Below are 114354 nucleotides of genomic sequence, written 5' to 3' on the forward strand. Positions count from 1 at the left end.
GCCATCGCGCAGGCTCATGACGCGCGTCGCCGGCCCCGTGATGAACGCCTCCGGCAGCGGGAAAAACTCCTCTGCAAAGCCGTGAGCGGCGATCGATTCGGCGAAATCGTTGTTGAACTTCTGCGCAATGTTGCGGGCGAGTTCCAGATGCTGCTTCTGATCCTCGCCGACCGGCACATGCGTGGCCCGGTAGACGAGAATGTCGGCGGCCATCAGGTTGGGATAGACGAAGAGGCCCGTGGAAACGTTCTCGCGATCCTTGCCCGCCTTCTCCTTGAACTGCGTCATGCGATTGAGCCAGCCCATGCGGGCGACGCAGTTGAACACCCAGCCAAGCTCGGCGTGAGCCGCCACGGCCGATTGATTGAAGATGATCGAGCGCTCGGGATCGACGCCGCCGGCGATATAGGCAGCGGTCAGTTCGCGAATGTTGGAGCGCAGCTCCTTCGGATCCTGCCACAGGGTGATGGCGTGGAGATCGACGACGCAATAGATGCAATCGTGCGTCTCCTGCATCTTCACCCAGTTCACCATGGCTCCGAGATAATTGCCGAGATGCAGCGAATGGGTCGGTTGCATGCCGGAAAAGACACGGTGTGGATGGCTTGTCATGGGGATTGTCCGAAGGAAACGGTGGGAATTTCGGATGCCGTTATCGCCGCTCGATCACCACCACGCAAGGCCGCTTCACGCAGCCCTGCGCCGCATGAGACCGGCGAGCACACGCAGATCCGCCGCCCCGATCAGATGCGCCACGGCGAAGTAAACGGCGGCGGCAACGCCGCATAAGCCGAGCAGCAGACCAAAACGCACGAGGAAGGGTTCGCCCGGCGCCATCAGCGACGCGAGCCAGAGGGCGCCGACGTAGAGCACGCCGCCCAGAACGGCCGATGCTGCGACAATGCGTGGCGTCCGGCGCAGAACGGCACTGTCGACGGTCCAATGGCCCCGACGGCGCAACGTCAGTATGAGCAGCGTGATGTTGGTCCAGCCGGAAACCGCCTCGGCGGTCGCGATCCCCGCCTCGGCAAAAATCGGAAAAAGCGTGAGAGCGAGCGCCACGTTGATCGAAACGGCGATGGCGGAGAACATCATCGGCGTCTTGGTGTCCTCGCGGGCGAAATACCCGGGCGTGAACACCTTCACGAGGACGAAGGCGGGCAGTCCGAAACCGAAGACGCGCAGGGCTGCGGCCGTCGCCTCTCGCGTCTCCACGGAAAAGGCACCGCGCTCGAAAAGCACACTCACCAGCGTTTCGGGGATGGCGATCAGCGCGGCGGCTGCCGGCAGCGTCAGGAAGAAGGCGAATTCGAGCGCCCGGTTCTGCACATGCGTCGCCTCGCGAAAATGCTCCGCCTTCAAGGTGCGCGACAGTTCCGGCAGGAGGACGACGCCGATCGCGATCCCCACCACGCCAAGCGGCAGCTGATAGAGCCTGTCGGCATATTGCAGGATCGAAATGGCGCCCGCCTTGGTGGAGGCGATGATCTGGCCGATGAAGAGATTGATCTGGGTGATGCCGCCGGCGGCGGCGGCAGGTGCAGCAAGCCAGAGAAGCCGCTTCACGCTCGGTGTCAGCCTGGGCCGTTTCAGGCGCATATGGAAACCGATGCGCCGCGCCGCCCAGGCGACCATGAGGAGCTGCAGCACACCCGCCACCAGCACCGACCAGGAAAGAATTCGGCCAACCTCGGGGCCGCTCATGTCCTTTAAGAAGGTGACGGCAAGCGCGGCGATCGTGGTGACGTTCAGAAGGACGGGGGCGAGTGCGGGAATGAAAAACGTGCGGTGGGCGTTCAAGACGCCCGTCACCATCGCCGTCAGCGACATCAAGACGAGATAGGGAAACATCACCCTGAAGAGCTCGATCGTCAGGGTGAACTTTGCGGGATCCTCACGGAAGCCCGGCGCCAGAATGGTGACGATGAGCGGGGTGGCCACCATCACGAGGGCGGTGAGTGCGAGAAGCACGAACATGAGCGCCGCCAGCACATCCTCTGCGAACAGGCGGGCCCGATCCTCCCCGTCGCCTTCGAGCGTGCGCGAATAAAGCGGCACGAAAGCCGCGTTGAAGGCGCCTTCTGCAAAGAGCCTGCGAAACAGGTTTGGAAACCGGAAGGCGGCGTAAAAGGCATCGGCCACCGGCCCGGCGCCGAGAGCCGCAGCGATCAACATCTCCCGGACGAAACCGAGAACCCGGCTGGCGAGCGTGGCGCCGCCGACGGAGACGAATTTTTTGACGAGGCTCACGGGCGGCGGCTCATTCTGTAAAAAAGCGCAGAGGGGAGAAGAGAAGCAAGGAGGCCGCTCTCAAGAGGCCGCCAAGGCCGCCGCATCCGCGGCAGCGCCTTCGATGATGGCAACGAGTTCGCGCCGGATGCGCTTCTGGCGCGCCTGCGCCGTGATTTTCTGGCCGAGAAGATCGGTCACGTAGAACGTATCGACCGCGCGTTCGCCGAAGGTGGCGATGTGGGCGGAGGCGATGTCGAGACTGAGATCGGCGATCACCCGCGTCAGATCGTAGAGAAGCCCGATGCGATCGAGACAGGCGATCTCGATCACCGTGAACCGGTCAGAGAGAGAATTGTCGATCTTGACGTCGGGCTCGATGGTGAAGGCATCCTGCTTCGCCGGACCTTCGCGCCGCTTGGCGAGCATGTCGGGAAGATGCACATGGCCGGCCAGCGCTTGTTCGATCAGGGCTGCGACCCGCTCGGCGCGCCGCCTCTCATCCGCATCCGCCTCGAAAGCGCGGGAGACGACGATGGTATCGAGTGCGCGACCGTCCGTGGTGGTGAAGATTTGCGCGTCGACGATGTTCGCACCCGTCGCCGAGCACGCCCCGGCCATCAAAGCGAGCAGCCGCGGATGGTCGGGCGTCAGGATGGAAATCTCGGTGACAGCCTCGAAATCGCGCACCGTCACTTCGTGAGCGAAAGGCCGGTTGCCATCGCCCGTGCGGCGGATGAACTCGGCATGCCGGACCTGGTCTTCCAGCGCCGTGCGCAGCCAGTAGGCCGGGTAATGCAGTTCGAGCAGGCGTTCGCGCTCCTCCTGTGGCCAGTCTGAAAGCTTGGCGGAGAGCTCGGCGCGGGCGCGGGCGATGCGCTCGTTGCGGGCTATCTTGGAATGGCCGCCGGTCAGGATCAGCTCGGTCTCGTTGTAGAGCGTGCGCAGAAGCTGGCCTTTCCAGCCGTTCCAGACACCCGGTCCAACGGCCCGGATATCGCAGACGGTGACGATCAGGAGCAGCTTCAAACGCTCCGTCGTCTGCACCACCTTGGCGAAGTCCATGATGGTGCGTCGATCGGCAAGATCGCGCGACTGCGCCGTGATCGACATCGTGAGGTGCTGCTCCACGAGCCAGGCGACGGTTTCCGTCTGGTGGGCGGTGAGACCGAGCCGCGGGCCGACCTTTCGGGCAATGCGGGCCCCGGCGATGGAATGATCTTCCACCCGTCCCTTGGCGATGTCGTGCAGAAGCAGCGCCACGTAGAGCACCGTCTTGTCTGCGATCTCCGGCAGGAAATCCGTGCACAGCGGCAAATCTTCGGTGAGGCGCCCGCTTTCCAAAGCGGCGAGCGTTCCGATCGTGCGGATCAGATGCTCATCCACCGTGAAGTGGTGATACATGTTGAACTGCATCATCGCGACGATGCGGCCGAACTCCGGCAGGAACTTCCCGAGCACCCCGGTCTCGTTCATCTGCCGCAGAATGACCTCCGTATTCTCTCCCGAACAGAGGATCGAAAGGAAAAGACGGTTCGCTTCCGGATCGTTCTGCAGATCCGGCCCGATCAGGCGCAGCGACTTCGTGATGAGGCGCACCGTATCGGGGTGAAAGGCGTGGCTGCCTTCCGCAGCATAATGAAAAACGCGGATGAGATTGACCGGATCGCGGGTGAAGACGGCTTCGTCACGCTCGCGCAGCCGGTTGTTCTCGACGTAAAAGTCGCCGAGAAAAGCGGCCTCCTGCCGCCGCACTTTGAACGTCCGCAGGAGACGGTTGAGGCGCGCCTCCTTCTTCTGCTGGCGCTCTTCGAGGGCCGCACAGACGATGCGCGTCAGGTCGCCCACGTCCTTCGCCACGAGAAAATAGTGCTTCATGAAGCGTTCGACGGCTTTGAGCCCGGGATGCCGGGTGTAGCCGAGCCTTCGGGCGAGCTCGGGCTGGAGATCGAAGGAGAGGCGTTCCTCCGCCCGGCCGGTGATGAAATGCAGATGACAGCGCACCGCCCAGAGGAAGTCGTCGCATTTGCGGAAGAGACGGTTTTCGGCGCGGCTCAAGAGGCCAGCTTCGACGAGCGCCTCGCCACCGGCATGCGTCTGATAGACGTATTTGCCGATCCAATAGAGCGTCTGCAGATCGCGTTGGCCGCCCTTGCCTTCCTTGACATGCGGCTCGACCAGATAGCGTGATGTGCCGATGCGCGCATGCCGGGAATCGCGCTCTGCGAGCTTGGAAGCGATAAATTCCGGCGCCGTGCCTGCCACCACTTCCTTGTTGAAGCGCTCCTGTAGATCCTTGAACAGGCTGTCTTCGCCGCAGAGGAAGCGCGCCTCCAGAAGCGCCGTGCGCACGGTCATATCCTGCCTGGCCATGCGGATCGATTCGGTCACCGTGCGGGTTCCGTGACCCACTTTGAGGCCGAGATCCCACAGCATGTAGAGAACGAATTCCGTCACGCTCTCCGACCAGGCGGTGGATTTATAAGGAAACAGAAACAGCAGATCGATGTCGGAGCCGGGCGCAAGCGTGCCGCGGCCGTAGCCGCCGACGGCGGCAACCGTGAGCCGCTCGGCGGAAGAAGGATTGCTCGCCGGATAAACAAGGCCGCCGAAATCGACGAGAGCCACGATCATGGCGTCGAAGAAGGTCGAAAGCCTCTGTGCGGCCCTAACCCCCTTGCCGTCCTCCTCCAGATCCTCGCGCACTTTGGCGCGCGCCTCGCCGAGGGCGGCTTTGAGCCCGGCAAGAAGCTGCGCCCGAGCATCAGACCGCGCGGGATCGCCTTCCGCAAGAGGCGCACGAAACACCTCGGCCAATCGCTCGGGATCGATCGGCAAATCCGCGTAGCGGGAAAAATCGAGATCTATCGCAGAACGGAGTTCGGTCTCAGTCACGCTCATATCTTTGCCGATCGACGCAGGCGTTTCAGTTCAAACAATTGGTCGAGAGCCTGCCTTGGGCTGAGCTCGTCCGGGTCGAGCCCGTCAATATAAGCCAACAACTTCGTGGTTTCTTCATCGATCTCGACGCGCCCCGGTCTTGCGGCGAAGAGTGGCAGGTCGTTCAACAACTCCGCCGGGCTGGACTTGCGGTCGGCCGCCTCGAGCCTGTCGAGGATGACACGAGCCCGGGCGATGACCGGCGAGGGCAGGCCAGCGAGTTTTGCGACCTGGATGCCGTAAGAACGATCGGCCGCGCCGGCGACGACCTCGTGCAGGAACACCACATCGCCCTTCCATTCCTTCACCCGCATCGTGGCGTTGTCGAGGCGGGGAAGCTTGCCGGAGAGCGCGGTGAGCTCGTGATAATGGGTGGCAAAGAGCGTCCGGCAGCGATTCTGCTCGTGCAGATGTTCAACCGCCGCCCAGGCGATGGAGAGGCCGTCGAATGTCGCCGTGCCACGCCCGATCTCGTCGAGAATGACGAGGGCTCCGGGGCCCGCCTGATTGAGGATCGCCGCCGTCTCGATCATCTCCACCATGAAGGTGGAGCGGCCGCGGGCGAGATCGTCGGCAGCCCCGACGCGCGAAAAAAGCCCGTCTACGACGCCGATATGCGCGGCCTTTGCCGGCACATAGGCGCCAGTCTGGGCGAGGATCGCAATGAGGGCATTCTGGCGAAGAAAGGTCGACTTGCCCGCCATATTCGGACCGGTGACGAGCCAGATGCGGCCTGTCTCGTCGTCGGCGTTGCCCAGATGGCAGGAATTGCCGACGAAGCTGTCGCCCGAGCGGCGGAGCGCCTGTTCCACGACGGGATGGCGCCCCTCTTCTACGATAAAGGCGCGGCTGGCATCGATATGGGGGCGAACGCAGTTTTCCGCCGCCGCAAACTCGGCGAAGCCTGCGGCGACATCGAGAGCCGCCAGCGCCTCGGCCGTCCGGCGGATATCACCGGCAAGCGCTCCGGCCGCCTGCGCGAGATCGGCGAAAATCTGCAACTCGATCGCCAGCGCCCGGTCGGCGGCGGAAGCAATCTCACGCTCCAACTCTCCCAGCCGCGGCGTCGTAAAGCGCATCGCATTGGCGAGCGTCTGGCGGTGGATGAAGCCCGATTCCTCCTTCTGCAGGGGTGCGGCCTGGGCGGCGCTCGCCTCGACGAAATAGCCGAGCACGTTGTTGTGGCGGATCTTGAGGCCGCGCACACCTGTCGCGTCGCTGTATTCCTTCTGCAGCGAGGCGATAATGCGGCGGCTCTCATCGCGGAGAAGCCGCAGTTCGTCGAGGTCGGACGAGAAACCCGCACGCACGAAACCGCCGTCCCGCTTGAGGAGCGGCAGTTCCTCGGCAAGTGCTGAGTCGACCGACTGACTGAATTCGCGAGGCGCCTCTGACAGAACGCCGGCGATCTTCTTAAGCTCTGATTCTAAAGGCAAATCGAGCTCGGACAAGAGATCCGACAAAGACAGAGCGACCCGCAGGCCGGAGGAGAGTGCGGCAAGATCGCGAGGACCGCCTCGGTCCAGGGTCAGGCGCGTGAGGGCGCGCAGAATATCAGGTGCCTCACTGAGAACGCGCCGCAGTCTGGTTCTGAGCGCGTCTTCGTCGAGAAGCGTCGCGACGCTGTCGAGACGAAGATTGACCGCGGCCGGATCCGTCAACGGGCTCGCCAGACGCTGCGCGAGAAGACGGGAGCCTGCGGGCGTCACCGTGCGGTCGATCGCCTCGATCAGCGACCCTTTCTTCTCGCCATGCAGCGTGCGGAAAAGCTCGAGATTGGCCCGGGTGGCCGCATCGATGCGCATCGCCGCGCCGTCATGCTCGCGGCGGAGCGGCGCGATCGGCGGACGCGCCGCGATCTGAGTCTTTTCGACATAAGCGAGAATGGCCGCGGCCGCCGCCGTCTCGGCGCGCGAGAAATCGCCGAGACCGTCGAGCGAGGCGACGCCGAAATAGGTCGTGATGCGTGCGCCGGCCGTCCCGGGCTCGAAAAAGGAGGCTGGCAGCGGCGACAAAGTGGCCCCGACGAGGGCGACGGCCGAGGAGAGCGCCTGATCGCTCGCCAGCTTGTCGACGACGAGCACTTCGCTCGGCTCGAGCCGCGCAAGACAGCGCTCCAGCCCGCCCGCCGGCACCGTCGTGACGCAGAACTCGCCGGTCGAAATATCGATCCAGGCAAGCGCATGGGCCGGGGCCTCCCCGTCGGAGGCCGGGATCCGGCTGACGGCCGCCAGAAAGTTGTTGCGCCTGGCGTCGAGCAACGTCTCTTCGGTGAGCGTGCCGGGCGTGACGAGACGCGTCACCTCACGTCGAACGACGGATTTGGAGCCGCGGCGCCGGGCTTCCGCCGGATCTTCCGTTTGTTCACAGACGGCCACGCGGAACCCGGAGGCGATCAGCTTCTGTAGATAATCGTCAGCCGCGTGCACCGGCACGCCGGCCATGGGGATATCCTCTCCGAGATGCTTGCCGCGCTTCGTCAGCGCGATGCCGAGGCAGCGCGAGGCCTTCTCCGCATCGTCGAAAAAGAGCTCGTAGAAATCGCCCATGCGATAGAACAGGAGGCAATCCGGATTGGCCGCCTTGATCTCGATATATTGCTCCATCATCGGCGTCAGCTTCGGCGCTGGCGCCTCCTTGAGGGCAGTCTCGTCAGGGTGGGGCTCCGGAGAGGACACCGGAGCGGTTTTTGTGGCAGAAGCGATCGGCATGCGCGAAGCTTAACGACAGCGCCGCGCCGACGCCACATCGACCGGGCAGAAGGCCCCAAGATTCCCAAGCCGCGACGCTTGCGGATTGACGAATATGTAGCGGCCAGAAATGCATGGGAGCGCTTGCGGCGGTGTCTGGCTGCTGCTACCTCGCCCCGAAGGAGTACCGGATGGACACTGAGGATCTTATCGAGCGCCGCCGTTTGCGGCGTCGCGCCAGTTTCTGGCGGGTCGTCGCCTTCGTCGTGGCGATCGCCGCGGTGGCGTTTTTCGTGCGGCAATCCGGTGTCGTCGGCGGGTCCAGCGACCAGATCGCACGCATCTCGGTGGAGGGCTTCATCCCGACGCGCCCCGACGCGGTGGATCTCCTGGAGCAGGCGGCCGACACAGACAGCGTGAAAGCCATTATCCTGCGCATCGATTCACCCGGCGGCGCGGCCTCCGGGGGCGAAGCGCTCTACAAGGCCGTGCGCGATGCGGCGCAAAAGAAGCCGGTGGTCGCAACGATCGAGGGTCTCGGAGCCTCTGCCGCCTATATGACGGCAATCGGCGCGGATCATATCGTGGCGCGCGAGACAGCTCTGACCGGCTCGATCGGGGTGATCCTGCAATTCGCGACGGTCGAAAACCTTCTCGACAAGCTCGGCGTCAATTACGTCGAGGTGAAGAGCAGCCCGCTCAAAGGCGAACCGACACCGTTCGAGGCGCCGAGCCCGGAAGCGCTCGCCATGGTGCAGTCGGTCATCGACAGCTCGTATGACTGGTTCGTTGGCCTCGTGGCGGAGCGTCGCAATCTTCAGCCCGATGTCGCGCGCCGGTTGTCCGACGGCAGCATCTTCACCGGACGCCAGGCGGTCGAAAACGGCCTGATCGATGCCGTCGGGGGCGAAGACGAAGCCAAAGCGTGGCTTTCGGCAGAGCGCAACGTCTCTGCCGACCTGCCACTCAACGACTGGGAGAAGGATGAGGGGACTTTCTCCGGTCTCACCACCGCCGGGGCGGCGGTGGTGATGAAGGCGCTCGGTCTCGAGGACCAGTTTCAGGCGCTTTTGGGAACTCTGCCGCAGCGTCTCGCTGTTGACGGGCTCGTATCCGTTTGGCAGGGTAATTCTTCAATAAGATCAGGTCGCTAGGGGGCCGGCGGTGATCAAGTCAGAACTCGTACAGAAGCTCGCGGACAAAAATCCGCATCTCTATCAACGGGATGTGGAGGCGATCGTGAACGCCATTCTGGAAGAAATCGTCGAGGCGCTGTGCCGCGGCGACCGTGTCGAACTCAGGGGTTTCGGCGCATTTTCTGTGAAGAACCGGCCTGCTCGCACCGGCCGCAACCCCCGCACTGGGGAAGCCGTTTCCGTATCGGAGAAATACGTGCCATTCTTCAAGACCGGTAAGGAAATGCGGATCAGGCTCAACGGCGGAGACGAATAAGGCGATGCAACAGCTCGCTTGGCTCATCAAGTGGATCATCCTTCTTCCGATCCTGGTGGTGATCGCGCTTCTCGCCGTCGCCAACGATCAGACGGTGGCGCTCAGGCTCAACCCGTTCGACGCCGACGATCCCGTTCTCAGGGTCGAGCTGGCCTTGTATCAGGTGGCGTTCGCGGCCTTTGCCCTCGGCGCCATCTGCGGCGGCATCGTCATGTGGAACGGGCAGCGCAAATATCGTCGACAGGCCCGCGAAAAGCGGCATGAAGCGGCGGCGCTTCGGGCTCGCGCCGACAAATCGGAACGGCAGGCACATCAAAATGCCGGCCTTCTGGCAGGGCCGGCGCCGCGCGCCTGACGGCGGATCTTGTGATGCGCGTCATTCCCGCAGCGGATATCGCGGATGTCCTCACCTTTCCCGAGCTCATCGAAACGCTGAGAAGCGCCTTTCGGCAAGGGGTGGTGACACCGGTCCGCCACCATCATTCGATCCAGTTTCCCGATCAGGCGGAAGCGACGCTGCTTCTCATGCCGTCGTGGAACGACTTCGACCAGCAGGGTCATTCCGAGCGCGGCTATGTCGGCGTCAAGATCGTCACGGTCTTTCCCGACAATGCGAGCCGCGGCAAGGCGGCCGTCGCCGGGGTCTATCTTCTCTTTTCCGGCAAGAGCGGCGAGCCGCTCGCCGTCATCGACGGGTCTGCGCTGACGGTCTGGCGCACGGCGGCAGCTTCCGCGCTCGCCGCCTCCTATCTCGCCAGGCCGGATGCCAAGCGCCTGTTGATGGTGGGGGCCGGAGCCCTTGCCCCCTACCTCATCGAAGCGCATGCGGCCGTGCGCCCGATCGAGGAAGTGCTAATCTGGAACCGACGCCCTGAAAAAGCGGAGCGGCTTGCCGAAAGGCTGCGCCCACGGCGCTACCGTCCGCATTTCACCGAAGATCTGGAAGGCGCCGTGCGCGGCGCCGACATTGTCTCCTGCGCTACCTTGTCGAACCATCCGATCGTCAAGGGCGAATGGCTCAAGCCCGGCGCCCATCTCGACCTCGTCGGTGGTTTCCGCCCGGAGATGCGCGAAACCGACGACGACGCCATCCGCCGTGCCCGCGTCTTCGTCGACACGCGCGAGGGGGCGATGAAGGAAGCGGGCGACATCGCGCAGCCGCTCGAAAGCGGCATCTTAACGGCAGACGATATCACCGCGGACCTCTTCGAGCTGACACGCGGCGAGAAGGCCGGCCGCCGCTTCTACGACCAGATCACGCTGTTCAAATCGGTCGGAACGGCACTCGAAGATCTGGCCGCTGCGATCCTGGTGTTTTCGCGCGCCTGACCCCGCGTCTCGGCGAAGTCTTCTCGGGGCGCTTGAAACGTCGGCGGTAAAATCGTATATTGGCGACAACAATTCTCGAATACCGTCGAGAGTGGGTCCTCCGGGTCCCGCTCTTTTTTATTGCCGCCACTTGGCTCAAGCCGTTGCTGCAAGGCGGGTTTCCGCATCTTCGGGAGGAAGATGACCGACACAGACATGCACACTCCGTCGAGCGAGCGATTGATCCGCGAGACCGGACTGGAAGCACGTATCGCGCACATCGCCGAGCCCGTGGTATCGGGTCTCGGCTACGAACTCGTGCGCGTCAAAGTGCTGGGCCAGAACGGCATGACCGTGCAGATTATGGCCGAACGCCCGGATGGCACGATGGGCGTCGACGATTGCGAAGCCATCAGCCGCGACCTGTCGCCGGCTCTCGATGTCGACGATCCGGTCGGACGGCCTTACAATCTCGAAGTGTCCTCTCCTGGCATCGACCGCCCGCTGACGCGGGTGAAGGACTTCGAATTGTGGGCCGGCCACGAAGCGAAGATCGAAATGGCGGTCTTGCAGAACGGCCGTAAGCGCTTCCGCGGCATCCTGCTCGGTGTGCGCGAGGGCACCACGGGCATGCGGGTGACCAGCGAAGGCGGCAGCGAAGATGTGTGGCTGCCGCTTAGCGAGGTCGCCGATGGCAAGCTCATCTTGACCGACAAGCTGATCGCGGCGACCCAGGCGGACCGCCAGAGCGACTGAACGACGAACGAGGGTCAGGGATTTCGGTCCCGATCGCTTCAGGCCCGCAAGGGCAAGGATAACAGGCCCGGTGGGCCGGGAAACGGAGCTGTCCAATGGCAGTGAGTGCAAACAGGCTCGAACTTCTGCAGATCGCCGACGCGGTGGCGCGGGAGAAGAGCATCGACCGGCAGATCGTCATCTCCGCCATGGAGGACGCGATCCAGAAGGCGGCGAAATCGCGCTATGGCGCGGAAACGGATGTGCGCGCCGAGATCGATCCGAAAACCGGCGACATCCGCCTGCAGCGTCTCCTGGAAGTGGTCGAGAGGCCTGAAGATTTCGCCACGCAGATTGCGCTTGAAGACGCGCGCGGCCGCAACCCCGCAGCGCAGGTGGGCGACTTCATCTCCGAACCTCTGCCGCCGCTCGATTACGGCCGCGTCGCCGCGCAATCGGCCAAGCAGGTCATCATGCAGAAGGTGCGCGACGCCGAGCGCGACCGTCAGTACGAAGATTACAAGGACCGCATCGGCGAAATCGTCAACGGCACGGTCAAGCGCGTCGAATACGGCAATGTCGTCGTCGATCTCGGCCGTGGCGAAGCGATCATCCGTCGCGACGAGCTGATCCCGCGCGAAAATTTCCGTTACGGCGACCGCGTCCGCGCCTATGTCTATGATGTGAGGCGCGAGCAGCGTGGGCCGCAGATCTTCCTGTCGCGCACGCATCCGCAATTCATGGCGAAGCTCTTCACCATGGAAGTGCCGGAAATCTACGACGGCATCATCGAGATCCGGTCCGTTGCCCGCGATCCGGGCTCGCGGGCGAAGATTGCTGTCATCTCCAACGATTCATCCATCGATCCGGTCGGCGCCTGCGTCGGCATGCGCGGTTCGCGCGTGCAGGCCGTGGTCGGCGAATTGCAGGGCGAGCGCATCGACATCATCCCCTGGTCGCCCGATGCGGCGACCTTCATCGTCAATGCCTTGCAGCCGGCGGAAGTCTCCAAGGTGGTGCTCGACGAAGATGCGGAACGCATCGAGGTCGTGGTGCCGGAAGACCAGCTGTCGCTCGCCATCGGCCGCCGCGGCCAGAATGTGCGGCTCGCCTCGCAGCTTACCGGCTGGGACATCGATATCCTGACGGAAGACGAGGAATCCGAGCGCCGGCAGAAGGAATTCCAGGAGCGTACCGAGCTCTTCCAGAATGCCCTCGACGTCGACGAGATGGTCGCGCAGCTCCTCGCCTCGGAAGGCTTTGCCGACGTGGAAGAGATCGCCTTCGTGGAAATCGACGAACTCGCCACCATCGAGGGCTTCGACGAGGACACCGCCGAAGAGCTGCAGATGCGCGCCCGCGAGTATCTGGAGGCTCTCGAAGCCGAACAGGACGAAGAGCGCAAGAAGCTCGGCGTCGCCGACGAGCTCAAGGAAATCACCGGTGTGACGACGGCCATGCTCGTCGCCTTCGGCAAGAACGACGTGAAGAGCGTCGAAGATCTCGCCTATTGCGCCGTCGACGATCTCGTCGGCTGGACCGAACGCAAGGACGGCGAGACGAAACGCTTCGCCGGCATCCTCGACGACTTCTCGCTGTCACGCGAAGAGGCGGAAGAAATGGTCATGGGCGCCAGGCTTCATGCCGGCATCATCACCGAAGCCGATCTCGCTCAGCCTGAAGAGGAGAGCGACGAGGCCGAGGAGGAGGAGACGGCATCAGCGTGATCGAGGCGGCTCCAGCTCTTGCAGAAAAGCACTCCGGCCCCAAAATAGGGAGGAGGCGAATGTGTGCCGTCTCCCGGCAGGTGCTGCCGGAGGACAGGCTGATACGCTTCGTCACATCTCCCGAAGGCGACGTCGTCGCCGATCTCAAAGCACGCCTCCCCGGGCGCGGCATGTGGCTCGAAGGGCGGCGACCCGTCATCGAGGAAGCCCGCCGGAAGCATGTTTTCGACCGTGCTTTGAAGACTAAGGCAAAGGTCGCTGACGATCTCGGCGATCAGATCGCCGCACTTTTGAAGAGCCAACTTCTCGGCCGCCTCGGACTTGCGGCAAGAGCGCGGCAGGTGGTGTGCGGCTTTGCCAAGGTCGAAGCGGCCCTGCGTTCCGGAGAGGCAATCTGCCTCGTCCATGCTGTCGAAGCAGCTGATGACGGACGCAACAAGCTGGCGGGCGCCGCGCGGCAAGGTCTGGCCTCGACCGGCACAGACGAGCCCCTTCTCGTCGCCCATTTGACGACCGCCGAATTGGGTTTGGCATTGGGGCGGCCACATGTGATACATGCTGCCGTGCTGGATGGCGCGGCGGGACGAAGTTTTCATGACGCGGCGCTGCGCAATCTCCGCTTCGACAACGAGATCTGTCAGCAGCCGCCAGAGCGCGAACACGATATTGACGTCGCCGACCGGCGATGAATGGGAATAGGCATGAGCGAGACGACAAGCAAAGGCGACAAAACGCTTCGCGTAGGAGGCCGTAAAACGCTGTCCTTGAGGCGTGACACAGATACGGTGCGCCAAAGCTTCTCCGGCGGACGATCGAAAGCAGTCGTGGTGGAGAAGAAGCGTCGCCGCCACGGGGGCGGCGATCGTCCCGATGCGCCCGAAACACCGATCCAGACCACGACACGACCGACGCAGGCCGCCAAGGCTCCGCCGCCACCGCCCACGCCACCCGTGCGCGAACAGCAGCAGCGTGGCCGCACAGGTCTCGTGTTGAAATCCTTGACCGAGGACGAGCGTGACGCCCGCGCCCAGGCGCTGGCCGATGCCCGCGTCCGCGAAGCGGAAGAACGCCGTCAGGCCGAGATCGAGGCTGCGCGACGGGCCGAGGAAGAAAAGCGCCTCGCCCAGGAGCGCGAAGAAGCCGCACGCCGTCAGGCCGAAGAAGACAAGCGCCGCGCCGCGGAAACGGAAGCGCGCCGTCGCAGCGAAGAGGCCGCCGGCAAGCACGCGGCCACACCGGACGCAGGGGAACAAGCCTCAGCGCCGGCTGCCGCGACGTCTGCGCCTGCCGCAACGGCCAAGGCCGCAAAGGCAGCTCCGGCTGCCGCCGGCGGAGCCGCGGGTAATGCCGACGAGGCGCCCAAGGAAATCCGTGCCGTGCAGAGGCCGAAGCGTCCCGAGGTCGCCAAGCCCGCCAAGAAGACGACGGGTGGCGGTGATCGCCGCCGTGGGCGCCTCACCGTGACGAACGCCCTCGAAGATGGCGACCGCGAACGTTCGCTCGCTTCGATCCGGCGCAAGCGGGAGAAGGAGAAGCGTCAGCAATCCGGCTTCTCGCCGTCGAACGAGAAGATCGCGCGCGATGTGACCATCCCGGAGGCGATTTCCGTGCAGGATCTCGCCAACCGCATGGCCGAACGTGCCGTCGACGTGATCCGGCTTCTGATGAAGTCCGGCACGATGGTGAAGATCACCGACATTCTCGATGCCGACACCGCACAGCTCGTGGCCGAAGAAATGGGTCACAATGTGCGCCGCGTGGCCGCATCCGACGTGGAAGAAGGTCTGTTCGACGTGCCGGATGTGCCAGAAGATCTGCTGCCGCGGCCGCCGGTCGTGACCATCATGGGCCATGTCGACCACGGCAAGACCTCGCTTCTCGACGCGATCCGCGAAACCAAGGTCGTCGCCGGCGAAGCGGGTGGCATCACCCAGCATATCGGCGCCTATCAGGTGGAGAAGAACGGTCAGAAGATCACCTTCATCGACACGCCGGGCCACGCCGCCTTTACCGCAATGCGTGCCCGCGGCGCGCAGGCGACGGATATCGTTGTTCTGGTGGTGGCGGCCGATGACGGCGTCATGCCGCAGACGGTGGAAGCCATCAATCATGCGCGCGCCGCCGGCGTGCCGATGATCGTGGCGATCAACAAGATCGATAAGCCCGATTCCGATCCAATGCGCGTGAAGACCGATCTTCTGCAGCATTCGGTGGTGACGGAATCGATGTCCGGCGACACGCTCGAGGTCGAGGTTTCGGCCACCAAGCGGATGAATCTCGACGGACTTCTGGAAGCCATCCTGCTGCAGTCGGAGCTTCTCGACCTGAAGGCCAATCCGGACCGCAGCGCAGAGGGCATCGTCGTCGAGGCGCAGCTCGATCGTGGCCGTGGTCCTGTGGCAACCGTGCTCGTTCAGCGCGGCACGCTGCATTCGGGCGATATCATCGTGGCCGGTTCTGAATGGGGTCGTGTGCGCGCGCTCATCGACGACACCGGAGCCCAGGTGAAAGAGGCCGGACCGTCTCGGGCCGTCGAGGTGCTCGGCTTCCAGGGAACGCCTGAAGCCGGCGACCGCGTCGCGGTCGTCGACAACGAAGGCCGTGCCCGCGAGATCTCCGAATATCGTCAGCGCGTGCGCCGCGAAAAGGCGGTCGCCCGTCAGACGGGACAGCGGGGATCGCTGGAGCAGATGATGAACCAGCTGCAGGTGGAAGGCACCAAGACCTTTCCGCTGGTCATCAAGGGCGACGTGCAGGGTTCGGTCGAAGCCATCATCGGCGCTCTCGACAAGATCTCGACGGACGAAGTCGCGGCAGACATCGTGCATTCGGGCGTCGGTGGCATCACCGAATCCGACATCACGCTCGCAGCGGCCTCCAATGCGGCGGTCCTCGGCTTCAACGTGCGTGCCAACAAGCAGGCCCGCGAAGCGGCAGCCCGCGATGGCGTCGAAATCCGCTACTACAACATCATCTACGACCTCACCGATGACGTGAAGGCGGCGATGTCGGGCATGCTTTCGCCCGAACGGCGCGAAACCTTCATCGGCAATGCCGAGATCCTGGAGGTGTTCAACATCACCAAGGTCGGCAAGGTCGCCGGTTGCCGCGTCACCGAAGGCAAGGTGGAGCGTGGTGCGGGTGTGCGCCTCATCCGCGACAACGTGGTGGTGCACGAAGGTCGGCTTTCGACGCTCAAGCGCTTCAAGGACGAAGTCCGCGAAGTGCCGGGCGGCCAGGAATGCGGCATGGCCTTCGAGAAGTACGAGGACATGCGCGTCGGCGACATCATCGAGTGCTACCGCGTGGAAGAAGTGGCCCGCACGCTTTAAGCGTCGGCCCTTCGCCGGGGTCTCCAGAGCTTCGCCTCCGGCATCGCCGGGGGCGTTGACGCTCACCTGGCTCGACCCCGGTTCTATCGTTGTCGGGATGCGCGAGCCTTTCTGCCGCCGATCCACTCATCAACGCCGTTGCCTTGAAGACCATGTCCCGTTTCGAAAGTTCTCATTCTGCCGGCCCCTCGCAGCGTCAGCTGCGGGTGGGAGAGCTCGTCCGCCATGCGCTTGCTGAAGTCCTGCAGCGCGGCGAAAGCAACGACCCGGCCCTCGATGGCGTCATCGTCACGATCGCCGAAGTCAGAATGTCGGCGGATCTCAAACATGCGACCGCTCTCATTCATCCCCTCGGAATCGAGGATGGCGACGGCGTCGTTGCCGCGCTCAACCGCAATGCGCGTTTCCTGCGCGGGCGGATCACGCCTGCGCTGCGCCAGATGCGCGCCATGCCGGATCTCAAATTCCGCCTCGACACGCGCTTTGAGGACGATGCGCGCATCGACGAATTGCTGCGCTCGCCGGAAGTGCAGAAAGATCTCCACGACGACGATGAAGAGGAAGGCCGCTAGACATGTCCCGTCGGCGCAACAAGGGCCGCGACGTTGACGGCTGGCTCGTCCTCGACAAACCCGTCGGCATGACCTCCACGGAGGCCGTCGCCAAAGTGAAACGGGCTTTCGACGCAAAGAAGGCCGGCCATGCGGGGACCCTCGATCCCCTGGCCTCCGGCTGTCTGCCGATCGCTCTCGGCGAGGCGACGAAAACCGTCGCCTTCGTCATGGATGGACGCAAGGTCTACGAATTCACCGTGCGCTGGGGCGAGAAGACGGAAACCGACGATCGCGAAGGCCCGGTCGTGGAGCGCTCGGACGTGCGACCCAGTGAAGACGACATCCGCGCCCTCATTCCCGATTTCACCGGCACGCTGTCGCAAGTGCCGCCGCGCTACTCGGCGGTGAAGATCGCGGGTGAACGCGCCTATGATCTCGCCCGCGACGGGGAGACGGTCGAGCTCGAGCCGCGCGAGATCGTCGTGCACCGGCTGGATCTCGTCGATTGTCCCGATGCCGATCACGCAATCTTCCACGCCGAATGCGGCAAGGGGACCTATGTCAGGGCATTGGCGCGCGACATGGCCGAAGAGCTCGGCACGGTCGCGCATGTCTCCGCCCTTCGCCGGCTCGTCGTCGGGCCATTCGGTGAAGACGACATGGTGCCCTATGCGGAGCTCGAGGCGAATGCCGAGACGCCGGGCGCCTTGTTGCGCCCCGTCGAGGCGGGGCTCACCGATCTTCCCTTGATCCGAATCGACAATCATGCCGCGATGCGGCTCAGAAACGGTCAGGCCGCGTTCCTCCGCGGTGCGGACGCCCCTGTCGGCGGCAGCGCCTACACGGTTTCGGAAGGCCGCCTCGTCGCGCTCGTCGACATTGCCGGCGGCGAAATGAATCCTCGGCGCGTTTTCAAGCTTTAGCGCGCCGTAGTACCCGCGGCAGCGGCTTAAAGCTGGAAAATTGCCGCATTCTCGCTTATATGGGCGCTGGCGTCGCCTGCCCTTCGGGTCGCTGGGCGGCGTTTCTTATAAGGCCTTGGCTGGACGACATCCCGGCTGATGGCATCACCACGAAAGGATACGAGATGTCGATCACACCCGATCGCAAGCAGGAACTGATCAACGAATACGCCACGAAGTCGGGCGATACCGGCTCTCCGGAAGTGCAGGTCGCGATCCTCTCTGAGCGCATCGCCAACCTGACGGAGCATTTCAAATCGCACGCCAAGGACAACCATTCCCGGCGCGGCCTCTTGAAGCTCGTCTCGCAGAGGCGTCGGCTCCTTGATTACCTGAAGCGCAAAGACGCGGAGCGTTATCAGGCGCTCATTTCCCGTCTCGGGCTGCGCCGCTAGGCGCCTAATACAGGCAGCGGACGGCAAAGGCCGCCGCTGCCTTTTGATGTTCAAGGCTGGAACGGCCATGGCAGGATCGCTGGATGGTCTCGCTGCCGGGACCGGAGCGAAGACCTTCCCGCCATCTTGCGCATGGTCCTTCTCGCCTCCATACGAAAGGCAGAACACCCATGTTCGATCACCAGACAGTTGAAATCGACTGGGCCGGGCGTCCGCTCCGGCTCGAGACGGGCAAGGTCGCCCGTCAGGCGGACGGTGCCGTCGTCGCCACCTACGGCGAGACCACCGTCCTCGCCACCGTCGTCTCCGAGAAGGAACCGAAGCCCGGCTTCGACTTCTTTCCGCTGACCGTCAATTACCAGGAAAAGTACTACGCGGCAGGCCGCATTCCGGGCGGCTTCTTCAAGCGTGAGGGACGTCCGACTGAAAAAGAGACGCTGACCTCGCGCCTCATCGACCGGCCGATCCGTCCGCTTTTCGCACCGGGCTACAAGAACGACACCCAGGTGATTGCGACCGTTCTGTCGCATGATCTTGAAAATGATCCCGATATCGTCGCGATGGTTGCGGCTTCCGCGGCCCTCACCCTTTCGGGCGTTCCCTTCATGGGCCCGATCGGCGGTGCGCGCGTCGGTTACATCAACGGCAGCTACGTCCTCAACCCGACCGTGGATGAGGTGAAGGAATCACGCCTCGATCTCGTCGTCGCCGGCACCGGCGATGCCGTCCTGATGGTGGAATCGGAGGCCGACGAGCTTCCCGAAGACGTCATGCTCGGCGCGGTGATGTTCGGTCACAAGGGCTTTCAGCCCGTCATCGACGCCATCATCAAGCTTGCGGAGCGTTCCGCCAAGGCGCCACGCGCCCATGAGGTCGAAGACCGGAGCGCCCTTCTCGCCCAGGTCCGCGACATTGTCGCGGAGGATCTGAAGTCGGCCTATCTCATCGCCGACAAGGCCGAGCGCAAGGGCGCCGTCGATGCCGCCAAGGCGAAGGCCGTCGAGGCGCTGACGGACGAAACCAATCCGGAAGCCCCGTCGAAGCAGGTCGTCGGCGACATCTTCAAGAAGCTGGAAAGCGAGATCGTCCGCGGTCGCATTCTCGACGAAGGTGCGCGCATCGACGGTCGTGACCTGAAGACGGTCCGTCCGATCGTGGCCGAAGTCGGCATCTTGCCGCGTACGCATGGCTCGGCCCTCTTCACCCGCGGCGAGACGCAGGCCCTCGTGGTCGCCACCCTCGGCACCGGCGAAGACGAGCAGATGATCGACAGCCTCGAAGGCACCTACAAGGAAGCCTTCATGCTGCACTACAACTTCCCGCCGTTCTCAGTCGGCGAGACGGGCCGTATCGGCTCGCCGGGCCGCCGTGAAATCGGCCACGGCAAGCTCGCCTGGCGCGCCATCCACCCGATGCTGCCGCCGGCGCACGAATTCCCGTACACGTTCCGCGTCGTCTCCGAGATCACGGAATCGAACGGTTCGTCGTCGATGGCAACCGTCTGCGGCACCTCACTTGCTCTGATGGATGCCGGTGTGCCCCTGAAGAACCCGGTCGCGGGCATTGCCATGGGACTCATCAAGGAAGACGAGAAGTTCGCCGTCCTCACCGACATTCTCGGCGACGAGGATCATCTCGGTGACATGGACTTCAAGGTCGCCGGCACGACCAGCGGCGTCACCTCCTTGCAGATGGACATCAAGATCCAGGGCATTACCGAAGAGATCATGCAGATCGCGCTCGACCAGGCGAAAGACGGCCGCATGCACATCCTCGGCGAGATGTCGAAGGCGCTGACGCAGGCCCGTCCGGAGCTCGGCGAATATGCGCCGCGCATCGAGACACTGAAGATCCCGGTCGACAAAATCCGCGAAGTCATCGGCTCCGGCGGCAAGGTCATCCGCGAGATCGTCGAGAAGACGGGTGCCAAGGTCGACATTTCCGACGACGGAACGGTCAAGGTGGCCTCGCCGAACGGGGAATCGATCCGCGCGGCAATCAAGTGGATCCGCTCCATCACGGACGATCCGGAAGTGGGCGCGATCTATCGCGGCACCGTGGTGAAGACCGTCGATTTCGGCGCCTTCGTGAACTTCTTCGGCTCCAAGGACGGGCTGGTGCACATTTCCCAGCTCAACAACGGCCGCCCCGCCAAGGTGACCGACGTCGTCAAGGAAGGCGACGAGGTCTATGTGAAGCTCATGGGCTTCGACGAGCGCGGCAAGGTGCGCCTCTCCATGAAGGTCGTGGACCAGGAGACCGGCGAGCCGATCGAGCCGGAAGCCGCGTAAGCGAACCGGCCGACAAGAACAGGAAAGGGCGCCCGCGAGGCGCCCTTTTCTTTTTCGGTCTTTGACTTTCTGAGGCGGGTGTTTGCTGGGCCCTCCTCGCAGCAACCCCGATATTCTCAGCCGTTCGCAACGAGCCGGATATTGCGCCCGTCCCCATGTGTCGGGCCAGGCGGCGGAGTGGCCGAGCCATCGCCGCTACCATCTGCTGCCGTTTTCGCGGCGGAATTGAGCGCGGCGGTCGCCAGCGCCTCTTGTCCAATCACCTCTTCAACGGTGACCGGCTCGCCGTAGAAATAGCCCTGAGCAAGGTTGCAACCGCTTTCGCGCAGCAGGTCGCGATGCGCCTCGTTTTCCACGCCCTCGCCGACGATCGCCATGCCGAGCGACTGGCCGAGGCGGCATACCGCCGACACGACGGCGCGAGCCTTTTGCGGATCGGAGATGCGCGACAGAAACGTTCGGTCGAGCTTGATCTTGTCGAAGGGATAGCGAGACAAGAGGCCGAGGCTCGAGGTTCCGACGCCGAAATTGTCGAGGACGAGGGAGACCCCGGCTTCGCGCAGCCGTTCAAGCCGCGAAAAGGCCGCCTCTTCTCCGCGTCCGAGGATGCTTTCGTTGACCTCGATTTCGATGCGATCTGGGGGAATGTCAGAGTTTGCCAAGGCTTCGGCGATATAGGTCTCCGTGCCATCGCGCTGCAACTGCGCGGCCGAAAGATTGACCGCCACCCGAACGTCAGCCGGCAGGGCACGGCAATCGCGGGCGACCTGACGGATCACCCATTCCCCCATCGGAATGATCAGGCCCGTCTCCTCGGCAACCGACAGGAACATCGAAGTCGGGACAAGATTCTGATTGGTGAGCTTCCAGCGCAGAAGCGCCTCATAGCAGACGACCTCACCGCTCTTCAGATCGTATTGCGGCTGATAGAGGAGCGTGAAGAGGTCGTTCTGGATGGCATAGCGCAGGCCATCTTCCAGAGTCTCGCGCGAGCGCTGGTCCTCTGCCATCTTCGGATCGAAGAAGCGCCAGGTCTGTCGTCCCCCCGCCTTGGCCCGGTAGAGAGCGAAATCGGCGTTTCGGATCAGTGTCTTGGCAGTGTCGCCGTTATCCGGCCCGACGGTGATGCCGATCGAGCAACCGATGGTGATCTCGTGGCCTTCGATCCGAAACGGCTGCTCGATCAGCCGGATCATGCGATCGGCGAGCGCGGGCAGAGCATGGTTGTCGTGGACGACAGGGACGATGACCGCGAATTCGTCCCCCGAGAGACGGCAGAGCAGATCTTCGTCGCGCAACGAGTTCTTCAAGCGCTCCGCCGTCGCGCGCAAGAGATTGTCGCCGACCGGATGACCGAGCGTATCATTTATGCTCTTGAAACCGTCCAGATCGAGGATCAAGAGGCCGATCTTGTGGGTCTTTTCGGAGGCTCTTCCAAGCATTTCTCCGAGGCTTTGTTCGAACTTCTTCCGGTTGCCGAGTCCGGTCAGCTCGTCGTGCATCGCAATGTAGACGAGATCCTGTTTTTCACGCTGCATTTGCTGCGTGCGATAGGTGTAGCCCGCCATGAAGGAGAAAAACGTCACAACGGCGATGCCGGTCAGATAGACGAGTTGCCGGTTGAACGTCGTCAGGAGCTGGGAGGCCTCAAATGTCTGGTCGAAACGAACGGCGACCTGGCGTCCCTCGGGAGTGACCGGGAAAACGACCCAGGTCGCAAATTTCGGCGAAAGAAATAGGGATTCGTCGACGGCGTGAACCGAACGCTGCTGGTTTCCGAGCTGGTCCCCCTTCGTCTCCAGGATCGGCCGCAGCTCTTTTTCGGACCGGCCTTCGTCGCCGACCACCGTCACGACGCCCGTCTGCGGATCGTCGACGGCCAGGGTATCGATGGCGAAGGAGCGCAGAAGCGGCGCATTGAGTGCTTCGGAGCGCCCATCGAGAAGGCCGTCCAGGCCGCTTCGACCGTGGCGGGCGCTCTCGTACCAGGCGGTGGCGACGAGCGTGGCCTCGTTCTTCAGAACCGAGCGGATCTGGTAATGGCCGACAAGGAAAATGCCGACGACCACACCGACGGCGATGAGGACCGCAAGAAGCGGAGAGACGAGCCTCTTGCCGATCAGACGCATCCTTACTCCCCATCGCTGCGATGGCCATGCCATCCGATCGTCGGGAAGCTAGGTCACCGCGCTTAGAGAAGCGTAAATGGAGGGCGGGAGAGGCTGTGGGAAACGGGGATATCGGCGCGGTGAAATGGCAAGCCGACTAAGCCTCGAGGTCCGAAAGCGTCCTATTCGGAGGCCGCTTCCTCGTCGATGATATCTTCTTCCCGCTTCAGCATCTCCAGCCGCGGCATGGAGACGGTGCTGTAACCGGAATCGACGAAATGGATCTCGCCCGTGACCGCCGCCGAAAGATCGCTCAACAGATAAAGGCCGGCACCGCCGACATCCGAGATCGTCACGGCCCGGCGCAGCGGCGAATTTGCCCGCTGATAGTTGAACATGAGCCGCGCATCGGAGACGCCCGAACCGGCAAGCGTCCGCACCGGGCCCGCCGAAATCGCGTTCACGCGAATGCCAGCCGTGCCGAAATCGCTCGCCAGATAGCGCACAGAGGCCTCGAGCCCCGCCTTGGCGACACCCATGACGTTGTAATTCGGCATGACACGGGTCGAGCCCGCATAGGTCAGGGTGAGCGCTGAAGCGCCCGGCGACATCAACGGCGCCGCCCGGCGCATGATGTCGGTGAAGGAGAAACACGAGATCACCATCGTGCGCACGAAATTCTCGCGCGAGGTATCGACGAAACGGCCCTTCAGCTCGGCCCGGTTCGAGAATGCGATGGCGTGGACGAGGAAGTCGAGCTGTCCCCAATCGTCGGCGATCTTTGCGAACACGGCGTCCATGGAGGCGTCGTCCTCGACGTCGCAAGGATAGACGCGGGTCGAACCAACGCTTTCGGCCAGCGGCTTCACGCGTCGGCCAAACTGTTCGCCCTGATAGGTGAAAGCAAGCTCGCCGCCATGTTCGGCAACCGCCTTGGCGATGCCCCAGGCAATCGAATGATCATTGGCGACACCCATGACGAGGCCGCGCTTGCCTTCCATCAGGCCTTTCACTTGAGACATCAGGAACCGAGCCGTTGAAACACCAAAGTGGCATTGGTGCCGCCAAAGCCGAAGGAATTCGACAAGGCTGTGTTGATCTCCACGCCGTCGCGCCGCTCGCGCAGAATCGGCATGTCGGCGAAGGCGGGGTCCATCTCCTCGATGTGAGCGCTCTCGCAGATGAAACCGTTTTGCATCATGAGAAGCGTGTAGATCGATTCCTGAACACCCGTGGCGCCTTGCGAATGGCCGGTGAGCGACTTCGTCGCCGCAATCGGCGGGCATGCATCGCCTGAGCCGAACACCTCGCGGATCGCCTCGATCTCCTTGAGGTCACCGACCGGCGTCGAGGTCGCGTGTGGATTGATGTAGTCGATTTTCTCGCCGACGTTCTGCAGCGCCATGCGCATGCAGCGGATCGCCCCCTCGCCGCTCGGCGCGACCATATCGACACCATCGGAGGTGGCGCCGTAGCCGACAATCTCGGCATAGATCTTGGCGCCCCGCGCCTTGGCGTGCTCCAGCTCCTCGAGCACGAGGACGCCCGCCCCGGCGCTGATGACGAACCCGTCGCGGTTCTTGTCGTAAGCCCGCGAGGCAATGGCTGGACGATCGTTGTACTTCGTGGACAGCGCGCCCATGCCGTCAAACAGTACCGACAGGGTCCAATCGAGCTCCTCGCAGCCGCCGGCAAACATCACATCCTGCTTGCCGTACTGAATCTGCTCGCAGGCATTGCCGATGCAATGGTTGGACGTGGCACAGGCCGAGGAGATCGAATAATTGACGCCCTTGATCTTGAACCAGGTCGCAAGCGTCGCCGAAGCGGTCGACGACATGGCTTTCGGCACGGCGAAGGGGCCGACCTTTCGCGAGGAACCAGCCTCACGGGTCTTGTCGGCCGCCTCGATGATGGCACGGGTCGACGGCCCACCGGAGCCCATGATGATGCCGGTGCGCTCGTTGGAGATGTCGTCCTTCTCGAGGCCCGAATCTGCGATCGCCTGTTCCATCGCGACGTGGTTCCAGGCCGTGCCGCCGCCGTGGAAACGCATGGCGCGTCGGTCCACGACCGTGCTGGCATCGAGCGTCGGCGCGCCGTGCACCTGACTGCGCAGGCCATGCTCGGCATAAGACGGCGCGAACACGATCCCCGAGCGCGCTTCCCGCAGGCTGGTGAGAACCTCCTGCGTATTGTTGCCGATCGAGGATACGATCCCCATACCGGTGACGACGACCCGTCGCATCACCTTCTCCCTTTGATAGTCCGGTCCTGGCGCGCCTTACGCGGTGGCGACAGCCTGATTCGCTGTAAACAGCCCGACCTTCAGATCTTTTGCGCGGTAAATGACTTCTCCGTCGGCCTTCAGCCAGCCATCGGCGATGCCGAGCGTGAGTTTAGAGCGCAGGATGCGCTTCAGCTCTATTCCGTACTCCAGTCGTTTGACGGTCGGAAGAACCATACCGGAGAATTTCACTTCTCCGACGGAGAGCGCGCGGCCCTTGCCCGGGGCACCGAGCCAGCCGAGGAAGAAGCCGAGAAGCTGCCACAGGGCATCGAGACCCAGGCAGCCTGGCATCACCGGATCGCCATGGAAATGGCAGGGAAAGAACCAGAGGTCGGGACGGACCTCCATCTCGGCACGGATCCGCCCCTTGCCATATTCGCCACCTTCGTCAGCAATCTCCGAAATACGGTCGAACATCAGCATCGGCGGCAGCGGCAATTGCGCATTGCCCTCCCCGAAAAGCTCTCCCCGCCCGCAGGCAAGAAGGTCCTCATACTCGAAATGGCTGCGCCGCTCATTCATTGCATTGGTCTTTCTGTGAGGCGGGTCATTTGGGTTCCTTAACGACAACCCGCTACCTAACATACCGCGCCGCGTAGCGAAACCGAGCCGCGCGGCAACAGCGACACAGCGTCAGAGTTGTCAGAACGATACAAATTCGCATATAGGGCTAAAGGCAGCGTCCTATAAACTCTTTGACTGCCGAGAGCGAGCTGAGATGACGGCTATACACAACCACAATTCGCCTGAGCAGCTGACCCGTTGGCTGCGTCGTGCCGGTTTGCGGCCGACGAGACAGCGTGTGGCCCTGGCCGGCTTGCTGTTCAAGAAGGGTGATCGGCATATTTCCGCAGAGCTTCTGCACGAGGAAGCGCAACTGATGCGGGTACCGGTCTCGCTTGCGACGATCTACAACACCCTGCATCAGTTCACCGAAGCCGGGCTGCTGCGAGAAGTCGCAGTCGATGGGGCGCGGACCTATTTCGACACGAACGTCTCCGACCACCACCATTTCTTCGTCGAGGGGGACAATTCCCTCATCGATATCGATGGTCCGGTGAGCCTGACGCAGGTTCCCGAGCCCCCAGAAGGCATGGAAATCACCGCCGTCGAAGTCGTGGTGCGGGTGCGCCGCCGGACAGACGCCTGAGACGAAAGCCAGGTGGCAGTTCCTCAATCGTAGCGGCCTAAGAGAGCTTTGCGCCGGACGGAGTTGCAGCCTCTCTCCCCATCGGGCGTTTCCCCGACAATTGCTTGAAGCGAAGGGCCGGCGGCGCCTTCGCTGAACGGCGATCGGTCGTCAAATGGGAGGAGCTTCGATGGCCAATGTCAGGCTGAGCGACGTCGATAAGGCCTTCGGCAAGGTCAAAGTGCTCGAAGGCATCAACCTCGACATCAAGGATGGGGAATTCGTCGTTTTCGTCGGCCCATCCGGTTGCGGCAAATCCACACTTTTGCGCGTGATCGCCGGGCTTGAAGACATCACGCGCGGCACGCTCGAGATCGGCGGGGAGACCGTCAACGACCGCACTCCGAAGGAGCGCGGCGTCGCCATGGTCTTCCAATCCTACGCGCTCTATCCGCATATGAGCGTGTACGACAACATGGCCTTCGGGCTCCGCCTCGACAAAGGGGCCGGGCGCGATGCGGTGGACAAGCGGGTTCGCGAGGCGGCGCGCATTCTCCAAATCGAGCCCTATCTCGACCGGCTGCCGAAGGAGCTTTCCGGGGGCCAGCGCCAGCGCGTGGCGATCGGGCGCGCGATCACCCGGGACCCGGCGGTCTTTCTCTTCGACGAGCCCTTGTCGAACCTCGATGCGGCGCTGCGCGTGCAGACGCGCATCGAGATCGCCCGTTTGCACGAGAAGATGCCCGACACGACTATGATCTACGTGACCCACGACCAGGTAGAGGCGATGACGCTCGCCGACCGCATCGTCGTGTTGAACAAAGGCCGGGTCGAGCAGGTCGGCACGCCGTTGGAGCTCTACCACCGGCCAGACAATTTGTTCGTGGCGAAGTTCATCGGCTCGCCCGCGATGAACATTCTAGCTGCCACCTTCAGCACCACGCAGGATGGGCTGCAGGTCGCGCCTGAAGGCGGCAGAGACTTCACTCTCCCACGCCCCGAGGGGATCGCCATTTCACAAGGCCCCGGCCATCTCGGTGTCCGCCCGGAAAGCCTCCGCCTCGCGGAAGCCGGCGACGACCCGCTGATCGAAGGCGAGGTGACGCTGGTGGAGCTTCTGGGCGAGGTCACGCTCGTCTACGTCGATATCGGCCGCCAAGACGATCCCGTGGTGGCGAAGCTTGCAGGCGAAGTGGCGGTCGAGCGCGGCAAAAGCGTGCGTCTTGCTGCCCATGCCGAAGATTTGCAGCTCTTCGACGCAAACGGCCGGGCCCTTCGATACGAAGGACTGCAGAAAGCCGCTTGACCGGCCGTTTTGCGGACGAACCACACGGGCGATCCCGCTCGGGCGAGGACGCATGGCGCCGCTCTCTTCTGCGGATGATCGCAGGAAGAGGCTCGAGCGCCCCTTTGCGACATCACTCGGCCTTCGGTTGCCGCGGCTTTTCCGCGGATGCGCGCCTCATGCGGCCGCGGCAAGCAGAGACGCGCTCTGGCGGTAGCTCAAGGCCTCCGCCACATGGATGCGGCGCACCTTTTCCTCCTGGTCGAGATCGGCAAGTGTGCGCGCGACCTTGAGGACGCGGTGGTAGCCGCGCGCCGATAAGCCCATCGCTTCCGCGGCATCGCGAATGAGACGGGCACCGGCCTCGTCTGGAGCTGCGACATCTTCCACCACGCGACTGCCGGCACGCGCATTGATGCGCAGGCCCGGCAGGCCGCGGGACATATAGCGCTCCGCCTGCATCGCACGAGCCGTCGCCACACGCTCGCGCACGGCCGCACTCGGCTCCGCCTCGGCGGGTCCGATCAGATCGATGGCAGAGAGTGCAGGCACCTCGATCCTGAGATCGATGCGGTCGATCAAAGGCCCGGAGAGCCGGGCCTGATAGTCGGCGGCGCAACGGGCGCCGCGCCGGCAGGTGTGCCCGGGCTCGCCCGCCATGCCGCAGCGACACGGGTTCATCGCCGCAATCAACTGAAATTCGGCCGGGTAGGTGACCCGGTGATTGGCGCGCGCGATGACGGCTTCGCCGGTCTCCAGTGGCTGGCGCAGCGAATCGAGGACGGCCGGGGTGAATTCCGGCAATTCATCGAGGAAGAGCACGCCGTGATGGGCAAGTGAGACCTCGCCCGGACGCGCATTGATGCCGCCGCCGACCATCGCCGCCATGGAGGCCGAATGGTGCGGTGCCCGATAGGGTCGCTGGCTCGACAGCCGCCCGCCGGCGAGCGTCCCAGCGATCGACGAGATCATCGACACGTCGAGGAGTTCGCGCGGCGCAAGCGGCGGCAGGATCGAAGGCAGCCGGCTCGCCAGCATCGATTTGCCGGCCCCCGGAGGGCCGATCATCAGCATGTTGTGGCCACCGGCTGCGGCAATCTCCAACGCCCGTTTGGCGCTCTCCTGACCGCGGATCTCTGAGAGATCGGGAAGGGCCTCGCTCGCGGCGCGAAGTGCGGGCTTGGGCTGGGACAGGACCTGACTGCCGGCGATGTGATTGGCGAGCGCAATCAGGCTCTTCGGCGCCAGAATGGCGAGTTCTTCGCCGGCCCACGCAGCCTCCCCTCCGCAGGCGGCGGGGCAGATGAGCCCCTTCTTCAGCGCATTGGCGCTGATGGCGGCCGGCAGCACACCCGCCACCGCTTCGATGCGACCGTCGAGGCCGAGTTCCCCAAGAACCACGTGATCGCTGACGGCATCGGCTGGAATGGCGCCCATTGCCGCCATCAGGGCGAGCGCAATCGGCAGATCATAATGGCTGCCTTCTTTCGGAAGGTCTGCCGGGGCGAGATTGACGGTGATGCGCTTGGCCGGAAGCGCGAGACCCGACGCATGAATCGCCGCCTGCACACGTTCCCGGCTTTCCGCCACCGCCTTGTCGGGCAGGCCGACAATGTTGAAGAGCGTGCGCCCCGGCGCGATCAGCACCTGGACATCGACGGGGATCGCCTCGACCCCGCGAAAAGCCACTGTCGTAACACGAGAAACCATCGCCACCACCCCCGTTCTGATTGCAGAATGACTCAGCTTTCGGAAGATGACAAGAACGAAAAAGGAACACGATCCGAGAGGCGCACCTGTTGCGCAAGAGAAACAATATGAAACGCATCAGTCACTTTTTTGCGTTTCCAACCCGCCCGCCCTTGTCACGCCCATCTCTGGGGACTTTATGAAAAACACATGACATTCGCGGCGGATCGACGCTGCGCATGCGAACAGGCGGCCGGGGCACATGGTCTGCGATTCGATTGAAAAGAGGCGCGCTTCGGCGCGCCTAAGGGCGTTTTTTGCGCCGGTTTGGGCATTTGTCGCCGGACCGGAAACGATGCATGCGCAAGCGGACCGGCGGTCCGTGGCGGGCACCGTCGATCTCAGCCGGGCAATCCCGTTTGCGCGCGGCGGGCGGCGGCTCTGCTTTGTCGATCCCTCCAGAAAAGACCGCGGGATCAAGGTGCGGCGACCGGATTACACGCTCGCCGACCAGCGCCGGTCAAAGGCCGCGTGGAAGCGTCTGCGACCGCTCGTGCGCTTCGACGACAACCGTCAGGACGAGCACATTCTGCGCCGCCTCGGTCAGGTCCGCGGCGAGGCAGCCTTCGCGCATGTGGCGCGGCAGTTCGGCTTCCTGCGTACAAGCCTCGGGATGGGGCTCTCGGTGGAGCTCATTCGCGACGGAGATGGCGAGATCTCACGCACGCTCGAAAGCTATCTGACGATCCACGGCTATTCCTCGGAATGTCAGGCGGCCGTTGAGACGTTTTGCGACCATCTCGTCACGTATCGCGTGCCGACGCGAAAAATCATGTTGTGCAATGTTCTCGTCCAGGAAGACGTCGACGGCCAAATCCGCCGGCTCGTCCTCATCGACGATTTCGGCACGACCAATTATTACCCCTTCTTTCTGCGCACCGACGCCTCGCAAGAACGCAAGGTGTTGCGCAAGGTCGACGATTTCGTCGCCCGCATTCACGGCTTCGTCGCCGGCGAGGTGATGCCGTCGGCCGTCTCGCTTCTCGACTGACTGAGCTCGCCCGGGCCAATCTTCGCCCGGGCAGATCTTGGCGCGGCAAGGCCTTCGCTGGCAGTTGCCCGTCAGCCCTTGCAGCGCTGTTCGATCGCGTCCCACACCATCGCAGCCGCATCGATATCCGAAAAACGCTGCAGCTCGCGGATGCCTGTGGGCGAGGTGACGTTGATCTCCGTCATCACGTCGCCGATCACGTCGATGCCGACGAGGATGAAGCCGCGCGCCTTGAGTTCCGGGCCGATGCGGGCACAGATTTCCCGGTCGCGATCGGTGAGTTCGGCGGCAACGGCCTTACCGCCGACATGCATGTTGGAGCGCGCATCACCCACCGCCGGGATCCGGTTGATCGCACCGGCGGGCTCGCCGTCGACAATGATGATGCGTTTGTCGCCCTTGCGAATCTCAGGCAGATAGCGCTGCACGACGAAGGGCTCGCGGAAGGTCGTTTCGAAAAGTTCGATCAGCGAGGACAGGTTTTCGTCCCCCTCGCTGATACGGAAAACCGCGGCACCACCATTGCCGTAGAGCGGCTTCAGGATGATGTCGCGGTGCTTTTCGCGGAAGGCGCGGATCGCTGCGATGTCGCGGGAGATCAGCGTCTCCGGCATCAGATCGGAAAATTCGGTGACGAAGAGTTTTTCCGGCGCGTTGCGCACATGGGCCGGATCGTTGACGACGAGGGTCTTCGGATGAACCCGCTCCAAGAGATGCGTCGCCGAGATATAGGCCATGTCGAATGGCGGATCCTGGCGCATCAGGACGACATCGAAATCTTCGAGCCCGAGCTGCTGTTCCGCCTCATCGAGCGCGTAATGACGGCCGACCTCGTCGGCAACGCTCACCGCCCGCATGCGGGCAAAGACGCGGCCGCCCTCCATCGAGAGGTGCCGCGGCTCGTAATAGAAGAGGCTGTGGCCGCGCTTTTGCGCCTCCAGCATCAGCGCGAAGGTCGTATCGCCGCGAATATCGATCTGAGCGATCGGATCCATCTGCACTGCGACTGAAAGGGCCATTGGTCTCTCCGTTCTTCTGGCTTCTGGGTTAGCCGCGCTTCATTCCCGATGCAATCAAGCGGCCCGATGCAATCGAGTGGCCGGAGGCAATCAATTGGGAGGGCGAAAGGCGTCCGCAAGATGCCGGGGTAAACGAAAAGGGGAAACGAGAACGAGATCGAAGCGCTGCGTGAACTCCATGGCGGCGGGATGCCGCGAGGTCCAAACGCTTGCGGCGGCACCGATGCGCCTTTCGCTGCGTGGGGTGAGCGCCCAGTCTGCCGCCTCTCTCTCACCACGAAGCTTCACCTCGACGAAGGCGACGGTGCGGCCGCGACGAGCAATGAGATCGATCTCGCCAAGTGGCGTCCGGTAGCGGCGTGCGAGGATCCTATACCCCTTCATCATGAGGAAGAGCGCCGCCGCCATCTCGGCCATATGGCCCTGTCGGTAGGCCCGGCGCCGCTTCTTGCTCATCCAGTGCCCCCCGTCTCTCACTCCTTGCCGAGCGACAGCGCACGCTGATAGAGCGTGCGCCGCGGCAAGCCGGTTTCCTCCGCAACCTCGCGGGCGGCATCCTTGACCCCCATCGTGCCGAGACGCTCGGCGAGCATGCGGTCGAGATCGGCCTCATCGAAGCCTTCACCCGCCTCCCTGGGGGCTGGGGGCCCGATCACCACGACAATCTCGCCTTTGTCCTGTTCGCCCGCCGCGTCGGCAAGATCGGCGAGCGAACCGCGCAGGAACGTCTCGTGCAGCTTCGTCATCTCCCGGCACAGACAGACGGGCCGATCTCCGAGGATCTCGTTTGCGTCGCGGGCGAAAGCCTGGAGCCGATGCGGCGCTTCCAGAAGAACGAGGGCGAAGGGAAGATCGGCGAGCCGCCGAAGCGCGTCCCGCCGGGCTTTCTCCTTCGCCGGCAGAAAACCCAGAAAGAGCGTCGCCTCGGCCGAAATCCCGGCAACGCTCAAGGCCGCGGTGAGGCTCGAGGCGCCGGGGATCGGATGGACGGCAACACCTTCGGCAACCGCACGCGCGACGAGCCGCGTGCCGGGATCGGAGACGACCGGCGTGCCGGCATCCGTGACGAGCGCCACGGCCTCGCCCTCCGCCATCAGCTTCACGAGGCGGTCGTCGACATCGGGATGGGAATGTTCGTGATAGGCGGTGAGGCGGGTGGTGATGCCGTAGCGCGACAGAAGTTTGCGGGTGACCCGGGTGTCTTCAGCCGCGATCACGTCGGCCGCGGCCAGAACCTCCAGCGCACGGATGGTGATGTCGCCGAGATGGCCGATCGGCGTTGCCGTGACATAGAGGCCCGGCTCGAGATGCGGCGCCGTCAGTTCGTGGCCCCGCATGACGAAAATTCTATCTCTGTCTCCGGCCATTCTCTGCGGCTGCCCTTGAGACGGCGCCACGCGCCGCTTATGACGAATGCCTAGGATCCAAAAGGGTGCCTGGCAACCATTCCGGGCGGGAGAGACGACGTGTTCAGGCGAAATTTTTCGATGCCAAATGGCCTTTTCGGCTGGTTCGCGACAGCGCTCGTTTTCCTGTTTCTGGCGGGGTGCACCTCGATGTCGGGGAATGGCGGCGGCAATCTGCCGGTCGATCAGGGACCTGCCGCACCCACCGGAGAGGTCATCGGCAGCGGCACCACGCGGGTCGCCATGCTTTTGCCGCTGACGGCGACGGGCAATGCCGGCAATGCCGCGCGGGCCTTCCGCAATTCCGCCGAGATGGCGATGAGCGACTTCCCCAACGTGCCGATCTCGCTCATCGTCTATGACACCGGCGGCACGCCGGCAGGCGCGCAGGCGGCCGCCGAAAAGGCCGTCTCGGAAGGAACCAAGATCGTTCTCGGACCGCTTTTCGCCTCATCGGTCAGCGCTGCAGCACCCGTGGCGCGCCGGGCCAATGCGCCGATGGTGGCCTTCTCGTCCGACACCGCAGTTGCTGGCCCCGGCGTCTATCTCCTGAGCTTCCTACCGGGCTCGGATGCTGAACGCATCGTCTCCTATGCGGCGAGCGAAGGGCGGGAATCCTTCGCCGCGCTCCTGCCCAACAACGCCTATGGCACGGTCGTCGACGCGGCCTTCCGCCAGGCGGTCGCCAATGCGGGCGGACGGGTCGTCGCGATCGAGCATTACGACCTCAACGACACCGATATCCGGGCTAAGACGGCCGATATCGCGGCCATTTCCTCGCGCATCGATGCGCTTTTCATTCCCGACGCCGGTCAGGCGCCAGCCCTCATCTCGCAGGCGCTCGGCTCCGCCGGCAGCAATATCAAGCTTCTCGGCAGCGGCCAGTGGAACGATCCGGCCGTCCTCAACAATGGCGCGCTTGCCGGCGGCTGGTTCCCGGCACCAACACGGCGCACCTTCGACGGGTTCGCCGCACGCTACCAGGCGGCCTATGGCTCGGAGCCGCCGCGCAACGCGACGCTTGCCTACGACGCCACGGTTCTGGCGGCCGGGCTGGTGCGGCAGAATCCCAACGATGCCTTCTCTGCCAGCCTTCTCACCAATGCGAACGGTTTCAACGGTGTCGATGGCGTCTTTCGGCTCAAATCGGACGGCACCAATCAACGTCAGCTCGCCGTCTACGAGGTCACCGGCTCGGGCGCCCGTCTGATCGACGAAGCCCCCCGTTCCTTCTCCGGCGCCGGCGGTTTCTGATAGCCGAAGATTGCTGCATGCGGCCCGCCGGGCTTGGCGGAGCGGCCCTTTGGCCGCAAATGCCTGCAATTTTAACTGTCTTTTAGAATATGTCGCGACGCCGCGGAGCAAGCTTCGCATAGTAGACGGGGTTTCTTCCGAACGAAGGATCGCGCCATGGATGCGGCCGGCACAGCGACCACCTCAGCACGAACGCGCGTCGCATGGGTCGACGTCGCCAAGGGATTTTGCATCATCATGGTGGTGATGATGCATTCGACGCTGGGGGTGGAGAAGGCGGTCGGCGCCAACGGCTGGATGAATTACGTCGTCGAATTCGCCCGCCCCTTCCGGATGCCCGACTTCTTCATGATTGCAGGGCTTTTTCTGTCCGCCCGCATCACCGCGCCCTTGCGTCTCTATGTCGACCGCAAGATCCTGCATTTCGCCTATTTTTACGTGCTCTGGCTCACCATCCAGTTCGTTCTGAAGGCGCCCGAATTCGCCTCGGATTATGGCTGGGACGGCGCTTTGCTGTTCTACCTGAAGAGCTTCGTAGAGCCTTTCGGCACACTCTGGTTCATCTACCATCTGGCGATCTTTTTTGCCGTGACGCGCCTCGTTCATGGCCGCGTGCCGGCTTGGCTCGTCTGGCTGGTGGCGGCCGGGCTCGAGATTGCGCATATCGACACCGGCTCGATGCTGATCGACGAATTCGCCTCGCGCTTCGTCTATTTCTACACAGGCTTCATCCTGGCGGATGCGATCTTCCGTTTTGCGGACCGTGCCGACCGACATCTCCTTTTCGGTGTCGGCTATCTCGCCGCCTGGGGTGTCCTCAACGCGGCCTGCGTGTTCGGCGGCATCTCGAAGCTTCCCGTCGTTTCGCTCGGCCTCGGTTTCGCGGGGGCGGTCGCAGTCTGCACCTTCTCCGTCTTGCTGGCGAAGACGCTCGTCTCACGTCCTCTCACCTATCTCGGCGCCAATTCGATTGTCGTCTATCTCGCCTTCTTCCTGCCGATGGTGGTGACCCGCACCGTCCTTTTGAAGCTCGGCCTCATCACCGATATCGGCACGATCTCGCTTCTCGTCACCGCGGCGGGCGTCATCGGCCCGGTCATCTTGTATGAATTCACCCGACGCACCGGCTGGGGCACCTTCCTCTTCGTACGGCCCGCCTGGGCCCGGATCGACCAGCCCTGGCGTAGCAAACCCGGGCAGAAGGCGGCGATCGCCCCGGCGGAGTAAATCTCCTCTTCGCAGGGGATGCCGCCTGGGCCGGATCGGTTCTGCTTGAAATCGGAGGCGCGGCAGTCAAATCTCCGCGCCATGAGCTCCTCCGAAAAATCCGCCTCCGGCGCCGGCATGACATCCGGCGATCATCTCGTCCTCGTCGACGGCTCGGCCTTCATCTTCCGCGCCTTCCATGCCCTGCCGCCTTTGACGCGCAAATCCGACGGCCTGCCCGTCGGCGCCGTCTCCGGCTTCTGCAACATGATCTGGAAGCTCCTGCAGGAGGGGCCGACGCCGGAAAAGGGCGACGAACCCACCCATTTCGCCGTCATCTTCGATTATTCGGCGAAGACGTTCCGCAACGAGATCTACCCCGAGTACAAGGCGCATCGGCCCGAACCGCCGGAGGATCTCGTTCCGCAGTTCAGCCTGATCCGCGACGCCACGCGCGCCTTCAACCTCGCCTGTGTCGAACAGCAGGGATGGGAGGCGGACGACCTCATCGCCACCTATGCGAAGCTCGCCTGTGAGGCCGGGGCGCGCACGACCATCATCTCCTCCGACAAGGATCTGATGCAGCTGATCGGGCCCTCCGTCATCATGTTCGACACGATGCGCGATCAGCTGATCGATGCCGAATTCGTCATGCAGAAATTCGGCGTCTTCCCCGACAAGATGATCGATCTGCAGGCGCTGACCGGCGATCCGACCGACAATGTGCCGGGGGTGCCGGGCATCGGGCCGAAGACCGCCGCACAGCTCCTGCACGATTACGGGGATCTCGAAACGCTTCTCTCCCGCGCATCGGAGATCAAGCAGAACAAGCGCCGCGAGAACCTCATCGAATTTGCCGAGCAGGCGCGCATCTCCAAGAAGCTCGTCGAACTTTCCACGAGCGTGCCACTCGAGGTGCCGCTCGGCGATCTCGCCGTGGAAAGCCTCGATGCGGCAAAAGCGATCGGCTTCTGCAAGGCGATGGAGTTCAACACGCTGACGCGCCGCATCGCCGAAAAGATGGAAGCCGATGCGGCGGCGATCTCAGCACCGACACTCGAGATCGCAGGGTGGGGCGCAGGGCCCGCCGCGCACGGCCCGGACCTTGCCGAGACGAAGGGGGACGGACCGGGCAGTGTCGCAGCGCCTGTCGACGGCGCCTTCGCCGACGAACGCGGCTTCCTGGCGGCCCCCGCCGATCTTGCGCGCCAGCGCGCCGAGACGGCGACTGAACCGAAGATCGATCCAAGCTCTTACGAATGCGTGCGCACGATCGAGGCGCTGGAGGCCTGGATCGAACGTGCCTATGCGGCGGGGCGTCTTGCCTTCGATACGGAGACGACGAGCCTCAATCCCTTGCAGGCGACGCTGTGCGGCGTCTCGCTCGCTGTGGCACCGGGCGAGGCGTGTTACGTGCCTCTCGGGCATCGCCGCCCCGATGCGGCCCCCCATTCCGACCTGTTTGGCGGGCGTGCGGAGACGGAAAAGGCTCGTGAAGCCGCAGCGGAAGGCGGTGTGGACGGCGGTGCCGACTCTCTCTCTTTTTCCGATTCAAGCGATAGTGACTATACGCAGATCGGGGAGGCCAGGGCTCTCGAACTCCTGAAGCCACTCCTGGAAGACCCGACGATCCTCAAGATCGGCCAGAACCTCAAATACGACTGGCTGCTCCTCAAAGCCCGCGGCATCGAGATCGCAAGTTACGACGACACGATGCTGATTTCCTATGCGCTCGATGCCGGTTTCGGCCAGCAGCACGGTATGGATATTCTGTCGGAACGCCATCTCGGCCACAAGCCGATCGCCTATAAGGACGTCTGCGGCACGGGTCGCGACAAGGTCACCTTCGACTTCGCGCCGATCGACCGCGCCACCTCTTATGCCGCCGAGGACGCCGACGTCACACTGCGGCTTTGGCTGGTCTTGAAGCCGCGCCTTGCTGCCGAAGGGCTCACCAATGTCTACGAGCGGCTGGAACGGCCGCTTCTGCCGGTACTCGCCCGCATGGAAGAACGCGGCATCAAGGTCGATCGAGACATCCTCTCGCGCCTTTCCGGACGCTTTGCCCAGAAAGCGGCAGGGCTCGAAGCGGAGATTGTCGACATGGCGGGCGAGAGCTTCAACATCGGCTCGCCAAAGCAGCTCGGGGAGGTTCTCTTCGGCAAGCTCGGCCTGCCGGGCGGCCGCAAGACCAAAGGCGGGCAATGGTCGACGGACGTCAAGGTGCTGGAGGATCTCGCGGCCGAGGGCCATCCCCTGCCGATGAAGATCGTCGCCTGGCGCCAGCTCACCAAGCTCAAAGGCACCTATACCGACGCCATCCCCTCCTATCTCGACACACGCGGGCGCGTGCACACGTCTTATTCCCTCGCCTCCACGACGACGGGCCGGCTCTCCTCTTCCGAACCAAACCTGCAGAACATTCCTGTCCGCACCGAGGAGGGACGCGAAATCCGCACCGCCTTCGTGGCGGAGGAAGGCACCCGCCTCGTCTCGGCCGATTATTCGCAGATCGAACTTCGGATTCTCGCCCATATCGCGGAAATCCCGGCGCTTCGCCGCGCCTTCGAGGACGGGCTCGACATTCATGCGATGACGGCCTCGGAGATGTTTGCAACGCCGATCGAAGGCATGGACCCGATGATCCGCCGCCGCGCCAAGGCGATCAATTTCGGCATCATCTACGGCATTTCGGCCTTCGGCCTCGCCGCCCAGCTCGGCATCGGCCGCGAGGAGGCGGGCGACTACATCAAGACCTATTTCAAGCGCTTCCCGGGCATCCGCGATTATATGGAGGAGACGAAGGAGAAAGCGCGCGACAAGGGCTATGTGGAGACGCTCTTCGGGCGCCGCGCGCATTTCCCGAACATCAAGCACTCCAACCATTCGATCAGGTCAGGGGCGGAACGCGCAGCGATCAACGCGCCGATCCAGGGATCTGCGGCCGATATCATCCGCCGCGCCATGATCCGCATGGAAGATGCCCTCGCCGAGGCACAGCTTTCCGCGCGCATGCTCCTGCAGGTGCATGACGAACTGATCTTCGAAGTGCCGGAAGAAGAGGTCGAGGCGAGCCTTCCCGTCATCCGCGAGGTGATGGAAAAGGCGGCGGAGCCGGCCGTGGCGCTCAGAGTCCCGCTGCAAGTCGATGCGCGGGCTGCCGACAATTGGGAAGCGGCGCATTAGGCAGCCGACCTAGTGCCCGCATCGTCAGCGAACCGGACAGGCGCCGACATGGCGCAGCGTTAGTCTGACATGCGCGCGCCCGGCCTCACCTCATCGGCGAGACCGGGCGCGGTGCAATCCTGCGGCCGGCATGCGTCGACCGCAATCGACAACGAAGCTTCCGTTACGCGGCGGTGCCGCCGGCACCGTTCGCAGGACCGGCCGGAGCCAGATCCAGGACTGCGCCCGACGCCTTCGGCTCGATCGGCTGCAGCTGCTTGCGTTCCTCGTCGGTCCACGTGGCGATATGGATCACCGCCGCCGGCTCGCCGGGCTGGTTCGGATCGTTCACCGGTTCCAGGACGAGAAGGCCGGTGTTGTCGACGTAAAACGTATGGTCGCCGAAGTTCTGCTTCAGCGGCTCCATAGCCGGGTTGTCTTCCGGAATGGGTTCGGCACCCACGGTCTCACGGACCGCGGCAATCTGGTTGTCGCTGAGTTTCAAGCATAGCCCCCAAAGTTCGGGGTTCGGACCCGACGCCACCGAACGTCTGCGGGTCCATCTGTTGGGCGAATAGGCGGCGCCATTCCTCGCAGGTAGGCGCCCCACCTGGCTCCGCAAGGGGCGGAAAGCGTGCCCGACGCGTTTTTATGCAGCCATTTCGTGTATTTTTGCAGTTTGACGTTGTTCCAGAGGCTTCACATTGTGGGGAACAGCGAGAGGAGGCTCGGGTTTCGCCCATGAGCCAATTCCGAGGAGATAACGATGGCCGCATCGAAATCGGCGCGCATCAAGACGCTCCTGGAGCGTCACGGCACCACCTATTGCGACGAACTTGGCATCCCGATCGCCAAGAATACGCCCTCCCCCCTGTTTCGATGGCTGACCGCCTCGATCCTGTTTTCCGCGCGCATCAGCGCCGACAACGCCTTACGTGCGGCAAAAGCCTTGGCGGACGCCGGCTACACCACGCCCGACAAAATGGCCGCCGCGAGCTGGCAGGACCGCGTCGACGTCCTCACCTCGCATGGCTATGCCCGCTATGACGAGAGCACGTCGCGGATGCTCGGTGAGACCTCGGAGCTCCTTCTCGACAAATATCGTGGCGATCTCAGGAAATTGCGCGACGCGGCCGACGAGGAGCCGGCCCGGGAACGCAAGCTCCTGAAGGAATTCAAGGGGCTTGGCGATGTCGGCGTCGACATCTTCTTCCGCGAGGTACAGCCGGCCTGGGACGAACTTTTCCCCTTCGCCGACAAGAAGGCGCTCGCCGCCGCCAAAAAGCTCGACCTGGGCGAGGACGCCGAGGAGCTCGCAAAACAGGTGTCCCACAAGGATTTTCCGCGCCTTGTCGCGGCGCTCGTCCGAGCCGATCTTGCGCGCGACCTCAATGAGATAGCCTGAGGCGCAGGCGGCGGCAGGTACGCCGGCCGGCGTTCAGGCGGGAGCGAGCAGCCCGCCGGGTCTGCGCTCAGCTTTTTGGATACGCTTGTGCACATGCACCATGAAGGCGGTGGCGAAAAGCGGCGCCAGGAGATTGACGAGAGGCACGGCGGTGAAGCCCGCGATGACGAGGCCCGCCAGGAAGATGCGGCCGGAATGCCGGAGCCTGAGGATCTTCGCCACGCGCCGATCGTGAAAACGCCGCGCCGCGAGATCGAAATATTCCCGGCCGAGAAGATAGCCGTTGGCGACAAAGAAGATGACGACACCGAAGCCGACGAAGAGGACTAGAGGCAAGGCGACTAGATTGACGCCGACGACCACGAGCGTGAACTGCAACGTGGTGAGAATGCCCTCCATCAAGGGGAGCGCCCTTCCCACCGGCTCGCTCGGGTAATGGTTCTTCTCAACCACCTCGGCGATCTCGTCGAGGAAAATGCCGGCGAAAAGCGAGGTTGCCGGCGCCGCCAGGAAGGCAAGCCCGACGACGAGACCGATGCCGGAGACGATCGTCAGACCGGTTTCGAGCCAGGGATAGGGCAGCGCCAGAAAGTGCACGACGAGCCCTTCGAGGACGAGCCACAAGACCAGCAAGAGCCCGAGCGTCAGGCCGACCGACTTCCACAACACGTTGCGGAACGGCGGCGATAGGATTTCTTCCAGGGAGCGTTGGGCATCGTCTAACATGGCCGCGAAGAGATAGGAAAAGCACGACGGCCGGGCAAGCGGCGAGATTTGCAAAGCACCGCACGATCGGCTACCGCGCAAAAACCTTTTGGAGGGGAGCGAATGGCCGAACGGAAATACGATGTCCTGGCGATCGGCAATGCCATCGTCGATGTGCTGGCACAGGCGGACGATGCTTTTCTCGTCAGCGAGAAACTCGTCAAAGGCTCCATGCATCTGATCGAGTCCGATCGCGCCGAGACGCTTTACGACACGATGGGTCCGGGCCAGCTCATCTCCGGCGGCTGCGCCGGCAATACGGCGGCAGGTGTCGCCTCTCTGAGCGGTTCGGCAGCCTTCATCGGCAAGGTGGCGGACGACGAGCTCGGCCATTTCTACCGTCACGACATGCAATCGGTCGGTATCGCCTTCCCGGCGAAGCCGCTGGCGGAAGGAGCGCCGACGGCGCGCTGCCTCATTCTGATCACGCCGGATTCAGAGCGCACCATGAGCACCTATCTCGGTGCCTGCCAGGAGCTCACCGCGGCAGACATCGACAAGGCGACGGTGGAAGCTGCGGAAATCACCTATCTCGAAGGCTATCTCTGGGATCCGCCGAAAGCCAAGGAAGCGTTCCGCACAGCCTCCGAGATCGCCCATCGCGCCGGCCGCAAGGTGGCGCTCACCTTGTCGGATTCCTTCTGCGTCGACCGCTTCCGGTCGGAATTCCTGGAGCTGATGCGCAGCGGTGTCGTCGACGTCGTCTTCGCCAACAACCATGAGGTTCTGGCTCTCTACGAGACGAGCGACCTTGCGAGCGGCATCGAATCGCTCGCGGCGGATGTCGGCCTTGCCGCCGTCACGCTCGGCGCGGAAGGCTCGCTCGTGGTGCGTGGAGGCGAACGCATCAACGTCCCGGCACCCGAGGTCGAGACGATCCTCGACAAGACCGGCGCCGGCGACCTCTTTGCCTCCGGCTTCCTCTTCGGTCTTGCCCGCAACGCGCCGCTCGGCCGCTGCGCTGAGCTCGGCTCGCTCGCCGCGGGCGAGATCATTTCCCATCTGGGCGCGAGACCGCAGGCCTCCCTTCGGAGCCTCGCGGAACAAGAGCGTTTGTTGGCAGGGCTCCCAGCCTGAGCCTGCAAGGCTGATAAACGCTTTTATGCTCAGATATTTAGAATATCAGTCAATCGACTGACTAAAAAAGCGGGGCGCGATCTGATCTCGTGCCCCGCTCGTATTGCAACCCGAAGCTTCGTCCGGCCGGCCGGTGCGAAGCTCACGACAAAAGCCTAGAGAATGAAGCGGCTGAGATCGGCGTTTCGCGCCAGATCGCCGACATGCTCCTCGACATAAGCAGCGTCAATCGTGACCGTCTCGCCATGGCGATCGGGCGCCGTAAACGAGATCTCGTCGAGGATCCGCTCCATCACGGTCTGAAGCCGCCTTGCGCCGATATTCTCCACGCTGGAGTTGATCTCCACACCGAGCCGCGCAATCGCGTCGATGGCGTCATCGGTGAATTCCAGCGTCACGCCTTCGGTCGAAAGAAGCGCCACATACTGCTTTACGAGGCTTGCTTCCGTCTCCGTCAGGATGCGGCGGAAATCTTCCTCCGTCAGCGCCCTGAGCTCCACACGGATCGGCAGGCGGCCCTGCAGCTCCGGCAGAAGGTCCGACGGCTTCGAGACATGGAATGCGCCTGAGGCCACGAAGAGGATGTGATCGGTCTTCACCGGTCCGTGCTTGGTCGCAACCGTCGTACCTTCGACGAGCGGCAAGAGATCGCGCTGCACGCCCTCGCGGGAGACATCGCCTCCGGCGCGCCCATCGCGAGCGCAGATCTTGTCGATCTCGTCGAGGAAGACGATGCCGTCGTCCTCCACCGCGCGAATGGCTTCCTGCACGATCTGGTCGTCGTCGAGAAGATTGTCGGATTCCTCGGCGATCAAGAGATCGTAAGAATCCTTGACGAGCGTCTTGCGCGTCTTGGTGCGGCCCTGGCCGAAGGCTTTGCCCAGCATCTCGCCGACATTCATGACGCCGACGGAGGCACCCGGCATGCCAGGCACCTCAAAGGCCCCCATCGGGTTGGAGACGTCGCGCACCTCAATCTCAATCTCCTTGTCGTCGAGCAGGCCCTCGCGCAGCTTGTGGCGGAAGCTGTCCCGGGTCGTCGGGCTCGCATGCTGGCCGACGAGCGCGTCGAGAACCCGCTCTTCCGCCTGCAGATGCGCCTTTGCCTGCACTTCCTTGCGCTTCATCTCGCGCACCATGGCGATGCCGGCCTCGACGAGATCGCGGATGATCTGTTCGACGTCGCGGCCGACATAGCCGACCTCGGTGAATTTCGTCGCTTCCACCTTGATGAAAGGCGCATTGACCAGCTTGGCGAGGCGGCGCGAAATCTCGGTCTTGCCGACACCCGTCGGGCCGATCATCAGGATGTTCTTCGGCAGAACCTCTTCACGCAGCGGGCCTTCCAGCTGCTGGCGGCGCCAGCGGTTGCGAAGGGCGATGGCGACGGCGCGCTTCGCCTCCTTCTGGCCGATGATGTAGCGGTCGAGCTCCGAAACGGTCTCGCGGGGGGAAAAGGTTGTCATGAGGCGGACTCCGCCGTGAGGCTTTCGACGATGATGTTGTGATTGGTGTAAACGCAGATCTCGGCTGCGATCTGCATGGCGCGGCGGGCAATGTCCTCCGCGTCGAGATCGGAATCGCCGAGAGCACGAGCAGCGGCGAGAGCGTAATTGCCCCCGGAACCGATGGCGGCCACACCTTCCTGCGGCTCCAGAACGTCGCCGGTGCCGGTCAGAACCAGCGTCGTCTGCTTGTCGGCGACAATCATCATCGCCTCCAGGCGCCGCAAATAGCGGTCGGTGCGCCAGTCTTTGGCGAGTTCCACGCAGGCGCGCATGAGCTGGCCCGGATATTGTTCAAGCTTGGCTTCAAGCCGCTCCAGAAGCGTGAAGGCGTCCGCGGTCGCACCGGCAAATCCGGCGATCACATCGCCTTTGGCGAGCGGGCGGACCTTGCGGGCATTGGCCTTCATCACGGTCTGACCCATGGTCACCTGGCCGTCGCCTGCGATCACGACTTTGTCGCCCTTGCGGACGGTCACGATGGTCGTGCCGTGCCAGGGGGCGGCGGGATCGAATTCTGTCACTGATTGCTCCTTGTCAGCGGATGCGGGTGAGCCGTGGAGGCCTCGACCGGCACCCCCTCTTTTCGTACAGGTTGGCCCCTATTTAGGCATGCGCGGCCGGCCTGCAAACGCGCTGCGGCATGTCGGGTGCGTACAGCGCATTTGCAATGGTCCCGCCCGCTGGTAAGACGGGCGGCGAAGGAGAGCCATGATGCGCAAGGCCGAGCTGAACCGCGACACCAGCGAAACCAAGATCAGCCTCGCCATCAATGTTGATGGCGGCGGGCGCTACGATGTCGAGACGGGCATCGGATTCTTCGATCACATGCTGGAGCAGCTCTCGCGCCACTCCCTGATCGATCTGACGCTGAAGGCCGATGGGGATCTCCACATCGACCAGCATCACACGGTCGAAGATGTCGGCATCGCGCTCGGCCAGGCGCTCGACCGCGCGCTCGGCGACCGCCGCGGCATCACCCGCTATGCCTCACTCGATCTCGCTATGGACGAAACGCTGACGCGTGCTGCCGTCGACGTGTCGGGCCGGCCCTATCTCGTCTGGCGCGTCGGCTTTGCGCGCCACAAAGTGGGCGATTTCGACACGGAGCTCTTCAAGGAATTCTTCCAGGCGTTTGCCCAGAACGCCCGCATCACGCTCCACATCGAGAACCTTTACGGCGAGAACGCCCACCACGTCGCCGAGACCTGCTTCAAGGCGGTGGCACGCGTGCTGCGACAGGCGCTTGCGCTCGATCCGCGCATTGCCGACGAGATTCCCTCCACCAAGGGCACGCTGACGGCTTGAGCATGTTTTCCAGGACGACCCATTACACGGTGCATCTGCCGCCCGAAAAAGAGGGCGTCGATGGGGCCCTGCGCGCCGTTTTCATCAAGGACGGGATGAACTGGCCGGCGCTTCTCATCCCGTTTCTGTGGCTTCTCTACCGGCGCATGTGGCTGCCGCTCCTGCTCTACCTCGTGGCAAGCGGGGCTATCGCGGTACTCGGCTTCCGCTTTGGAGAAGCGGCAGCGCAATGGTGCGGCCTTCTCTTTGCGATCCTCTTCGCGCTCGAAGCCAACAATCTCCGCCGCTGGTCCCTGTCGCGCCGCGGCTGGCGGGAGGCTGGGGCGGCCTCCGGCCGCTCCGAGGACGAGGCTGCGATCCGCTTCTTCGGCGGGCGGGAAGACGAATTCGCCGCGCCGGCGCCGACCACCGCCTCGCGGCCCGTCGTTCCCGAAGTTGCGCCGGCCCGCCCGCGCGGGCGTCCATGGTCGGCCGCCGGCGATCGCGACACGCCGGAGGTCATGGGGCTCTTTCCGGAGAGGGGCGGATGAGCGTTGCGATTATCGATTACGGTTCGGGCAATCTGCGCTCGGCCGCCAAGGCGTTTCAGCGGTCTGCGCGCGAAAGCGGCTATGCCGGTGAGGTCGCCGTCACCTCCGACCCGGAGGTCGTGCGGCGCGCCGACCACATCGTTCTGCCGGGCGTCGGTGCCTTTGCCGATTGCCGCCGCGGGCTCGACGGCGTTCCTGGAATGGTGGCCGCGCTCGAAGAGACCGTCATGAAGGTCGGCCGCCCTTTTCTCGGCATATGCGTCGGCTGCCAGCTGATGGCGACACGTGGGCTTGAGAAGGAAACAACGGCGGGCTTTGGCTGGATTCCGGGCGACGTCGTCGAGATCAGCCCGAAAGATCCAGAACTCAAGATCCCGCATATGGGCTGGAACGAGCTCGTCGGGCGCCATCCCCATCCGCTTCTCGCCGGCATCGACGAGGCACTCGACGCCTATTTCGTCCATTCCTATCACGTCGTCGCGGCCGTTCCCGAACATGTGCTGGCGACGGCCGATTACGGCGGCCCGGTCACGGCGATGATCGGTCGCGACAACATCGCCGGCACGCAGTTTCACCCCGAGAAGAGCCAGGCGCTCGGCCTGGCGCTGATCGCCAATTTCCTCCACTGGCGCCCGTGAGGCCGCAATGATCCTGTTTCCCGCGATCGACCTGAAGAGCGGCGAATGCGTGCGCCTGAAGCGCGGCGAGATGGGCGAGGCGACGACCTACAACGCCGATCCTGCGGCGCAGGCACGCGCCTTCGCCGATATGGGTTTCACCTGGCTGCACATGGTCGATCTCGACGGGGCCTTCGCCGGCGAAAGCCGCAACGGCGCCGCCGTCGAAGCGGTGCTGGCGGCCACCGGCGACCATCTCAAGGTGGAGCTCGGCGGCGGCATCCGTTCCATGGCGCAGATCGAGGCCTGGCTCGAAAAGGGCGTCACGCGGGTGATTTTGGGCACAGCGGCTCTGCGCAATCCGGATCTGGTGAAGGAGGCAGCAGGGCGACATCCGGGCCGCATCGCCGTCGGCATCGATGCGCGCGACGGAAAAGTCGCGGTGGAAGGCTGGGCGGAAACCTCCGATATGGAGGCGCAGGACCTCGCCAAGAGCTTCGAAGACGCCGGCGTTGCGGCCATCATCTATACCGACATCGACCGCGACGGCGTTCTTGCCGGGATCAATTGGGAGGCGACGATCGCGCTTGCGGAGCATGTCTCGATCCCGGTCATCGCCTCCGGCGGTCTCGCCTCGATGGCCGATATCGTGCGCCTCACCATGCTCGACGCGGCGAGCCTCGAAGGCGCCATTACCGGCCGGGCACTGTACGATGGCCGCATCGATCCTGACGCTGCACTTCAACTGCTCAACGCGCTCTGAGACGTAGCCTTTCATTCACCACGCCACAGCGGGCAATTCGATTAATTACACCCTGCGCGTATGACATTTTCGCCTGCGCAATGTAAGGTTGCCAGAATGTCGTCCGGTCGTGGTTTCCTGTCTGGTTTCGTGCTCCTGATCCTGCCCGTCGTGGCGGTTGCCGCGGCGATCTGGGTCGGGTCGGATACGATCGAACGCGGCCTGCAGCTGAACGCCGCCAATATGACGTCAGCCTGGGCAGAGTATATGACCACCAGCATCGCTGATCTGGAGGAGATCGCGGCTGGGGCAGAACCGTCTCCGGAAACGCTGGCGACCCTCAACAAGATGCGAGAGTCGGCCGAGGTCTTTCGCTTCAAACTGTTCGGGCCGAACGGCAAGCTCCGCATGATCCTGGACGATCACGAGCTCTCAGCCGCGGACAAGGCATCTTTGGCGCAGCACAATCCCGAAGCCGCGGCGGCGGCTGAGGGAGGCGCGATACGGATCGAAGTCGCGCATGGCACGCCGCCCGAGCGTCCCGCCTATTATTCGGAAGCTTATGTGCCTCTGCGCGAGGACGGCAAAACCATCGCCGTCGCCGAGATCTACGTCGACCAGACGGACGAATTCGAGGCCATTCAGGCGACCGTCGCCCGCAGCGCGATCCTTCTGTCCATCATCATTCTGATTGCCTCAGGCGTTCCGGTCTTCGGCTTCGTCCAGCGCTACAACGCCAAGCGCCGGGCCGATGCGCGGGCAGCATACGCGGCTGAGCATGACGGCCTGACGGGCCTTCTCAATCGCAGCGGTTTCATTGCCCGAAAGCGTGAGCTTCTTGCCAAGCCGAAGCCCGTCGTGGTCGTCTCGCTCGGGATCGATCGCTTCGGCGCCGTCAACACCGCTTTCGGACCGGAGCGAAGCGATTACATTCTCTTGGAAGCCGCGGAGAGATTGAAAAGCCTGGCCGAGCCCGAAGCGATCGTCGGCCGCGTCAGCGGTACGGAATTCGCCTTCGCCATGAACGTCAACGATTTGAAGGAGGGCGCGCGCCTTGCCGAGCGCGCCCTGAAACTCATCCGTCGGGGCTTCGTGGCCGATGGCCATGTCATCAATCTCACGGGGAGCGCAGGGCTCACCCTTGCCGAGAAGGGCGAGCATCCCGGCAGCCCCTTGTCGCGCGCCAATGTCGCCATGTGCCGTTCACGGGCGAAGGGCGGCGACCGGCTCACGATCTTCGATCGGCGCATGGGCGCGGAACTCGAAGCGGGACGGGATCTGGAAACCGTGCTGCGGGCCGCCGTGGAGCACGAGCGTTTCGAACTCTATTATCAGCCGATCTTCACGGCAAAAGACCACGCGCTCACCGGGTTCGAAGCGCTGCTGCGCATGCCGAACGGGGAAGGCGGTTTCGTCTCGCCGGCACGGTTCATCCCGCTTGCCGAGCAACTGGGTGTCATCCACCGCATCGGCCGTCTGGCGCTCAACCGGGCCTGCGAGGCGGCAAAGACCTGGCCCGACGGATACAAGGTCGCAGTCAATCTTTCGCCGGTGCAGTTCGATGCCCGCAACATCGTGGAGATCGTGCGTCAGGCCCTCGCCAAGAGCGAACTTCCCCCCGAAAAGCTCGAGCTGGAGATTACCGAAGGCGTTTTGTTGATCGATTCTCTCGACGCCGTGCAGCAACTGAGCCAGCTCCGCGACCTCGGCGTGAAACTGGCGCTCGACGATTTCGGCACGGGTTTCTCTTCCCTCGCTTATCTCTGGAAGCTTCCGGTCGATAAGGTGAAGATCGATCAATCCTTCCTGCGCGCAATGGAGTCGCAAGACGATGGAGCCGCAGCGATCATCCGCTCCATCGTCGTCCTCGGCCATTCGCTCGGGCTGGTCGTGACGGCGGAGGGCGTGGAGACGTCTGAACAGCTCGATTTTCTCGAAGAGATCGGCTGCGATTTCTTGCAGGGCTACCATCTCGGTCGGCCGGCATCGGCGGAAGCTGCGGCGAGCCTTGCCCGCAAAGATGCGGAGGAACGCGGCGGCCAAAATGCCGATCGAGCCCGCGAGCACGGCGCCCCGGTTTCCTGACTGTGGTTTCCTGACAGCGCCACGCATGAGGCGACGATGAGCCCCCAAGGGCCCGGATCGTCGTCTTCTTCAAAAAATCCATCCGCGATGGCTTGTTGTAACGCACCTTATGCCGCCGCTATAAGGGCCGCCGTTGCGCATCCGCGCTGAAGCTGAAGAGCCTTCGGAGCACTCCTTGCTCAAAGCCCGTGTCATCCCGTGTCTCGACGTCAAGGACGGCCGCGTCGTCAAAGGCGTCAATTTCGTAGATCTCATCGACGCCGGAGATCCGGTGGAAGCCGCCAAGGCTTACGACGCGGCCGGCGCCGACGAACTTTGCTTCCTCGACATCACCGCCAGCCACGAGGAGCGTGACACGCTCCTCGACGTTGTCGCCAAAACGGCGGAGCAATGCTTCATGCCGGTCACCGTGGGCGGCGGCGTGCGGACCGTTGACGATGTCCGCCAGCTTCTCCTTGCGGGCGCCGACAAGGTTTCCGTCAACACCGCCGCCGTCAACGATCCGAGCTTCGTCGGCCGGGCCGCCGACAAGTTCGGCGATCAATGCATCGTCGTCGCCATCGACGCCAAGACGGTGGCTCCAGGCCGGTGGGAGATATTCACCCATGGCGGCCGCAAGCCAACCGGCATCGACGCCATCGAATTTGCCCGCGAAGTCGTGTCTCTGGGCGCAGGCGAGATCCTTCTCACCTCCATGGACCGCGATGGAACGAAGACGGGCTTCGACCTCGCATTGACGCGGGCGGTCGCCGATGCGGTCCGCGTTCCGGTCATCGCCTCCGGCGGTGTCGGGACGCTCGATCACCTGGTGGAAGGCATCCGCGACGGCCATGCAACGGCGGTGCTCGCGGCCTCCATCTTCCATTTTGGCACCTATAGCATCGCGGAAGCCAAGGCCCATATGGCGCGCGCGGGCATTCCCGTGCGCTCGCTTCCGCAGGAGAAAGCCCGGATGGGCCTGTCATGACCGATTTCACGCTGGAAGAGCTCGCCGCCACGATCGGCGCGCGCGCCGCCTCGGGCGACGATAATTCCTATACTGCAAGGCTTCTCGGCAAAGGCGTCGCAAAATGCGCCCAGAAGCTCGGCGAAGAAGCTGTCGAGGCCGCGATCGCGGCGGCGGAGCGCGACAACCAGGCGCTCACCAAAGAGGCGGCCGACGTTCTCTATCATCTCCTCGTCCTCCTGCACGCCGCAGGTGTCTCCTTCGACGAGGTCAAGGCCGAGCTTCAGAGCCGCACCGGGCAAAGCGGTCTCGATGAGAAGCGCTCGCGCGGCCCCAGCGCCGACTGGAAGAGCTGATGGATCAAGTGTCGCCGCGCTCGCTCTCGCCCTATCGGTATTTCAGCGTCGAGGAATGGTCGAAACTGCGCGCCGACACGCCGATGACCTTGTCGGCGGAAGAGGTCCATGCGCTCAAGTCGATGAACGACCCGATCTCGATCAGCGAGGCGGAGGCGATCTATCTTCCTTTGTCGCGGCTTCTGTCCTTCCACGTGGAAGCCAAGGACAAGCTTTATGCCGTGCGCTCGAAATTCCTCGGCGCAAAAGAAGGCAAGATGCCGTTCATCATCGGCATCGCCGGCTCCGTGGCCGTCGGCAAATCGACCACCGCCCGCATCCTCAAGGAGCTGATGGCACGCTGGCCGGGCCATCCGCGCGTCTCCCTCGTCACGACCGACGGCTTTCTCTATCCGAACGCGGTTCTGGCAAAGCAGGACATGATGGAGCGCAAGGGATTTCCCGAGAGCTACGACGTCACGACGCTTCTGCGCTTTCTCTCCGACATCAAGGCCGGCAAGCGCGAGGTCACAGCCCCGGTCTACTCCCACCTCACCTACGATATCGTGCCGGGCGAGACTTTGACCGTCGATCAGCCGGACATTCTGATCCTCGAAGGCCTCAACGTCCTGCAGACGCGGGACCTGCCGCGGGACGGAAAGGAAGTCCCCTTCGTCTCCGACTTCTTCAACTTTTCCATCTATATCGACGCGGACGACGACGTCATCCGGCGCTGGTATATCGACCGCTTCATGAGCCTCAAGGGAACGCGGTTTACCGATCCGAGATCGTATTTTCACCGCTACGCCAATATCAAAGACGACGAAGCGCGCCGCGTCGCCGAGGGTCTCTGGGAGCGTATCAACCTCGTCAATCTCGACGAGAACATCCGCCCGACGCGACCGCGGGCCGATCTCATTATCGGCAAGGCGGGCGACCATTCGGTGAATGAAGTGGCGCTGAGGAAATTGTGACAATGCCCGACATCCAGGATTCTGCGGCAGGCCGCGACATTCGCCCGCGCAACGCGCGCGATCGGCTGATCGTCGGTCTCGACCTTCCCGACCTTGCGGCTGCCCGTGCCATGGTGGAGACGCTCGGCGATACGGTGACGTTCTACAAGATCGGCATGGAGCTCGTCTTTGCGGACGGCCTCAGCCTGATCGAGCCGCTTCGAGCGGAGGGAAAGCGCATCTTTCTCGATATGAAGCTGCTCGATATCGACAATACCGTCGCGGGAGGCATCGCCAATCTTGCCCGGCTCGGGGCAACGCTCACAACCGTTCATGCCTATCCGAAGGCGATGCGCGCGGCGGCCGCGGCGCGCGCTGACGCGGATCTCGGGCTTCTTGCCGTCACCGTTCTCACCTCCATGGATGACGCCGATCTCGATGAGGCGGGTTATGCGGAAAGTGCCGCCGAGCTCGTCCGCAGACGCGCCGCGCAGGCCAGAGCCAGCGGCATCGACGGCATCGTCTGCTCGCCGCTCGAGGCGGAGGCGATGCGCGCGCTTCTCGGTCCCGACATGCTGATCGTGACCCCCGGCGTGCGCCCGACATCCGCAACGAGCGACGACCAGAAACGCGTGATGACGCCGGCCGACGCCTTGCGGGCCGGCGCCGATTACCTCGTCGTTGCCAGACCGGTGGTCAAGGCCGCCGATCCGAAAGCCTCAGCCCAGGCGATTGTGGACGAAATCGAAGCGAATTGCTGAAGGAGGGAAGAATGCCGAAGGGCTATTGGATCGCCCGCGTCGATGTGCGCGACCCCGAGCGCTACAAGGATTATGTCGCCGGCGCTGCCCCCGCCTTTGCCCGCTTCAAGGGCAAGTTTCTCGTCCGCGGCGGCCCCATGCATTCACTGGAAGGAAATTCGCGAGCTCGCAACGTGGTCATCGAATTTGCCTCCGTCGACGATGCGCTCGCCTGCTACCATTCGCCTGAGTACCAGGCCGCGCGCGAGCACCGGGTGGCGGTGGCGGATGCGGAGCTCGTGATCGTGGAAGGCTATTCGGGGCCGCAGCCTGGCGCGTCCTGATCCGATGCCGGAGACGCCCCTCCCCGACGGTGCGCCCCGATCGGCGGAACCGGATCTCAGTGCGGAGGAAATCGCGCGCTACGCCCGCCATATCGTCCTGCCCGAGGTCGGAGGCCCCGGTCAGAAACGCTTCAAGCGCACGCGCGTCCTCATCGTCGGAGCCGGGGGGCTCGGCTCACCCGTCGCCCTTTATCTTGCGGCCGCCGGCATCGGCCGGCTCGGCCTCGTCGATGACGACGTCGTCTCGCTCTCCAATCTGCAGCGGCAGATCATCCATGCGAGCGCCGATCTCGGCATGGCAAAGGTGGAGAGCGCGCAAAGAGCGCTTTCCCGGATCAATCCGCATGTCGCCGTCGACACGCACAGGACACGGCTGACGCAGGAGAACGCGCCCGATCTCGTCGCCGGCTACGACATCGTCGTCGATGGCTCCGACAATTCCGCCACGCGGTTCCTTCTTCCGGACATCTGCGAGGCAGCCCAAAAACCGCTGGTGACAGGCGCTGTCGGCCGCTTCGACGGCTCGGTGACGACGCTTTTGCCTTTCAAGGACGACAATCCGCGTTATCGCGATCTCTTTCCGAAGCCGCCGCCTGAGGGGCTCTTACCGAGCTGCGCGGAGGCGGGAATTCTCGGCGCGCTCACCGGTGTCATCGGGTCGATCCAGGCGCTTGAGGTCATGAAAGTCGCGGCAGGCTTCGGCGAGCCTCTGATCGGGCGGCTTCTCCTCTACGACGCCCTTTCCCAACGCGTCGAGACGATCACCTACAAGCGCCGCAAGCGCTGAGCCTCATTGAGCCGGAGCGGCATCGGCCCGCGAAGATCAGACCGAAAGCGGCAGAACGCGGTCAGGCGGCTTGTGCCCGTCCATCCAGGTGCGGATGTTGATGATCACCTTCTCGCCCATCTCGATGCGGCCCTCGATCGTCGCCGAGCCCATATGCGGCAGAAGCACAGCCTTGCCTTCCTGGGCGAGCTTGATGAGCTTCGGATCAATTGCAGGCTCGCCTTCGAAGACGTCGAGGCCGGCGCCGGCAAGGGAGTTTGTCTCCAGGCATTCGATCAAGGCCGCCTCATCGATGACCTCGCCGCGCGCGGTGTTCACCAGATAGGCATCCGGGCGCATCAGCTTCAGGCGCCGGCGGGAAAGAAGGTGGAAGGTGGCCGGGGTGTGCGGACAATTGACGGAGATGATGTCCATGCGTGCCAGCATCTGGTCGAGCGAATCCCAATAGGTCGCTTCCAGCTCTTCCTCGGTCTTCGGATCGACGGGCCGGCGGTTGTGATAGTGGATCGACAGGCCGAAGGCCTGGGCGCGGCGCGCAACCGCCGTGCCGATCCGCCCCATGCCGACGATGCCGAGCCGTTTTCCCCAGATGCGGTGGCCGAGCATCCAGGTCGGCGACCAGCCGGGCCATGGCAGGCCTTCCGGCAGGATCTGGGCTCCCTCCGCCAGCCGCCGTGGGACGGCGAGAATGAGCGCCATGGTCATATCGGCGGTGTCGCCCGTCAAAACGTTCGGCGTGTTGGTGACGGTGATGCCGCGCTCATAGGCGGCCCCGATATCGATGTTGTCGATGCCGTTGCCGAAATTGGCGATGAGCTTCAAGTTCGGTCCGGATTGGGAAAGCGCTGCGGCGTCCAACCGATCGGTGACCGTCGGCACGAGTACGTCCGCGGTGCGCAACGCCTCCACCAGCTCCGCCTGCGACAGCGGTCGGTCATCCAGATTGAGGTCAGCGCGAAACAGCTCTCGCATGCGCGTCTCCACCGGATCGGGGAGTTTGCGCGTTACGATGACGTGCGGTTTCGCCTTGGTCATGCACCACCTCTCCTCGGCGGCCCCCGCGGGAGCGACCGGCTGCCTCTAACATCTCTCTAGCAAAGGGCTGCTCAAAAACAAGGAACGAAGCGGCGCTTGGCCTCGCGGCGGAATGGCGCTAACACCTCCCGGTGTGATTTTCCGACCGCAGATGATGCGCCCTCTCCTCTTCCTTCGTTCTCGTCTCAGCCTTCTTCTTGTCTTGGCCCTGCTCGCCGTGGCTTGGCCGGGCGAGCCTGGATGGGCGCAGGCCCCCAAAGTGGGCCCGAGCGGCTATCCATTACCACGCTTCGTCAGCTTGAAATCAAATGCCGTCAACGTCCGCAAGGGGCCGGGCAAAAACTACGGTATCGCCTGGCGATTCGTGCGGGCCGGTTTGCCGGTCGAGATCATCCAGGAATTCGAAACCTGGCGGAAGGTGCGTGATTCGGACGGCGCGGAAGGTTGGATCCACCAGAGCCTCCTGTCTGGACGGCGCACGGCGATTGTGGCGCCTTGGGCCAAGGGTGAGCGCTTCAATGCCCATGCGGACGCAAGCGAGACGGCCCGCGTAACGGCCATTCTCGAATCGGGCGTGGTGACCGACGTGGTGCGCTGCCGCGAGGGTTGGTGCGACGTGCGCGGCGACAATTACGAAGGCTGGGTGGAGCAGAATTCGCTCTGGGGCGTCTATCCCAACGAAAACGTCTCCGACGGCTGATCACACAGCCATCCGCGACATCAGCGGGAACGCTTCCGTTCACCCTTTTACACCTCCGGCCGTCAGGCCCGAGACGATCTTGCGCTGGAAAATCAGCACGAGAACGATGAGCGGCACCGTCACGACGACGGAGGCCGCCATGATCGTACCCCAGGGTATCTCCTGCTCGGACGCCCCCGACAGAAGCGCGATGGCGACAGGCACCGTGCGCGTGTCGTTGCTCGAGACAAAGGTGAGGGCGAAGAGAAATTCGTTCCAGGCGGCGATGAAGGCGAGAAGCCCTGTCGTCACCAGCGCCGGCCACATCAGGGGCAGGAACACCTTCATGACGATGGTCATCGGCTTTGCGCCGTCGACGATCGCCGCCTCTTCGATCTCCACCGGCAGATCCCGCATGAAGGTCGTCAGCACCCAGACCGTGAAGGGCAGGGTGAAGATCATATAGGCGAGGATCAGTGAGAAGAGCGAATTGTAGAGGCCGAAGAGGCGCACCAGTTCGAAAAGTCCGGCGAGCACCGCGATCTGGGGAAACATCGAGACGGCGAGAATCGTCAAAAGCAGGACGCTGCGGCCACGAAACTCGATTCGCGACAGGGCGTAAGCCGCCGTCACCGCCAGAAAAAGCGAGATCGCCACCACCACGAAGGCGACGATGACGGAATTCAAGATGTTGAGCGGGAAGACACCGTTGACGAGCACGTCGCGATAATTGGCGAGCGAAAAATCCGTCGGCAGATAGTCGACGCGAAAGAGCGCCGTACCCGATTTGAAGCTCGTCAGAATGGCGTAATAGAACGGGAAGACCGAGAAGAGCACGATCAGGACGACGAGGGCATAGAAGGCCGCGCGCTTGACGAGGACCGGCATCTCAGCGCCCTCCGCCGAGATTGAGCCGCGCCGCCTTGATGTAGACGAGCGTGATCGCCGCGATCACCAGGAAGAGGAGCGTCGAGGCCGCCGAACCGTAGGCGAACTGATCGAACTGAAAGAGGTTTTCCTGCGCGAAGACCGACATCGTCTTCGTCTCGGTGTTGTTGGGGGTCAGCACGTAGATGAGGTCGAAGACGCGCAGGGCATCGAGCGCCCGGAAGATGACGGCCACGAGGATCGCCGGGCGAATGAGCGGCAGCGTCACCTTGAAGAACACCTTGACCGGATGGACGCCGTCGATCTTCGCCGCTTCGTAGACGTCGGAGGGCACCATCTGCAGCCCGGCGAGGATGAGAAGCGCCATGAACGGCGTCGTCTTCCACACATCGACGATGATGACGGCCCACATCGCCGTCTCCGGCGAGGCGGTCCAGGCGATCGGATGGGAGAGGATGCCGACCGACATCAACATGTCGTTCAGGATGCCGAACTGGTCGTTCATCATCCAAGCCCACATCTTGGCCGAGACGATCGTCGGGATCGCCCAAGGGATGAGAACGGCAGCGCGCACAAAGCCGCGCCCACGAAACGGGACGTTGAGCACGAGCGCCACGATGAGACCGAAGACGGTTTCGATCGAGACGGAGACAAGGGTGTAATAGACGGTGTTCCACACCGCGTTCCACCATTGAGCGTCAAAGAAGAGGCCGAACCATTCGCCGGTCCCGTCGCCATAATCGACATATTCGAAATAGTTGCGCAGGCCGACGAATCGGGCGGCGTCGAGATCGGCCAAACTCGCATCGGTGAAGGAGAACCAGATCGTCTGCAGAAGCGGCCAGCCGGCGACGAAAGCGAGGACGGCGAGCATCGGCGTGAGAAAGAGCCAGGCGGAGGCGAGCCGCTGCCTGGAAAGCGCGGAGCGCGCCGCGGGCTGTTCTTCAGTCCGCATCGCCTCGTCGGTCGGCGGGGCGCCCAGGGTCGCGTTCGTCATCGCCAGCCGTCCCGCTTCAGCCGGCGCAGCCGGTGTTCCAGCGTCTGAAGGTTGGTTTCCGCCGATGCCGCGCCTGCAAGCGTCTCGTTGACGGCCGTCCAGAACTCCTTCGACACTTCGTTGTACTGCCGCTTCGTGGGGGCGGAGGGCCGCGGCACCGCCTTTTCGACGACATCTGCCCATTCGGCGATGATCGGCTGGCTTTCGGCGATGTCCGGATCGTCATAGAGCGCTGGGATCGTCGGCAGCCGCGCATAAGTGAGCGCCCGCTCCTTCTGCGCCCGGCGGGACGACAGGAAGCGGACGAGCTCGATCGCTTCTTTCTTGTGCTTGGAATATTTCGACACGGCGAGGTTCCAGCCGCCGAGGCAGGGAGCCGATTGGCTGCCAGGCTCGGCCGGCAGCGTCGTCACCTCAAACTTGCCTTTGACCGGAGAATCCTCGCCGTTCGACAGCGCATAGGCGTAAGGCCAGTTGCGCATGAAGACGGCATTGCCGGTCTGCCAGACGCCGCGGGCCTCCTCTTCCTTATAGGCGAGCACACCTGCAGGGGCGATGTCCCTCACCCAGCCATGCGCCCGCTCCAGCGCCTGGACGGCCCTCTCGTTGTTGATCGTGATCTCGCCCTCAGGCGAAACGATCTGCCCGCCGCCGCTCGAGGCGACCCATTCCAGCCCGTTGCAGGTGAGCCCCTCATAGGGGGCGCCCTGAAAGACGAAACCGTAGATCTGACCGTTGCCGGCGGCGCGTTCCTTATCCTGGATCTCTTTGGCGGTCTCGGTCAGCTCCTCCCACGTCGTGGGCGGTTTCCTGCCGTATTTTTCCAGAAGGTCCTTGCGATAGAAGAGAGCCGGCGCATCCGTATACATGGGGAATGCGACGAGCCGCCCCTCGACGGTCTGCGATTCGATCACGGAGGGGAAATGGTCGCCGATGACGTCGGCCATGGCGTCGCGCAAATCAACGAACTGATTCGCAAGCTGAGGCGCCCAGATGACGTCGACACGGTAGATGTCGATATCGTCGGTGCCAGCCGCCAGCCACAAGCGATATTGCCCGAACTGGTCGCTCGTCGAAGCCGGCATCTCGACGATGTCGACCTGGTGGCCGGTTTCCGCCTCGAATTCCGCAAGCTGCGTGCGCAATTCCTGAATATCGGCACCGACGGAGCCGGAGACAATCGAAAGCTCGGCGGCAGAAACCTCGCCGGTTGCAAGAGCCAATGTCGCAGCAACGGCCATCGCCGCGCGGCCAAACCGCATGTTCCCCTCCCATCCGGCCGGTGTTTCCCGGCTCTTTCCTGTCTTGCGTTCGTATCTCAACGATCATCCGCAGCGCTGGTTGGGGGAAAGTCTAGCCGGTCACGGCGGCATATTGGGAGTCCTTTGCGGGAGGGCTGGCCGCGATCTTGTCGATTCTGTGCTTTTCTTCTTTCCTTGGATTGCGCAAAAGCTTGCCGCGACCAATCGACCGTGATCGTGCCTCCACTCCTCTCAAGGCCGGCCACGTCACTCCAATGTCATGTTTTTCTTATGGAATATGGCAACTCTGGTCGATGTCGGCGCGATCGTTTAAGGAGAGCGCATGAGATCGAGATTCCCCAGGGGCAGGGAGGCCATGCAGGGACGGCATCATCTCTCTCCGCGACGACTGGTGCGGCGTTTTGCGCCTGGTCTCGGAAGAGCTCGGGGCAGCGGTTTCGTACGCCCATTCGCAAAACCGGGTCGCGCCCCTTGGCGGGCAGCCCGCCATATCGGAACCCTCGGACGGCTCGGAGATCTCGAGGCGCGGCTTGCCCGCTCGCCCTCTGAGATCCGACGTTCGCAAGGGCTGCGCTATCACGTCTTCTACGAAGAGATGGCAGCCATAGCCGACGAGGAAACCTATCAGCGGCGGCGCGACGCCGATCCTTACGACCTCATCTGCGATCATCTTCTGGTGCTCGATCACGCCGTCCCACGGCGACCATTCCTGCGCTCGAAGCCCGAGATCGTCGGCACCTACCGGCTGTTGCGGCAGGAAATTGCTGAGATCAACGGCGGCTTCTACTCGGCCGGGGAATATGATGTCGGATCACTCGTCGCGCGTTATCCGCATCTGCGCTTTCTGGAGCTCGGCCGCTCCTGCGTGCTGAAACCCTACCGCGACAAGCGGACGGTTGAGCTCCTCTGGCACGGCATCTGGAGCTACGTGCTGATGCACGGCATGGACGTGATGATCGGTTGTGCCAGCATTCCGGGCACCGATCCCGACAAGCTCGCTTTGCCTTTGAGCTTCCTGCATCACAACGCGCTGGCGCCGGAAGAATGGCGGGTGCGGGCGGTCGAGGAGCGTTACGTCGAGATGAACCGCATGGCTGCGGATGAGATCGACGCCAAGGCGGCGCTGCGCCAGCTTCCGCCGCTGATCAAAGGCTATCTCCGCCTCGGCGGCTATATCGGTGAAGGTGCCGTCGTCGACTATCAGTTCGGCACAACGGATATCCTGATCATCCTGCCGGTCAGCGCGCTCAACCCGCGCTATGTGGACCATTTCGGCAATGACGCGAGCCGGTTCGCGGCGCCTGCTCCGCCGTCCGGGCGGCGGCGGTTCGTGCCGCTGCGGCGCAACCTGACGTAAAGCGCCCCCTCGCCTCCGTGATGGCGTGAGGCGTGCTCATAAGCGACGACGAGCTCGCGGAACGCGGGCTCTGCGAGCCATCGCGGCACCATCGTTTTTAACACCCCCTCGCCCTCCGAACGGCCTTTGCCGGTGATGACGAGGACCAGGACATGGCCGCGCGCCTGCGCGCCCCCCAGAAATGCCAGGAGGCGATCATGGGCGCGTTGCTGGGTCATGCCGTGCAGGTCGATGCGCGCGTCGGGCTCAAGGCGGCCGCGCAGGAGACGGCGCTTCAGCCGGGGCTCAAGCGCTGCGGCGGCGTGCGGTGCGGTGCGGGGTTTCGGTTCGGGAGAAAAGACCGCGTCGACGGGTGGTGGAGCTGGGCTGCGCTTTCCCGCCGTGATGGCGGAGGCGCTCGTCTGGGGCGCCGCATCACCCTGCGGCGTCGCTGCCTGAGCAGCGAGCTCGTCGCTGAGGGACCGGCTCTTCAGGGGCCGTACGGTCCGGCGAACCTTATCCCAAAGCGCCTTGTCCTCGGACGAAAGCTGTTTGCGGGCCATCTCAGACCGTCGCTTTCGGGAGAAGGAGACGCAGGACGCCGCGATCTCGGATCTCGCCGGCGGCCTTCCCGGCTTCCTCGCCTGAACCTGCAAAGATATCGGCCCGCCCCGCGCCCTTGATCGCCGAGCCCACATCCTGCGCGACCATCAGGCGGCAGAACGGGCCTGGCCCGAAGCCTGGAAGCGGGGGCGCTGAGACAAACACCGGCAGATGGAGGGCGGCAAAGCCCGGATCGACGGCGAGGCTGCGCCCGGCGCTGAGCGGGACACCGGCCGCCCCCAAAGGGCCGTCTTCGGAGGCGAGATCGATAATCTCTTTGAAAAAAATAAACGACCGGTTCTCGGCCATGAGGCGGCGTCCGGCCTGGCGATGCGCCTTGAGCCAATGTTCGAGGCCGGCTTTTCCGGCAGCGTCCCTGGCAAGATAGCCGCGCTCGACGGCGAGGCGGCCGATCGAGGTGTAGGCATGGCCCGATTTGCCCGCAAAGCCGATGCGCATATGCCGGCCGTCACCGAGAGAGAGCCGTGCGGAGCCTTGAACATGGATGAAAAAGAGATCGACGGGATCCGCCACATAGGCGAGCTCGAGACCGCGGCCCGCCAAGGCACCGGCTTCGATCGCCGAGCGATCGGGGCAAAGGGGAGGCCGGTCCGTGATCTCGATTTGGACGGCCTCGTCGGGGGGCCGATAGATCGGCACGCCGAACGCGTCGGAAGGCTCACGCCGGGCTTCGATTACGGGTTCGTAATAGCCAGTGAGGAGGCCCTCGGTGGCGGAGGGCGCCAGCGCAAAAAAGGTTTCGAAGAAGCTGCGAGCTTCGGCGGATGACGGGTCGGCCTGCACACGCAACGCACCCTCCGCGGCCGCCTTCAGACCCGGAAGCATGTCCGGCGAGGATGTTTCCTCAGCGCCGAGCCGTTCCGCCGATTTGCGGAAGGCCCGAAAGGCGGCGCGATGATCGTCCTCAGGCCAGCCTGCGAGGGATTTGAGAGACAGCTGACGACACTCGTCCGCGTCGGAGGGGGACAAGGTCAGCTTTGCGATGGACGAGGTCGGGGCATCTCCAGCCACCGGCGGTGCTCAGCTGGAGCCGGTTGCGACCAGCTCCCAGTTGGGATCGCGGCTCGTCGTGGCACGGGCGAAGGTCCAGACCTCATCGGGCTTTTGGACTGTGTTGGGATCGCCCTCGATCACCCGACCCTCATTGTCGTAGGTGACGGAGACGATCTCGGATTTGAAGCGGACGGAAACACGCGCGACCTTGTCTTCGAGCTCCGCCTCGGTGAGCTTGGCGCTTTCGAAGCCGACGAAGCTCGTCTCGAGCCTCTCACCGCGCTGCTCCCGCTCGCTCATGGCAGTAGCGAAGCTCTCGTAAACGTCGGCGGAGAGAAGGGACCGCAAGGTGGTGCGGTCTCCCGCAGCGAAGGCCTGCACGACCATCTCGTAGGCGGATTTTGCACCTTCCAGGAAGGAATCGGGCTCGAAGGCGGGATCCGCGCGGCTAATCGCCACAAGCCCGTCATAAAGCGGCGTATCGGGCTTGGCATGGCGCTTCAGAGCGCTCCAATCGGGAGTGCTCGGCATTTCCCGCTCGGGCACCTGACCGGGACGCGGCAGGGTCACGACGTTCTCGGCCGTATGACGGGCTGCGACAGGCGGTTTGCGGCCGTTCTCATAGGGCGAGGGTTCGCTGCCGGTGCGACGGCCCAGGACGCTGCCGAGACGCATAAAAATGACGACCGCGATCACCAGGAAGATCAGAGAATAAATGTCGAAAAAGCCGCTCATGCCGATATCGTGCACGCTCCCTACGGGCGTTCGCTTTCTTTCCCGGCAATGTAAGCACGATCCTGGCCGAGTCCAGCAGGTCACAGGAAAGTCTTTAAAAAACCGGCCGAGACACCATATCGCAGGATCAGGATTGAACCCATGCCAATTTTCCTTCTCCTCCTCCTTATCCCGCTGATCGAGGTCGGCACGTTCGTCGTGGTCGGTCAGTATATCGGCCTCGCCCCGACGCTGCTTTTGACGCTGTTGACGGCGATCCTCGGCACAGCGCTTTTGCGCCATCAGGGGCTGAGGACCATTTTGCGCATCCGCAGTGACCTCGAATCCGGGCGCATGCCGGCACGCAGTCTCGCCGATGGTGCGCTGATCGCCGTGGCCGGGGTGATGCTTTTGACGCCGGGCTTCGTCACGGACACGCTCGGATTTCTGCTTTTCGTTCCGGCGGTGCGCGATCGGATCTGGCAGTTCATCCTGTCGCGGGTCGATCTTCGCGTGGTCGGCGCGCAGAGTTATCAGTCCGCCAATTATCAGTCGACACGGCGCGGGCCCAACGGGGAGACTGTGGTCGACCTGGATGAGGGCGAATTCGAGGTCCACGAGATCGATCCGGATCAGAACCGCCGGCGCTGAAGGTCAGGAGCTGTCGGCACCGGCCGGCGTTGACCGGAAAAGGCGCAATGGCCCGGAAAGTCGCCTGACCGGGCCATCACGGGCGGTGCGCGGTTGTGGCTCACCGCCCCGCATGCTAGGCGCGGGCAACCATTCCCAATGACAGCTTTGGAAAGACGATATGGTCAATAATGCCAGCAATGGCGGCGAGCAGGCCGCCGGCACGGATGCGAAGAGCCAGGCAGCGGCCCAGGGGCCGGGAATTCATGTGCTTGGCCAGTACATCAAAGACCTTTCTTTCGAAAATCCCAGCGCACCGAACTCGTTGAGGCCCGCAAGCGCCAATCCGTCGCTCGACGTCAACGTCAACGTGAACGCGCGTCCGATCGCCGAGGGTCAGTTCGAAGTCGAGCTGAAGCTTGATGCGAAAGCAAGCCGGGGCGACGAGACGCTCTTCGTCACCGAAGTCGTCTATGCGGGGCTTTTCCAGATCCGCAATGTTCCGCAGGAGCATCTCCATCCGATCATCCTGATCGAATGCCCGCGTCTGCTCTTCCCCTTCGCGCGCCAGATTCTCGCCGATGCGACCCGTCAGGGCGGTTTCCCGCCGTTGATGATCGATCCGGTGGATTTCGCCGCGCTTTATCGCCAGCGGGCTGCGCAGGCTCAGGCGGACGCGCCGACCACGGCCTGAGGCTTCTGAGAGACGCGCTCTTCTTCGTCCTTCCAGACGGTCAGCCAGAGCGCGTCCTCGCCCATTTCAGCTTCCACGAAGGCCCGGTGCTGAGCGCGCATCTCCTTGTTCAACCGTGAGGGCAAAGGCTGCGGCCGCGGCCCCACCTGCCGGAGCGTGCCGGTATTCGTCCCACCTTCTGAGAAACTGCCCAGCGCGAGCAGCGCCTGGCGGCCGCCCTGCAATTCGACATAGACCTCGGCGAGGATCTCGGCATCGAGGAGAGCGCCGTGCTTCGTGCGTTTGGAATTGTCGATGCCGTAGCGGGCGCAGAGCGCATCGAGAGAGTTCATGCCGCCCGGATGTCGGCGCCGCGCCAGCATGAGCGTGTCAACGAAGCGATCATCCGGAATGACGGAATAGCCGGCCTTTGCAAGCTCCATATTGATGAAGCCGCGGTCGAAGGACGCGTTGTGCGCCACGAGCGGCGCATCGCCAACGAATTCCAGAAAGTCGCCCACGCATTCGAGGAACGCCGGCTTGTCGCGCAGAAATTCCTCGGTCAGGCCGTGGACGGCAACCGCGTCCGGGCTGATCGCGCATCCCGGATTGATATAGGCGTGATAAAAGCGACCGGTGGCGATCCGATTGATGATCTCCACGCAGCCAATCTCGATCAGCCTGTCGCCCTTGAGCGCGTCGAGGCCGGTGGTTTCCGTATCGAAGACGATTTCCCGCATGTGCGGATCATGGATTTTGGAGCGTTCAGATACAACCGATCGGAACGCGAAAGGCAGCTTTTTCCTGGATGATTCTCGGCGGCCCGTTCTCGCCGCGGAACGCGCGCTCAGATCATCGTGGACGTGGCGCGCAGAATTGTTTCGACATCGCGCTCGGCCGCCTCGAAGCCAAATCCAGTGTCGATGACGAAATGGGCGTGACGGCGTTTGTCGGCGTCCGGCACCTGTCTCGCCAAAAGCTTTTCAAAAAGTTCTTCTGTCATGCCGCGACGGGCGAGCACCCGTTCGCGTTGCGTTTCGGGCGAGGTCGTCACGACAACCACACAATCCATCCATTGCTCCGCCCCGGTTTCAAACAAGAGGGGAATGTCGAGCACGACGATCGGCGCGCCCTCGCGCGCGGCCTGTTCGCCGAATTCGACCGTTTTCGCCCGCACGAGAGGGTGGACGATCTGCTCCAGGCGCGCGAGCTGGTCGATGTCGCCGGCGAGGGCCGCGCCGAGCTTTTTCCGGTCGACTTCGCCGTCTGCCGTGACCCCCGGAAAGGCATGTTCGATCGGTTCGACCGCGGCACCCCGATAGAGGTCATGCACGGCGCGATCGGAATCGTGCACAGCAACCCCGCGGCGGCGAAACATCGCCGCCGTCGTCGACTTCCCCATAGCCATGGAGCCCGTGAGTCCGATTACGAACATGAGTCCCTTTCGATTAGATCGGCGACGACGATGTCCCGCAGCTCCGCGTCCACCACAGGGCGGACACCGAACCAGCGCTCAAACCCCGGCACGGCCTGATGCAGCAACATTCCGAGGCCGTCGACCGTGGTCAAACCGACCGAGGCGGCGCCGCGAAGAAACGGCGTTTGAAGCGGCACATAGGTGAGATCGGTGACGATGGCTGAGTCCTTGGCGCGTTCCCAGGGGACCAATAGCTCTGCGCCGGCGAGCCCCGCCGAGGTTGCGTTGATCACTAAATCAGCCGACGAGAGTCGCGCCGAGAGGGCATCGAGCCCAAAGGCCCGGACCTTGCCGGGAAAGCGTTCGGCAACCTCACGGGCACGGGCTTCCGTGCGGTTGAGGAGTTCGACCCTCCCCACGCCGCGTTGCACGAGAGCATCGATGACGGCTCGGCTCGCACCGCCCGCGCCGACAATGAGTGCGCATTCGGTCTTTTCCGACCATTTCGGGGCCGCCTGATCGAGAGAGGCGAGGAAGCCGATCCCATCGGTGTTGTCGGCCACCACCCGGCCGTCTTCGAGCCAGAGAGTATTGGCAACACCCAGGCGTTCTGCCGCACCGCAGCATGTCGTTGCTGCAGCACATGCGACCTCTTTGTGCGGTACGGTGACGTTGGCGCCGACATAGCCGGAAGAGGCAAAAGCGCCGTAGAACGACACCGCCTCCTGCGGTGAGACCGGACGCGCACTATAGTCGCCTTCAATATTATAGCGCTTGATCCACAAGCCATGGATCAGGGGCGAACGCGAATGTGATACGGGCCATCCCGTCACGCAGGCGCGGCGCATTTCAGAAGGTCCCGAGGCCGTTTTCGCGCAGGAAGCCGAGGAGCGGCAGCAGCGGCAGGCCGAGGACGGTGAAATAGTCGCCCTCGACACTTTCAATCAGGCGAATGCCGGGCCCTTCAAGCTGATAGAGACCGACGCTGGAGAGAATCTGTGGACCTGCGGCGGCGAGGTAGCGACCGACTTCATCGGCACGGATCGCGCGCAAAGTGATGGCCGCGCTGTCGCGGGCTTCAAAGAGCGTCTTGCCGGCGCGCATGCAGGCAACGGCTGAATGAAGATAGTGCGTCTTGCCGGACAGCTCGAGCAGCTGCTGGCGGGCGGCGTCCATGTCCTCGGCCTTGCGGAACAGGCGCCCGTCGAGCTCCAAGGTCTGGTCGGCAGCGATGACGAGAGCCTGTGGCTCTGCCTCGCTCGCCAGCGTGGCTTTCGCAAGAGCGAGCGTGGAGGCGATATCGCCTGCTCCAGCGCCGGCCCGGAGCAAAGGCTCGGAAGCCGCCATCTCGTCGAGGTCGGGCGAGACCTGGCGGAAGGCGAGGCCCGTCCCCGCAAGGAGGGCTTTGCGGGCCTTGCTGCCCGAAGCGAGAACAAGCCCTGTCATGCCATTTGCTTTCCGCGCCGTTCTCCAAGAAGCGCCAGCACGGCGGCTGCCGTTTCCTCGATCGATCGCCGGCTCACATCGATCAAGGGCCAGCCGTATTTCGCGCATAGGCGTCGTGTCTCCAGGACCTCCTGCGACACGGCCGTGCGATCGAGATAGGCCGGGTTGTCGTCCTCCGGCGAAAGGCTCAAGACCCGGTTCTGGCGGATCTGGACGATGCGATCCGGGCTCGCGACGAGCCCGACAACCAGGCAACTCTTGGCACGCGTCACCAAAGCGGGGACGGGAATGCCCTTCACGATCGGCAGGTTTGCCGTCTTGATGCCACGGTTGGCGAGGTAGATCGACGTCGGCGTCTTCGACGTGCGACTGACGCCAAGAAGCATCACATCGGCTTCGTCGATGTCCCGCGGCAGCTGCCCGTCGTCGTGCATCATCGTGAAATTGAGCGCTTCGATGCGCTCGAAATAGCTCGCATCGAGAGCGTGCTGAGCCCCGATTCGGCCTGTGGATCGCGTTCCGAGATAGGCCTGAAAGGCCTGCAAGACCGGATCCAAAACCGACACCGCCGGGATCGACAATTCGTTGCAGCGGGCTTCCAGGAGCTCCGCCAATTTCTCGTCAACGAGCGTGTAGAGGACGATCCCCGGCGAGTTTTCCAACTCAAGCACAATGCGCTCGATCTGCTTGGCCGTGCGCACCAGGGAGTGGATGTGTTCGACCGCATGAATGCCGGCATACTGGGCCGCAGCGGCACGTCCGACGTTGATCAGGGTTTCGCCCGTCGCATCGGAAATGAGGTGGAGATGAAAGAACCGCGTCGGCGCCAAGGGGATGACCGTGGATAAAGGGGCCGTTTTTTTCACGCCGGGAGCGAACGCGCCGATTGCGCCCCCACTGTCCCGACGACGATCCACAATTTGGATGGCGCGGACACGATTGGCAACAGGCTGTGGGAATGAGTCGACAACGCGGCGGAATTCACAGCTCGTGGCCCGAGATGGAAAATCACGGTGTGCAGCCATAAAGGCTTGCCAGGCGCGGCTTCCGGAGAGTCACTTGAGACCCTATCCACGGTGTTTTCCCCCGGGGGATCAATAAGGCGGGGCGCCTTTGCCGCGGATTGATGTGTTGTGGGGAGATTTGAATCCGGGTAATCCACCGCCCAATAACAACAGAAGAATCCTTAAAACCTTTAATTTGGGGTTAAGAGTACCTGTGGCTTCGGCAAGATCGCTTCTTCGAGTCCTCGACGGCGAAAGCCTAGAGACACCTCCGCTTTGGATGATGCGCCAGGCAGGCCGCTACCTGCCGGAATATCGGCAAACGCGCGGTCAGGCGGACGGGTTCCTGGACCTGTGCTACACGCCGAGACTCGCAACCGAGGTGACGCTCCAACCGATCCGGCGTTTCGGTTTCGATGCGGCCATTCTGTTTTCCGACATCCTCGTCATTCCCGATGCGCTCGGTCAGAAAGTGGCTTTTGAGGAAGGGCACGGACCGCGCCTGGAACCGATCGACCCGGCTCGCATCGGAGAGCTCGCTGGGAAAGACGTCACGGCGTTCCTTGCACCGGTCCTGGAGACGGTTGAGCGGGTGCGGACGGAGCTTCCCCAGGAGACGACGCTCCTTGGCTTCTGTGGCGCTCCCTGGACCGTGGCGACCTACATGGTCGCCGGCACGGGCACGGGCGACCAGGGGCCGGCTCGGCGCCTGTCGCTTGGCGAGCCGGAACGCTTTCAGGCGCTCATGGATATCCTCGTCGACGCTTCCGCGCGGTATCTCGTGGCGCAGCTGAAGGCGGGAGCGGACGCGGTTCAGATCTTCGACACATGGGCGGGCGTTCTCGACGAAGAGGGTTTCGAGCGCTGGGCAATCGAGCCGGTGCGGGCCATCATTGAGAAGGTTCGGGCCGAAGTTCCAGGCGCGAAGGTGATCGCCTTTCCGAAGGGCGGCGGAGCACGGCTGACGCGTTATGCGGAAGGAACCGGCGCCGATGCGATCGGGCTCGACTGGTCGACGCCTCTTGAGACTGCGCGGAAGAGTGCGGGCGGCAAGCCCTTGCAGGGAAATCTCGACCCGATGCGCCTCATCGTCGGTGGGAAGGCCCTGGAGGACGGTGTGCGCAGCATACTCGAGGCGATGCGCGGTTATCCCCATATCTTCAATCTCGGACATGGGATCACGCCGGACACGCCGGTGGAGCATGTCGAGGCGTTTGTGAAGCTCGTACGGGGCGAGTAAACGATGGAAGGCCTTGTCGCGGCAGTCTCGGATTTCTTCTGGTATGTCAATCCGTTATGGATCAAGGCATGGCATGTGATCTCGATCATCGCCTGGATGGCGGGACTTCTCTACCTGCCGCGTCTGATGGTCTATCACACGAAGGTCGCCGCGGGTTCGGAGCAGTCTGAACTCTTCAAGGTGATGGAGCGGCGCCTGCTCAAGGCGATCATGACGCCCGCGATGGTTGCGAGCTGGATCTTCGGTCTTTGGGCGGCCACCATCACCTATGCGTGGGACCAGGGGTGGTTCCACTTCAAACTGGCTCTTGTCGTCTTGCTGACGATCTCCCATCTGTTCATGGCGCGGTGGGTGCGGGAGTTTGCCGAGGACCGCAACACGCGGCCCGAGAAGTTCTACCGAGCGATCAACGAGGTTCCGACGCTCCTGATGATCGGTATTGTGATCCTCGTCATCGTGCGTCCCTTCTGACGCGGATGAATTAGCGCTTGTGATTCCGGTCGGACCGGGTTAAGCGAAAAGAACTGGCGTGAATGGCTAGCCGCGGCGCAAGCTGGGGGCCGGCCGTTAGTTTCCCGCACCGGGGCGGTGCCTCCCTTTTACCCATGCCTCTTCCACCGTGTTTTGCACGGGACTCAATCACATGGCAGAAATCAGACTCCAAGACCTGAAGGCGAAGTCGCCTACCGATCTTCTTGCTGTTGCGGAAGAGTACGACGTTGAAAACGCCAGTACTTTGCGCAAGCAAGAACTTATGTTCGCGATCCTGAAGAAGGTCGCTGAACACGACATTACCATCATTGGACAGGGCGTTATTGAGGTGCTGCAGGACGGCTTCGGCTTTCTGCGGTCGCCTGATGCGAATTATCTGCCCGGGCCCGACGATATCTATGTTTCGCCGTCGCAGATCCGACGTTTTTCATTGCGGACGGGCGATACGATCGAGGGCGAGATCCGTAGCCCGAAAGAGGGTGAGCGCTATTTTGCGCTCCTCAAGGTCAATACGATCAATTTCGAGGAACCGGACAAGGCCAAGCACAAGGTCCATTTCGACAATCTGACGCCGCTTTATCCGGACGAACGCTTCAAGATGGAAGTAGACGATCCGACGGTGAAAGACATGTCGGCGCGGGTCATCGATCTGGTGGCGCCCTTGGGCAAGGGTCAGCGCGGACTGATCGTGGCGCCGCCGCGAACCGGCAAAACGGTTCTGTTGCAGAATATCGCGGGCTCGATCACGTCGAATCACCCGGAATGCTACGTCATCGTGCTTCTGATCGACGAGCGGCCGGAAGAAGTCACCGATATGCAGCGTACGGTGCGCGGGGAAGTGATCTCCTCGACGTTTGACGAACCGGCTGTGCGGCATGTGCAAGTCGCCGAGATGGTCATCGAGAAGGCTAAGCGGCTCGTCGAACATGGCCGTGACGTCGTCATCCTGCTCGATTCGATCACGCGTCTGGGCCGAGCCTACAACACGGTCGTGCCGTCTTCGGGCAAGGTGCTGACGGGTGGTGTCGATGCCAACGCGCTGCAGCGCCCGAAACGTTTCTTCGGTGCGGCGCGCAACATCGAAGAGGGCGGGTCGCTGACGATCATCGCGACGGCTCTCATCGATACAGGCAGCCGCATGGACGAGGTGATCTTCGAAGAGTTCAAGGGCACCGGCAATTCGGAAATCGTGCTCGATCGCAAGGTTGCCGACAAACGTGTCTTCCCGTCGATGGACATCCTCAAGTCCGGAACCCGAAAAGAAGAGCTGCTGGTGCCGCGCGCGGACCTGCAGAAGATCTTCGTCCTGCGTCGAATCCTCGCTTCGATGGGTGTGGTGGACGCGATCGAGTTCCTGCTCGACAAACTCCGACATACCAAATCGAATTCAGAGTTCTTCGATTCGATGAACACCTAGAGCGGCCGAGGCGTCTGAGAATTCAGGCGCCTCTGCTTTATCTGGCCTGTGCTTCGTCCGAAGTGGGGCCGCTACGGGTACGCGAGAGGAGGTCGCCGATCTCCTCGGATCGTGTGACGTCCGGATAGCATCTTTCCATATCGCAGAGCCTGAGCCCCGTCTGTGTAGCGGTGGTTGGCGTTCGATATTCCGGGATCAGAGCGGGATCGGCTTCGGCGGCGATGAGGTCGTGGATGGCCGTCTCCGTCCGAGATCTGGACGCAAAGACGATCAGGTGGCGAGCGCGGAGGAGCGTGTCCCAGGCATTCTGGAGACTGGCCGTCGCGATGAGATTGCGTGCGACCGAGCGCGTCTGATGGCGGAGGATCGTCTCTGCTCGCTCGAGATAGCGTTGCTCCCCGGTGAGCAGGAAGAGTCGCGTAGACGCTTCTGCGATCACGCCTGTAGCGGCCGGTGTAGCTTGATCAGAGTCCGAATGAAGACGTGCAAAGAGCGCTTGTTTGTCTGCGTTTCCGAGAAAATAGGAACCTGAGTCTCGGTCGTAGTAGGATCCTTCGAGCTCGTAAAAGCAATCCCGAGTTGAGTCTATATAGTTATTTTCTCCTGTCGCTGCATGCAGCTCCAGGGCGGCCCGCATCATCTGCGCATGGTCGGTCGCAAGGGCGTCGGCAGTGATGCGGCCATCGCACCAGGCATGAGGCAGGGATCCGGTCTCGGCCCAAATTTTTGTCAGAAAGGCGAAAGCCTCAGAAGCGGCTCTGAGGAGATCGGGTCGGGACAGCACGGCCGAGGTGCGTGCGAGAGCGGCGATCAGAACGGCGTTCCAATCGGTTAGAACTTTGTCGTCGCGTGAGGGCTGGGGACGGCGGTTGCGAACCTTTAAGAGGCTCTCGCGATAGCGGGTGAGGGTGGCCTCCTCGTCTGCTCCACGCCAGTCAAAGGCTGTGGGACGGAGGCGATTGAGGATGTTGTGGCTCTCCCAATTACCGCCCGGAGTCACATCGTAGATCTCGGAAAAGTGGCGGGCGGCGTCGCGTCCGAGGACGTTTTCAATCTCTTGGGCGCTCCACACATAGGTAGCACCTTCCTCATGGTCGGTGTCTGCGTCGAGGCTGGTGGCGAAGGCGCCGCAGGGGAGGCGCATCTCTGTAAGAAGCCAATTGGCTGTTTCTTCCATGCGTGCGCGGAAGAGAGGTTCTTGAGTCTTTTCGTAGGCAAGGCAGAGAAGATAGAGGAGCTGTCCATTGTCGGAGAGCATCTTCTCGAAATGCGGCACGAGCCATGTGTCGTCGACCGTGTAGCGTGCGAAGCCGCCGCCCAGATGGTCGTAGATGCCACCCTGGCAGATATTGCGGAGGGTGATCAGCACAGCGTCGGAATAAGCGGTGTTGCCGGTTCGCAAATGCGCACGCCAGAGCATTTCAAGTAGCGGTGCCTGAGGAAACTTTGGAGCGCCGGAAAGGCCGCCATGGTCGAGATTAAAATGGGCGAGGATCTGGGCCGCGGAGGCGTCGAGAAGCTCTGGGTCGGGAAGGTCGTCTGGCGGAGGGACGGAGTGTTGTCCGCGCGTGAGGTGGGTCGTGATGGCCTCTGTATTCGTGGTGACCGTTTCCGGCTTGTGATGCCATGTCTCGGTCACGGCCTGAAGGACCTGGCGGAAGCTTGGTCGACCCCAACGTGGCGTCGGGGGGAAATAGGTGCCGCCCCAGAAGGGCCTTGCCTCCGGGGTGAGGAACATGGTGAGCGGCCATCCGCCGGGCTCGCCGAGGGAATGGAGGGCGGCCATATAGACCTGATCGATATCGGGGCGCTCTTCGCGGTCGACCTTTATGTTTACGAAATTCTGATTGAGATAATCTGCTGTTCCAGGATCGGAGAAGCTCTCGTTCGCCATGACATGGCACCAGTGGCAGGCGGCGTAACCGATCGACAAGTGAATGGGGACCCGGCGGGCGCGCGCTTCTGCGAGCGCCGCGTCGTCCCAAGGCTGCCAATGGACGGGATTGTCCGCATGCTGCTTGAGATAAGGACTGGCGGTCTCGGCGAGGCGGTTGCGGGCCATAATGTCTCCGGTGACGTGGCATAGGGCGACTACAGAAGACATGGACACGATTTACGCATTGTCGAGCGGGGCGCTGCCCGCCGGCGTCGGGATTGTACGAATTTCCGGACCGGAATCCGGGATGGCCCTGCACGCGCTTGCAGGGGGTTTGCCGGAACCCCGGCGAGCTGTGGTCAGAGCGTTGGTGGACCCAAAGAGCCGGGATGTGATCGATGAGGCTCTCGTCTTGTGGATGCCGGGGCCTGGGACTTTCACCGGTGAGGATACGGTGGAGCTGCATTGTCACGGGAGCCGTGCGGTGATTGCGCGACTGATCGAATCGCTTGCGCAATGGCCGGGATTGCGGATGGCGGAGCCCGGAGAGTTTGCCCGTCGAGCGTTCCTGAATGGTCGGCTCGACCTGACGGAGGCCGAGGGTCTTGCCGACCTCGTGGCGGCCGAGACTGAGGCTCAAAGGCGACAGGCGCTCAGCCAGGCGAGGGGAGCTCTGGCAGAAAGGCTGCTGGCCTGGCGGGAGACGTTGCTCCGATGCGTTGCCGAGGTCGAGGCCCAGCTCGACTTTTCCGATGAGGGGGATGTCGGATCGGAGCTCGAGGTTGCGAGCCGGTTGCGGGGCGTCCTTCTGGAGGTGCGTGAGCTTCTCTCGGGGGCGCGCCTTGCCGAGCGAATCCGGGACGGGTTCGTCATCGTCCTGGTCGGCGCGCCCAATGCGGGAAAATCGACCTTGCTCAACGCGTTCGCCCGGCGTGACGTCGCGATTGTCAGCGCAGAGCCTGGGACGACCCGGGACCTCGTGACCGTGCCGCTCGAGCTTTCGGGTTACGCAGTGACGCTCATCGATACGGCGGGATTGCGAGAGACGGTGAGTGCGGTCGAGGCTGAAGGGGTTCGGCGGGCGCGTCTTGCGGCCGAGGAAGCCGATCTGGTTCTGGAGCTTGTTCCCAGCGGTCAGAGCGCGCTAGTTGGAGATGCGCCTGCGGCTTCCGGCGGACCGGATCGTTGGGTGATCGAGACCAAAGCGGATCTGCTCGAGGGTGGTGATCTCCTTCGCGGTCGTCACAGAGTCTCCGCGATAACTGGAGCCGGTCTGCGGGAACTCGAATTGGCTCTTGGCGAATGGCTGACGCGTCAGGGGGTTGACGGTTTTTCCGGAGTGTCCGGTGCGGCCCCGGTGAACGCGCGTCAGAGAGAGGGGTTGCTCCGGCTTGCTGAGCGCCTCGAATCGGTTCTGAAACGAGGGCAGCCTCGTGGGGTCGACGAGCTCCTGGGGGAGGAGCTGCGTGGGTGTCTCAGAGCGATCGGCCGGGTCACCGGTGAAGTGGACCCAGAGAGCGTGCTTGGTGCCATCTTTGGCCGGTTTTGTATCGGAAAATAGAATCGGAGAAGCGAAATGTGTTTCACGTGAAACGCCGATTGAGACGCCTGCTTTCGTTCCACGTGAAACATAACTTCCCATTCGAGCCAGAAGGCACTAGATCGTCAGCATGATTTCGAATTGCGACGTCATTGTCATCGGTGGCGGGCACGCCGGGTGCGAGGCCGCTGCCGCCTCCGCGCGTGCCGGCGCGCGCACGATCCTTGTGACCCACCGGGCTGGCACGATCGGAACCATGTCCTGCAATCCGGCGATCGGAGGGTTGGGCAAGGGACATCTGGTGCGTGAGATCGATGCCCTCGATGGCCTGATGGGCCGGGCCGCGGACGCGGCCGGGATCCAGTTTCGCATGCTCAACCGGCGAAAGGGTCCCGCGGTGCAGGGGCCACGCGCTCAGTCGGACCGCGCGCTTTACCGAACCGCCATGCAAAGCTTGCTTGGCGGGAAGGCGGGGCTCACGGTTGTCGAGGGTGAGGCCGCCGACATTCTTATTGGTGGAGGACGGGTCAAAGGTCTGGTCCTCTCCGATGGCCGTGAAATCCATTGCGCCTCGGTCGTCATCACCACGGGGACCTTTCTTCGCGGTATGGTCCATATTGGCGAGCGTTCCTGGCCGGCGGGTCGTGTCGACGAGAAGCCGTCTCTTGCTCTCGCCGAGACGCTCGATCGGCTCGGGCTGCGCCTGGCGCGGTTGAAGACCGGGACACCGCCTCGTCTCGATGGGCGAACGATTGATTGGGCGTCGCTCGACATGCAGCCGGGGGATGACCCAGCCGAGCCGTTTTCGGCGATGACGGATCGGATCACGACCCCGCAGATAGAATGCGGGATCACGCGGACGACCGACGCGACGCATGAGATCATAGGGCGCAATCTCGCGAGGTCGGCGATCCATGTCGGAAACATCTCCGGCCGGGGTCCGCGATACTGTCCGTCGATCGAGGACAAGGTCGTGCGGTTCGCAGACCGAGAGAGCCATCAGATCTTTCTGGAGCCCGAAGGACTCGGAGACGATACGGTCTACCCGAACGGCATCTCCACATCGCTTCCGGCGGAGGTTCAGGCGGCGTTCGTTCGGACCATACCCGGCTTGGAGAAGGTAGAGATCCTTCGACCGGGCTATGCGATCGAATACGACCATGTCGACCCCCGTGAGCTCGACGCGACGCTCGAATTGCGGCGACTGCCCGGGCTCTTTCTCGCCGGGCAAATCAACGGCACAACGGGATATGAAGAGGCCGGGGCACAGGGTCTCGTGGCGGGCGTGAACGCAGCGCGGCGGGCAGGTGGCGGCGAGGGGATCACCGTCAGCCGTTCGGACGCGTATCTCGGTGTGATGATCGACGATCTCGTGACGAAAGGGGTCAGCGAGCCATACCGAATGTTTACGTCGCGTGCCGAATATCGTCTGGCGCTGCGCGTCGACAACGCCGATGAGCGCCTGACGGGCCTCGGTGAGGAGCTCGGCGTGGTCGGGCCAGAAAGGTCGAATCGGTTCCGGAAGAAGTCGGAAAGCCTCAGGCGCTTTCGTGCGCTCCTAAGGGGGTGCAGTGTCACGCCGAGTGAGGCGCGGCGGCGGGGCCTCCCGATCAATCAGGATGGTATCCGCCGATCTGCCTTCGAGCTCCTCGCCTATCCGGAAATCGAATGGTCGGCGGTTGCCGCGATATGGCCCGAGCTCGGTGAGGCGGATTCCGCGACCCAGAAGCACCTTACGACGGACGCACGATACGCTGTCTATCTGGAGCGGCAGGAGGAGGACGTGGCGGCTCTGCGGCGCGATGAGGCTATCGGGATCCCGAGTGATTTTTCCTACGCCGATCTCTCCGGCCTCTCCAACGAGGTGCGAGAGCGGCTTGAACTCGTGCGGCCGGCGAGCCTGGCGCAGGCGGGGCGTGTCGAGGGTGTGACGCCCGCGGCACTGACGCTCATCCTTGCCCATCTCAAGCGTGCTGCGAGGGATCGCCGTGCGGCCTGAGAGGGTGGATGCTTCACGTGAAACAGTGCTGACGCGTTGCCGCGATTTTGTGACGCCAGAGACTGAGGCCCGGCTTGTCGCGTTCGTCGAGCTTCTGGAGACGTGGCAGAGCACGCACAATCTCGTCTCACCACGAACCGTTGATGAGGTGTGGGACAGGCATGTTGGCGACAGCCTGCAGCTTGTGCCGATCGCGCTCGCGCATAAGCCTTCCTCCTGGCTCGATATCGGCAGCGGGGCGGGTTTTCCAGGCCTGATCGTTGCAATCGTCCTGCGGGACAGGTTGGAGAACGTCGGGCTCGTCGAAGCCAATCACAAAAAGGCGGCGTTCCTCCGTCAGGCTGTGCGGATCTGCAGGCTTGATAATGTCACCATCCATGCACGGCGAATTGAAGCACTGCATAATGATTTTGCGGGGCGCTTCGATGTCGTCAGCGCGCGGGCGCTCGCCCCTCTGCCGAGCCTTCTTGGCCTTGCGGCACCATTTCTCAGTGAAAACGGTCTTGTCCTTGCGATGAAGGGCAAGGAATATGTGCATGAAGAAGTGGCGGCGTCTGACATCTGGCAGTTCGATCGGATATTGTATCCGAGCGTCGCCGAGGGCGACGGCACCATCGCCGCCATCTCCCATCTGAAACGCAGGAAGGCCTAGACCATGCCGCAAGCCTTGGAGCGGCTCCCGAGCGTTCCCCGAATCCTTGTCGTGGCCAACCAGAAAGGTGGGGTCGGCAAGACGACGACGGCGATCAATCTCGGTACCGCGCTGGCAGCGATCGGCGAAGACGTCCTTATCGTGGACCTCGATCCGCAAGGCAACGCGTCGACCGGGCTTGGGATCGGCCGCGAGAGCCGGACGCGCTCCACCTATGATATCCTCATGGACGGGATGCCCGTACACGACGTTGCGCTCGAGACCGTCGTGCCGCGGCTCTCCATCGCGCCCTCAACCCTCGACCTATTGGGTGTCGAGCTTGAAATCGCCGCCTTCCAGGATCGGGCCTACCGCCTGCGGCATGCGCTGACAGGGCTCGGAGGGCAGGGGCAATCGCCGTACACTTACGTGCTGATCGATTGCCCGCCGTCGCTCAACCTCCTGACCATCAATGCGATGGCCGCCGCGCATGCCGTGCTCGTGCCGCTGCAGTGCGAGTTTTTCGCGCTCGAGGGTCTGAGCCAGATCTTGTCGACGGTCGAGCGTGTGCGCCGCGGGCTCAATCCGGAGCTGTCGGTCCATGGCATCGTGCTGACGATGTTCGATGGGCGCAACAACCTATCCGGCCAGGTGGTGGACGACGTGCGCTCGCATATGGGCGACAAGGTGTACAACACCGTGATCCCCCGCAATGTGCGGATTTCCGAGGCGCCGTCGCATGGAAAGCCGGCGATCCTCTATGACATCAACTGCGCCGGCAGCCAGGCCTATCTGCGGCTCGCCAGCGAGGTTATTCAGCGCGAACGGCTGCTTCGGGCGGCGTAGCGCGCGATCAAGGGAGTGTTGAGTGATGGCTGCTGAACCACCACGGCGCCTCGGACGCGGCCTCGACGCGTTGCTTCAGGACTATGCCGTGCCGGACATGCAAGAGGCGCCGGCCGTCCCACAGAAGCCTCAGACCGCGCTCATCGCCACCGTTCATCCCAATCCGCGAAACCCCCGGCGTGAGTTCTCCGGGGAGGAGCTGGAAGATCTTGCGGCCTCGATCCGGGCGCATGGCCTGGTCCAGCCGATCGTGGTGCGGCCGAAGCCCGGCACGCCGGGCGAATTCGAGATTATCGCCGGCGAGCGGCGCTGGCGGGCGGCACAGCGGGCCGGCGTCCACGAGGTTCCGATCACGCTGCTTGAGGTGTCGGACCGTGAGGCGCTGGAACTCGCGATCGTCGAGAACGTGCAGCGGAGCGATCTCAATCCTCTGGAAGAGTCCCTCGGCTATCAGGCTTTGATCGAGGAATTCGGCTACAGCCAGGGCGATCTCGCCGATGTCATCGGCAAGAGTCGCGTCCACGTCACGAATACGCTGCGGCTCCTGAAGCTGCCGGAGAAGGTCCGTGACCACCTTCGGACCGGCAAGCTGACGGCTGGCCATGCGCGAGCTCTCATCAACACGGTGGATCCGGAAAAGCTCGCAGAGATCGCCATCGCCAAGGGGCTATCGGTGCGAGACACCGAAAAGCTCGCACAGAAATCCGACGAGCCGGATGTCAAAGCGGGGTCTCGGAGCCGAGAGAAGGACCCCGATACGGTTGCGTTGGAACGGGAGCTGGGAGACCGGCTGGGTCTCCTCATCGACATCCGTCACAAGGCCGACGGGAAGGGCGAGGTGCGCATCAAGTACCGCGACCTGGAGCAGCTCGATATGCTGTGTCAGAGGCTGAAGGTCTAAGAGGGCTTAACGGCGCCCCACACGGCGCGCGACCTGTGCAAGACGCATGAGCGCGAGAGAGGTGATCGCGTAATCGAGGGCCGGAAGTTTCCGTGTCTCCAAGATCGCCTCGTCGATCGAGGCGCGGGCGCGTCGTAAGGCTTCGGGAGACCAGATCTGGAGCGCGCGCTTGACGCTATCCTTTCTACGGAAATGCAAGGGCGGGCGGGCTCGATCGACTGCGGCAGCGAGCCCACTCTTGCGCACCTCAGCCTGAAGCCCAGCCAACATCAAAAGATGGTTGAGCATCTGGGCGAGGAGCGCCGAAGGCGAGGCGCCCTCAGCCTCAAGACGCGAGAGGTCGGCGGCAACCTCTTGGATGTCGCCGGTCAACGTCCGGTCAATGAGGCGATCGTTGCGAAGCTCGGTGCTCTCGCCGACGACCGTCGTCACCTCACGAAGAGTGACCTCGGCCCCATCGCCTGCATAGAGAATCAGCTTTTCGATCTCACGCCGGGCGACGCCGCGGTCGGTGCCGAGATGCACGATGAGATAGTCGAGGGCTTCGGCTTCGACGGTGACCTCGGCTTCGCGCAACATGCTGCGCGTCAGATCGGCGATGTCGCCGGCACTGCTCTCATAGAAGGGGATCGCGGCCGCGTTGGGTGAATCCTCGAACAGACGGCGAAGCGGCGCGCCCACCCGAAGCTCGTCGGCCTCCACGACGATGATGGCGGCTTCAGGCGGGTCTTCAACGAGGGGGCGCAGCGACGGGACGACATTGTGGCGGCCGTCGAGGATCTTCAGGCGGATGAGCGGCGCGCCGCCAAACAACATGTCCGCATGGGCTTCGTCGGCGATGCGGCCAGGATTGCCTGAGAGCTCGTCGGAGCCGATCCGGAGAACCGTGGCGCCCCGGGGATCGCGCGCCGACAAGATCGACACGAGAGTCGCAGCCCGTTCGGAAACGGCACCCTGATCCGTGCCGTAAAGCAAGAAGAGTCGCACGTTTGCCGGCGGCTCCGTGGTGAAGGCTGTGGCCTGGGCGGCCTTAACGGCCACCATCGTCAGTTCCGTGCGAGATAGCTTGCAAGCCGCGTCTTCAGGATGCCCGCAAGCGTCTCGGCGACCCGGTCCTCCGCGTCGCGCTCTGCCCGGAGCTTCGCGAACTCCTGGTCAGAGCGGTCATAGGAGGCAACTGTATTCAAGACCGCACCCAGAACCTGCTGACCGGTCGAAATGTCAAAGAGACGATATTGCAGGCGTCCGGAGAGCTGATAGGCGGTCGGAACGCCGGTCACGGCTTCGATGCCGACGGAGCTCGAGTTGAGCGCGAGCGTATATTCGAGTCGATATTGCGGGGGGATGGTTGCGCCGTCCTGCAGGCCGAACAGCAGCGAGTTTCGGAACACCTGTTCCGGCCGCGTGGTCGGCATTTCGACCTCGATGGCGCGGAGTTCTTCTTGAACCGACCGACCGCTTGCATCTGGCGCATAAAGCGGTCGGACGGTGCAGCCGGCGACGACGCCGGCTGCAAGAAGGATGAGAAATCCGCGCCTAGCCGACCACATTCACGATCCTCCCAGGAACGACGATCACCTTGCGTGGGGGACGACCTTCCAGAAACCGCTGGACCGTCTCAGAGGCAAGTGCAGCCGCCTCAATCGTCTCTTTCGAAGCGTCCCTGGCGACGACGAGATCGTCGCGCTTTTTGCCGTTCACCTGCAAGGGGAGGGTGACTTCGTCCTCGCGGAGAAGAGCTGCATCGGCCTCTGGCCAGGCCGTTTCGGCGACGAGCTTGTCGTGCCCGAGCGTCTGCCAGCAGGCTTCCGCCAAATGCGGCATGAAGGGTGCGCTCAAGAGTACGAGGGCCTCCAGGGCCTCCCTGTGAGCCCACCGACCCGAGTCGCGATCGCCGCTATCGTGGCCGCCGATCTGGTTCGCCAGATCGTGGACAAAGGCGATGGCGCGGTTGAAGCGCAGGTTCTCGATCGCGTCGGTCACATCGCGGATTGCGGCATGTGTGGCACGTCTCAGGGCCTCGTCAGCTTCGCTGAAGCTCGATGGCAGAGCCGACCCGGCCGGCGGCAGAGCGTCTTGGGCCGAGGTCACGAGCCGCCAGACGCGCTGCACGAAGCGATGGGCGCCTTCGACGCCCGCTGCCGACCATTGGACGTCGCGTTCAGGCGGGGAGTCCGACAGCATGAACCAGCGGGCGGTGTCGGCGCCATAGTTGCGGCTGATCTCTTCAGGACCGACCGTGTTGCGTTTCGACTTCGACATTTTCTCGATGGGACCGATCTCGACGGCCGCACCGGTCTTCGCATGTCTCGCGCGCCGCGCCCCGGCCGTCTCTTCCACAATCACATCTTCAGGCGGAAGGAACGGGCCATTCGGTTCGCGATAGGTTTCGTGCACCACCATGCCCTGCGTGAAGAGGCCGGCAAACGGCTCTTTCAGGTCGAGATGGCCGGTCTTCTGCATGGCCCGCACGAAGAAGCGGGAATAGAGAAGATGCAGGATCGCGTGCTCGATACCGCCGATATACTGATCGACCGGAAGCCAGGCGTCGGCGACATCCGGAATGGTCGGCGTGTCGGCCTTCGGCGCCGTAAAGCGGGCGAAATACCACGAGGAATCCACGAAGGTGTCCATCGTGTCGGTTTCGCGCCGGGCAGGCTTGCCGCATTTCGGGCAGTCGACATTCTTCCAGGTCGGATGACGGTCGAGCGGGTTGCCGGGCTTGTCGAAATCGATGTCGTCCGGGAGTTGGACCGGCAGATCGGCAACGGGCACCGGCACCGATCCGCAGCTCTCGCAATGGATCATCGGGATCGGGCAACCCCAATAACGCTGCCTAGAAATGCCCCAATCGCGCAACCTGAAGTTGACTTCACGGGCTGCCTGAGGGCCGTCCCCAACCGTGCGGGCTTCCAGGCGACGAGCGACCTCGTCCTTGCCTTCCTCGATCGTCATGCCGTCGAGGAAGTCGGAATGGAACAGGCGTCCAGGCCCGGTATAGGCTTCGTCCGTAACGGCGAAGTTTTCAGGATCGGCGTCTTCCGGCTTCACCACCGGCTTGACCGGCAGGCCGTAGCGGTTGGCGAAATCGAGGTCGCGCTGATCATGCGCGGGGCATCCGAAGATCGCGCCGGTGCCGTAACCCATCAGAACGAAATTGGCGATGTAGACGGGAAGGACCGCTCCCTCGATGAAGGGATGGCGGACCCTGAGACCCGTGTCGTAGCCACTTTTCTCCGCCGTTTCGATCGCCTCCGCGGACGTGCCGCGGCGATGACATTCGGCGATGAAGGCGGCGGCCTTCTCGTCCGTCGCCGCGAGCTTTGCCGCGAGCGGATGATCGGGCGAGAGCGCCATGAAGGCGGCGCCGAAGAGGGTGTCCGGCCGCGTGGTGAAGACTTCAAGGTAATCTTCGTCGGCGGGCGTCTCGTCGGCAAATTCGAAGCGGACCTTCAGGCCTTCGGAGCGGCCGATCCACTTCTCCTGCATGACACGGACTTTTTCCGGCCAACGCGTCAAGCCCTTCAGCTCTTCGAGAAGATCGTCGGCGTAATCGGAGATGGCGAAGAACCACTGCGTCAGCTCCCGCTGCTCGACGACGGCTCCCGAGCGCCAGCCGCGGCCGTCGATCACCTGCTCGTTGGCGAGCACGGTCTGGTCGACGGGATCCCAGTTCACCTTGGCGCTCTTGCGCTTGACGAGGCCGGCTTCCAGGAAATCCAGGAAAAGCCGCTGCTGCTGGGCGTAATAATCCACGTCGCAGGTGGCGAACTCCCGGGACCAGTCGATCGAAAAGCCCATCAGCTTCAGCTGGTCGCGCATCGTGGCGATGTTCGCGTAGGTCCATTCCTTGGGATGGACCTTGTTCTGCATGGCGGCGTTCTCCGCCGGCATGCCGAAGGCGTCCCAGCCCATCGGGTGCAGCACGTTGTAGCCGCGGGCACGCCGATAGCGGGCGACCACATCGCCCATCGTGTAGTTGCGGGTGTGACCGATATGGATGCGTCCCGACGGATACGGGAACATCTCCAGGACATAATATTTGGGCCGTGGATCCTCGTTGGAGCAGCGAAAAAGGCCGCGCTCCTCCCAGATGGATTGCCAGTAAGCCTCGACGTTTCGGGGATTATAACGCTCTGTTGACGCAGTCATGAACGGCATGGTTGTTGGGGAACGGGCGAGCCGCCTTTGCAGCGGCCGAAGAGCTTCAACACGATTGCCAGAGCCGGTCAACCTCGCCTGGCGGCGATCGGTTGTGCGCACAGTGCGGGCAGGACATGGACAAGGCAAACAAAGAGCACGAGGCGTTGGCTGAGATCAGACGCCGGGTGGATACGGCGGCGCGTGAGGCGGGCCGTGATCCTGAAAGCGTGACGCTGGTCGCCGTCAGCAAAACCTTCGATGTGGACGAGATCGAGCCCGTCATCGCCGCTGGCCAGCGCGTCTTCGGCGAGAACCGCGTGCAGGAGGCGGCGGGGAAATGGCCGGCCTTGCGTGAAGCGACGCCGGACGTGACGCTGCATCTGATCGGGCCATTGCAATCGAATAAGGCTTCCCAGGCCGTGGAGCTTTTCGACGCCATCCATTCCGTCGACCGCGACAAGATTGCTGGAGCGATTGCCAAGGAGATCGCGGCCCAGGGTCGATCGCCGGAGCTCTTCGTTCAGGTCAACACCGGCGAGGAGCCGCAGAAGGCGGGCATTGCGCCGCGGGAGACGGCAGATTTCGTCCGACGCTGTCGCGATGTACACGGGCTTGAGATCTCAGGCCTCATGTGCATTCCGCCGTTCGAGGAGGCGCCCGGTCCGCATTTCGCGCTCCTGGCAAAGCTTGCCGGCGAGCTCGGTCTCAAGAAGCTCTCGATGGGCATGAGCGCCGATTTCGAGACGGCGATCGCGCTCGGCGCGACCCATGTGCGCGTCGGCAGCGCGATCTTCGGCTCAAGGCCGCGTCCCTGAGCGGTCGCTCGCTGTCGGTCCTCACACGCGTTTCGGGCGACCGGAGTCTGCCGGCGCCAGGATCACCATCTGCGTCCTCTCCGACAGAAACGGCAGGATCAGGCGCATGGCCGAGCGCGGTATGGCGACACAGCCTTCCGTCGCTTGAAGACCGGGCCGCGCGAGGTGGAAGAAGATGGCACTCCCCATCCGTCGCTGCCGTGGCGCAGTGTTGTGGGAGAGGCCGATCACCGCATCATAGAGCCCGTCCGGTCGCCACATCGCTTCTGCCGAGATGCTGACAGGCAGGCGCACGGCGCGATTGTAGGAGAGCGAGGTTGCCTCGTCGCACCAGCCGTCGCTTCGCCGCAACACGATTGTCGGAAGCTGCGAGCGCGGCATCGGCGGTCTTCTGTCGGGCCGCAGTGCGCACCATTCGAAGACATATCGCCCGATCGGGCTCTTCCCGTCGCCTTCGCGCTTCTGCTTGGCGTGCGTCACGCCAGTGCGGCCGATGGCGCAGCGCAGGGTGAGGCCTCGAAACGTCAGCAAGGCGGCGTGCGCGGGGCTTGGCAACGGCCGCACATAGATATGTTCGGGGAAGGTGGGTTGAGAGGCCGTGCGGCTTGACGCCGCGGCAGCTCGTTTCGGCTGTTTGCGGCGCGATTGCGGGCGAAAGCGGGGGTCGGGAGGCAACATTGTTCAAGAATGCGTGCTTGATGGGCTGAGGTGCAAGGCTGGCGAGGGCAGGGAACTTAGCCTAAATTGCAAAATTGACGATTCCGGGCGGAGATAAGGCGCGAATGACGGCCAGACGAATTCTCATTGTCGATGATGACAAGGAGCTCTGCGGAGCCTTGACCGAGCAGCTCGCGCTTTACGAGGAGTTCGAGCTCGCTTCGGCAACGACCGCCGCAGCCGGCATCAAGAGCGCCAAGGAAACCCATGTCGACCTCATCATCATGGACGTCGAATTGCCGGATATGGACGGACGAGAAGCCGTCAAATTGCTGCGCAAGAGCGGTGTGAATGTTCCGATCGTGATGCTGACCGGGCACGACACCGATTCCGACACCGTGCTCGGCCTTGAGGCCGGGGCCAATGATTACGTCGTGAAGCCATTTCGTTTCGCCGTCCTCCTTGCCCGCATCCGGGCGCATCTGCGCCAGCACGAACAAAGCGAAGATGCGACCTTTGCCATCGGTCCCTACACGTTTCGTCCCGCCGCAAAAGTCCTCCTCGACGCGTCTGGCGGAAAGGTCCGCCTGACGGAAAAAGAGACCGCGATCTTGAAATATCTCTACCGCGCCAGCGAGGCGACGGTGTCACGTGACACGCTTCTTTCGGAAGTGTGGGGCTACAATTCCGGGGTCACCACCCATACGCTCGAGACCCATATCTACCGCCTCAGGCAGAAGATCGAGAAGGATCCTTCGAACGCCGAGATCCTCGTTACCGAGGCCGGCGGCTACAAGCTTGCACGCACCTAGGAGAGCCGCGTGAGCCTCGGATCCGACGTCCAGCTCCTGCACGAATCCGCCTTCTTCAGGGGCTTCGAGGACGATCATCTGCGCTTGATCGCCTTCTCGGCGGAAAGCCGGCATGTGCGCAAAGACGAGGTCGTGGTGGAAGCTGGGCGGCCGCAGCACTCGGCCTATCTCGTCAGTGACGGCCTCCTCCTTGCGCGCAGTGACCGCCGGGGCGGCGAGGAAGAGGGACGACCGGCGCGGCGCTTCGAGCGAGGCGCCCTCATCGGCGATCTCGCACTCATCACCGAAATGAAGGCGCACGAGACCATCGTCGCAGCGGAAAATTCCAGCGTGCTGCAGATCCGCCGGTCGATGTTCAAGCGGCTTCTCGACGAATATCCCGATATCGCCGAAGCCTTGCGCGACAAGCTGACGGAAGGGCTTGCCGACACGGTCGAGGAGATCAAACGGGCCGGGCTACGCCTCGGCACTGCGGGATCATAAGCCCTTCGTTGTCTGGACGTTTCAGGCTTCGGCGAAGGTCGCGATCACGGGCACGTGGTCGGAGGGACGTTCCCAGCCGCGCGCTTCCTTGATGACCTTGATGCCTTGCGCACGGGCGGCCACATCGGTTGCCGCCCAGATATGATCGAGACGTCTCCCACGGTCCGAGGCTTCCCAATTGGGCGAGCGATAGCTCCACCAGGTGAAGAGCTTCTCTTCCGGCGGCACGAAGCGGCGCATGACGTCGACCCACGGGCCGGCCGCCTGGAAGCGCAGGAGCCCCTCCGTTTCGACAGGGGTGTGACTCACGACTTTCAGGAGCTGGCGGTGAGACCAGACATCGGTCTCGAGGGGGGCGATGTTGAGATCCCCCACAAGGATCGAGCCCGGCTGCGCCAGCCTTTCTGCGGCCTGCGTCAATTCCTCGATGAAGGCGAGCTTGTGGGCAAATTTCACGTTCTTGTCGGGGTCCGGCTCGTCGCCACCCGCCGGGACGTAGAAATTGTGCAACGTCACATGCTGCTGGCCGGACTCGACCTTTGCCTCGATGTGACGGCAATCGATGCGGTCGCAGAAATGATTGCGATCGACGCCGAAGAGGGGACGGCGCGAGACGATGGCGACGCCGTTGTAGCCCTTCTGCCCGGAGAGGGCGAGGTGGGGGTAGCCCGCCTCGCGGAAGGCCTTCTCCGGGAAGAGGGCGTCCGGGCATTTGGTTTCCTGCAGGCAGAGCACATCCGGCTGATGCTCGGCAAGAAACTGAAGAATGAGACCGATGCGCAGGCGCACCGAATTGATGTTCCAGGTGGCGATTGAGAGTGACATCTCTTTCGAATGGCCTGCCGCGACACGGAAATCCAGTCGCTGCGCGCGAGGTCAACAGGAAAGCCCAGAGCTTTTCTGAAATAGAAAGGCGCCCAAGCGTGGAGCCTGGGCGCCTTCGCGGGAACGAACCGGATAAAATCCGGCTGATCAGACCCGAGCGAGACGGGGGGCGTTGTATCGGCCGGGTCGATCTCCGCGGCGGAGAGATGGGGCTTCTTGTCGCTGAGACAACCCCAGCTTCCGACACAAAGATTTGTAGCCTGAAAGAAAGGCGAAAAAAATATCTCTCAGAAAGATTTAATCACCAAGAGACCGCTCACGCGCCCGGTTCGTGACGCCGCTGTAGTTGATCTTGAAAAGCTCTGGCGAAAGCGGTCGGCCGGTCTCCACATTGTAGAGCGCGACCGTGGTGTCGAGGCCCTGTGCATCGCGCACCGTCCATTGACGAAGCTCGTAAGTGGACGGATCGAAAAACAATGTGAGCGTCCCGCCGCCGAACTGCGCATCGTCGACGATGACCACCTGGATCAGATCGGATTCGACCTGAACGCCGCGCACCCGGCTCGACTTGGCGAGATTGAGCTGATCGTCGAGGAGGAATTTGAGCGGCGTCTTGGACAAAGGCCACAGATCGTCGGTCTTCATGCTCGCATCGCGCACGAGAACCGATTTGCCGTCCGACTTCACCTTCAACTTGGAGGGTGGGTCGTAGTCGAAAAGGATCCGGCCGGGACGCTCGATATAGAACTTGCCCTGGCTCTTCTCGCCGGTCGGGCCGAACTGGATGAATTCGCCGTGCATCGTCTTGAGATTGGCGAGCTTGGCCGAGATCGACGCTAGCGCCTGCTGCTGGTCTGCGGTGAAGGCAAAGGCGGAGCCGGCGGCGAGGCCGAGCGCCACGACGCCGACGGCCATGGCGGCGAGTGTCTTCGATAGGATGCGCATCAGATCCTCCAAGGATCGCAAAGGTCGTGAACCGGAAATGTCGGGCATGAAAACGGTAAGACCAGCCAAAGGTGGCGGAAATCCGCTCAGGCTGCCTCTTCCCCGACGAGGATCTCACGCTTTCCTGCGTGGTTGGCCGCGCTGATCAGCCCTTCGTTTTCCATGCGCTCGATAATGGAAGCGGCGCGGTTGTAGCCGATCGAAAGCCGCCTCTGGACATATGAGGTCGAGGCCTTGCGGTCGCGCAAGACGATGGCGACCGCCTTGTCGTAGATATCGTTGGAATCGTCGGATCCGGCGAGTGCGTCCCAACCCGTTTCGCCTTCCGCTTCCTCGTCGGTGATGGCGTCGCGGTAATCCGGCACGCCCTGGCCCTTCAGATGCGCCACGACCTCTTCGACCTCCTCGTCGCTGACGAAGGGGCCGTGCACGCGCTGAATGCGACCGCCGCCCGCCATGAAGAGCATATCTCCCTGGCCGAGAAGCTGTTCGGCGCCCTGCTCACCAAGGATGGTGCGCGAATCGATCTTCGAGGTGACCTGGAAGGAGACGCGGGTCGGGAAGTTCGCCTTGATCGTGCCGGTGATGACGTCGACCGAGGGGCGCTGCGTCGCCATGATGACATGAATGCCGGCGGCGCGGGCCATCTGGGCGAGACGCTGCACGGCGCCTTCGATCTCCTTGCCCGCTACGATCATGAGATCGGCCATCTCGTCGATGATGACGACGATATAGGGCATCGGCTCGAGCTCGAGTTCCTCTGTCTCGAAGATCGCCTCGCCCGAATCGTGGTCGAAGCCGGTCTGCACAGTGCGGCGAATCACTTCGCCCTTCTTCTTTGCCGTGGCGATACGCTGGTTGAAGCCGTCGATGTTGCGGACGCCCACCTTCGACATCTGCTTGTAGCGCTCTTCCATCTCACGGACGGTCCATTTGAGCGCGACGACCGCCTTCTTCGGATCGGTGACGACGGGGGTGAGGAGGTGCGGGACGCCGTCATAGACGGAGAGTTCCAGCATCTTCGGATCGATCAGAATCAGGCGGCACTGCTCGGGCGTCAGCCGGTAGAGGATCGACAGAATCATCGTGTTGATCGACACCGATTTACCGGAGCCCGTGGTGCCGGCGACGAGCAGGTGAGGCATCTTGGCGAGATCGGTGATGACGGGCTCGCCGCCGATCGTCTTGCCGAGCGCGAGCGCCAGACGTGCCCGGCTCTTCTCGAAATCGACCGAGCCCAGGATCTCCTTGAGGAAGACGGTTTCACGGCGGGCGTTCGGCAATTCGATGCCGATGACATTGCGCCCGGGGATGACGGCGACGCGGGCGGCGATCGCGCTCATGGAGCGGGCGATGTCGTCGGCGAGGCCGATGACACGGGAGGATTTGATGCCGGGCGCGGGCTCAAGCTCGTAAAGCGTGACGACCGGTCCGGGGCGCACATTGATGATCTCGCCGCGCACGCCGAAGTCTTCCAGGACGCCTTCCAGAGCGCGGGCGTTCTTCTCCAGGGCTGCGGGATCGTGATTGAGGCTGCCCTTGGGGTCCGGATCGGCGAGCATGTGCAGGGGCGGGTGCTCATAGCTGTCTGAGGGCAGAAGCGACGGCTGCGATTCCCGCTTGGCGCGACGGCTCGGCTTCAGCTTCGGCGCCGGCGCGGTGACGAGCGAGGAGGCCTGCGGCTCCTCGTAGGTCTCCTCGTCGTCGTAATCCTCTTCCTCATAGGCGTCGAACGGCATGTCGCTTGCGGCCAGCGAAGGTTCGTGGCGGGTGCCCGCGATGGTGGCCGGGCGCTCGGAACGTTCCAGCGCTGCGCGCACGGCGCGATGCGAGCCGCGACGCAGACCACGGCTCACCGCAGAAAGCGCTGAAAAGCCGTGATGCATGACGAAGCCCGCGACCACGGACAGGCCGCCGCGCGGCGCGTCCTCATCGGAGAGGTCGATGTCGTCTTCGTCCTCGGCTTCATCAAGGGCTGCGGGGGTGTTCATCGGCGCATGGGCCGCGTCACCGATCGGACGGGACTTCGCAGCGGCAAAGAGAAGGCCAAGGCCGATGCCGGTCGCCAGGACGCCGATCGCCGCGCGCATGCCGATGATGAGAGGATCGCCAAAGATCCAGGTCGGCAGGCGCAGCATGATGTCGCCGACGGCGCCGCCGATGCCGATCGGGAGAGGCCATGATTGCGGCACCGGCAGACAGGCGAGTGCCAGCGCGGTAACGGCCGTTCCCGCAAGCCAAAAGCCGATCTGCTGGAAGGGCTGGGCGGGAACGCGCATGCGCAGAAGCGCCAGCGCCAGAAGCGCGGGCGGCAGAAGGAGCGCGATGATGCCGAGCCCGAAGAACTGCATGGCGAGGTCAGCGAAGTTCGCCCCCCATGCCCCTAGGAGATTGCCGACAGGCGCATCGGTGATGTTCGAGAGACTCGGGTCTGCGACCTTCCAGGTGGCCAGAGACAGCACCATCATCGCCAGCAAAAGGAAGAGCACGAAGCCCGCCAGCTGCACGATGCGCCGAACCGCCATGCGACGGAGGGCATAGGTGGAATGGAAAAACTCGCTGCTTGCGCCGAAGGCCATGGGAGATCGTTCGTCCCTGCGTTGGTGGACTTCCGCGACAATAGGCGGGCTGGGTTAAACGCTTGTTAACCAGAGCGGCCCTGAGCGCCCTTGCAAAAGAAAACGGCCCGGGCGTTGTGCCCGGGCCGCATCGCAGAAAGCTTTGTGTGGAATTTAGACGCGCTGCGAGCCGACGCCGAATTCCGGGTAGGCTTCGACGCCGATTTCCACCGCGTCGAGACCCAGAGCCTCTTCTTCCTCGCTGACCCTGAGGCCGACGGTGAATTTGAGGACGAGCCAGATGATGGTGCTGACGACGACGCAGAAGACGCCGATCGAGGCGATGCCGATCGCCTGGGTGACGTAGTTCGTGTCGGCGTTGGACAGCGGCACGATGATCGTGCCCCAGATGCCGGCGACGAGGTGGACCGGGATGGCACCGACGACGTCGTCGATCTTCAGCTTGTCGAGGAGCGGCACGACCAGGACCACGATGAGGCCACCGACGGCACCGACGAAGAGAGCGGTCGGCACGGAGGGGGCGAGCGGTTCGGCCGTGATCGAGACGAGACCGGCGAGGGCGCCGTTGAGGGCCATCGTCACGTCGACCTTCTTGTAGACGACCTGGGTCAGGATCATCGCCACCACGACGCCCGACGCGGCGGCGAGGTTGGTGTTGACGAAGATGCGCGAGATCGCGGAGGCGTTCTCGAAGCCGTCAAGGGCAAGCTGGGAGCCGCCGTTGAAGCCGAACCAGCCGAGCCAGAGAATGAACGTGCCGAGCGTGGCGAGCGGGATCGAGGAGCCGGGGAAGGGGTGCACGGCGCCGTTCGGCCCGAACTTGCCGCGGCGGGCGCCCAGAATGACCGCGCCGGTCAGGGCACACCAGCCACCGACGGAGTGGACGAGCGTGGAACCCGCGAAGTCGGAGAAGCCCATCTCGGACAGCCAGCCACCGCCCCACTGCCAGGAGCCGGTGATCGGATAGATGATGCCGGTCAGGATCACGGTGAAGATCATGAACGGCCACAGCTTGATGCGCTCGGCGAGCGTGCCGGAGACGATGGAGGCTGCGGTGGCGCAGAAGACCATCTGGAAGAACCAGTCTGACGCAGCCGCATAATCGCCGCTCGTCTCACTGGCCGGATCCGGGATCGCCTTCGGGATCGGGACGCCGAAATAGCCGCCGTCCACGTTCATGTACATGAGGTTGTAGCCGATCACCCAGAACATCAGGCCGGCGACCGAGTAGAGGCCGATGTTCTTGAGGCACTGCATGGAGACGTTCTTGGAGCGTACGAGCCCCGCCTCCAGCATGGCGAAGCCTGCTGCCATCCACATCACGAGGAAGCCCGTGACGAGGAAAGAAAACGTGTTGAAGGTGAAAGCGATAGCCGCCGCATCGGCGGCCGGAGCAGCCTCGGCCGCAGGCGCTGCAGCGTCCTGTGCCAGGGCCGGCTGCACGGCGGCGATGGCGGCAATGGCCGCAATCGCCGGCACCGCCTTAAGCCAGTGTTTGTTCTTCATGAAGTGTCCCTCTCTCCCGTTCTCCGACGTCATCGTCAGAGAGCCTCCGCGTCGGTTTCCCCGGTGCGGATGCGCACCGCCTGTTCGACGTTGACGACGAAGATTTTGCCGTCGCCGATCTGGCCGCTCTTGGCGGCGGCGGCGATCGCCTCCACCACCCGATCCGCATTGGCGGAATCGACGACGACCTCGATCTTCAGTTTGGGCAGGAAGCTCACCGCGTATTCTGCGCCGCGGTAGATTTCCGTGTGCCCCTTTTGCCGGCCGTAACCCTTCACTTCCGTCACGGTGAGGCCCTGCACCCCAAGCTCCGTGAGGGCTTCACGCACCTCGTCGAGCTTGAAAGGTTTGATGATCGCAATGATCAATTTCATCTCGGTCACAATCTCCCTTTGGCTGGGCCGGCGTGCGGCCGACCATCCGGACGACGCGTCTGGACCGCCGCCTTACGCGCCTTTCTTTACAAGCCGCGTGCCAGAATCGGGAACAATTTGCTAAGTGCCGTGAGTCACTTACGGAATCCCCACAAACTGGAGCGGTTTGCAGGTCGCGTCGTGAAAATTGCCTACGAGATGTGCAAAATTGCCATTTTGCTTAAAGTTGCGCCAGTCAATACGGCAGCAGGGCGGCGCAAAGACGGCAGAAGAGAGTAGTGGGGCTGGTCTCTTCGCCAAGGGCAAAAATAAAACCCGGCCGCAGCGCGGCCGGGTCCTTCGATAACGTGCTCGCGGGTGATTACTGAACCACTTCGCCGTGAAGATTGACGTCGAGACCCTCGGTTTCGACTTCCGGCGAGACGCGGGTGCCGACCGTGATATCGATGACTTTCAGGATCACGAACGAGCAGATGGCCGTCCAGGCGATCGTCGCCGCGATGCCGTAGACCTGCGTCATCACCTGGCCCGCATTGCCTTCGATGAGGCCCGGCGTGCCGCCGATCGCTTCGCGGGCGAAGACGCCGGTCAGAAGAGCTCCGACGATGCCGCCGACAGCGTGGACGCCGAAGGCGTCGAGCGAATCGTCATAGCCGAGCATCGGTTTCAGCCAGACCACCGCCCACAGGCAGACGAGGCCGGCGGCAGCGCCGATGATGAGCGCCCCGGTCGGATCGACGAAGCCCGAGGCCGGGGTGATGGCGACGAGGCCTGCCACGGCGCCGGAAATGATGCCGAGGACGCTCGGTTTGCCGCGCACGGCCCATTCGCCGAACATCCAGGCAAGAGCAGCAGTCGCCGTGGCGATCTGCGTCACCGCCATCGCCATGCCGGCAGTGCCGTTGGCGGCCAGCGCGGAGCCTGCGTTGAAGCCGAACCAGCCGACCCACAGAAGCGAGGCACCGATGATCGACAGGACGAGGTTGTGCGGCGCCATGTTCTCCGAGCCGAAGCCGCGGCGTTTGCCGAGAACGAGGGCTGCCACGAGGCCGGCGACACCGGCATTGATGTGGACGACCGTGCCGCCCGCGAAGTCGAGCACGCCCGCATTGGCAAGAAAGCCGCCGCCCCAGACCCAATGGGTGACGGGGGCATAAACGATGAGGCTCCACAAGCCGATGAACCACAGCATGGCCGAGAACTTCATGCGGTCGGCGAAAGCGCCAGTGATGAGGGCCGGCGTGATGATGGCGAAGGTCATCTGGAAGGTCATGAAGACCGTCTCGGGGATGGTGCCGCTCAAGGCGTCGCTGCCGACGCCCGCCAGAAGCATTTTCGACAAGCCGCCGACATAGGCGTTGAAGGCGCCCCCGTCGGTGAAGGCCAGCGAATAGCCGCATACCATCCAAAGAACCGTCGCCAGGCAGCAGATGGCGAAGCTTTGCATGGCGGTTGCCAGAACGTTCTTTTTACGCACCATGCCGCCGTAAAACAGCGCGAGCCCGGGTATCGTCATCATCAGCACGAGTGCGGTCGATGTCAGCATCCAGGCGGTGTCGCCGCTGTCGAGAGCGGGCTCGGTCGCGTCCTGGGCCCAACTCGGCTCGACACCGAGCAAGGCAAAGGCGCCGATCAGGCCCGCCCCCCATAAAATTCCCCGCTTGTTCATTGACTGTCCTCTCTCCCAAAAGCCTGTTGCCGTCAGAGCGCCTCGTTGTCGGTCTCTCCCGTGCGGATGCGGACCGCCTGTTCGACGTTGACGACGAAAATCTTGCCGTCGCCAATTTGACCGCTTTCGGCGGCGGCCGTGATGGCTGCGACCGCGCGGCTCGCGCTCGCAGCCTCGACGACGACTTCGATCTTCAGCTTCGGCAGAAAGCTGACTGCATATTCCGTGCCGCGGTAAACTTCCGTGTGTCCCTTCTGGCGTCCGTAGCCCTTCACCTCAGAGACGGTGAGGCCCTGGACGCCGATTTCGGTAAGGGCATCGCGCACTGCATCGAGCCGGAACGGCTTGATGATCGCCATGATCAGTTTCATCGCTTCGATCTCCCCAGCTGCGGCGGCGCGGGCGAGGCTCAGCGCTGCCCGTTCTTTGTGCCGCCGTGGTTGCGCCTGCCACTATCGACGCTCCCGCAAGGATGCGGGCTGCGGCATAATGCTTGAGCATTCGCCGCGCCGACGGGCAGGGCTTCTCTGGGTTCTGGAGAGGTGAAAGATGCGATCCGCGCCCTCAGGCGCGTCAGTTGCCTAAGAAAGCATCACTCTTTTCGCGGGCGTGGCCGGATGAGACCTTCCTGGGCAACGGAGGCCACGAGCGTGCCGTCACGCGTGTAGATCGCGCCCAGCGACAGGCCGCGGGCGGAGGAGGCCGACGGACTCGTCTGGGTGTAGAGAAGCCAGTTGGTGGCGTCGAAGGGGCGATGGAACCACATCGCGTGGTCGAGGCTTGCCACCTGCATGTCGACGGAGAAAACCGAACGTCCATGCGGAAAGAGCGCCGTATCGAGGAGCGTCATATCCGAGGCGTAAGCGAGGGCGCATTTGTGCAGGGCGCTGATGGCCGGGATCGGCCCGTTGGCGCGGAACCACACGTCCTGGCGCGGCGGCAGGGCGCGTCGCGCCACGTAATGATCGAGATCGACGGGGCGGAACTCGATCGGGCGCTCGCGGCTCCAATAGGCTTTGACCGCGTCGGGCGCCTGGCTCTTCATCACCAGCTCTTTGAACTCTGCCTCCGACATCAAATCCTCAGGGGCCGGCACGTCCGGCATGGGCCGTTGATGCTCAAAGCCGCCTTCTTCCTTCTGGAAGGACGCCGACATGGTGAAGATCGCTTCGCCATGCTGGACGGCGATGACGTTGCGGGTCAAAAAGCTCGAGCCGTCCCGGATGCGGTCGACCTCGTAGATGATCGGGACCGTGGGATCGCCGGGGCGCAGGAAATAGCCGTGCAGCGAATGGGCGTGCCGGTCGAGGGGCGCCGTGCGCGTGGCCGCGACCAATGCCTGTCCGATCACCTGGCCCCCGAAGACGCGCTGCCAACCCGACTGCGGGCTGCGGCCCCTAAAGAGGTTGTGCTCCAGCGTCTCCAGGTCGAGAATGTCGAGCAAGGTTTGAATTCCGTCCGTCATGTTGATGAACCCGGAGCATAATCCTAAGGCGGGATCGGCAGAGCCGAAGCGGGCGCAACCGTTGTCGCGCGGCGCCTGGAAGTCAAGAAGGGCGTAAGTCAAGCAGGGCGAAAGCCTGAACAGAGATGGCGGCGTGGCCGTCGCGGATAATTGGAAGAAGAGGGCGAGAATGGCGGACAGCAAGCGTGCGGATGTGGTGATTGCGGGTGGTGGGTCGGCCGGGCTTACGGCGGCGCTTGCCATCAAGCGCGGCGCGCCGGACCTCGATGTCATGCTCATCGATGCCGCCGGGAGAAAACCTGCCGGCGCCGATCAAAGGGCCTCTGCGATCGCGGCGGCTGCCAAGCGCATGCTCGAGACGCTCGGTGTCTGGGGGCACGTGGCCGACGAGGCGCAGCCGATCAACGCCATGGAGATCACCGACAGCGCCACCGGCGATGCCGTGCGCCCGATTTTCCTCACCTTCCAGGAGCCGCTCTCCGATGGCGAACCCTTCGCGCATATGGTGCCGAATGGCGTTTTGACCGGGGCCTTGCAGGACGCGAGCGTTGCGGCGGGCATTGAGATCGTCGCCCCGGAGACGGTGCGGGATTTCACCGTCGAGGGAAGCTCAGTCGCGCTTTCGCTTGGTTCCGGCAAACGGGTCGATGCGCGCCTTCTCGTCGCCGCCGACGGCGTGCGATCGGGGCTGCGTGGCAAGGCCGGGATCGCCACCGTCTCCTGGCGCTACAAGCAGATGGCGATCGTGGTCACGGTCGCGCATGAGCGGCCCCATCACGGTGTCGCCCGGGAGCATTTTCTGCCCTCAGGGCCCTTTGCCATTCTGCCGCTCAAGGGCAATCGTTCCTCTCTCGTCTGGACCGAGCGCGAGGCCGACGCCAAAAAGCTCCTCGCCGAAGACGAGTTCGTGTTTCAGATCGAGCTGGAGCGGCGCTTCGGCCATCATCTTGGCGAGCTTTCGCTCGACGGTCCGCGGCAGGGCTATCCGCTCGGGCTCACGCTGGCGCGCGATTTCGTGCGTCCGCATTTCGCGCTTCTCGGCGATGCGGCGCACGGCATTCATCCGGTTGCCGGCCAGGGACTCAATCTCGGTTTCCGGGATGCGGCGGCGCTTGCGGAGATCGTTGTCGATGCCAATCGACTCGGTCTCGATATCGGGCATATCGAGACCTTGAAGCGCTATGAACAATGGCGCCGGTTCGACAGCTGGCAGATGGGCGTGACGACCGATGTCCTCAACCGGCTCTTCTCCAAGGAAAACAAGATGCTGCGGACGGCCCGCTCGGTCGGCCTCGGGATCGTCGACCGTCTGCCCTTCCTGAAGCAGAATTTCATCAAAGAGGCGGCTGGCCTTGGCGGCGAACTGCCCCGGCTGATGCGCGGCGAGGCGCTTTAGCGCGGGCGAATGCGCTAGAAGCCTGTCGTTCGTCCCGGAGCGGCTGAGAGCGGAGCTCCAGCTCTCTCGCCACTGAGGTTCTGTCGTGCCGCCTCGCGGAAAAGCTCGCGCATATCCTGAAGCGCCTGCCTGAGCGGTGCCTCGTCGCGGCGCGCTTCGGCGAGGGCAATGCCGCCCTGCCACAGAATCAAGGCTTTGGCCGCAGATGCCTGAGCGTCGGCCGGGCTCGCGCCGATGCGTGCCAGCTCGTTTGTGAGCCATGCTTCAAGATGGGCGAGGATTGCGGCGGCCCGTGCCGATGCCTCGGGAGCCGGATCGCGAAACTCCGCCGAGGCTCTGCGGATCGGACAGCCGCGCTCGGTGCGTGTGGCGACGGAATGCGAGAGAAGATCGACGAGGGCGACGAGACGCGCGTCAGGGGCGTCCGCCGCTTCGGCGATCTCCTCGAGCGCCGCTTGCATCTGCTCGGCCATGATTGCTGCGACGGCCTCGGCGAGAGCCGCCTTGGAGCGAAAATAATAATAGATGTTGCCGAGCGGAACGCCCGCTGCCGCTCCGATCTCGGCGAGCGAGGTCGTCGCAAAACCCTTCTGCCAGAAGAGATCGGCAGCGGCGTTGACGAGCCGCTCGCGGCTTTCCGCGCCGCGCTTTTTTGCCACCTGCGCCCCCCTGCTTCCGCCTAATCTTCCAGGCGACGGGCCTCTTCTTCAAGCAGAATCGGAATGCCGTCGCGGATCGGATAGGCAAGCCTGGCAGCGCGGCTGACGAGCTCCTGTCGCTCGCGATCGTATTCGAGCGTCGTGCGGGTGACCGGGCAGACGAGAATTTCCAAGAGCTTCGGATCGACCTGACGCCGGCTTGACGTTTCATCCGGCGGTCTGGCGGCCTCTTCGCGCATCATCCTCTCCTCCTGCATGTTCTCGTCTCGACCCACTATTGCACGGGTGCCTGATCGTGCGAGCCTGCCAGCGACAATTCGGCGATGGCGATCAACGTCTCCGCCCGCTCTTTCAGGCTCGGTGCCTCCAGAAGCGCCTGCTTTTCGGCTGGGCCCCACGGGCTCATCATGCACAAAGCTGTGAGCAGGCCGACATTCGAGGCGCGTTCGACGCTTTCCCAATCGGCTTCGAGGTCATGGGCGGTGAGATAGCTGCGGAACGCCGAAAGAAGGGCCGTCCGATCGATCTCCTCCTCGCCCTGGCGCGGCTGAAGATCGGACGTGAACTTCTCAAAACACACCTGACAGGCGCGGTAGTCGGCTTCCGTTTCAAGCTCCTGCCGGATCACGAAGCGCGATACGCCGGTGAGGGTCACGAGATAGCGTCCATCACCCGTTTCGGCGATCTGGGTCAGCCGCCCGGCGCAGCCCACCTGGCAGAGAGGGGCCGTGTGACAATCCTCACTGCACCCGATCACCGGCTGGATCATCCCGATGAGCCGCTCTCCGCGCAGCGCGTCGTCGATCATGGCGACGTAGCGCGGCTCGAAGATGTTCAGCGGCAATTGCCCGCTCGGCAGCAGCAAGGCGCCGGAGAGCGGGAACACCGGGATCCTGTCGGGAAGGTCGGATGGATCTCTGTAACAGCGATTTCCGGCCTGGATGGCCATTCGCAACACCTCGTCAAATGCTTTCCAGTCTAGAACTAGGCGAAAAGCAGAGACGACAAGCGCTGACGGGACTTAGCCGTCGCCGGATCCTTGTTTCCCCAGGCTTCGAAGAACTGCACAAGCTGCTTGCGCGCCGCCTGATCGTTCCATTCGCGGTCGCGGCGCACGATCTCGAGGAGACATTCCGCCGCGCCCATGCGATCGCCACGTGCATTGAGGATGAGTGCCAGGTCGAAGCGCGCCTGATGGTCTGCGGGATCCTGCTCGAGCCGTGCTTTGAGGGCGTTGGGATCGCCGAGGCTTTCAGATTGCTCCGCCAGTTCGAGCGCTGCGCGCGCCTGCACGAGAGCTTCGTTGTTGGCGAGCGCTGGTTCGATCCCGTCGAGTAGCGCCCGTGCCGCATCGAGATTGTGGAGGCTGATCTCGCAGCGGACGAGGCCGGCCAGGGCTGCCGCGTTCTCCGGCTCTTCCTGCAGTGTCTGGGCATAGAGATTGGCAGCCCCTGCCGGATTGCCGCCTTCCAGTTCGGCATCTGCCGCGGCGAGGGCTGCCTCGGCGGAGCTCGGTCCGACGGGTCCCGCAATCCGCTGCAGGAAATCCATGACCTGGCTTTCGGGAAGAGCGCCCATGAAGCCGTCGAGAGGCTGGCCGTCCTTGAACGCGATCACGGCCGGGATGGAGCGAATCCCGAGCTGGCCGGCGATCTCCGGGTGATCGTCGATGTTCATCTTGACGAGCTTCACCTTGCCGCGGGCCTTCTTCACCGCGGCTTCGAGGATCGGCGTCAGCTGCTTGCACGGGCCGCACCAGGGGGCCCAGAAATCGACCAGAACCGGAACCTCGCGCGAGGCCTCCATGACGTCGGCGCGAAAGGCCTGCGTGGTGGTCTCCTTGATGAGACCGGAGGTGTCGTTTTGGGACTGCGGGGCGCTCGTCTGGCCGCCGAGGATGAATCCTTCTGCGCTCATTTGCGGCTTCCTTCCATGTGTCGTGGCGATATGTGGCGATCGTAGCCGGGAAAGCAATCGGGTCAGGCGTCGCCTTGAGGGGCGATGTCGCCGCGCGCCCGCCTGTCGCTCGAGCTTTCATCGCAGAGGGCGAGTTCAAGGATGGGTCGTGTCCATGAGACGGGCCCGGACGCTGGCTCCTGACCAACGACCCGCGCGCCCATCTTTTCGTAGAAGGCCTGCGCCGGCGGATGCGAGATGATCTTGATGGCTCGGATGCCGCGCGCGGCCGCTTCACGCTTCAAATCGGCGATGAGGGCCGCGCCCAGCCCGGTTCCCTGCGCCTCGTTGGCGACGAAGAGGAGATCGAGTTCCGGCGCCGGCGTCGTCGTCAGGCTGTAATAGCCCAGGATTTTGCCGGCCTGTTCCGCCAGGATGAAGATGTCCTTGGCGATCTGGGCTTCACTGATCGCATAGCCGTCGAGCATCGCCCGGTAGTGCCCGCGATAGGCGGCGGAGGCCTGCGTCAGGGCGTTGAGGGCGGCGCGGTCCTGCTTTTCAGCGCGACGCAGGATGATCGGATCAGGCCGCATCGCCGGATGCGGCCAGGATTTGCGGCTCGTGGCCGGTCGCCTTCAGAAAAGTGAAGAGATCGTCACGGCCGATCTTGGTCGTCGCGGTGTTTTCCAGCGGATGGAAATTCAGGACGTCGTAGGAGAGGAGAGACTCGTCCAGGAGAACAGTGACGCGTCCCGCCTCGTCGTTGATGACGGAAAACGGTGTGACGGAGCCCGGACGCACGCCCAAGAGCTCCTCCAAAAGCTCCGGCTTGCCGAAGGAGAGGCGCGCCGATCCGAGCCGCTTATGAAGCGTCTTCATATCGATCTCGGCATCTTCCTTGGCCACGAGTAGAAAGATCTGGTCCTTCTTGTCCTTCAAGAAGAGGTTCTTGGTGTGGGCGCCCTCGATCGTGCCGCGCAGGCGTTTCGATTCCTCCACGGTGAAGAGCGGCGGGTGTTCCATCGTTTCCGTCGAAATGCCGATCTCTTCGAGGAACGCCATCAGTTCGGCGCGACCTTTCGCCATGTCTCTTGCCCCGCAAGCTTCGTAAAGGCGTCGCCATAACCAAGGCCGGACACGGGCACAAGGCAAGGCGGCGGCGACAGCCCCGGCGGGCTGTGCGCAGGAGAGGGGAGGGCGGAAGAGCGGCCGATCTCAGCCCGAGAAAATTGTTCTCGCGATCAACGCATTTCAGGTGTTGCAATGGCCAATCGCTTGCGCCATATAGGCGACCGCTCCCGCCGCACGGCGGTGCAGCGATGGATGCGGGTGTAGCTCAGGGGTAGAGCACAACCTTGCCAAGGTTGGGGTCGTGGGTTCGAATCCCATCGCCCGCTCCAGTTTTCTCGTGATTTCGCGTCCAGCAAATCACGCGCGTCGCGAGGCTTACCTCAGCGGGCACCGTATTTGCTCGCATCGGCGTATCGACCGCGCGGCAATCCATTTCCTCTCCCGCCATTCGCTTCTTCGCAAAGGCTGCCCAACGCTGCCTGGGTCTTGGCGCGTCTTCGCGGGGCCGCCGTTCTTCCGGCCTTGTCGGCGATTGCTCTGGTGGCGGGAAGCAAGGCGCCGGACGCTGTCGACCCTCGGCCTTGAATGGCCGCCTCAAATCGCCGATGCTCGCGCCTCCCGCCATAGGCTGCCGAGTGAGACGTGATCGCCCCACCCGACTTGCACCAGACCGACGCGTTTTTCGTGGTTGAGGCCTCGATGGCGGAGATGTCGCGTCGGGCCGACGATGACGGGAGGCCAGTCGCCGTGCTAGAGGCGGCGCGCGCGGTGTTCGCTTCGAGATCCCGCCGCGGATCGCCGCCGCAAGGTCCGGCCCAGCACGCAGGCGGAAGGTCCCTGTCGGGTTTCAAGGCAGATGTCTGCGTAGTCGCGGGCTCCTCTTCCCCTCTGCCCGCCAGCGGACCTTCGTGATGGATTTTTCCGCCCTCCTTTCCGGCCTCGATCCCGTCGCAAGCGGCCTCGTGGTGCTTTGCCTCGTCGCCGTCACCGGCCTTGCTCTCGGCAATGTGCGGATCGGCTCCGTCTCCCTCGGCATTGGCGGTGTGCTCTTCGCCGGCATCGTCTGGGGCCATCTCGGCTTCACCGTCGATCCGGAAGTGGCGCATTTCCTGCGGGAATTCGGCCTCATCCTCTTCGTCTACTCGATCGGCATCCAGGTCGGGCCGGGCTTCTTTTCGGCGCTCAAGCGCTCCGGCCTCGCGCTCAACGGGCTCGCTGCCGGTCTCGTCTTTCTCTCCATTATCGTCGCGGCCGCATTGCACCTCATCGTGGGCGTGCCTCTGCCGGTGATGCTCGGCCTGATGTCCGGGGCGACGACCAACACGCCGTCGCTCGGTGCCGCCACCCAGATGCTGACGAGCGTCGGCGCGGGTCCGGAGGCGCTCGCCGCGCCCGCGCTCGGCTATGCCGTCGCCTATCCGTTCGGCATTCTCGGCATTCTCCTGACCATGGGGATCGTGCGAGCCGTCCTGCGCATTCGGCCCGAAGCCGAGCAGGCGGCCTTCGAAGCGGAGCGGGCGGCGAAGCAGCAGGGACTGCAGACCGTCAACGTCAAGGTCACCAACCGCAACATGCAGGGGCTGACGATCGGCACCCTGCCGGGGCTCGAAGAGATGAGCCTCATTGTTTCACGCATCATGCGCGACGGTATCGTGGAGGTCGCGCATCCGGAGACGGAGGTGCGGCTCAACGATGTCCTTCTTCTCGTCGGCCCGGCGGAGAAACTGCCCGGTATGGTCCGCATCCTCGGCCAGCAGGCGAAAACCGATCTGAAGGCGATCCCGTCCGACGTGAAGTGGAAGCGCTTCGTCGTCACAAATTCCAACGTCTTCGGGGCCTCTCTCGGCAGCCCCGATCTCCTGCACCGCCACGATGTCGTCATCAGCCGGGTCACGCGCTCCGGCATCGAGCTCGCCCCGCATGACGGGCTGCGCCTGCAATTCGGTGATATCTGCACGGTCATCGGCCATCCGGGAAACCTCGACAAGGCCGCCCAGGTCCTCGGCAACCGCAGTCAGGCTCTGGAGCAGGTGCAGATCCTGCCGATCTTCCTCGGCATTGCGCTCGGTGTTCTCTTCGGCTCCATCCCGGTCGCTTTTCCGGGCATGCCGGCGCCGGTGAAGCTCGGGCTTGCGGGCGGCCCGCTCGTCGTCGCCATCATCCTGTCGCGCCTCGGCCATATCGGCCCGCTCGTCTGGTTCATGCCGTCGAGTGCCAATCACGCCTTGCGCGAGATCGGCATCGTGCTCTTTCTCGGCATCGTCGGGCTCAAGGCGGGTGAGAGTTTTGTCTCCATCCTCGTGGAGGGCGACGGGCTCATCTGGCTCCTTTATGGCGCCCTCATCACCATCATCCCGCTTCTCATCATCGGCTTCATCGGCCGCCTCGTCGTGCGGCTCAATTACCTGACATTGTGCGGGCTTCTCGCCGGCAGCATGACCGATCCGCCGGCGCTCGCCTTCGCCAATGCCATCCGTCCCTCCGAGGCGCCGTCGCTCGCCTATGCGACGGTCTATCCGCTCGTCATGGTGCTGCGCATCCTGGCGCCGCAGGTCCTCGTCCTGATCTTCTGGTTCTGAGGCGGCCGCAGTCTCAGAAGAAAAGCTTCACCAGAGTAAGGCTGAACGTCGAGATGAAAAGGAAGGCGAGGAGGCCGAGAAGCGCAGGGCGCAGGCCTTCCGCCTTGAGCTTGCGCACATCCGTCTCAAGCCCCATCGCGGCGAGCGCCATCGACAGAAGAAAGGTCGTGGCAAGCGCGATCTCGCTTTTGGCGGTCTCCGGGATTTCCACGAGGCTGTTGACGCCGACGAGGGCGATGAAGCCGAGCACGAACCAGGGGACTGGCGCGCGGGCGGCAGAATTGCCAGAGGCGGCGAGACGCTCGCGGGCGAGAATGCCGAGGCCGAGCACGACGGGTGCCAGCATCATTACCCGCGACAGCTTGGCGATGGTGCCGAATTCGCCGGCCTCCGCACCGTTCTGATAGGCGGCCGCGACCACCTGGGCGATCTCGTGCACCGAGGCTCCGGTCCACAGCCCGAATGCATGCGGTCCGAGACCTAAGAGCGGAGCGAGGAACGGGTAGGCGAACATCGCGATCGAGCCGAAGATGGTGACGCAGGCGACCGCATAGGCGACGTCCTCGTCATGGGCGTTGGTCACGGTGTTGGTGGCGATGACGGCGGAGGCCCCGCAGATCGACGTGCCGGCGGCGATCAATTCGGCGAGCTTGCGTTCCACACCGAGCTTTTTCCCGCACCAGACTGTGAAGGTGAAGGTCGAAAGAAGCGTTGCGATGATGATGGCGACCCCGGTTCCGCCGACCTCGATCACCTGCGCAGCCGTCAGCTGCAGGCCGAGCAGAACGATGGCGAAGCGGAGGATGCGGCGCATGGAAAAGCCGACGCCCGGTTTGGCGACGGCTGGCGTGCCGATGAGATTGTGAAACAGAATACCGATGAGGATCGCAATGATCATCGGGCTGAAGGCGCCAAGCCCTGGCAGCTGACGAAGCCCGAAGGCTGCCGCTGCGATCGCCGCGGCGAGACCCACGCCGGGGAGGACGCCGTCGAAAAACGAGCTGGGTGTCTCGCTCGCCGACGCGACGAGGGATTCGTCTCGGTCTGCGTCGACAAAGGTCTCTGCGGTGATTTCGGGTTCGTCGCTCAATGCGGTCAAGATCGGTCTCCGTCCGGGAGACCGATCTTTCGCATCTGTCGCTTCAATCACTCCAACGCATAATTTTGGTTGTAATGATCAAACTTATCCATGAGTCAGGCGTCTGGGAGACCTGCGAGAACCTTGTCGAGAGTCGCCGGATAATCGCGCACCCGCACGCCGCAGGCATTGTAGATGGCGTTGGTAATGGCCGCCCCGACGCCCGCAAGAGCGAGTTCGCCGAGCCCCTTGCCGGCGAGTAGACTCGCCGCCGTGTCGCGCTCCTCAAGGAAGACGACCTCGAGCTGCGGCACGTCGGCGTTCACCGGAACGTGGTATTCGGCGAGATCGTGATTGACCAGAAGGCCGGTGCGGGGATCGATCACCAGCTCTTCTTCGAGCGCCGAGCCGATCCCCCAGATCTGACCGCCGTAGCATTGTGACGTGGCCGTCTTCTCGTTGAGTATGCGCCCGGCGGCAGCGACGGTCAGAAGCCGGCGCACCCGCGTCTCGCCCGTCACGGCGTTGACGGCCACCTCGCAGAAATGCGCTCCATAGCTTGCCTGATTGGTGGTGTCCGCCGTCTTCCCCGGCTCGATCGTGCCGCGGCCGGTGAGCGTTTCGCCCCCCAGAATCTCGTCGAACGGAATTTGCCGGTTGCCCGCGATCGCCTGACCGTCCTTCAACGTGAGGTCCGAGGCGTCGGCGCTGAGGCGTTTTGCGAGCTCCGTCACGAGGTCTTCGCAGGCCAGATAGACCGACGAGCCGGCGCTGTTGGCGCCCCAGGAGCCGCCGGAGCCCGATGAGGGCGGCAGCGCCGTATCGCCCAAAAGCACGGTCACATGTTCGGGCGGAAGTCCCAGCATTTCGGCGGTGATCTGCTGCAGGATTGTGTAGGAGCCCGTGCCGATATCGGTCATCGCCGTTCTCACCGTGGCGCGGCCGTCGGGGGAGAGCTCCACCTCGGCGGAAGATTTCATCAGCTGATGGCTGCGTGAAGCCGCGGCCATACCATAGCCGATCCACCATTCGCCTTCGCGCCGGCTTGCCGGCTTTTTGGGACGGTTCTGCCAGCCGAAGCGACGGGCACCTTCTTCATAGCATTCCAGGAGTTTTCGCGAGGAGAAGGGGCGATCGTCCTGCGGCGCGACCTCCGGCTCGTTCATCTTGCGAAACTCGATCGGATCGAGGTTCAATCGGATTGCGAGCTCGTCCATGGCGCCCTCAAGCGACAGCATGCCCACGGCTTCGCCGGGCGCGCGCACCGAGGCCGTCATCAAGACATCGGTCTCAGCGAGCCGATGCGTGATTTTTCGATTCTCGCCCGCATAGAGAAACACCGTTGAAATCGCGACCGGCTCGAAGAACGAATTGCCGGTCGAGTTGACGACGAAGTTTTCGTGCGCGAGCGCGGTGATGCGGCCTTCCTTCGTCGTGCCGATGCGCACGCGCTGGATTGTTTCGGAACGACGGGAGGTCGTCTGGAAGACGTGCTGGCGGCTGAGCGCGACCTTCACCGGCTTGCCCGCCGCTTTCGCGCCGAGTGCCGCCAGCACCGCGTCCGGCCCAATGCCGAGTTTGGAGCCGAAGCCACCGCCGACATAAGGGCTCAGAAGGCGGACGTTCTCGACTGGCACGCCGACGCCGTTGGCGATCTGAATGACATTCGTCTCCAGAAGCTGGCAGGACGACCAGACTGTCAGCTTGTCGCCGTCCCATTTGGCGACGCTCGCATGCGGCTCCATCGGGGCGGCGCTGTGGCTCGGCGTCGTATAGGTTTCGTCGAACTGAACCTCGGCTTCCGCAAAGACGGCCTCGAACTCCCCGCGGAGATTGTCGGGCTGCATGGCGCCTGGCCCCGGATTGACCGCCTCGTCGAGCTGATCGCGCAGGCTGTAGCGGCCCTGGCCGGGTTCGTAGAGGGTCTCGACAAGCGTGGCCGCATGCCGAGCCGCCTCGAAGGTTTCGGCAACGACGAGCGCCAGCGGCTGGCCGTAATGGAAGACCTCGCCGTCGATTGTCTGCGCAGCCGGTGCCATCGGCAGGGCGGAGGCGCGCAGAACATCATCTCCCGAGATGACGGCCAGAACGCCTGGTGCCGCCTCCGCTTTGGATGTGTCGACGGACCGGATTTTCGCTCGCCCGATGCCTGCCGTCACCATGAAGCCGTAGGCGACGTCCTCACCGGCGAGATGCTCGTAAGCGTATGGCGCGCGGCCCGAGACTTTGAGGGCACCCTCGTAGCGGTTGAGGGGCTTGCCGAGAACGCCCTGCGTGCCGCGATCAAGGCGTGTGTCGCCGACCGCCTCGTCCATCGCATAGGTGTTTGCGTCGGTCATTGTGCGGCCTCCTTTGTCGCCTCGGACAGAACGGCGATCAGCGTCCGCCGGGCGAGGGGGATCTTGAAATCGTTATGGCCGTGGCCCGCCGCCTCCTTGAGAAGCAGATCCGCGGCCTCTTCGAACAGCGCCTGTGATGGCTCCTGGCCGATGAGAGCTTCCTCGACCGCCCTGTCGCGCCACGGCTTGTGGGCGAGCCCGCCGAAGGCCAGACGGGCCGAGGCGATGTTGCCGTTGTCCACGGCGACGATGCCGGCGACCGAGACGAGAGCAAATGCATAGGAGGCGCGGTCGCGCACCTTGCGATAGATGTGCCGGCCTTTCGGTGGCGGCGGCAGCACGACGGAGGTGATGAGCTCGCCCGGCTGCAGATTGCTTTCCACTTCCGGCGTCTGACCGGGAAGACGGTGAAAATTCTTCAGCGCGATCGTCCGGCTTCCGCCGTCCGGCAGCCGGGTCTCGACGCTCGCGTCGAGCGCCAGCATGGCGACTGCCATGTCTGAGGGATGGGTGGCGATGCACTGATCGCTTGCGCCCAGGACCGCGTGAATGCGGTTGAAGCCGTCGAGTGCGGCGCAGCCCGAACCAGGATCGCGTTTGTTGCAGGGCGCGGACGTCTCGTAGAAATAGTAGCAACGCGTGCGCTGCAGGAGATTGCCGCCGGTCGTTGCCTTGTTGCGCAGCTGTGCCGAGGCGCCGGCCAAAAGCGCCCGCGACAGGACTGGATAATCGCGCCGCACGGTCTCATCGGCGGCGAGATCGGCATTGGTCACCATGGCTCCGATCCTGAGGCCGCCATCCTCTGTTGGCGAGATCTCCGTCAAAGGCAGCCGCGAGATGTCGACGAGCGCTTTCGGCGTCTCGACTTCGAGTTTCATGAGATCCAGAAGATTGGTGCCGCCGGCGATGAAGCGCCCAGTCTGCTCTTCGGCAAGGCGGCCGGCTTCCTGAAGATCGCCGGCGCGCGAATAGGCAAATTCCCTCATGCCAGCCCCTCGCTTTCGCCCTTGTCGGCACGTTCGTCGCGGGCAGCGCGGATTGCGTCGACGATGTTGGGATAGGCGGAACACCGGCAGATATTGCCGCTCATGCGCTCTGAGATTTCTTCGTCGGAGAGGTCCGTCTGGCCATCCAAGCTTGCGCTCACATGGCTCGGCCAGCCGGCGCGAAACTCGTCGAGCATCCCGAGCGCGGAGACGATCTGGCCTGGCGTGCAGTACCCGCATTGAAAGCCGTCATGGTTGAGAAAGCTCGTCTGCATCGGGTGCAGGGCTTCAGGTGTGCCGAGGCCTTCGATGGTGGTGACGGCATCGCCGTCATGCATGACGGCAAGCGTCAGGCAGGAATTGATGCGGCGGCCGTTGACGAGGACAGTGCAGGCGCCGCACTGGCCGTGGTCGCAGCCTTTCTTGGTGCCGGTGAGCGCGAGGTGGTCGCGCAACGCATCGAGAAGCGAGGTGCGCGGATCGAGGTCCAGCTCATAATCGGTCTCGTTGACGGTGAGTGTGATCACAGATCGTCCTTTCTTGCAGACGGCGCCCTGTCTCGCTGCGTGGCGGACAGGGCCGGGACGAGGAAATGGACGTACCAGCCAAGCCGGTCGGTGGGTGGAGGCCCGTCCATTGCGGGCAATTCCCGTGATGGGTCTGTTGCAAGAACACATGAACGGGAAAGGCGTTGCTTCTGGCCGTCGTGCCGGGATCTGTTTCCGTGAGCCGGCGAAGCGCCACCCGCCTCAGAGAGGATCGGTCAATTGCGCGTCATCGAGCGCCGAGGCGCGGAGCCGCGCCGCATCGCGGGCGGGAGGGGCACCGAAGAAACGCGCATATTCGCGGCTGAACTGGGACGGGCTCACATAGCCCACCGCGAAGCTGACGCTGCCCGCATCGGCATTTTGCGTAAGGAGCATGTGGCGGGCGCGCTGCAGCCGAAGCTGCTTCTGGTATTGCAGCGGGCTCATGGCCGTCACCGCCTTGAAATGGCGATGGAAAGACGAGGCGCTCATGCCGGCGATATCGGCTGCGTCCTCGATCCTGAGGGGGCTGTCGAAGCGTTGTTTGATCCACGCAATGGCGCGGCTGATCTGACTGAGCCGGCTGTCGGACAGAGCAATCTGCCGCAGCGTGCCGCCCTGCGGTCCTCGCATCAGCCTGTAGACGATCTCCCGCTCAATCAGCGGCGCGAGGATCCGGATATCCCGAGGTCGGTCTAAAAGGCTGACAAACCTCACAATCGGATCCAAAAGCTCAGGAGTCAGAAAGCTGACTGAGAGGCCCGGAGCGAGCGTTGTCTGGGCCTCTCCATCGCCCATTTCCAGAAGCATCGCGGCGAGGAGCTTCGGATCGAGACGCACCGCCAGGGCGAGATAAGGCTCTTCCCGGCTCGCTTTGAATATCTCCCCCACGACGGGCAGATCCACCGAGACGACGAGGTAGTTGCCTTTGCCATATTCGAAGAGCTTCTCGCCGAGCATGGCGCGCTTGGCACCGCCAGCGATCACGCACAGAAGCGGCTCGTAAATCGAGGCCGTCGGGTGCGTCATCCCATCCGACCGCACGAGGGTGAGGCCTGGCACCTGGGTCTGGCAGCGGTGGCCATCACAATGGCGGCGGATCAGCGCGCTGAGAGCATCGAGGCCCGCAAGGGATTCCGGCATGAGCATTGTCCGCGAGAGTGCAGGGCAGAGATAGTTGCTTGCGGGTCAGGTTGCCACAAGGAAAGCTTGCGGCTGAGAGGATCAGGCAAGAACGTGACAGCATCCGCGTGGCGGCCGGGCGGCCAACACGCCATTTCGGTCCCGATCCGCAAAGCCGTCGCTCCGACGCGTCCGAGTAAATCCGGGCGGGATTGCAGAGAGCGACGCATCGCAGTCGCGGCGGCGACCGGTCGGATTTCTCGGCCCGGCGGATCCACCATTTGCGGCCTCGTCTTGGGCGAACCGGGCGAGGCCGACCCACGCGAAAGGATGAATGCATGCGTTACAATCCGCTCGGCCAGACCGGCCTTCTTGTCTCGGAACTGTGCTTCGGCACCATGACTTTCGGCGGCAACGAGGGGCTTTGGGGCCAGATCGGCAATCTTGGGCAGCAAGATGCCGATGCACTTCTCAGCCGCGCCCTCGATGCCGGCGTCAATTTCATCGACACGGCCAATGTTTATGCCGAGGGCCGCTCGGAGACGATCACCGGACAGGCGCTCAAGAATCTTGGCATTGCGCGCGACGAGGTCGTGGTCGCGACGAAGTTTCTCGGGCGCGTCGGTGAAGGACCGAATGCCACCGGCGCCTCGCGCTATCATATCCTCGATCAGGCGAAGAAGAGCCTCACACGTCTGCAGCTCGACCACATCGATCTCTATCAGATCCACGGATTCGACCCGCTGACCCCGATCGAGGAGACGCTCGAAGCCCTCGATACGCTCGTGCGCCACGGTCATGTCCGCTACGTCGGGGTTTCGAACTGGGCCGCTTGGCAGATCGCCAAGGCGCTCGGAATCTCGGAGCGCAAGAACCTCGCGCCGTTCCGTTCGCTGCAGGCCTATTACACCATCGCGGGGCGCGATCTCGAGCGCGAGGTCGTGCCGATGCTTACCTCGGAGAAGGTGGGGCTGATGGTGTGGAGCCCGCTCGCCGGCGGTTTCCTGTCGGGCAAGTATAGCCGTGAGGACGAAAAATCGGGCGACGGACGGCGTGCGACCTTCGACTTCCCGCCGGTCGACAAGGACCGCGGCTATGCGATCATCGACGAGATGCGCAAGATTGCCGAGGCGCATTCGGTTTCCGTGGCGCAGATCGCGCTCGCCTGGCTCCTGCATCAGAAGGTGGTGACGAGCGTCATCATCGGTGCCAAGCGCATGGACCAGCTCGACGACAATCTCGCCGCTGTCGAGGTTCGTCTCTCCGACGACGAGCTCAAGACGCTCGATCAGGTGAGCCGCCTTGCCCCTGAATATCCGGGATGGATGCTGGAACGTCAGTCGAGCTACCGCAAGTCCGGGGCCTGAGTCGTTTCGGTCGCGAGTCTGGGGCGGCTTCGGCCGCCCCTTTTGTGTCCGAAGAGTGCTGAAAGTGGTCGAGCAGCAGCCCTCAGGAAAGCGGGTCTGGCGCCGTCGGCTCGAAACGTTCTGCCTCTTCGAAAAGCCAATTGAGGAGAAGCGTGAGGGCCGCCGTCGGGCGCGGTCGCCATAGCGCGATGTAGTGGTTGCCGCTTGGGAAAAAGCCGAAAGGCGCAACGAGCCGGCCCGCCGCGATATCGTCCGCCACGAGCGGCCAGGGTCCGATCGCCACGCCCAGGCCAGCGGTCGCCGCTTCGAGGAGATAATAGAAACGCTGATAGACGGTTGCCGCCGGGGCGGCTTCGAGTTCACTGGCGGGATTTCTCTCGCCGCTCGCGCCCGCCCATTGCGCCCACGCGCCCGGCCGCGTGCGCGTGTGCAGAATGGGTAGGCCGGCGATGTCCTGTGGAAGGAGCCGCGCAATGGAGGGGGAGAGGACGGGCCCAATTTTTTCGGCAAAGAGGGGCCGGGTCAGAAGGCCGGAGGGCCAGGGACCGGTGCCCACGCGGAGTGCAAGGTCGAAATCGATGCGGGCGAATTCTTCGTCGTGATCGCAGGCCGTCAGACGCACCTCGATCTCCGGGTGCCGCTCTTTGAAGACGTGGATACGGGGGATGAGCCAGCGCATGGCGAGCGTCCCGCTGCAGGCGAGATCGATGAGGGAGGACCGCCTGGTCGCGACGCGCGCCACAGCCGCCTGCAGCTGGTCGAAGCCGGCGGTGAGACCCGGTAGGAGCGCGCGCCCTTCCTCCGTCAGGCGGATGGCGTTCTTCGGCCCTTCAAAGAGGGAAACCCCGAGAACGTCTTCAAGCTGCTGCACCTGACGCGAGACCGCGCTGTGGGTGACGTTCAGCTCTTTGGCGGCCAAAGACATCCGGCCGTGGCGACCGGCGGCCTCGAAGGCGCGCAGCGCGTTGAGTGAGGGAAGGCGTCGCGTCATGTGAGTTTATCGAACATTGCCTGTGCGAGAATATCGTTTTTCAACGAGGCAACAAGCGACTTCTATCGTCATATGGACGATAGGCGAGTTCTAAAAACGCACTTCGACAATGATGCAGCAGCTCGGTGCTGGCATTGGCTGAGCCTTTGCGTGTCGCGTTCGCGCCAGCGCCGGCGGCTGTCGGAGCTGGAGGATTGGCAACTAACCGACATGGCAATTTCGGACCCGGAACGAAAATCCGAGTGCCGAAAATGGTGGTGGCAGTCCTGAGGCCGTGATTGAGCAATAAGAACTTCCGTCGGCCCACCTCGGGGGTGAACCTCAGCGGCTGTCGGCGAGATCCATGCTGGCCGGGAAGAACTGTGAGATCCAGGTCTCCGTCAGCGCTTCACCGTCCTTCTTGAGGAAAAGCCGCAGGTCCACCGGGTCTTTTCCGGTGACGTGCACCTCGAAGGCGGCACGGAAGAGCCCGTTGCTGTCGACGACCGGATAGGCGCTGCACCGCCCCAATGTGCCACGTGAAACATTAACCATGGCGGTCACGCCGTCTTCGCGCGTGAAGCGGCCGAGATCGCCACCGGAGAAGTCGATGACGAATTGATAGACCTCCTTTGGACGCGGCTGCCCCGGAACGCCGCCGGCGCCGATAAAGGTGTCGACGACCCGCCCCGCCTTTGTCGCGTAAGGCTCGTCGAATCCCCAGTGCAGACGGTATTTGAGATCGAGCGTCTTGCCCGCCTCGACCTTCTCCTCCGGGGTCCAATAGGCGACGATGTTGTCGTAGATCTCGTCGTCCGTCGGGATCTCCACGAGTTGCACCGCGCCCTTGCCCCATCCTTCGAGCGGTTCGACCCAGAGCGAGGGGCGGCGATGATAGAAGACACCGTCGTCCTGGTAATGGTCGAAATGCCGATCGCGCTGAAGCAGACCGAATCCCTTCGGGTTGTCATCGCTGAAGCTGTTGGTCATCACGGCGGGCGGATTGTTGAGCGGGCGCCAGATGCGTTCGCCACTGCCCGTCCACATGGCGAGCCCGTCGGAATCGTGGATTTCGGGCCGCCAGTCTTTCGCGTGCTGCCGGTCTTTTTGCGAGTACCAGAACATCGAGGTCAACGGGGCGATGCCAAGCCGAGTGATCTCCTGGCGCGGGAAGAGGACCGCTTCCGTCTCCATGACGACGCGCGCTTCGCGGGCGCAATCGAAGCGGTAGGCGCCCGTCAGGCTCGGACCCTCAAGCAGCGCGTAGACGGTGAGCCGGTCAGGATCGCCCGGCACGCCCTCAAGGAAGAACCGGCTGAAACGCGGAAATTCCTCGCCCGTCGCGAGCCCCGTATCGATGGCAATGCCCCGGGCCGACAGCCCGTATTGCTTGCCGCTTCCGGGAGAACGAAAATAAGAGGCGCCGAGGAACGACAGCCAGTCCCATTTCAAGTTTTCCGCCATCACCCGGAAACCGGCGAAGCCGATGCTTTGCGGCAGGCTGCGGGCGATGTGGCCCGCCGGCATATCGAAATAGCTCTGGCGGTAAAGAACCTCGTGCGCCTTGCCGTCTTTGACCACGGCAACAGTGACGGGGTCCTTCTGATAGCGACCGAGATGAAAAAGCTGGATCGGCGCTCCGCCCTCTCCGCCGAGATGTAAGGTGCGGTCCTTGCGATAGCTGATCTGGAAATAGGCGTCGTAATCGATCTTATCGAGGATTTCCGCCATGGCGGAGGCGGGCGGCTCCCAGGGCGCTTCAGAGAGCGTCTTCGCCGTCTCCTTCAGAAGATCGAACGAAAAGGGCTGCGTCGGCCCGTAAAGGATACCGTCGGTCTCGACATTGAGCCCTGCGAAGCTCCGGCTCGCAAATGGGCTGAGGGCGAGCGCTCCCCCTCCGGCGAGCGCAGCGCGGCGTGAGATTTTCATCATGTGTCGTCCAGGCGGGTGTCGTTCCTTGGCGGCTAAGATTGGTCTGCGGCAGAAAGGTGACGAAACGGCAGGTTTTCTCACCGAAGCAACGCAAACCTCACCCTCTGGTCGAAAACCTTGCTCGGCGTACAGTGTGGGGTCGCAGATTGGTGCCCTACCTGGGCGTGGGCGAGTGCCGCTTACTTGGCCCCGCCTTCCGGGCTGGCGCGAAAATAGCGCGCCGTGCGGCTTGCCGGACCGAGACTCGCCGCCTCGCCGCGCGTGACGAGATCGCAAAGATGCGCGAGCGTCGACTGCGCTGCGGCCTCACGCAGGTTTTCGGCGATGCCTTGATAGACCCGCTCGACGATCGAATCGATGGTCAGAGGCTCCTCGCCGAGGGCTGCAAGGATGGTCTTCTCCCGCTGGCGGCGATGTTGGAGGAGGGCACGGACAAGCCGTTTCGGTTCCGTAACGGGGCCGCCATGACCGGGCCAGTAGATGTCGTGGTCGCGATCGAGCAGGCGTCTCAGCGAGGCCATGTAGTCGCCCATATTGCCATCCGGCGGGATCACCACCGAGGTCGACCAGCCCATGACGTGGTCGCCGGAGAAGAGGGCCTTCTCTTCCTTGAGCTCGTAGCAGAGGTGGTTGGCGGCGTGGCCGGGGGTTGCGAGAGCCGTCAGCGTATAATCGGGCCCTTCGATCCTTTCACCCTCCTCAAGCACCCGGTCTGGCTTGTAGGCGAATGCGCTGTCATTTGTGCCGCGGCAGCCGGCCACCATTGCCCCCGTCGCTTCGGCGAGGGGGGCGACCGCCGGGTAGTGGTCGAGGTGCGTGTGCGTCAGCAGGATATGACGCAGCTTTTCGCCCGAAACGGCTGCCAGAAGCGCCTCGATATGGGCGGAATCGGCGGGACCTGGGTCGATCACTGCAACCTCACCGGTGCCGATGATGTAGGTGCAGGTGCCGCGAAAGGTGAAGGGGCTCGGGTTGGGGGCGAGCACCCGGCGCACGCGTGGCGACAGGCGGACGCATTCGCCGGGAGCACCCTCCAGCGTGAGGTCGAATGGAAGCTCGCTCATTGTCACCCGGCTCCTTCTTCCCTCGCGTCTTCAGCCGGCCTTGCTGCCGCGCAGCTCGCTCAAAGTTCGGGCCGGGGTGATGGCTTCCGGATCGATGAAGCAATGCAGGATCGCCGGCTTGCCGGAGGCGAGCGCCCGCTCAAACGCCGGCGCGAATTCCTCCGTCGTTGCCACCGTCTCGCCATGGCCACCGAAGGCGCGGGCATAGGCGGCAAAATCGGGATTGGAGAGCCGCGTCGCAGAGATGCGGTCGGGATAGCGCGATTCCTGATGCATCCGGATCGTCCCATACATGCTGTTGTCGACGACGATCACGATGATCGGGATGTCGTGCTGCACGGCGGTCGAAAATTCCTGGCCGTTCATCAGGAAGCATCCGTCGCCCGCGAACGCGACGACGATGCGCTCCGGATAAAGGCGTTTGGCAAGAACCGCGGCCGGCACGCCATAGCCCATGGAGCCAGAAACCGGCGCAAGCTGCGTCGCAAAGCGGCGGAAACGGTAATAGCGGTGGATCCAGCCCGCGTAATTGCCGGCGCCGTTGCAGATGATCGTCTCGGGGGGCACCCGGTCGCGCAGCCAGGTCATCGCCTCGGCATACTGGAAGCGGCCCGGCACAGGGAGCGGCTTGCCCGACCAGTCGAGGAAGTCTTGATGGGCGGCGCCTGCCTCCTGTGCGGGGGCGCCGACATCGAGCTCGGCCCGCACGAGCGCCTTTGCGAAGGCCTGCGGCGTCGCCTGGATGGCAAGGGTCGGCTGGTAGACCCGACCTAGCTCCTCGGCCCCCGGATGCACGTGCACGAAATTCTGGGACGGCACGGGCACGTCTACAAGCGTGTAGGAGGACGAGGGCATTTCGGAGAAACGCCCGCCGACGAGGAGAATGAGGTCGGCCTGCCGCACGCGTTCCGCCAGCTTGGGATTGGGCCCGATGCCGAGATCGCCCGCGTAGTTGGGGTGATCTGAGGGAAAGAGATGGGCGCGGCGGAAAGAGGTGGCGACGGGAAGGCCGGTGCGCTCCGCAAAGGCGGCGAAATCCGCAACGGCCGTCTCGCTCCAACGCGAACCGCCGAGAATGGCCATCGGGCGCCGGGCGCTGCGGAGAAGATGGCCGAGCTCTTCGAGATCCTCAGCCCCTGGCCAGATCTCGGCCGCTTCGACGCGCGGCGCATCCGCGACGGCCGCCTCGTCGACAAGCATGTCCTCAGGCAGAACGACGACCACTGGGCCGGGACGTCCCTGCATGGCCGTGCGAAAAGCGCGGGCGACGAGTTCCGGCAGACGCTCCGCCTCGTTCACCTCCACGACCCATTTGGCGAGGCCGCCGTAAAACGCTTTGTAATCCACCTCCTGGAAGGCGCCGCGCTCGCGCATGCCGCGCTCAACCTGCCCGATGAAGAGGATCATCGGCGTGGAATCGTGCTCGGCAATGTGAATGCCGTGGCTCGCATTGGTGGCGCCGGGCCCGCGGGTGACGAAACAGACGCCTGGGCGGCCGGTCAATTTGCCGTATGCTTCGGCCATCATCGCCGCGCCGCCCTCATTGCGGCACACGAGCACATCGATGGCACGGTCGTGCATCGCATCGAGGGCTGCGAGATAACTCTCCCCCGGCACGCAGGTGAGACAGTTGACGCCCTGCGCAACCAATTGATCGATCAGGATCTCGCCGCCAGTGCGTGATTTCGATCCGGTCTCGGTCACTCGCTTTTCCATTCACCCCTCATCCGTCTCGCACTTGCAATCGATGCCCTCATGCGCGCAAGAAGAGGTTGGCGCAAGCCGGGCGAAGCTTTCTGCAGCCCTCAGTATGCGGTAAGCGGATGATCCGGGTCCACCTTCCGCCCATGTGAATGGCGGTTCTACGCACGGCGAAAATCTATGGTTCAGCTGACTCTTCCGAAAAACTCGACAGTTCACCGCGGCAAGGTCTGGCCGAAGCCCGCGGGCAGCAAACACAAGGAATTCCAGATCTATCGCTGGGATCCCGAAGACGGCCGCAACCCGCGTCTCGATACCTATTATGTCGATACCGACGATTGCGGACCAATGGTTCTCGATGCCCTATTGTGGATCAAGAACAAGGTCGACCCGACTTT

The 114354-nt window shown here is 63.5% G+C and carries 106 protein-coding genes and 1 tRNA gene (2 of these 107 only partly in view); 51 read left to right on the plus strand and 56 right to left on the minus strand.

Going from position 1 to position 114354, the window contains the following annotated elements; all coding sequences use genetic code 11:
- The 4 genes from trpS to mutS form a co-directional block, all read right to left on the minus strand.
- A protein-coding gene (gene trpS, locus EO094_RS00475; protein ID WP_128290408.1) for a tryptophan--tRNA ligase crosses the window boundary here: on the minus strand, positions 1–612 show its 5' portion. It extends 450 nt beyond the left edge of the window; only the first 612 of its 1062 coding nucleotides appear in the window; it begins with the start codon at positions 610–612; its stop codon lies off the left edge, out of view.
- A gap of 75 nt (positions 613–687) precedes the next feature.
- Positions 688–2250 (minus strand): murein biosynthesis integral membrane protein MurJ, encoded by a 1563-nt coding sequence (gene murJ / locus EO094_RS00480; protein ID WP_128290409.1) that lies wholly within the window; start codon positions 2248–2250, stop codon positions 688–690.
- A 60-nt stretch (positions 2251–2310) separates the two neighbouring features.
- Complete coding sequence (locus EO094_RS00485) at positions 2311–5130, minus strand: [protein-PII] uridylyltransferase (RefSeq protein ID WP_128290410.1); 2820 nt, start codon at positions 5128–5130, stop codon at positions 2311–2313.
- Entirely contained in the window at positions 5127–7880 is a 2754-nt protein-coding gene (gene mutS, locus EO094_RS00490) for a DNA mismatch repair protein MutS (protein ID WP_425455815.1), read from the minus strand. The genes EO094_RS00485 and mutS overlap by 4 nt, the downstream gene beginning before the upstream one ends.
- A 170-nt stretch (positions 7881–8050) precedes the next feature.
- On the opposite strand from mutS, the gene sppA reads away from it, so the two are divergent.
- The 12 genes from sppA to pnp all read left to right on the plus strand — a co-directional run bounded on the left by sppA (position 8051) and on the right by pnp (position 20615).
- Positions 8051–9013, plus strand: coding sequence for a signal peptide peptidase SppA (gene sppA / locus EO094_RS00495; RefSeq protein WP_128290411.1), 963 nt, complete (start codon positions 8051–8053; stop codon positions 9011–9013).
- Positions 9014–9023: 10 nt separating this feature from the next.
- Positions 9024–9311 carry an integration host factor subunit beta gene (ihfB, locus tag EO094_RS00500; RefSeq protein ID WP_128290412.1) on the plus strand — a complete coding sequence of 96 codons (288 nt, stop codon included), beginning with the start codon at positions 9024–9026 and terminating at the stop codon, positions 9309–9311.
- Between the two features lie 4 nt (positions 9312–9315).
- A complete protein-coding gene (locus EO094_RS00505; RefSeq protein WP_128290413.1) occupies positions 9316–9666 on the plus strand; it encodes a lipopolysaccharide assembly protein LapA domain-containing protein in 351 nt (116 codons plus the stop codon).
- A 14-nt stretch (positions 9667–9680) separates the two neighbouring features.
- A complete protein-coding gene (gene lhpI, locus EO094_RS00510) occupies positions 9681–10640 on the plus strand; it encodes a bifunctional Delta(1)-pyrroline-2-carboxylate/Delta(1)-piperideine-2-carboxylate reductase (protein WP_128290414.1) in 960 nt (319 codons plus the stop codon).
- A 180-nt stretch (positions 10641–10820) separates the two neighbouring features.
- Positions 10821–11375: a ribosome maturation factor RimP gene (gene rimP / locus EO094_RS00515; protein WP_128290415.1), complete on the plus strand. Its 555-nt coding sequence runs from the start codon at positions 10821–10823 to the stop codon at positions 11373–11375.
- Between the two features lie 95 nt (positions 11376–11470).
- Complete coding sequence (nusA, locus tag EO094_RS00520; protein ID WP_128290416.1) at positions 11471–13081, plus strand: transcription termination factor NusA; 1611 nt, start codon at positions 11471–11473, stop codon at positions 13079–13081.
- 59 nt (positions 13082–13140) lie between these two features.
- Entirely contained in the window at positions 13141–13770 is a 630-nt protein-coding gene (locus tag EO094_RS18945) for an RNA-binding protein (RefSeq protein WP_128290417.1), read from the plus strand.
- Positions 13771–13782: 12 nt separating this feature from the next.
- On the plus strand, positions 13783–16413 hold the full coding sequence (gene infB, locus EO094_RS00530; RefSeq protein WP_128290418.1) for a translation initiation factor IF-2: 2631 nt from the start codon (positions 13783–13785) through the stop codon (positions 16411–16413).
- Positions 16414–16565: 152 nt separating this feature from the next.
- A complete protein-coding gene (gene rbfA, locus EO094_RS00535; protein ID WP_128290419.1) occupies positions 16566–16985 on the plus strand; it encodes a 30S ribosome-binding factor RbfA in 420 nt (139 codons plus the stop codon).
- 2 nt (positions 16986–16987) lie between these two features.
- Complete coding sequence (gene truB / locus EO094_RS00540; RefSeq protein WP_128290420.1) at positions 16988–17890, plus strand: tRNA pseudouridine(55) synthase TruB; 903 nt, start codon at positions 16988–16990, stop codon at positions 17888–17890.
- 164 nt (positions 17891–18054) lie between these two features.
- Positions 18055–18324 (plus strand): 30S ribosomal protein S15, encoded by a 270-nt coding sequence (rpsO, locus tag EO094_RS00545; protein ID WP_092812128.1) that lies wholly within the window; start codon positions 18055–18057, stop codon positions 18322–18324.
- A gap of 170 nt (positions 18325–18494) precedes the next feature.
- On the plus strand, positions 18495–20615 hold the full coding sequence (pnp, locus tag EO094_RS00550; RefSeq protein WP_128290421.1) for a polyribonucleotide nucleotidyltransferase: 2121 nt from the start codon (positions 18495–18497) through the stop codon (positions 20613–20615).
- A gap of 116 nt (positions 20616–20731) precedes the next feature.
- Here pnp and EO094_RS00555 read toward each other — a convergent pair whose 3' ends face one another.
- The 4 genes from EO094_RS00555 to fabA form a co-directional block, all read right to left on the minus strand.
- Positions 20732–22744, minus strand: coding sequence for a putative bifunctional diguanylate cyclase/phosphodiesterase (locus EO094_RS00555; RefSeq protein ID WP_164879500.1), 2013 nt, complete (start codon positions 22742–22744; stop codon positions 20732–20734).
- A 161-nt stretch (positions 22745–22905) separates the two neighbouring features.
- Positions 22906–23736, minus strand: a complete 831-nt coding sequence (fabI, locus tag EO094_RS00560; RefSeq protein ID WP_128291742.1) for an enoyl-ACP reductase FabI — start codon at positions 23734–23736, stop codon at positions 22906–22908.
- An 8-nt stretch (positions 23737–23744) separates the two neighbouring features.
- Positions 23745–24971 (minus strand): beta-ketoacyl-ACP synthase I, encoded by a 1227-nt coding sequence (gene fabB, locus EO094_RS00565; protein ID WP_128290423.1) that lies wholly within the window; start codon positions 24969–24971, stop codon positions 23745–23747.
- 36 nt (positions 24972–25007) lie between these two features.
- Positions 25008–25535, minus strand: a complete 528-nt coding sequence (gene fabA / locus EO094_RS00570) for a 3-hydroxyacyl-[acyl-carrier-protein] dehydratase FabA (protein WP_128290424.1) — start codon at positions 25533–25535, stop codon at positions 25008–25010.
- Between the two features lie 196 nt (positions 25536–25731).
- Between fabA and irrA the strand changes: the two genes are divergently transcribed.
- Positions 25732–26163: an iron response transcriptional regulator IrrA gene (gene irrA, locus EO094_RS00575; RefSeq protein WP_128290425.1), complete on the plus strand. Its 432-nt coding sequence runs from the start codon at positions 25732–25734 to the stop codon at positions 26161–26163.
- A gap of 169 nt (positions 26164–26332) precedes the next feature.
- Complete coding sequence (locus EO094_RS00580; RefSeq protein WP_128290426.1) at positions 26333–27448, plus strand: ABC transporter ATP-binding protein; 1116 nt, start codon at positions 26333–26335, stop codon at positions 27446–27448.
- A gap of 156 nt (positions 27449–27604) precedes the next feature.
- Here EO094_RS00580 and EO094_RS00585 read toward each other — a convergent pair whose 3' ends face one another.
- Positions 27605–29137, minus strand: a complete 1533-nt coding sequence (locus tag EO094_RS00585; protein ID WP_128290427.1) for a YifB family Mg chelatase-like AAA ATPase — start codon at positions 29135–29137, stop codon at positions 27605–27607.
- A gap of 334 nt (positions 29138–29471) precedes the next feature.
- Between EO094_RS00585 and EO094_RS00590 the strand changes: the two genes are divergently transcribed.
- A complete protein-coding gene (locus tag EO094_RS00590) occupies positions 29472–30167 on the plus strand; it encodes a YrbL family protein (RefSeq protein ID WP_164879501.1) in 696 nt (231 codons plus the stop codon).
- Between the two features lie 71 nt (positions 30168–30238).
- On the opposite strand, the gene gshB is transcribed toward EO094_RS00590, so the two are convergent.
- From gshB to rsmI, 3 genes are all read right to left on the minus strand, one after another.
- Positions 30239–31186 carry a glutathione synthase gene (gshB, locus tag EO094_RS00595; RefSeq protein ID WP_128290429.1) on the minus strand — a complete coding sequence of 316 codons (948 nt, stop codon included), beginning with the start codon at positions 31184–31186 and terminating at the stop codon, positions 30239–30241.
- Between the two features lie 90 nt (positions 31187–31276).
- The gene (locus EO094_RS00600; protein ID WP_128290430.1) at positions 31277–31642 is read right to left on the minus strand and encodes a YraN family protein; all 366 of its coding nucleotides are present in this window, start codon (positions 31640–31642) and stop codon (positions 31277–31279) included.
- 17 nt (positions 31643–31659) lie between these two features.
- Entirely contained in the window at positions 31660–32523 is an 864-nt protein-coding gene (rsmI, locus tag EO094_RS00605; RefSeq protein ID WP_246008322.1) for a 16S rRNA (cytidine(1402)-2'-O)-methyltransferase, read from the minus strand.
- A 150-nt stretch (positions 32524–32673) separates the two neighbouring features.
- Between rsmI and EO094_RS00610 the strand changes: the two genes are divergently transcribed.
- From EO094_RS00610 to polA, 3 genes are all read left to right on the plus strand, one after another.
- Positions 32674–33846, plus strand: coding sequence for a penicillin-binding protein activator (locus EO094_RS00610; protein WP_128290432.1), 1173 nt, complete (start codon positions 32674–32676; stop codon positions 33844–33846).
- Positions 33847–34002: 156 nt separating this feature from the next.
- The gene (locus EO094_RS00615) at positions 34003–35073 is read left to right on the plus strand and encodes an acyltransferase family protein (protein ID WP_128290433.1); all 1071 of its coding nucleotides are present in this window, start codon (positions 34003–34005) and stop codon (positions 35071–35073) included.
- Between the two features lie 117 nt (positions 35074–35190).
- Positions 35191–38238, plus strand: coding sequence for a DNA polymerase I (gene polA, locus EO094_RS00620; protein ID WP_128291743.1), 3048 nt, complete (start codon positions 35191–35193; stop codon positions 38236–38238).
- A 163-nt stretch (positions 38239–38401) separates the two neighbouring features.
- Here the strand turns inward: polA and EO094_RS00625 are convergent, their stop codons facing one another.
- On the minus strand, positions 38402–38722 hold the full coding sequence (locus EO094_RS00625) for a hypothetical protein (protein ID WP_092811922.1): 321 nt from the start codon (positions 38720–38722) through the stop codon (positions 38402–38404).
- A 261-nt stretch (positions 38723–38983) separates the two neighbouring features.
- On the opposite strand from EO094_RS00625, the gene EO094_RS00630 reads away from it, so the two are divergent.
- Positions 38984–39622 carry an HhH-GDP family DNA glycosylase gene (locus EO094_RS00630; RefSeq protein ID WP_128290434.1) on the plus strand — a complete coding sequence of 213 codons (639 nt, stop codon included), beginning with the start codon at positions 38984–38986 and terminating at the stop codon, positions 39620–39622.
- Positions 39623–39655: 33 nt separating this feature from the next.
- On the opposite strand, the gene EO094_RS00635 is transcribed toward EO094_RS00630, so the two are convergent.
- The gene (locus tag EO094_RS00635; RefSeq protein WP_128290435.1) at positions 39656–40348 is read right to left on the minus strand and encodes a sulfate transporter family protein; all 693 of its coding nucleotides are present in this window, start codon (positions 40346–40348) and stop codon (positions 39656–39658) included.
- Positions 40349–40450: 102 nt separating this feature from the next.
- On the opposite strand from EO094_RS00635, the gene EO094_RS00640 reads away from it, so the two are divergent.
- Positions 40451–41464, plus strand: coding sequence for an adenosine kinase (locus EO094_RS00640; RefSeq protein ID WP_128290436.1), 1014 nt, complete (start codon positions 40451–40453; stop codon positions 41462–41464).
- A gap of 155 nt (positions 41465–41619) precedes the next feature.
- On the opposite strand, the gene hslU is transcribed toward EO094_RS00640, so the two are convergent.
- Both hslU and hslV read right to left on the minus strand, forming a co-directional pair.
- Positions 41620–42930: an ATP-dependent protease ATPase subunit HslU gene (hslU, locus tag EO094_RS00645; RefSeq protein WP_128290437.1), complete on the minus strand. Its 1311-nt coding sequence runs from the start codon at positions 42928–42930 to the stop codon at positions 41620–41622.
- Positions 42927–43493 carry an ATP-dependent protease subunit HslV gene (gene hslV / locus EO094_RS00650; RefSeq protein WP_128290438.1) on the minus strand — a complete coding sequence of 189 codons (567 nt, stop codon included), beginning with the start codon at positions 43491–43493 and terminating at the stop codon, positions 42927–42929. Before hslV ends, hslU begins: the two co-directional genes overlap by 4 nt.
- A 190-nt stretch (positions 43494–43683) precedes the next feature.
- Here hslV and hisB point away from each other — a divergent pair, with 190 nt between their 5' ends.
- From hisB to EO094_RS00705, 11 genes are all read left to right on the plus strand, one after another.
- Positions 43684–44277: an imidazoleglycerol-phosphate dehydratase HisB gene (hisB, locus tag EO094_RS00655; RefSeq protein WP_128290439.1), complete on the plus strand. Its 594-nt coding sequence runs from the start codon at positions 43684–43686 to the stop codon at positions 44275–44277.
- Between the two features lie 2 nt (positions 44278–44279).
- Complete coding sequence (locus EO094_RS00660; protein WP_128290440.1) at positions 44280–44807, plus strand: DUF2628 domain-containing protein; 528 nt, start codon at positions 44280–44282, stop codon at positions 44805–44807.
- Positions 44804–45445, plus strand: a complete 642-nt coding sequence (gene hisH, locus EO094_RS00665) for an imidazole glycerol phosphate synthase subunit HisH (protein WP_128290441.1) — start codon at positions 44804–44806, stop codon at positions 45443–45445. Before EO094_RS00660 ends, hisH begins: the two co-directional genes overlap by 4 nt.
- A gap of 7 nt (positions 45446–45452) precedes the next feature.
- Positions 45453–46187 (plus strand): 1-(5-phosphoribosyl)-5-[(5-phosphoribosylamino)methylideneamino]imidazole-4-carboxamide isomerase, encoded by a 735-nt coding sequence (gene hisA / locus EO094_RS00670; RefSeq protein WP_128290442.1) that lies wholly within the window; start codon positions 45453–45455, stop codon positions 46185–46187.
- A 96-nt stretch (positions 46188–46283) separates the two neighbouring features.
- On the plus strand, positions 46284–48251 hold the full coding sequence (locus EO094_RS00675; protein WP_164879502.1) for a putative bifunctional diguanylate cyclase/phosphodiesterase: 1968 nt from the start codon (positions 46284–46286) through the stop codon (positions 48249–48251).
- A 175-nt stretch (positions 48252–48426) separates the two neighbouring features.
- Complete coding sequence (gene hisF / locus EO094_RS00680; RefSeq protein WP_128290444.1) at positions 48427–49218, plus strand: imidazole glycerol phosphate synthase subunit HisF; 792 nt, start codon at positions 48427–48429, stop codon at positions 49216–49218.
- Positions 49215–49553, plus strand: a complete 339-nt coding sequence (locus tag EO094_RS00685; RefSeq protein WP_128290445.1) for a phosphoribosyl-ATP diphosphatase — start codon at positions 49215–49217, stop codon at positions 49551–49553. The genes hisF and EO094_RS00685 overlap by 4 nt, the downstream gene beginning before the upstream one ends.
- The gene (gene coaA, locus EO094_RS00690; RefSeq protein WP_128290446.1) at positions 49541–50506 is read left to right on the plus strand and encodes a type I pantothenate kinase; all 966 of its coding nucleotides are present in this window, start codon (positions 49541–49543) and stop codon (positions 50504–50506) included. Before EO094_RS00685 ends, coaA begins: the two co-directional genes overlap by 13 nt.
- Positions 50507–50508: 2 nt before the next feature.
- Entirely contained in the window at positions 50509–51246 is a 738-nt protein-coding gene (gene pyrF, locus EO094_RS00695; protein ID WP_128290447.1) for an orotidine-5'-phosphate decarboxylase, read from the plus strand.
- 11 nt (positions 51247–51257) lie between these two features.
- Entirely contained in the window at positions 51258–51569 is a 312-nt protein-coding gene (locus tag EO094_RS00700) for a DUF1330 domain-containing protein (protein ID WP_128290448.1), read from the plus strand.
- A 4-nt stretch (positions 51570–51573) separates the two neighbouring features.
- Complete coding sequence (locus tag EO094_RS00705; RefSeq protein ID WP_128290449.1) at positions 51574–52356, plus strand: molybdopterin-synthase adenylyltransferase MoeB; 783 nt, start codon at positions 51574–51576, stop codon at positions 52354–52356.
- A gap of 36 nt (positions 52357–52392) precedes the next feature.
- Here the strand turns inward: EO094_RS00705 and EO094_RS00710 are convergent, their stop codons facing one another.
- Positions 52393–53391 carry a 2-hydroxyacid dehydrogenase gene (locus EO094_RS00710; protein ID WP_128290450.1) on the minus strand — a complete coding sequence of 333 codons (999 nt, stop codon included), beginning with the start codon at positions 53389–53391 and terminating at the stop codon, positions 52393–52395.
- A 298-nt stretch (positions 53392–53689) separates the two neighbouring features.
- Between EO094_RS00710 and EO094_RS00715 the strand changes: the two genes are divergently transcribed.
- Positions 53690–54091, plus strand: a complete 402-nt coding sequence (locus EO094_RS00715) for an SH3 domain-containing protein (RefSeq protein ID WP_234630018.1) — start codon at positions 53690–53692, stop codon at positions 54089–54091.
- A gap of 39 nt (positions 54092–54130) precedes the next feature.
- Here the strand turns inward: EO094_RS00715 and EO094_RS00720 are convergent, their stop codons facing one another.
- The 3 genes from EO094_RS00720 to EO094_RS00730 are packed head-to-tail and all read right to left on the minus strand — an operon-like array spanning position 54131 to position 57217.
- On the minus strand, positions 54131–54958 hold the full coding sequence (locus EO094_RS00720; RefSeq protein WP_128290451.1) for a carbohydrate ABC transporter permease: 828 nt from the start codon (positions 54956–54958) through the stop codon (positions 54131–54133).
- Position 54959: 1 nt separating this feature from the next.
- Complete coding sequence (locus EO094_RS00725; protein ID WP_128290452.1) at positions 54960–55955, minus strand: carbohydrate ABC transporter permease; 996 nt, start codon at positions 55953–55955, stop codon at positions 54960–54962.
- Positions 55952–57217 carry an ABC transporter substrate-binding protein gene (locus EO094_RS00730; RefSeq protein WP_128290453.1) on the minus strand — a complete coding sequence of 422 codons (1266 nt, stop codon included), beginning with the start codon at positions 57215–57217 and terminating at the stop codon, positions 55952–55954. The genes EO094_RS00725 and EO094_RS00730 overlap by 4 nt, the downstream gene beginning before the upstream one ends.
- Positions 57218–57572: 355 nt before the next feature.
- On the opposite strand from EO094_RS00730, the gene olsB reads away from it, so the two are divergent.
- Entirely contained in the window at positions 57573–58574 is a 1002-nt protein-coding gene (gene olsB / locus EO094_RS00735; protein ID WP_128290454.1) for a l-ornithine N(alpha)-acyltransferase, read from the plus strand.
- On the opposite strand, the gene EO094_RS00740 is transcribed toward olsB, so the two are convergent.
- From EO094_RS00740 to EO094_RS00750, 3 genes are read right to left on the minus strand one after another with little or no spacing between them, the layout of a single operon-like run.
- Entirely contained in the window at positions 58475–59116 is a 642-nt protein-coding gene (locus EO094_RS00740; protein ID WP_128290455.1) for a Smr/MutS family protein, read from the minus strand. The genes olsB and EO094_RS00740 overlap by 100 nt on opposite strands.
- Position 59117: 1 nt before the next feature.
- Positions 59118–60188, minus strand: a complete 1071-nt coding sequence (gene mltA / locus EO094_RS00745) for a murein transglycosylase A (RefSeq protein ID WP_246008323.1) — start codon at positions 60186–60188, stop codon at positions 59118–59120.
- A 9-nt stretch (positions 60189–60197) separates the two neighbouring features.
- A complete protein-coding gene (locus EO094_RS00750) occupies positions 60198–60905 on the minus strand; it encodes a Tim44/TimA family putative adaptor protein (protein WP_128290456.1) in 708 nt (235 codons plus the stop codon).
- Between the two features lie 141 nt (positions 60906–61046).
- Here EO094_RS00750 and EO094_RS00755 point away from each other — a divergent pair, with 141 nt between their 5' ends.
- Positions 61047–61535, plus strand: a complete 489-nt coding sequence (locus EO094_RS00755; RefSeq protein ID WP_128290457.1) for an FxsA family protein — start codon at positions 61047–61049, stop codon at positions 61533–61535.
- Positions 61536–61695: 160 nt separating this feature from the next.
- Positions 61696–62208, plus strand: coding sequence for a protein-export chaperone SecB (gene secB / locus EO094_RS00760; RefSeq protein WP_128290458.1), 513 nt, complete (start codon positions 61696–61698; stop codon positions 62206–62208).
- On the opposite strand, the gene dnaQ is transcribed toward secB, so the two are convergent.
- From dnaQ to EO094_RS00785, 5 genes are all read right to left on the minus strand, one after another.
- The gene (gene dnaQ / locus EO094_RS00765) at positions 62181–62927 is read right to left on the minus strand and encodes a DNA polymerase III subunit epsilon (RefSeq protein WP_128290459.1); all 747 of its coding nucleotides are present in this window, start codon (positions 62925–62927) and stop codon (positions 62181–62183) included. The genes secB and dnaQ overlap by 28 nt on opposite strands.
- Before the next feature lie 107 nt (positions 62928–63034).
- Positions 63035–63622 carry a dephospho-CoA kinase gene (gene coaE, locus EO094_RS00770; protein WP_128290460.1) on the minus strand — a complete coding sequence of 196 codons (588 nt, stop codon included), beginning with the start codon at positions 63620–63622 and terminating at the stop codon, positions 63035–63037.
- On the minus strand, positions 63613–64452 hold the full coding sequence (locus EO094_RS00775; RefSeq protein ID WP_128290461.1) for a shikimate dehydrogenase: 840 nt from the start codon (positions 64450–64452) through the stop codon (positions 63613–63615). The genes coaE and EO094_RS00775 overlap by 10 nt, the downstream gene beginning before the upstream one ends.
- Position 64453: 1 nt before the next feature.
- Positions 64454–65050: a Maf family protein gene (locus EO094_RS00780; protein WP_128290462.1), complete on the minus strand. Its 597-nt coding sequence runs from the start codon at positions 65048–65050 to the stop codon at positions 64454–64456.
- Positions 65047–65880 carry a pyruvate, water dikinase regulatory protein gene (locus EO094_RS00785; protein WP_234630031.1) on the minus strand — a complete coding sequence of 278 codons (834 nt, stop codon included), beginning with the start codon at positions 65878–65880 and terminating at the stop codon, positions 65047–65049. Before EO094_RS00785 ends, EO094_RS00780 begins: the two co-directional genes overlap by 4 nt.
- A 388-nt stretch (positions 65881–66268) precedes the next feature.
- Between EO094_RS00785 and hemE the strand changes: the two genes are divergently transcribed.
- The 3 genes from hemE (at position 66269) to rho (ending at position 69203) form a co-directional block, all read left to right on the plus strand.
- Positions 66269–67294 carry a uroporphyrinogen decarboxylase gene (gene hemE / locus EO094_RS00790; RefSeq protein WP_128290464.1) on the plus strand — a complete coding sequence of 342 codons (1026 nt, stop codon included), beginning with the start codon at positions 66269–66271 and terminating at the stop codon, positions 67292–67294.
- A 3-nt stretch (positions 67295–67297) separates the two neighbouring features.
- A complete protein-coding gene (gene hemJ, locus EO094_RS00795; RefSeq protein ID WP_128290465.1) occupies positions 67298–67765 on the plus strand; it encodes a protoporphyrinogen oxidase HemJ in 468 nt (155 codons plus the stop codon).
- Positions 67766–67937: 172 nt separating this feature from the next.
- Positions 67938–69203 (plus strand): transcription termination factor Rho, encoded by a 1266-nt coding sequence (gene rho, locus EO094_RS00800; RefSeq protein ID WP_092811984.1) that lies wholly within the window; start codon positions 67938–67940, stop codon positions 69201–69203.
- Positions 69204–69240: 37 nt separating this feature from the next.
- On the opposite strand, the gene EO094_RS00805 is transcribed toward rho, so the two are convergent.
- The gene (locus tag EO094_RS00805) at positions 69241–71265 is read right to left on the minus strand and encodes a thioredoxin domain-containing protein (RefSeq protein ID WP_164879503.1); all 2025 of its coding nucleotides are present in this window, start codon (positions 71263–71265) and stop codon (positions 69241–69243) included.
- A gap of 40 nt (positions 71266–71305) precedes the next feature.
- Between EO094_RS00805 and mnmE the strand changes: the two genes are divergently transcribed.
- The 5 genes from mnmE to EO094_RS00830 all read left to right on the plus strand — a co-directional run bounded on the left by mnmE (position 71306) and on the right by EO094_RS00830 (position 76996).
- Positions 71306–72640 carry a tRNA uridine-5-carboxymethylaminomethyl(34) synthesis GTPase MnmE gene (gene mnmE, locus EO094_RS00810; protein WP_128290467.1) on the plus strand — a complete coding sequence of 445 codons (1335 nt, stop codon included), beginning with the start codon at positions 71306–71308 and terminating at the stop codon, positions 72638–72640.
- A 109-nt stretch (positions 72641–72749) separates the two neighbouring features.
- Positions 72750–74618: a tRNA uridine-5-carboxymethylaminomethyl(34) synthesis enzyme MnmG gene (gene mnmG, locus EO094_RS00815; RefSeq protein ID WP_205649793.1), complete on the plus strand. Its 1869-nt coding sequence runs from the start codon at positions 72750–72752 to the stop codon at positions 74616–74618.
- A gap of 49 nt (positions 74619–74667) precedes the next feature.
- On the plus strand, positions 74668–75270 hold the full coding sequence (rsmG, locus tag EO094_RS00820; protein WP_164879504.1) for a 16S rRNA (guanine(527)-N(7))-methyltransferase RsmG: 603 nt from the start codon (positions 74668–74670) through the stop codon (positions 75268–75270).
- Between the two features lie 3 nt (positions 75271–75273).
- Positions 75274–76095, plus strand: a complete 822-nt coding sequence (locus EO094_RS00825) for a ParA family protein (RefSeq protein WP_128290469.1) — start codon at positions 75274–75276, stop codon at positions 76093–76095.
- A gap of 25 nt (positions 76096–76120) precedes the next feature.
- Entirely contained in the window at positions 76121–76996 is an 876-nt protein-coding gene (locus tag EO094_RS00830) for a ParB/RepB/Spo0J family partition protein (RefSeq protein ID WP_128290470.1), read from the plus strand.
- A 6-nt stretch (positions 76997–77002) separates the two neighbouring features.
- Here the strand turns inward: EO094_RS00830 and holA are convergent, their stop codons facing one another.
- The 3 genes from holA to leuS are packed head-to-tail and all read right to left on the minus strand — an operon-like array spanning position 77003 to position 81148.
- Positions 77003–78040: a DNA polymerase III subunit delta gene (holA, locus tag EO094_RS00835; RefSeq protein ID WP_128290471.1), complete on the minus strand. Its 1038-nt coding sequence runs from the start codon at positions 78038–78040 to the stop codon at positions 77003–77005.
- A 2-nt stretch (positions 78041–78042) separates the two neighbouring features.
- On the minus strand, positions 78043–78546 hold the full coding sequence (lptE, locus tag EO094_RS00840) for an LPS assembly lipoprotein LptE (RefSeq protein WP_128290472.1): 504 nt from the start codon (positions 78544–78546) through the stop codon (positions 78043–78045).
- A complete protein-coding gene (leuS, locus tag EO094_RS00845) occupies positions 78533–81148 on the minus strand; it encodes a leucine--tRNA ligase (protein WP_128290473.1) in 2616 nt (871 codons plus the stop codon). Before leuS ends, lptE begins: the two co-directional genes overlap by 14 nt.
- Before the next feature lie 125 nt (positions 81149–81273).
- On the opposite strand from leuS, the gene EO094_RS00850 reads away from it, so the two are divergent.
- The gene (locus EO094_RS00850; RefSeq protein WP_128290474.1) at positions 81274–81954 is read left to right on the plus strand and encodes a YggS family pyridoxal phosphate-dependent enzyme; all 681 of its coding nucleotides are present in this window, start codon (positions 81274–81276) and stop codon (positions 81952–81954) included.
- A 21-nt stretch (positions 81955–81975) separates the two neighbouring features.
- Here the strand turns inward: EO094_RS00850 and EO094_RS00855 are convergent, their stop codons facing one another.
- Positions 81976–82485: a L,D-transpeptidase family protein gene (locus EO094_RS00855; protein WP_205649794.1), complete on the minus strand. Its 510-nt coding sequence runs from the start codon at positions 82483–82485 to the stop codon at positions 81976–81978.
- A gap of 251 nt (positions 82486–82736) precedes the next feature.
- On the opposite strand from EO094_RS00855, the gene EO094_RS00860 reads away from it, so the two are divergent.
- Entirely contained in the window at positions 82737–83423 is a 687-nt protein-coding gene (locus EO094_RS00860; protein ID WP_128290476.1) for a response regulator transcription factor, read from the plus strand.
- Positions 83424–83432: 9 nt separating this feature from the next.
- Positions 83433–83906 carry a cyclic nucleotide-binding domain-containing protein gene (locus tag EO094_RS00865; RefSeq protein ID WP_128290477.1) on the plus strand — a complete coding sequence of 158 codons (474 nt, stop codon included), beginning with the start codon at positions 83433–83435 and terminating at the stop codon, positions 83904–83906.
- Positions 83907–83927: 21 nt separating this feature from the next.
- Here EO094_RS00865 and xth read toward each other — a convergent pair whose 3' ends face one another.
- The 8 genes from xth to tesB form a co-directional block, all read right to left on the minus strand.
- Positions 83928–84731, minus strand: a complete 804-nt coding sequence (gene xth, locus EO094_RS00870) for an exodeoxyribonuclease III (RefSeq protein WP_128290478.1) — start codon at positions 84729–84731, stop codon at positions 83928–83930.
- 297 nt (positions 84732–85028) lie between these two features.
- Positions 85029–85676: a LolA family protein gene (locus EO094_RS00875; protein WP_128290479.1), complete on the minus strand. Its 648-nt coding sequence runs from the start codon at positions 85674–85676 to the stop codon at positions 85029–85031.
- 86 nt (positions 85677–85762) lie between these two features.
- Positions 85763–88201: an FtsK/SpoIIIE family DNA translocase gene (locus EO094_RS00880; protein WP_246008409.1), complete on the minus strand. Its 2439-nt coding sequence runs from the start codon at positions 88199–88201 to the stop codon at positions 85763–85765.
- Between the two features lie 207 nt (positions 88202–88408).
- Positions 88409–89761, minus strand: coding sequence for an ammonium transporter (locus EO094_RS00885; protein ID WP_128290481.1), 1353 nt, complete (start codon positions 89759–89761; stop codon positions 88409–88411).
- A gap of 35 nt (positions 89762–89796) precedes the next feature.
- A complete protein-coding gene (locus EO094_RS00890; RefSeq protein WP_092812142.1) occupies positions 89797–90135 on the minus strand; it encodes a P-II family nitrogen regulator in 339 nt (112 codons plus the stop codon).
- 361 nt (positions 90136–90496) lie between these two features.
- Positions 90497–91804, minus strand: coding sequence for an ammonium transporter (locus tag EO094_RS00895; RefSeq protein WP_128290482.1), 1308 nt, complete (start codon positions 91802–91804; stop codon positions 90497–90499).
- Positions 91805–91836: 32 nt separating this feature from the next.
- The gene (locus EO094_RS00900) at positions 91837–92175 is read right to left on the minus strand and encodes a P-II family nitrogen regulator (RefSeq protein WP_128290483.1); all 339 of its coding nucleotides are present in this window, start codon (positions 92173–92175) and stop codon (positions 91837–91839) included.
- 221 nt (positions 92176–92396) lie between these two features.
- Positions 92397–93269 (minus strand): acyl-CoA thioesterase II, encoded by an 873-nt coding sequence (gene tesB / locus EO094_RS00905; RefSeq protein WP_128290484.1) that lies wholly within the window; start codon positions 93267–93269, stop codon positions 92397–92399.
- A 169-nt stretch (positions 93270–93438) separates the two neighbouring features.
- On the opposite strand from tesB, the gene EO094_RS00910 reads away from it, so the two are divergent.
- A complete protein-coding gene (locus tag EO094_RS00910) occupies positions 93439–94665 on the plus strand; it encodes a ubiquinone biosynthesis hydroxylase (protein WP_128290485.1) in 1227 nt (408 codons plus the stop codon).
- 14 nt (positions 94666–94679) lie between these two features.
- Here EO094_RS00910 and EO094_RS00915 read toward each other — a convergent pair whose 3' ends face one another.
- The 6 genes from EO094_RS00915 to EO094_RS00940 form a co-directional block, all read right to left on the minus strand.
- On the minus strand, positions 94680–95324 hold the full coding sequence (locus tag EO094_RS00915) for a TetR/AcrR family transcriptional regulator (protein ID WP_128290486.1): 645 nt from the start codon (positions 95322–95324) through the stop codon (positions 94680–94682).
- Between the two features lie 20 nt (positions 95325–95344).
- Positions 95345–95566 carry a Trm112 family protein gene (locus EO094_RS00920; protein WP_425455817.1) on the minus strand — a complete coding sequence of 74 codons (222 nt, stop codon included), beginning with the start codon at positions 95564–95566 and terminating at the stop codon, positions 95345–95347.
- Between the two features lie 32 nt (positions 95567–95598).
- A complete protein-coding gene (locus EO094_RS00925; protein WP_128290488.1) occupies positions 95599–96273 on the minus strand; it encodes an LON peptidase substrate-binding domain-containing protein in 675 nt (224 codons plus the stop codon).
- Positions 96274–96308: 35 nt separating this feature from the next.
- Positions 96309–97241, minus strand: coding sequence for a thioredoxin (gene trxA / locus EO094_RS00930; RefSeq protein ID WP_128290489.1), 933 nt, complete (start codon positions 97239–97241; stop codon positions 96309–96311).
- Between the two features lie 62 nt (positions 97242–97303).
- Positions 97304–97813: a GNAT family N-acetyltransferase gene (locus EO094_RS00935; RefSeq protein WP_164879505.1), complete on the minus strand. Its 510-nt coding sequence runs from the start codon at positions 97811–97813 to the stop codon at positions 97304–97306.
- Positions 97803–98306 carry a prolyl-tRNA synthetase associated domain-containing protein gene (locus EO094_RS00940; RefSeq protein WP_128290490.1) on the minus strand — a complete coding sequence of 168 codons (504 nt, stop codon included), beginning with the start codon at positions 98304–98306 and terminating at the stop codon, positions 97803–97805. Before EO094_RS00940 ends, EO094_RS00935 begins: the two co-directional genes overlap by 11 nt.
- Before the next feature lie 239 nt (positions 98307–98545).
- Between EO094_RS00940 and EO094_RS00945 the strand changes: the two genes are divergently transcribed.
- Both EO094_RS00945 and EO094_RS00950 read left to right on the plus strand, forming a co-directional pair.
- Positions 98546–98620 (plus strand) — tRNA-Gly (locus EO094_RS00945).
- Positions 98621–99202: 582 nt separating this feature from the next.
- The gene (locus EO094_RS00950) at positions 99203–100870 is read left to right on the plus strand and encodes a putative transporter (RefSeq protein ID WP_128290491.1); all 1668 of its coding nucleotides are present in this window, start codon (positions 99203–99205) and stop codon (positions 100868–100870) included.
- 13 nt (positions 100871–100883) lie between these two features.
- Here EO094_RS00950 and EO094_RS00955 read toward each other — a convergent pair whose 3' ends face one another.
- The 5 genes from EO094_RS00955 to EO094_RS00975 form a co-directional block, all read right to left on the minus strand.
- Entirely contained in the window at positions 100884–101969 is a 1086-nt protein-coding gene (locus EO094_RS00955; protein WP_246008324.1) for a YeiH family protein, read from the minus strand.
- A gap of 95 nt (positions 101970–102064) precedes the next feature.
- On the minus strand, positions 102065–104287 hold the full coding sequence (locus tag EO094_RS00960) for a xanthine dehydrogenase family protein molybdopterin-binding subunit (protein ID WP_128290492.1): 2223 nt from the start codon (positions 104285–104287) through the stop codon (positions 102065–102067).
- A complete protein-coding gene (locus EO094_RS00965) occupies positions 104284–105273 on the minus strand; it encodes an FAD binding domain-containing protein (RefSeq protein ID WP_128290493.1) in 990 nt (329 codons plus the stop codon). The genes EO094_RS00960 and EO094_RS00965 overlap by 4 nt, the downstream gene beginning before the upstream one ends.
- Positions 105270–105800, minus strand: a complete 531-nt coding sequence (locus EO094_RS00970; RefSeq protein ID WP_246008325.1) for a 2Fe-2S iron-sulfur cluster-binding protein — start codon at positions 105798–105800, stop codon at positions 105270–105272. Before EO094_RS00970 ends, EO094_RS00965 begins: the two co-directional genes overlap by 4 nt.
- A gap of 222 nt (positions 105801–106022) precedes the next feature.
- Positions 106023–106943, minus strand: coding sequence for an AraC family transcriptional regulator (locus EO094_RS00975; RefSeq protein ID WP_128290495.1), 921 nt, complete (start codon positions 106941–106943; stop codon positions 106023–106025).
- A gap of 317 nt (positions 106944–107260) precedes the next feature.
- On the opposite strand from EO094_RS00975, the gene EO094_RS00980 reads away from it, so the two are divergent.
- Positions 107261–108289, plus strand: a complete 1029-nt coding sequence (locus EO094_RS00980; protein WP_128290496.1) for an aldo/keto reductase — start codon at positions 107261–107263, stop codon at positions 108287–108289.
- A gap of 82 nt (positions 108290–108371) precedes the next feature.
- Here the strand turns inward: EO094_RS00980 and EO094_RS00985 are convergent, their stop codons facing one another.
- The 4 genes from EO094_RS00985 to EO094_RS01000 all read right to left on the minus strand — a co-directional run bounded on the left by EO094_RS00985 (position 108372) and on the right by EO094_RS01000 (position 113971).
- Positions 108372–109280 (minus strand): LysR substrate-binding domain-containing protein, encoded by a 909-nt coding sequence (locus EO094_RS00985; protein WP_128290497.1) that lies wholly within the window; start codon positions 109278–109280, stop codon positions 108372–108374.
- Positions 109281–109601: 321 nt separating this feature from the next.
- Positions 109602–111191, minus strand: a complete 1590-nt coding sequence (locus EO094_RS00990; RefSeq protein ID WP_246008326.1) for an OpgD/OpgG family glucan biosynthesis protein — start codon at positions 111189–111191, stop codon at positions 109602–109604.
- Positions 111192–111370: 179 nt separating this feature from the next.
- Positions 111371–112255, minus strand: coding sequence for an MBL fold metallo-hydrolase (locus EO094_RS00995; RefSeq protein ID WP_128290498.1), 885 nt, complete (start codon positions 112253–112255; stop codon positions 111371–111373).
- A 30-nt stretch (positions 112256–112285) separates the two neighbouring features.
- Positions 112286–113971, minus strand: coding sequence for a thiamine pyrophosphate-binding protein (locus EO094_RS01000; protein ID WP_128290499.1), 1686 nt, complete (start codon positions 113969–113971; stop codon positions 112286–112288).
- A gap of 165 nt (positions 113972–114136) precedes the next feature.
- On the opposite strand from EO094_RS01000, the gene EO094_RS01005 reads away from it, so the two are divergent.
- Positions 114137–114354, plus strand: the beginning of a protein-coding gene (locus tag EO094_RS01005; protein ID WP_128290500.1) for a succinate dehydrogenase iron-sulfur subunit. Its footprint extends 559 nt past the window's final position; only the first 218 of its 777 coding nucleotides appear in the window; the start codon lies at positions 114137–114139; its stop codon lies off the right edge, out of view.

The organism is Afifella aestuarii, assembly GCF_004023665.1.
Lineage (GTDB): Bacteria > Pseudomonadota > Alphaproteobacteria > Rhizobiales > Afifellaceae > Afifella > Afifella aestuarii.

Coding starts and splice junctions, on each gene's coding strand:
- EO094_RS00485 (WP_128290410.1), bottom strand. CDS start 5,130: ATGAGCGTGACTGAGACCGAACTCCGTTCTGCGATAGATCTCGATTTT.
- mutS (WP_425455815.1), bottom strand. CDS start 7,880: ATGCCGATCGCTTCTGCCACAAAAACCGCTCCGGTGTCCTCTCCGGAG.
- sppA (WP_128290411.1), top strand. CDS start 8,051: ATGGACACTGAGGATCTTATCGAGCGCCGCCGTTTGCGGCGTCGCGCC.
- EO094_RS00505 (WP_128290413.1), top strand. CDS start 9,316: ATGCAACAGCTCGCTTGGCTCATCAAGTGGATCATCCTTCTTCCGATC.
- lhpI (WP_128290414.1), top strand. CDS start 9,681: ATGCGCGTCATTCCCGCAGCGGATATCGCGGATGTCCTCACCTTTCCC.
- rimP (WP_128290415.1), top strand. CDS start 10,821: ATGACCGACACAGACATGCACACTCCGTCGAGCGAGCGATTGATCCGC.
- nusA (WP_128290416.1), top strand. CDS start 11,471: ATGGCAGTGAGTGCAAACAGGCTCGAACTTCTGCAGATCGCCGACGCG.
- EO094_RS18945 (WP_128290417.1), top strand. CDS start 13,141: ATGTGTGCCGTCTCCCGGCAGGTGCTGCCGGAGGACAGGCTGATACGC.
- infB (WP_128290418.1), top strand. CDS start 13,783: ATGAGCGAGACGACAAGCAAAGGCGACAAAACGCTTCGCGTAGGAGGC.
- rbfA (WP_128290419.1), top strand. CDS start 16,566: ATGTCCCGTTTCGAAAGTTCTCATTCTGCCGGCCCCTCGCAGCGTCAG.
- truB (WP_128290420.1), top strand. CDS start 16,988: ATGTCCCGTCGGCGCAACAAGGGCCGCGACGTTGACGGCTGGCTCGTC.
- rpsO (WP_092812128.1), top strand. CDS start 18,055: ATGTCGATCACACCCGATCGCAAGCAGGAACTGATCAACGAATACGCC.
- pnp (WP_128290421.1), top strand. CDS start 18,495: ATGTTCGATCACCAGACAGTTGAAATCGACTGGGCCGGGCGTCCGCTC.
- EO094_RS00555 (WP_164879500.1), bottom strand. CDS start 22,744: ATGCGTCTGATCGGCAAGAGGCTCGTCTCTCCGCTTCTTGCGGTCCTC.
- fabB (WP_128290423.1), bottom strand. CDS start 24,971: ATGCGACGGGTCGTCGTCACCGGTATGGGGATCGTATCCTCGATCGGC.
- fabA (WP_128290424.1), bottom strand. CDS start 25,535: ATGAATGAGCGGCGCAGCCATTTCGAGTATGAGGACCTTCTTGCCTGC.
- irrA (WP_128290425.1), top strand. CDS start 25,732: ATGACGGCTATACACAACCACAATTCGCCTGAGCAGCTGACCCGTTGG.
- EO094_RS00580 (WP_128290426.1), top strand. CDS start 26,333: ATGGCCAATGTCAGGCTGAGCGACGTCGATAAGGCCTTCGGCAAGGTC.
- EO094_RS00585 (WP_128290427.1), bottom strand. CDS start 29,137: ATGGTTTCTCGTGTTACGACAGTGGCTTTTCGCGGGGTCGAGGCGATC.
- EO094_RS00590 (WP_164879501.1), top strand. CDS start 29,472: ATGCATGCGCAAGCGGACCGGCGGTCCGTGGCGGGCACCGTCGATCTC.
- gshB (WP_128290429.1), bottom strand. CDS start 31,186: ATGGCCCTTTCAGTCGCAGTGCAGATGGATCCGATCGCTCAGATCGAT.
- EO094_RS00600 (WP_128290430.1), bottom strand. CDS start 31,642: ATGAGCAAGAAGCGGCGCCGGGCCTACCGACAGGGCCATATGGCCGAG.
- rsmI (WP_246008322.1), bottom strand. CDS start 32,523: ATGCGGGGCCACGAACTGACGGCGCCGCATCTCGAGCCGGGCCTCTAT.
- EO094_RS00610 (WP_128290432.1), top strand. CDS start 32,674: ATGCCAAATGGCCTTTTCGGCTGGTTCGCGACAGCGCTCGTTTTCCTG.
- EO094_RS00615 (WP_128290433.1), top strand. CDS start 34,003: ATGGATGCGGCCGGCACAGCGACCACCTCAGCACGAACGCGCGTCGCA.
- polA (WP_128291743.1), top strand. CDS start 35,191: ATGACATCCGGCGATCATCTCGTCCTCGTCGACGGCTCGGCCTTCATC.
- EO094_RS00630 (WP_128290434.1), top strand. CDS start 38,984: ATGGCCGCATCGAAATCGGCGCGCATCAAGACGCTCCTGGAGCGTCAC.
- EO094_RS00635 (WP_128290435.1), bottom strand. CDS start 40,348: ATGTTAGACGATGCCCAACGCTCCCTGGAAGAAATCCTATCGCCGCCG.
- EO094_RS00640 (WP_128290436.1), top strand. CDS start 40,451: ATGGCCGAACGGAAATACGATGTCCTGGCGATCGGCAATGCCATCGTC.
- hslU (WP_128290437.1), bottom strand. CDS start 42,930: ATGACAACCTTTTCCCCCCGCGAGACCGTTTCGGAGCTCGACCGCTAC.
- hisB (WP_128290439.1), top strand. CDS start 43,684: ATGCGCAAGGCCGAGCTGAACCGCGACACCAGCGAAACCAAGATCAGC.
- EO094_RS00660 (WP_128290440.1), top strand. CDS start 44,280: ATGTTTTCCAGGACGACCCATTACACGGTGCATCTGCCGCCCGAAAAA.
- hisH (WP_128290441.1), top strand. CDS start 44,804: ATGAGCGTTGCGATTATCGATTACGGTTCGGGCAATCTGCGCTCGGCC.
- hisA (WP_128290442.1), top strand. CDS start 45,453: ATGATCCTGTTTCCCGCGATCGACCTGAAGAGCGGCGAATGCGTGCGC.
- EO094_RS00675 (WP_164879502.1), top strand. CDS start 46,284: ATGTCGTCCGGTCGTGGTTTCCTGTCTGGTTTCGTGCTCCTGATCCTG.
- EO094_RS00685 (WP_128290445.1), top strand. CDS start 49,215: ATGACCGATTTCACGCTGGAAGAGCTCGCCGCCACGATCGGCGCGCGC.
- pyrF (WP_128290447.1), top strand. CDS start 50,509: ATGCCCGACATCCAGGATTCTGCGGCAGGCCGCGACATTCGCCCGCGC.
- EO094_RS00700 (WP_128290448.1), top strand. CDS start 51,258: ATGCCGAAGGGCTATTGGATCGCCCGCGTCGATGTGCGCGACCCCGAG.
- EO094_RS00705 (WP_128290449.1), top strand. CDS start 51,574: ATGCCGGAGACGCCCCTCCCCGACGGTGCGCCCCGATCGGCGGAACCG.
- EO094_RS00710 (WP_128290450.1), bottom strand. CDS start 53,391: ATGACCAAGGCGAAACCGCACGTCATCGTAACGCGCAAACTCCCCGAT.
- EO094_RS00720 (WP_128290451.1), bottom strand. CDS start 54,958: ATGCCGGTCCTCGTCAAGCGCGCGGCCTTCTATGCCCTCGTCGTCCTG.
- EO094_RS00725 (WP_128290452.1), bottom strand. CDS start 55,955: ATGACGAACGCGACCCTGGGCGCCCCGCCGACCGACGAGGCGATGCGG.
- EO094_RS00730 (WP_128290453.1), bottom strand. CDS start 57,217: ATGCGGTTTGGCCGCGCGGCGATGGCCGTTGCTGCGACATTGGCTCTT.
- olsB (WP_128290454.1), top strand. CDS start 57,573: ATGCAGGGACGGCATCATCTCTCTCCGCGACGACTGGTGCGGCGTTTT.
- EO094_RS00740 (WP_128290455.1), bottom strand. CDS start 59,116: ATGGCCCGCAAACAGCTTTCGTCCGAGGACAAGGCGCTTTGGGATAAG.
- EO094_RS00750 (WP_128290456.1), bottom strand. CDS start 60,905: ATGAGCGGCTTTTTCGACATTTATTCTCTGATCTTCCTGGTGATCGCG.
- EO094_RS00755 (WP_128290457.1), top strand. CDS start 61,047: ATGCCAATTTTCCTTCTCCTCCTCCTTATCCCGCTGATCGAGGTCGGC.
- secB (WP_128290458.1), top strand. CDS start 61,696: ATGGTCAATAATGCCAGCAATGGCGGCGAGCAGGCCGCCGGCACGGAT.
- dnaQ (WP_128290459.1), bottom strand. CDS start 62,927: ATGCGGGAAATCGTCTTCGATACGGAAACCACCGGCCTCGACGCGCTC.
- coaE (WP_128290460.1), bottom strand. CDS start 63,622: ATGTTCGTAATCGGACTCACGGGCTCCATGGCTATGGGGAAGTCGACG.
- EO094_RS00775 (WP_128290461.1), bottom strand. CDS start 64,452: ATGCGCCGCGCCTGCGTGACGGGATGGCCCGTATCACATTCGCGTTCG.
- EO094_RS00780 (WP_128290462.1), bottom strand. CDS start 65,050: ATGACAGGGCTTGTTCTCGCTTCGGGCAGCAAGGCCCGCAAAGCCCTC.
- hemJ (WP_128290465.1), top strand. CDS start 67,298: ATGGAAGGCCTTGTCGCGGCAGTCTCGGATTTCTTCTGGTATGTCAAT.
- rho (WP_092811984.1), top strand. CDS start 67,938: ATGGCAGAAATCAGACTCCAAGACCTGAAGGCGAAGTCGCCTACCGAT.
- EO094_RS00805 (WP_164879503.1), bottom strand. CDS start 71,265: ATGGCCCGCAACCGCCTCGCCGAGACCGCCAGTCCTTATCTCAAGCAG.
- mnmE (WP_128290467.1), top strand. CDS start 71,306: ATGGACACGATTTACGCATTGTCGAGCGGGGCGCTGCCCGCCGGCGTC.
- mnmG (WP_205649793.1), top strand. CDS start 72,750: ATGATTTCGAATTGCGACGTCATTGTCATCGGTGGCGGGCACGCCGGG.
- EO094_RS00825 (WP_128290469.1), top strand. CDS start 75,274: ATGCCGCAAGCCTTGGAGCGGCTCCCGAGCGTTCCCCGAATCCTTGTC.
- EO094_RS00830 (WP_128290470.1), top strand. CDS start 76,121: ATGGCTGCTGAACCACCACGGCGCCTCGGACGCGGCCTCGACGCGTTG.
- holA (WP_128290471.1), bottom strand. CDS start 78,040: ATGGTGGCCGTTAAGGCCGCCCAGGCCACAGCCTTCACCACGGAGCCG.
- lptE (WP_128290472.1), bottom strand. CDS start 78,546: ATGTGGTCGGCTAGGCGCGGATTTCTCATCCTTCTTGCAGCCGGCGTC.
- leuS (WP_128290473.1), bottom strand. CDS start 81,148: ATGACTGCGTCAACAGAGCGTTATAATCCCCGAAACGTCGAGGCTTAC.
- EO094_RS00850 (WP_128290474.1), top strand. CDS start 81,274: ATGGACAAGGCAAACAAAGAGCACGAGGCGTTGGCTGAGATCAGACGC.
- EO094_RS00860 (WP_128290476.1), top strand. CDS start 82,737: ATGACGGCCAGACGAATTCTCATTGTCGATGATGACAAGGAGCTCTGC.
- xth (WP_128290478.1), bottom strand. CDS start 84,731: ATGTCACTCTCAATCGCCACCTGGAACATCAATTCGGTGCGCCTGCGC.
- EO094_RS00875 (WP_128290479.1), bottom strand. CDS start 85,676: ATGCGCATCCTATCGAAGACACTCGCCGCCATGGCCGTCGGCGTCGTG.
- EO094_RS00880 (WP_246008409.1), bottom strand. CDS start 88,201: ATGGCGGTTCGGCGCATCGTGCAGCTGGCGGGCTTCGTGCTCTTCCTT.
- EO094_RS00885 (WP_128290481.1), bottom strand. CDS start 89,761: ATGAAGAACAAACACTGGCTTAAGGCGGTGCCGGCGATTGCGGCCATT.
- EO094_RS00890 (WP_092812142.1), bottom strand. CDS start 90,135: ATGAAATTGATCATTGCGATCATCAAACCTTTCAAGCTCGACGAGGTG.
- EO094_RS00895 (WP_128290482.1), bottom strand. CDS start 91,804: ATGAACAAGCGGGGAATTTTATGGGGGGCGGGCCTGATCGGCGCCTTT.
- EO094_RS00900 (WP_128290483.1), bottom strand. CDS start 92,175: ATGAAACTGATCATGGCGATCATCAAGCCGTTCCGGCTCGATGCAGTG.
- tesB (WP_128290484.1), bottom strand. CDS start 93,269: ATGACGGACGGAATTCAAACCTTGCTCGACATTCTCGACCTGGAGACG.
- EO094_RS00910 (WP_128290485.1), top strand. CDS start 93,439: ATGGCGGACAGCAAGCGTGCGGATGTGGTGATTGCGGGTGGTGGGTCG.
- EO094_RS00920 (WP_425455817.1), bottom strand. CDS start 95,566: ATGATGCGCGAAGAGGCCGCCAGACCGCCGGATGAAACGTCAAGCCGG.
- EO094_RS00925 (WP_128290488.1), bottom strand. CDS start 96,273: ATGGCCATCCAGGCCGGAAATCGCTGTTACAGAGATCCATCCGACCTT.
- trxA (WP_128290489.1), bottom strand. CDS start 97,241: ATGAGCGCAGAAGGATTCATCCTCGGCGGCCAGACGAGCGCCCCGCAG.
- EO094_RS00935 (WP_164879505.1), bottom strand. CDS start 97,813: ATGCGGCCTGATCCGATCATCCTGCGTCGCGCTGAAAAGCAGGACCGC.
- EO094_RS00940 (WP_128290490.1), bottom strand. CDS start 98,306: ATGGCGAAAGGTCGCGCCGAACTGATGGCGTTCCTCGAAGAGATCGGC.
- EO094_RS00950 (WP_128290491.1), top strand. CDS start 99,203: ATGGATTTTTCCGCCCTCCTTTCCGGCCTCGATCCCGTCGCAAGCGGC.
- EO094_RS00960 (WP_128290492.1), bottom strand. CDS start 104,287: ATGACCGACGCAAACACCTATGCGATGGACGAGGCGGTCGGCGACACA.
- EO094_RS00965 (WP_128290493.1), bottom strand. CDS start 105,273: ATGAGGGAATTTGCCTATTCGCGCGCCGGCGATCTTCAGGAAGCCGGC.
- EO094_RS00975 (WP_128290495.1), bottom strand. CDS start 106,943: ATGCCGGAATCCCTTGCGGGCCTCGATGCTCTCAGCGCGCTGATCCGC.
- EO094_RS00980 (WP_128290496.1), top strand. CDS start 107,261: ATGCGTTACAATCCGCTCGGCCAGACCGGCCTTCTTGTCTCGGAACTG.
- EO094_RS00985 (WP_128290497.1), bottom strand. CDS start 109,280: ATGACGCGACGCCTTCCCTCACTCAACGCGCTGCGCGCCTTCGAGGCC.
- EO094_RS00990 (WP_246008326.1), bottom strand. CDS start 111,191: ATGATGAAAATCTCACGCCGCGCTGCGCTCGCCGGAGGGGGAGCGCTC.
- EO094_RS00995 (WP_128290498.1), bottom strand. CDS start 112,255: ATGAGCGAGCTTCCATTCGACCTCACGCTGGAGGGTGCTCCCGGCGAA.
- EO094_RS01000 (WP_128290499.1), bottom strand. CDS start 113,971: ATGGAAAAGCGAGTGACCGAGACCGGATCGAAATCACGCACTGGCGGC.